Source organism: Amycolatopsis sp. PSD-21, assembly GCF_055561455.1.
Genome location: NZ_CM145712.1, coordinates 54,224 through 167,487, shown reverse-complemented (window position 1 = coordinate 167,487; position 113,264 = coordinate 54,224). Strand labels below are relative to the sequence as shown.

Here is a 113,264-nt window from a genome sequence, read left to right as displayed (position 1 = left end):
AGGCTTCGCGTGATCACCCGCAGCCGTTCCCCCGCGGTGACCTCGCCGGACGCCGTCCCGGGGACCGCGGTCGGCCGTCGCCAGACCAGGTTCGGGAAGCCCCACCGCGGCGGGACCGGATAGGACGGCGGACCGGAATAGCGTTCGGCCACGGGTTTGCGACGCGACGGCAAGGCGCCTGGCGGCGGCGAAGCGACCCAGCGGACGCGATGCCGCACCGGCTGCCGCATCGGCGCGGGACGCACCGGCGGTATCGGCGCTCTCGGCGGGTAGTGGCCTGGCTGCACGGTTACAGCACTTCGGGTTCGACGCCGGGATGGTCGCCGACCATCGGGCGCCCCTCCTGCTTCCAGGAGCCCATCCCGCCGGCGACGTTCACCGCGTCCCAGCCGCTCGCGTTGAGCCACGCGGCGGCGCGCGCGGACCGGCCGCCGCTGCGGCAGATCACGTGGATCGGCTGGTCGTCGGGCAGCTCGTCGAGTTCGCCGACGCGCGCGGGCAGTTCACCCATCGGGATGTGCTTGGCACCGGGGGCGTGCCCGGCGGCCCACTCGTCGTCCTCGCGGACGTCGAGCAGCACGACGCCGTCCTTCGGCAGATCACGGACGGCGACGGTCGGGATGTCAGCAGGGCTCACCACCGTTCCATCCTCGCATCCCGTCCCGTTGCGCGCGCGTGAAGAGCGACTCAATGCTTGACGGCCTTTTCCGCCCCGGCTCCGGTGAGCGAGCGGACCTCCATCTCGGCGTACTTCTTCTGGTCGTGCTCCTTGGACAGCACGGTCCCGAGCCAGCCGAGGAAGAAGGCGACCGGGATCGACACGATGCCCGGGTTGTCCAGCGGGAACCAGTGGAAGTCGACACCCTGGATCATCGAGGCGCTCTTCCCGGTCTTCGGGTCCACGGGCTTGCCCGAGACCGCGGGCGAGAACACGATCAGGATGACGCACACGCTCAGCCCGCCGTAGATGCTCCACAGCGCGCCTTGGGTGTTGAACCGCTTCCAGAACAGCGAATACAGGATCGTCGGCAGGTTCGCCGACGCCGCCACCGCGAACGCGAGCGCCACGAGGAACGCCACGTTCTGGTTCTTCGCGAGGATCCCGCCGACGATCGCGACCGCCCCGATCACCAGCGCGGTGATCCGCGCGACGCGGACCTCACTGTCCGGGGCGGTCTTGCCCTTCTTGATCACGCTGGCGTAGACGTCGTGCGCGAACGACGCCGACGCGGTGATCGTCAGGCCCGCGACCACCGCGAGGATCGTCGCGAACGCCACGGCCGCGATGAACCCGAGCAGGATCGGGCCGCCGAGTTCGAGTGCCAGCAGCGGTGCCGCCGAGTTGGTCGTCCCCGGCGCCTTCGCGATCACGTCCGGGCCGACGAGCGCGCCGGCGCCGTAGCCGAGCACCAGGGTGAACAGGTAGAAGATGCCGATCAGCGCGATCGCCCAGACCACCGAACGGCGCGCGTCCTTCGCGGTCGGCACCGTGTAGAAGCGCATGAGCACGTGCGGCAGGCCCGCGGTGCCCAGCACCAGCGCGATGCCCAGCGACAGGAAGTCGAGCTTCGTCGTTTCGGTCTTGCCGTACTGCTTGCCCGGCCCGAGCAGCGCTTCCCCGGTCTGCCCGCCCTTGTCGACGGCGGCCTGGAACAGGCTGGACAGGTTGAAGCCGTACTTCCCGAGCACCCACAGCGTCATGGCGAACGTGCCCGCGATGAGCAGGACGGCCTTGATGATCTGGACCCAGGTGGTGCCCTTCATCCCGCCGATCAGCACGTACAGGATCATGATCACGCCGACGACGGCGATCACCAGGTCCTGGCCTAGGTTCCCTTCGATACCGAGCAGCAGGTTCACCAGGCCGCCCGCCCCCGCCATCTGGGCGAGGAGGTAGAAGAACGAGACGGCGAGCGTGGAGACCGCGGCCGCCGCGCGGACCGGGCGCTGCTTCATCCGGAACGCCAGCACGTCGCCCATGGTGAACTTGCCGGTGTTGCGCAGCAGTTCCGCGACCAGCAGCAACGCCACCAGCCACGCGACGAGGAACCCGATCGAGTAGAGGAAACCGTCGTAGCCGTTGATCGCGATCGCACCGGCGATACCCAGGAACGACGCCGCGGAAAGGTAGTCGCCCGAGATCGCGATGCCGTTCTGCGGACCGGTGAACGCGCGCCCCGCGGCGTAGTAGTCGGACGCGGTCTTCGTATTCCGGCTCGCCCGGAAAACGATCACGAGCGTGATCGCGACGAAGATCGCGAAAATGGTGATGTTGAGCGCCGGATTGCTGCCCTGTACGCCCGCTGCCAGCGTATTCACCGCTCGGTCCCTTCGACCTCATGCCGGATCTTGTCGGCGAGCGGATCGAGTTTCCGGTTCGCGTACCGGACGTAGAGGCCGGTGATCACGAAGGTGGACACGAACTGCAGCAGACCGAAGACCAGGCCGACGGTGATGTTGCCGAAGAGCTTGGTGCTCATGAACTCGGTCGCGTAGTCGGCGAGGAGCACGTAGAGCAGATACCAAAGGAGGAACAGCGCCGAGACCGGGAAAACGAAGACCCGCAGCCGTCGGCGCAACTCGGCGAAGTCCGGACTCGCCTGCACCTTTTCCCAGTCGGATTCCGGATCGGTATCGCTCACGTCGGACCTCCCGTCTACCGCGACCATTCGATGACTTCGTTGTCACGAAAGATCATGCCCCTCTCAGGGCCGGAGAGGAGCAATCCATTTGAGTGAACGGTACGACTCTGAGTAGACGCTCGCGACTCGAAAGAGTGATTTACTTCCGGTGGCGGCCTTTACCGGTGGTCCGTGCCTTCTCGGTCTTCTGTGGCTTCGCCGTGTCCGCTGTGTCGTCTTCGGCCTGCCCGAACCGGGCGACCGCGCGATCACGCATGAACCCGAGCGGGTCGGGCGCGTGCAGCCGCAGCATCACGCCGTGGACGTCGTCCGGCCGCCCGTATCCGGTCGCGCGGCTCACCACGTAGGTGGTCAGGAACGCGGCCGGCACGGTGATCAGCGCGGGCTGGTTCGAGAACCACGGCGCCCAGCCGCCGCTGTACTTGCTGACGATGTTGACCACGAGCGCGGTCAGCACCAGCCCGCCGCCGACGAGCATCCCGGCCAGCGCGCCGGGCCAGCTGAGCTTGCGCCACCAGACCCCGAGCAGCAGCAGCGGGCTGAACGTCGACGCGGCCAGCGCGAACGACATCCCGACCGAAAGCGACAGATCCTCGGACGGCAGCAGGACCGCCAGCGCGAGCGGGATGATCGCCACGATCGCCGTCGCCACCCGGAAATCGCGGACGCGACCGGGCAGGACGTCGGTGGACACGACCCCGGCGACGCTCACCAGCAGCCCGGACGAACTCGACAGGAACGCCGCGAAGGCTCCGGCCGCCGTCACCGCGCCCAGGATCTGCCCGCCGAGCCCGGGGAGAACGGCGGACGGCAGCAGCAGCACGGCGGCGTCGGTCTTGCCGGTCACCAGCAGCTCGGGCACGTACATCCGCGAGAGCGCGCCCAGCAGCGTCGGGAACAGGTAGAACAGCCCGAGCAGCAGCAGGACGTGCACCGTCGTGCGGCGCGCGGCCTTGCCGTCGGGGTTGGTGTAGAAGCGGACCAGGACGTGCGGCAGCCCCATGGTGCCGAGGAAGGTCGCCAGGATCAGCGAATAGACCTGCAGCAGATCGGTGAGACTCCCCGACCCCGGCCGGAGCCAGTCGCCGTTGGACGTGGGGGCGTCGCTGACCACCGGCACCGGCGTACCCGCGGTGAACTTCAGCGTCGTGCCCTTCGCGACCTTGTGCCCGGCCTCCGGCGTCCACACCGCGAAACCGTTGGCGCGCGCGCCTTCCACCTCTCCGTACGCCTCGAGCACGGTCACCGAGGTGACCTTCAGCGTGACGTCGGCCTGCACCGACACCGTGGTGTTCTCTGGGAACGTCGGCGGGGCGGGCTGCCCCAGCGGACGCGCGCTGCCCGGCCCGCCGGAACCGAGGAACACGATGCACAGGACGAACGTCGGCACCGCGATGGCGAACAGCTTCAACCAGTACTGGAAGGCCTGGACGACGGTGATGGCGCGCATCCCGCCCGCGATCACGTTGAACCCGACCACGAAGGTGACCAGGAGCGCTCCGGCCCACACCGGCACCGGCAAGATCGTCGAGAGGGTCAGCCCGGCGCCCTGCAGCTGCGGGACCATGTAGAGGATCCCGATGAACACCACGAACGCCGTCGAGAACCGGCGCAGCATCGTCGAACCCAGCCGCATCTCGACGAAGTCCGGCAGCGTGTACGCGCCGGACCGCCGCAGCGGCGCGGCGACGAACAGCATCAGCGCGAGATAGCCCGCGGTGAAGCCGATCGGGAACCACAGCGCGTCCGCGCCGTCCTTGAGCACGATGCCGGCGACGCCCATGAACGACGCGGCGGACAGGTACTCACCGGAGATCGCGGCGGCGTTGCGGCGGGACCGCACAGTACGCCGGGCGACGAGGAAATCGTGCGTGCTGACGGCCGACCTCGAGGAGCGATGTCCGAGGTAGAAGGTCAGGACCGCCACCAGCACGATGCCGGCGATGGCCCACGAATTCAGCTGCACGGTGTCATTTAATCGCGCGCTGACGGAAACGCGCCGCCAGGGCGCGGCGAAAACAGGTAGGTCACGGAGGCATCAAGGCGCCCAGCCACCGCGTTTCCGTGGCCCTCGGCCACAAGAGAGCGCGTGATCATGGGTCCTCCTCCATGTGCAGCTCCGCGATCAGTTCTCGATCATGTCGACGAAGTCGCGTTCGTGTCGTTCGGCGAGCCGGTTGTACCAGAGGCCGATGCCGAACAGGAACGGGAAAGGCGCCACACCGAGGATCAGCCAGGGCACGGGGATGCCCACGACGGTCACCCGGCCGAACGACGGGATCAGATAGAAGAGCACCGGAAGCGAACACAGCGTGACCATCACCAGCAGCGCCAGCCAGGAAGCGGTCCGCAGCTGGATCTTCACCAGATCCCGGACGAGGAGCTTGCCCCAGCTGGTCTGTTCTTCGAGTTCGACCCTGGCCCGCAGGGTGCTGGTGGCCTGGCGCGGATCGGCGAGGATCACCCGCTGCCGCTTGGGTTTCGCGTGATGTTCGGGTTTGGCCTCGTGCTTCGGGCCGGACGGCGCGCCGGGAACGGGTTCGACGGCGGCGCCCTCGGGCACCGCCGGTTTCCTGCTCTTTCCGAGCGTCGGGTCCGGCTCGCGGACGCCGTTGACGCGGCGGTAGTAGTCGTCGGTCACGTCGACCGGTTGGCGCCGACCAGCCTGTCCTTGAGGGCGCGCGTGTGGCGGCGGCTCACCGGCAGCACCTTCTCCTCGTTACCGATCACGACCTGATAGCCGCCCTGCCCCATGCGCAGTTCGGTGATCAGCGGCAGGGAGACCAGGAACGACCGGTGGATGCGGACGAAACCCGCCTTCTCCCAGCGTTCTTCCAGCTGGGCGAGCGGGATGCGGACCAGGTGGCTGCCGTCGGTGGTGAACAGCCGGGCGTAGTCGCCCTGCGCCTCGACCCAGCGGACCGAAGACCGCGGGATGAGCTTCGTGGTGCCCGCGAGCTCGACGGGGATGACCTCGTCGTCGTTCTTGACCTGTCCCAGCCCGCCTTCCGCGCCGAACTTCGGCGCGGCGTTGGCGGCGAGCTTGTCCATCACGCGCGTGATGGCCCGGTCGAGCCGATCCTGCTGGTACGGCTTGAGCACGTAGTCGAGCGCACCGAGGTCGAAGGCGTTGACGGCCTCTTCCGCGTGCCCGGTCACGAACACCAGCGCAGGTGACGGGCGCAGCGCGGCGAACACCCGCGACATCTCCATCCCGGACAGGCCGGGCATGTCGATGTCGGCGAACACCGCGTCCACGATCGGCAGGCCGCGGGACTTGCGGTCGGCCAGCCTCGGGTCGTCCGCGGACAGCAGGCGCAGCGCCTCCGAAGCGTCGATCGCCGGGTAGACCAGGGCGACGTGCGGGCTGTTGCGGAGACAGTGGACGAGTTCGTCTAGCCCTTTGGGCTCATCGTCCACCGCCAGGACGATGAGCTTCCGGGTGTCATCGTGAGCACTCACAGTGAGACGCATCCTGCCCATTGCCGGGTTCCTTGTCCAGCCCGCTTCACGAAAGTCGAACGAAAAGGACGGCACCGCCCACCCCCGCGCCTGGGGTGACCGGTGCCGTCATCTTTTCCGGTGACACGAACCGCCTCGCCGTGCCACACCTATCCCTTCACGGCGTGAAGGTGAACCAGTTGACGCTCACGAAATCGGCGGGCTGTCCGCTCGTGAAGGTCAGGTAGACGTCGTGTTTCCCGGTGACGCCGCTGATGTTCGCCGGGATGGTCCGCCAGCTCTGCCAGCCGCCGGTGTTCGCGACGGCGAAGCTGCCGACGGGCGGATTGGACCGGCTGTCGAGCCGGACTTCGACGAGTCCGCTGACGCCGCCCGCCGCTCCGGACGCGACGCGCGCCTGGAACTGCCTGCCCGTCTGCGTCCCGAAGTCGATGCCCGGATACAACGCCCAGTCACCATTGCCCGCCGGACCGATGCTCTGCCCGCCACCGGTGTCGGACGTGGCCTGTTTGGCGATCCCGGCCGACTGGCCGTACGACTCGGCCTGGATCGTGCCGTACGCGCTGCCGCCGCCGGGACTTCCCGTGGTGGTCGTCGTCGGGAGTGTCGTGCCGCCGCCGCGGGTCAGCACGGTGACGTAGTCGACGAGCATCGGGTGCCCCGGCACGATCCCCGGCCCCGGCGTCGTGGTGCCGGAGTTGTTGTTCGGGAACGCGCCGCCGATGGCGACGTTCAGCAGGACGAAGTAGCCCGCGTGGTTCGTCATGTTGGCCCACGTGGTGGCGTCGACCTGGTTCTGGCTGACCGAATGGAATTGCTGCCCGTCCACGAACCACCGGAACACGTTGGGGCTGACGCTGGTGTCCCATTCGAAGGTGTAGGTGTGGAACGCGCTCTGGCAGCTGGCGCCGGGGCAGGTGCGGCTGCCGACCAGCCCGGTGGTCTCGTTGCACGGGCCGCCGGGGTTGACGCCGCAGTGCAGCACGCCCCAGACCGTGTTGATCCCGTTGACGTTCTCCATGATGTCGAACTCGCCGACGGCGGGCCAGTTCCAGTAGTTGCCGCGATACGGCGAGCCCAGCGCCCAGAACGCGGGCCAGTAGCCGAGTGCCGCCGCGCCGGTGACGTTCGGCATCTGGATGCGGCCTTCGATCCGCAGCGCGCCACCGGCCGGTGGTTTGAAGTTCGTGCGCTGGGTCTCGATCCGCGCCGAGGTCCAGTTGCCCGCGCCGTCACGCAGCGGCGTGATCCGGAGGTTCCCGGAGCCGTCCTGGGCGAGGTTTGCCGGGTTCGCCGTGTAGTTCTGGATCTCGCCGGTGCCCCAGTTGCCCGGGCCGCCGGGGTAGCCGTGGCCGGTGTCGATGATCCAGTTCGCGCTGGACGGGAGCGAGCCCGCGGCGCCGGTGAAGTCGTCGGTGAACACGGTGGTCCAGCCGGACGGCGGGGGCGGGACGGCGGCGGATGCGGGCAGGGTGAGGGGGACGGTGATCAGAGCCGCGCCGGCGGTGGCGGCGAGCGCGATCTTCCAACGGGAACGATTAACGGACATCGGACCTCCTCGTCAACGCTGTCGAGGTTTGTTGCCGTTCACAACAAAGCGGTATGTCCGATATGAGACCTGGTCTGAACCACTTCCGCCTACCACCGTTCGGGTGAATCCGACCTGCCCTGAACGCGAAGAACGGCCCGATCCACGAGGACCGGGCCGTTCTTCGCACGCGGGTCAGAGGCCGAAGCGGCTCCAGGCGGCCTTGGTCTGGACGGCGTCCAGCAGCGCGCTCGCCGCGGCGGGAGCGCCGATGCCGAGCCGCGCCAGGAGCGGCTTCTTCGGTTCGGCGATCGCGATCTCGGCGTCCGGGTACCGCTCGGTGATCACCTGGCGGAGGCTGCCGACGCCGTCGACGAGACCGAGCTCGACCGCGCGGGCGCCCAGCCAGACGTCCCCGGTGAACAGGTCTTCGGCGCCGGAGAGCCGGTCGCCCCGGCGTTCGGTGACCCAGTCGACGAACAGTTCGTGGAGCTGGCCGTGCATCTTCTTCAGCCACTCGACGTCTTCCGGCTTCTCCGGGCTGAACGGGTCGAGCCGGGACTTGTTCGCCCCCGCGGTGTGCAGCCGCCGCTCGATGCCGAACCGCTCCAGCAGGCCGGTGAACCCGAAGCCGCCGCTGATCACGCCGATGGAGCCGACCATCGACGTCCGGTGCGCGTAGATCTCGTCGGCGGCGCAGGCCAGCCAGTAACCGCCGGACGCGGCGACGTCTTCGGCGAAGGCCAGCACCGGCACGTTCTTCTCGTCGGCGAGCTGGCGGATCCGCTCGGCGACCAGGCCCGACTGCGTCGGCGCGCCACCCGGCGAGTTGATCTGCAGCGCGACGGCCTTCAGCCGCTCGTGCCCGAACGCGCGCGTCAGCGCCGATTCGACGGCGGCGAGGTTGATCGAGCCCCTGGCCAGCGGCGACGGGGTCGGCGTGATCACCCCGTGCAGCTTCACCACGGCGACGACGTCCTTGCGTTCACCCCGATCGCCGATCATCGGGAGACGGGAGGTCAGCTTGTCCGCAACGCTCATACCGCCAGGTTACCGACGTTCACGACGGCAGCACGCCGCTGCGCGAACCGCTCACCCCGCTGGACTCGTTCGGGCCGCCCTGTGGCGGGACGGTGGCGCTGTCGGCGGAGAAGTCCGGCAGATTCGGCCGCACGCCGGGCATGAACTTCGGCACCCGCAGGGTCACCTTCATGCCGGCACCGGGCGCCGTCTCGACCATGAGCGCGTAGTCGCGGCCGAACACCTGCTGCATCCGCTGGTTGATGTTGCCGAGTCCGACGTGCGCGCCCGTGCGGTGCTGGCTGCGGAGATCCGCGAGCTTGGCGGGCTCCATGCCGATGCCGTCGTCCTCGACGCTGATCAGCGCTTCGGCGCCGTAGTCCTCGGCGATCACCGTGACGCAGCCGCCGGACGGCTTCGACGCGAGGCCGTGTTTGACGGCGTTCTCCACCAGCGGCTGGATGATCAGGAACGGGACGACCACCGAGAGCACCTCGGGCGCGATCTTCATCCGCACTTCGAGCCGTCCGCCGAAACGGGCGTTCTCGATGGTCAGGTAGCGGTCGATGTTCCGCAGTTCCTCGGCGAGCGAGGTGAACATGCCCGACGTCCGGAACGAGTAGCGCGTGAAGTCCGCGAAGTCCTGAAGCAGCTCCCGTGCTTCCTCCGGGTCCGTCCGGATCAGCGACGAGATGGTGTTGAGCGCGTTGTAGACGAAGTGCGGCGAGATCTGCGCGCGCAGTGCCTTGATCTCCGCCTGCTGGAGCTGGTTCTTCGATTCGTCCAGACGCGCCAGCTCGAACTGGGTGCAGACGAACTGCGCGACCGCGTCGGCCATCTGCACCAGCCGCCCGCGCGTGCGCCCGACGACCAGCAGCGCGGCCTCGGTCTCGCCCTCGACGATCAGCGGCACGATCACCGCGGTCCGCATCCGGCAGGTGCCGCGGTGGTTGCACGGCATCTTGTCGTGCGCGACGACCTCGCGCCGGTGCTTGCGGATGGCGTTGCCGATGGCGTCGACGAGGTCGACGTAGTGGTCGTTGGCCTCGCCGTCCCACGACAGCAGCGTGCCTTCGCTGTCGGTGATACCGACGGCGACGCAGTCGAGCATCTCCAGAAGCTGGCTGGTGATCTTGTCGGCGACCTGCTCGTCGAGGCCCTCGCGGAGATCCGGTGTCGCCTTCGACATCCGGTGGACGGCCTGCAGCACCGCGTTCTCGACGATGCTCGCGGGACGCCTCAGCTTGATCAGGAGGACGACGACGAGGATCGCGAGCAACAGCGCCACACCCCAAGGGATGATCTGCGCGATTTCGAGCCCGGACACGGCGTCCATGCTCTGCGCTCGACCAACCGGGTGCAAGGCCTGCTCCCCACTTTCCGTTGAGTTGTGACAACTGAGGGTGGGGCCGACCCTACCCAAGACCCGGGCACTGTCCCCATGGTCACTCCCCGTCGCGCGGAGAAGACTGTGCGCAGGCAATCGCTTCCGGGGGAGGAACACAATGCGCGGATCGGGGAAACTCGCGGCGGGGGTGCTGGCGGGGGTCCTGCTGGCGAGCGGGACGGCGGTCGCGGCCGGGGACCCGGTGCGCGCGGCGGTCGGCGATCTGGTCGGCGAAGGGGGATTCCCGGGAGCGGTCGTCCAGGTCCGGACCGGTGAGGCGGTCTCGCGCTTCGGCGCCGGATACGCGAACCAGGCCACGCGCGAACCCGCGGGGCCGCACCACCGGTTCCGGATCGCCAGCAACACCAAGGCGTTCGTCGCCACGGTGGTGCTGCAACTGGCGGGCGAAGGCTCGCTTTCCCTCGACGATCCGGTGGAGCGACGGCTGCCCGGTGTCGTACGCGGACCGGGCTACGAGCCGGAGAAGATCACGCTGCGCATGCTGCTGAACCACACTTCCGGCGTGCACGATCCCCTCGATCCGCATTTCTTCGACCCGTACCTCGTCGAGGGGAACCGGGCGCACATCATCACGCCGCCGGAGGTGATCCGGCGGTCGCTCGCCGACCGGCCCACGTTCGCGCCGGGCACCGGCGTGGAGTACTCGAACACCGGATATCTGTTGCTGGGCAAGGTGATCGAGAAGGTCACCCGCAACGACGTCCGCGAGGAGATCCAGCGGCGGATCCTCGATCCGCTCGGCCTCGGACGGACGTACTTCCCGCTCTGGTCGCCGTTCCTGCGCGGCCCGCATCTGCACGGCTACGACATGCGCGGCGAGGACATGACGGTGTTCAGCCCGTCGTACGACTGGACCGCGGGCGCGATGGTGTCGACCGTCGACGACGTCGCGACGTTCCACCGCGCGTTGCTGGCAGGACGGCTCCTGGCACCCGCGCAACAGGCCGAACTCAAACGGCTCGTGCCGAACGACGAAGGCGGCGCCTACGGGGCGGGGATCGAGACGCTCGACGTGAAATGCGGCGACGGCGTGAAGACGTTCTGGGGCAACACCGGCGCCGGGCCGGGCTTCTTCAGCGTCTCGATGAGCAACGCGGACGGCTCGAAGCAGATCGTGCTCGCGCTGAACGTGTACGACCTCGCCGCGGACGTGCACGGCGGGCAGCGGGTGCCGAAGCCGCCGATGCCCGCGGTGATGGCCGCCCTGTGCTGACCGCATTGGCGGGTCACTTGAGCAGGCGCGACATCCTCCGGTCGGCCAACGGCTTCCCGCCGGTCTGGCAGGTCGGGCAGTACTGGAAGGACTTGTCCGCGAACGAGATCTCGCGGATCGTGTCGCCGCAGACCGGGCACGGCAGCCCGGTGCGCGCATGCACCCGCAGCCCGGACCTCTTCTCGCCCTTGAGCCGGGCCGCGGACTGGCCGACCGACCGCGTCACCGCGCTGGTCAGCACCGCGCTGATGGCTTCGTAGAGCCCGTCGAGCGCCCCTTCGGACAGCTTTCCGGTGGTGGCGTAAGGCGAAAGCTTCGCCATGTGCATGATCTCATCGGAGTAGGCGTTGCCGATCCCGGCGATCAGCGACTGATCGGTGAGCGCCGTCTTCAGCCGTTCGGTGCGTCCGGCGAACAACTTCTCGAGGCCCGTGCGGTCCAGCGAAAGCGCGTCCGGCCCGAGGCGCGCGATACTGGGGACCTCCTTCTCCGGATCACGCACGATCCAGACCGCCAGCCCCTTCTTCGTCCCGGCTTCGGTGAGATCGAAGCCGGGCCCGGCGGCCGCGTCGAGGTGGACGCGCAGCGAGATCGGCCCCTTGCCGGGTTTGAGCGGCGCCGGCGCCAACGCGTCGGACCAGCGCAGCCAGCCCGCCCGCGCCAGGTGGACGACCAGATGGAGCTCCCCGACGACGAGATCGAGGTGCTTGCCGAAGCGGCCGGCACCGGTGACCTCGCGGCCGTGCAGCTCCGTCCACGGCGGTGTCGCCGTCTTCAGCACACTGAGGGACGCCACGTCGACACGGAAGACCGTCTTGCCCACCGCGTGTTCACGCAGGTGGTGAGCGAGCGCTTCGACCTCGGGTAACTCGGGCATGGCCCCAGTCTCGCGCGTTCAGGCCGCCGCGACTACTCCACCGGGTGCAACGGGCCGTCGAAATCCGGCAGCGAGTGCTTCTGGATGGTCTTCGAGATCTTCGAGACCTCGCCGCGCACGGTGAACATGCCGCGGATGGTGCCCACCCAGCGCTCCGAGGGCCGGTCGCCCGCGAGGTCGCCCTCGGTCTCGGCGACGACGGTCCACGGGCGGCGCAGGATCCACCGCAACGGGAAGAACAACGCGACCAGCAGGAGTGCCAGCGGGACCCAGGACGGGATTCTCACGTCGGCGGGGGTCCACATGATGAGCACTATCGCGAGCAGCGCCGTCACGGCGACCATCGCGATACCCGGGCCGTAGCTGCCCGCCACATCGTGCTCGAAATCGTCCGCTGTCGCGGGAGCACGCCATTCCATCTGGGCTCGGACCACCCAGTCACGGCCGTCCTCGCCGTGCACCAGCCGGTTCATTCAGTCGCCTCCCGCGCGGCCGCTCGCTCGTCGTGAGCGAGCTCCACCGTACCGTGACGGGAGCCGGATTCGCGAGAGTTCGAAGGCGATATGCCCGCTCGGGCGTTATGGGCACGTCGGGTAGTCGACACCCGGTTCCGGATAGTGGGAAGTCGGTTCGACCGGGCTCGGCTCGTCCTTCGACGGCTCGCCGGACGGGGTCCCGGTCTCGCTCTCGGGCGTGCCGGTCTCCGGCGAAGTGGACCCTTCCGGGTCGGTCGTCGACTCCGGCGTGTTCGACGGATCCGTCTCGTCCCGGGTGGTCGTCGAGGTCGGGCTCAGCGACTCACCGGGCGGGATGTCGTCCCGTTTCGTGGTGGTCTGGTTCGTGCCGGTGCCCGGTTCCGGGACCTCGTTCCGCGGCGCGGTCTCCTCCTGCGTCGGGTTCTGCTCGTCAGGCGGCTGCACGACGTTCTCGGCGCCGCCGTCACCGGCGTCCCCGCCGCCGACGTCCTGCCGCGACGTGCCGGCACCCGGCAGGCTCGGCAGGTCGGAGACCCCGAGTTCCGCGCCCGTGCCCTGCCCGGTCACGGCGGGCCGGTCGCCCTTGCCGTGCATCCGGTCCTCGGCGATCCGCTGCGGCGGGAGCTCCACCGGCTTGCCTTCGGTGGGCGGCGCGACCTGCGCCGGCAGCAACGCCAGCTCCGGCTGGCCGCCCCCGGACAGGCCGACGGTATGGGTCACGTCGGTGCCGAACACGGCCGGACCGGCGACGATCCCGACCGCGCCCGCGGCGGCCGTCGACGCCACCGCCAGGCCCACCTTCACCTTCGAGCCGAGCAGAAGCCCCTTGACCGACGCGGCGAGCCCGGACAGCGCCCCGCTCGCGTGCGCGCCGGCGGCCGCCGGCACCAGCAAGGCGACGACCCCGGCGTGCGCCCGGAGCGATGAGCAGACGTCACGCAACTCGTCGTGCGTCGCCCGGCAGGACTGGCACCCGATCAGGTGGGTCTTGATCCGGCGGGCCTCGGCCCCGGTGACGCTGCCCGCGGTGAACCCGCCCAGCTTCTCCACCACGGCCCGGCACGAATCCGGCCCGCGGTTCACCGACAGATGCGCCTGGAGGTACGCCGCCCGCAGCCCCTGCCGCGCGCGACGGGCCAGCGCCGCCGTCGCGTTCGCGCTCAACCCGAAATGCGGCGCGACCATGGCCGGCTGCTCGCCTTCGACCTCGGTCTGCCACAACACCGAACGCCACCGCTCCGGCAGACTCGTGAAGGCCGTCGTGATCAGGGAATGTTCGGCCGTGCGGGCATGCGTGTCCGCCCCGGCCCCGGCCCGGAAGGTCAGCTCGTCGTCGCTCACCGGCACGTCACGGCGTGCGCCGTGCCACTCCCACGAGACCCGGCGAGCCACCGTCAGCAGATACGCCCGGACGTAATCCCGCGGCCCGGCGCCCCGGCGCAACGCCTGAAGCACCCGGAAGAAGGTCTCGGCCGTGATGTCCTCCGCCTCCGACCGATCGGCGGCCAGGCTGCGGGCCAGCCGGCGCACGGCGGCGGCGTGAAGTTCGAAAAGCTCCCCGAAGGCGGCGTCCTCCCCGTCACGGAGACGCTGGAGCAATGCCTGCTCGTCGGATTCCGAGGCCGCCTGAAGCGGCACCGTGCCCTGCTCGGTCATCCGGCCAGGCACCTCCTCCCCGAAGGACTCACCATTCGGTCGAATGGGGACACCATACGGAGGTATGCAGCCGTCGTCACCCCTTGTACGCCAGGTGTGACGCCGGAGCACCTGGAGGGGTGGGTCGAAACCGCTACAGAGGGTCGGTGTATGGTTGTTCCACTGCTTCAAACGAGTACCGGAGCAGAGCAACACATGCGGATGTAGCGCAGCTGGTAGCGCATCACCTTGCCAAGGTGAGGGTCGCGGGTTCGAATCCCGTCATCCGCTCGCACGCGGGCACGCGTGCGCAGGTAAAGCCTGCGCCGCAGCGTACTCGCCATAATTCCCAGGGGTCCGAGCCCCTGGAGTCCCAGGTTGCCCGCCCGTCGCCTTCGCGATGGGTTCGCCGGGCGCGTTGATCTTCTTGGTTACTAAGTGCTACAGGTTCGGTGAGTGGGGTCACACGGCTGTAGTAATTCGGATTTGTGCATAGGTCGACCCGCAGACGGAGGTCGTCACCTGGGCGTCGGTACCGATCGTGCTGGTCGGCCTCATCTTCTGGCTCGACGCGAAACTGTTCGCCGGAACCCGGACGCCGCTCGGCTTCCTCAGCGTCGTCCTCGCGGCCGGAATGTTCGCCGCGCTGTGGAGCGGGCTTCCGCGCACCCTGACCGGCCTACGCCGCGCCGGCGTCGTCGCTGGCCTTTCCCCTGGCGCTCTCCGCGAGCACGGTCGAATACTTCGGCGACGGCATGATGGGCATCCGGTGACTCCTCGGACTCGCCCACACCGTCATCGCGATCGCCTTCGCGCACCACGGCAAGCTCGTCCCGCCCTACCCTTCGCCTTCCTGGGGAACCTCGGTCACGGGGTGGCGTTCCAGATGTGGATCGTCCTCGCTCCGATTGACAGGCCGTCGCCGCCCCCGAGGTCAAGGACGCCGGGAACGGCTAAAGCGCGGGCGCTTTGAAGGGGTCGTGCTCGGCGAGGAGCTTGTCGACCCGGGCCTGGTCGACTCTGCTGACGACGGTGTTCTCGTCCTGCCGGTCACGGATGCACTTGGCGAGCGTAAACGCCGAAGTGGTCAGGAAGAGCATGCCGAGAGCGAGGAAGCCACGAACCCAGCCGTCGACCGGCAGATACCAGATGCCGACGACGACCGCGAGCAGCGCCAGGCCGAAAGAAAGGGCGGCCTGGACGAAGAACGCGACGGTGGTGGGTGGCGCTGCGGAGGTTTTCGTCATGCGTACCACGGTCGCGCCGATGGCCCCGCGATGTCTTGAGTACGACTACTCAAGAAGGGGCCGGTTCTCAGAGCCGTCGATCACGGCCGACGCGAGCGGAACCGAGTGAGCGCTTATGCGCTAGTCGCCACCGGAAACCGACCACAAAACGGGTTGCCGTTCCACGAGATAAGCAGAGACCCCTTCCTCCCACGGAAAAAGCCCATTCTCATCCGGCCAATACACCGCCAGTACTGAAAAATCTTCCGTCCTGTAGAAGTTCACAGCCTGCTGAACATATTCCGCATAGAGGGTCTTGTCCAAGAGACGGAAACAGACTTCCTTACCTTCCAGAACAGAATCCGAGCGAATCATATCCCCGAACTCGGCACCGGATCGCACCAGCTCGACCAGGCTGTCAATGATGCCGAACTCTACTTCGATTTCGAGCCCCATGACTAAGACCTCGGAATGCCCGAGCAGGTGTTCGAGCCCCACCGTATAGCTGAAGTCCGACTCATGGTCCTCCTCCGAGAAGACTCCGACCTTATGGTAGCCATACTTCCTGATATCGGAGATCAACCGAACCGCCTGTGGAATTTCGGCCACAGAGCTCTTTCGATCGATCCCACAAAGTTCACATGAATTGTCGTGTTGCATGCTGGTCACCACCACTTATTCGACTTCGCCCGCCTCGCCCGGCGTCTTCGAAGAGCCGCAGGCGTGCTGGACCAAGTAGTGGTTACGGCCACAGGTGGAGCAGTAGTTCGTCTGCCAGGTGGGGTCGACGTAAACCGGATAAGTGGCGTTCGCCATCAGGTCGGCGTCGGGTGTGAGGAGCAGCGACTTGCCCGAGATCTCGGTCTGGACCTTGGCCTGACGGCCACCGGCCGCCGGGCCGCGGACGAAATCCGTCGCGCCGGGTTCGACTCCCGACGAGTCCCACATCAAGGGCGCTTTGGCCAGGAAGACATCGGCACCCTTGGTGTCCTTGACCCGGAGACTGCCGTCGTCGTCCTTGGTGAGCTTGCCGTTCTTCACCGGCACGCCCAGCTTGATCTTCGCGATGGCCGGGTGCTTCGCCGCCTCCGGCGTCTTGATCACGACGACCTCGTGGACCTTGTCCACGTCCACCTCGACCTTGAGGTCGACGCCGGGGAGCACCTCGGGATAGGTGGCGATGGCGCCCGAAACGACCGGCTGCGGAAGCACCCCTGGCCAGTCGAGCCCTACCGACGTGCCCTTGGCGCTCAACTGCAGCAGGGGTGCGGTTCCCGCGGTCTGAACGTCCCCGCGACGACCTGCGGAAAGGGAGATATCGGCCATCGCGGCCTTCGGCGACAACCCGTTCGGCCCAGAGCTCAGAGTCGAGTCGGCCGGGATCCAGCCACCGTCACGAGGGACCCGGACCGGGCGGGTGTTCTGCGTCAAGGTCACGGAGCCATCCGGGTTCGCGAAGGATTCCGAACGCTCGGAGGTCAGGTCGTCGATCCGGACCTTCTTCCGGCCCTCCTTGGCGAATTGCGTCGCGGCCGCGGTATCGGGAGCGGAATCCGGCACCATCGACGGCGCGGAGGTCGCAGCGACCCCCGGATACGCGAAAGCCGTGGCTGGGAATACCCCCAGAGCCACGGCCGACACCAAGACGACGACACCGAGACGCGATCTCAGGCACGACGATCTCACGGCGAATCCCCCTCGTTCAGCGGGGATATGCCACCCGCACCCGGATGAACTCTGTCCTATTCGGACGGGCGGGGATAGCAGCCGAACAGCCTAATTCGATCACTCACGAAAAGCGCTGGCCAGACAGCTCAGATCTCGTAACCGTCCATCACGGTCGGCGCGACCGGCGACAGGTGCTCGTCGCCGCGTTCGGTGACCAGGCCGCGGGCCATCCGGTACACCTTGAACTCGTTGTCGTGGTCGGGATCCTGGTCGTCCCAGACGTGCAGGAGACCGTAGGAGCCGGGCGCGAGGTCGCCGACGCGGGTGAACAGGTCCACCAGCTCGGGCGCGATCGCCGTGCCGTGTTTGTCCATGCCGCCCAGGTGCAGCACCGGCACCCCGGCGGCCCAGCGGAGGTCGAGCAGGTCGGCGTCGCCGAAGTCGCGGACGGCGCGATGCACCCGCTCGACGATGCGCTCGAGCAGCGCCGCGTCGTCGTCACCGGAAGGGCTCGCTTGGATGGTCACCCACCCGTGGTATTCGAACACCTGCCTGAGTTTAGGCAGGTCCGCCCGCCATCACGGCCGGCGCCCCGTCGCGCCGCAGCGCGTTCTTGAAAATCTGCCCGCCGTGCTTCTCGAAGGCGGGCACGAGCTTCTCGCCGTACACGCACAACGTCCGTTCCCACGGGTGCCCGAGCGTGCCGAAGCGGAAGTCGTTCGCCAGGAACATGTGGTAGTCCGTGCGCGGGAACACCGGGACCGGCCACGGGTCGAGCGCGGCGTGCCGATGCGGGTAGAAGCGGTACGACTGGTGCTGCCAGTGCAGCACCCAGACCCACTCGTCCTCGGCGACGCAGTCCTTCAGCGCCGCGAGCGCGACGCGCGCGACGTCGTTCTGCTCGACGGCGTACGGGCCGAGCCGGAATTCCGGTGACGAACGGTCGAGGCCGCCGGGGGCGAGGTCCCAGGCGACGGACGGGGCGGGTTCACGGAAGCCGGGCCAGGCGTGCGCGTAGGTGCTCGGCCAGAACGCGAGCTTGTCGTAGACCCAGTACCAGGCGGGCTCATCTGCGACCCTGGAGATGGCTTCCCAAGCGTTGTTCACGAGCGACCCTCGGTGGTTCGGCCGGTTAAGACTGGGAAAGCTTCGTGTTCAGGGCCCAAGTTGTCCAGCTCGTGGGCACACTCCGCGAAACTGTCACCTGATCAGGTGTCTTGCGTCGCCGCCGGAACCGTGAGAATGACGGTGCGTGAACGGCGAGCCCACCGAACGCGGGCTCGCCGTCGTCCGATCACGCGGCCGCCTCCCAAAGACTCATGAAGGCCGAAGCCTCACTCCGCACCCATGGCCGCACCTTGTCGCGATCGCGCGGCGACAACGCGAACTCCTTCGAGCGCCGGACGTCGACCACCAGCGGCCGCCCGCCCGGCCGCAGCTCCTCCATCGTCTGTTCGAGCAGCCACAGCACCATCTGCGCGGCATCCCGGCTCAACGGCTCCTCCTTGAAGTAGAGCCAGGTGACGTACACGGGGCCGTCGCCCTTGCGCAGGCCGAGATGAGGATTGATGCCCACCTCGAGCGAGCCGAGCCGCCATCGCGACCGGCCGACCTCCGCCAGCCGCAGGTCACGCCTGCCGACGTAGCGCAGCCAGCCGTTGGCGATCTCGGCGTAGTGCGGCCGCGTGCGCTCGTCCGCGTTCTCGACCAGTGCCCGCAGCACCTCGCGATCCCGGCCGGAGATCCGCCCGGCACGGATCGCGTTCGCGGCGCGGAGGTAGAAGTTGAACCCGCCCCGGGCCGGGTCCTCGTACTGGCGGCGCCAGCGCCGGACGAACGAGGAACGCGAAGGACCCGAGCTCGTGCTGTACCCCACGAACGTGGGCAGGGTGATGTAGGCCATCCGTGTCTGCCTTTCGCCGCTGTTCCTGCTGTACAACGACCATTTTAGAACACATGTACGACAGAAAACGGGGCTTTACGGGTGACGCGGCGAAGGAGGCCAGGGCCCTTCGAGCAGCTCGGCCGATTCCTCGAGGATCGGCACCTCGCAGACGTCCCTCGGGGTGAGGTCGGTCGGGATCCAGCCGTCGAGCATCGCCGACCACCGCGCGATCCCGCGCAACGACGGCGGCGACCCGAGCAACTCGCCCACCTCGCTGACCAGCGCGCCGCCTGCCGCGGGCGAAAGACGGCCTTCGACCATCGCGGTGAGCCAGCCGTGGATCAGCAGCCAGCGGGCGGCCGTCGGATCGGCGGGCAGTTCGAGCCCGAGTTCGTCGACGACCTGGCCGAACGCCTTGTCGACGGCGGCTTCGGCGGAGGATTCGAGCCCGGCGAGCAAGGCGAGGGACGGGGTGTCGAGTCCGGCGACGATCGCGTCCAGGCCCGCCTCCACCAGATGGGAGGTGCGGACGTCACGTCCGGCGAGCCTGCCGATGGCCAGCTCGCGCAGCGCGCCGCGACACGCGTCGATTTCCGTCACCCGGCACTTCCCACGTCCGCCACCGTACCGCTCCGGACAGTGCTGGACCTGCGCCGAAACGGACGCAAGAATGAGAAAGACCAATATCAACCACCCGTCCGGGTCATGCGACACTGGCTGCCCACACCCGGCGGCAGGGGGCTAAATGAGCTGGCAGGACGAGCTTCGGCAGCTGGATGTCGAGCTGGCCTCAGGCCGTATCGGGCACACCGAACACCGCAAGAGGCGCGACGAGCTCCTCGCGGAGGCGTCGGGTGGCGCGATGCCGTCGCCGGTCGCCTCGCCGTTGCGTCATCCGGCCGGGCCGTGGCACAGCACCAATCCGGCCGCCAGACCGGCCGAGCTTCCCACCGTCACGCTCCCGCCGGTGCCGCCGCCCTCCGCCGAGCCGCGCGAAGCTCCGACGAGCGAGCCCCCGAAGGGCAGACGCGCCCTGCCCAGCCTCCCCGACCACAAGACCACGGCGCCGTCGCCCGCCGACATCAACCCGACGGTGTACCTGCGCGCCGAGCCGCCCCAGCCCCTGCGTGATCCGGGCACCCGGCAGCTGCCCCGCAACCTGCCGTCGCTGGCCCCCGACGACGCCGTTCCGCAGCACCGCGCTCCGGCCCTGGAGGACTACGCCGTCGTCGGCAAGAAGAAACCGACCTGGCTGTTCATCGCCGCCGGCGTGCTGGTCGTGCTGGGGCTGATCATCGGCGGCACCGTGTGGCTCGGGGCGCCGAAGGGCGGCGATCAGCAGTCGCCACCCGCCATCGCGCAGGCACCGGACGCACTCGGCGGACCGGGGGCCGCCCAGCCGGAGCCCGCTCTCGAGGACCGCGTTCCGGCGTTGCCGGGCTCGCCGCTCCCCGAGAACTCCACGGTCTCGCTCGACAAAGGGGTCGAGCTGAAGCTCTTCCAGAAGGAGTCCGCGCAGATCTTCGCCCAGCACGGCGTCACCAGCGTCGTCTTCCGTGGATCCAGCGACGGCGACACCGGCTATCTCGCGTACGCCGTCCCCACGCGATCGGACGAAGACGCGAAGGCCGTCGTCGCCTACCTGATGCAGGCTTCCCAGGCGGGCGGATTCGCCCTGCGGCCGGGCGACCCCGAGGTCGTCACCGGGCGCGACGGGGCCCGCCGCCTGGACGGCACGTGGTACACCTCGGGCAAGGTCGCCGTCGGGCTGTGGGCGTCGCAGCCGTTCAACCTGGACAAGAACAAGCTGCGCACCAGCCTCGACAAGACACGCGCCACCTTCAAGGCGGCGCTGCCGCCGAGCTGATCAGGCCTGGCCACCCGGTTCGAGGACGCCGGCGAGGGTCCGCCGGGCCAGTTCCGCACCGAACCGGCTCTCCACCACGGTCTTGCCCTCCTCGGACAGGCGAGCCCACAGCTTGTCGTCCTCGAGCAGGGTGACGATCCGGTCGGCGAGTTCCGCGGCCGTCTCCCCGATCAGGACGTCCCGACCGTGTGTGAGGTGCATGCCCTCGGCAGCGAGTGAGGTCGCGACGACGGGCACGCCGTAACCGAGGCTCTCGCCGAGCTTCCCCTTCACCCCCGCCCCGAACCGCAGCGGCGCGACGACCACTCGCGCGGTCTGGTACACCTCGTCGAGGTCCGGCACCCAGCCCCGCACGACGACGCCGTCGCGTTCGAGTTCGAGCACCGCGGGCGGTGGGTTGCTGCCGACGATCCGCGCGACCGCGTCGGGCCTGCGCTCGCGCACGAGCGGCATGATCTCGGTGGCGAGCCAGTGTGCGGCGTCCTGATTCGGCGTGTGATCGAAGCCGCCGACGAAGACGACCCCGTCGCGACCGTCGGGAACCGACGCGGCGCCGTCGGCATAGTGCACGTTCGACAGCACCTCGACCCTGGCCGACGGGACGAGTTCCCGCAGAAGCTCACGTTCGACGTCGGACACGACGAAGGTGACGTCGGCGATCCGGGTCAGGCCCAGTTCCGACTCCCGCAGCACTTCCGCGCGCCGGCGCAAGGTCACCTCTTCGCTCGTGTCACCGAGTTGCGCGGCCAGATCGGCCTGCCGGGTGAGCCGGACGAAGTGCAGATCGACGGTGTCGTAGGCGATGGTGCAGTTCGGCGCGTGCTGCCGGACCTGCTCGATCAGCTGCCAGGCGACATGCGGCCGCGACAGCACGGCCAGCCGCAGGTCGGGGCCCGCGTCGCGCAGGAACCCCAGCTGCTCGTCCAGGCCGGTGATCACGGTGACGCCCATGCGGTACAGCTGGTTCGCGTACGGCTCCGGCAACGCGTTGTTGAACGGCATGAAGACGACGCGCTGCCCCAGCCCGGTGAGCAGCTCGAGGATCCTGGCCATCCGCACCGACCCGGAATCCTTGTCCGGTGTGGGGACCTGGTGGTCGACCACGAGCACGGTGCCACCGCGATGGCCGTCCTCGGTGCGCTGCCGTGCCGCCCAGACCGCGCGCGCACTGGCCGACGGGAGGTGGTCGCGCAGCTGGACGCTCCACTTGTCCACGAACACGCTGCGGTTCAGTTCCTGATGCCGCTTGACCCCGGAGGCGAGGTCGGTTCCGTTCGAGATGCCCTCATGGTGGACGACCACGGACGTCGGCTGCACCATCGTCCGGAACCCGGCCGCCCGCACGGCGAACGCGAGGTCGGTGTCCTCGTAGTAGGCGGGCGAGAACCGCTCGTCGAACCCGCCGATCCGCTCGAACAGCTGGCGGCGGACCAGTACGGCGGCCCCGGAGCAGTAGTCGACGTCACGCAGTGCCTGGAACCAGGGCAGGTCCGGGTTCTGCAGCCTGCCGTAGTTCCAGCCGGAGCCGTCGGCCCAGATGATCCCGCCGCATTCCTGCAGCCTGCCGTCCGGGTAGACCAGCTTCGAGCCGACGAGCCCGACGTCCGGCCGGGTTTCGACGACGTCGACCAGTTCGTCCAGCCAGCCGGGCCGGACCTCGGTGTCGTTGTTGAGGAACATGACGAAGTCGCCGCGCGCGTGTTCGGCGCCGAGATTGCACGCGCCGACGAAGCCGAGGTTCCGCGGCGCCCGCACCAGCCGGATCCCGGCGCACCCGGCGACCCGGTCGGCGGAGTCGTCGCGCGACGCGTCGTCGACCACGATGACCTCGAACGGGGTGGCGGGCAGGTGACGCTGGATCGAGTCCAGGCAGGCACGCGTGTAGGACCAGTTGCCGTAGACCGGGATGACGACGCTGACGATCGGCTCGTCGCTGGTGGTGACCGCCACCGGGCCGGGTACGGCCGCCGCGATCGGGTCCGCTCCCGTGGGACGGCCGAGCGCCGTCTCGTAGAAGTCACGCAGGCGGGTGCCCCGGGGAGCGAACTTTTCGACCGCGCCGCGGTACGTGCCGAGCACACGCTGGACGAGCGCGGACTGCTCGGCCCGCAGCCGGGAGTTCTCCGCGGCCAGGCGACCGACCGTCTCGCTGAGCTGGACGTTGTTCCGGCCGAGCCACCGCAGCCGGTCTCGATCGTTGGCCGCCTTCCGCTGCAGCAGGCCGAGTTCGTTCGCGGCCCGGCGGTGTTCGGCGCGGGCGCTCTCGGCACGGGCGGTCGCCTCGTCGCGTTCCTCCACCGCACGCCGTTCGGCGGCCGTGATCTCCGCGATTTCGCCCGCCTGCCGGGCGGCCTGTTCGCCTGCCCGGCGCAGCCCGTCCTCGGCACGGCCCAGCGCGACACGTGCCCGCTCCGCCTCGGCCGCGTGCGCCTCCGCGGCGGCGTTGGCCTTGGCGACCAGCGTCAGATGCGGGTCCACCAGCATGGAAGCGTTCGGCAGGGTGATCGGCGCCGAGGACGCGACCGCGACGAAGTACGTGTGCGGCACACCGTCGGCGACGTGCCACTCGTCACCGTCGCCCGGCTCGAGCCGGAACAGCTCGGCCGCCGAGGTTCCGCCGTCGTGGATCAGCGAGCCGACCGCGACGTTCTGCCGCAACAGGGTGACGTGCTCGAAGCTCTTCCCCAGCAGCGTCCGGAAGGCCGACTCGGTCAGCTCGTGGACGTGGAACGGGTTCTGGTTGCCGTGGTCGTGGGTGTACACGGCGAGATCCGGGGTGCTGCACAGGAAGATCCCGCCCGGCGCGAGCCGCGCACGGACGAGGGCCATCATCTCTTCCTGCGCCTCGACGTGCTCGATCGCTTCGAAACAGGTGATCAGCTCGAACGGCTCCGTGCCCGCGAGCGCCTCCGGGTCGGTGATCGAACCGACCTCGAAGGTGACCTCCGGATAGCGGGCGCGAGCATGGTCCACGGTGGCCGGATCGATCTCCAGCCCGACCACCTCGGCCGCGGACCCGGCGAGCAGAGCGCTGCCGTAGCCCTCGCCGCTGGCGAGGTCGAGCACCCGTTTCCCGGCGGCGAACCGGGTGGCGAACGCGTAGCGGTGATAGTGCTCGTAGATCACCTGGATGTCGTCGACCCACGGCACGCACCGCTCGCCGGTCCACTCGATCAACCGCTCACCAGGAGTCCCCTTGCCCATGACGAGGAGACTATCCGCTGCCCATGACGAGGAGACTATCCGCCGGGGAAACCCGTCTTCACATTCGCCTCCGGCGGCGAGCACGCCCCAGCTACGATCGCGGGTGTGTTCGTCAATCCCCCACCGACTTCGTCCGGGCAGGCAGAGCTGCTCCAGACCCCGGAGTCGTGGTTGCCGAACGAGCACAGCCTTTACCGGCCACGGCACAGCAGGCGGCAGCGGACGGCGCTGACCTGCGGGCTCGTCTTCTTCTTCGTCCCCGTGCTCCTGCTGGTCGTCGGTGTCCGGACCGAGCCGTTCGAAAACCGCCCGCTACGCGAATTCCCCGGTTTCGGCGACGGCTGGAGCTTCTTCACCGGGCTGTCCGGCTGGGCGACCGACCACCTCCCGTTGCGCAAAGCCGCGGTGAACGCGGCCGACGACATCAGTACCGGCGTCTTCGGCGACCCACCCGGCGCCGCGGCCGGTGCGCAGGACAGCTCGGCGGGGATCCCGAGCAAGGGACGAGTGCCGAAGGGGCCGCAGGCCTACCCGCAGGTGATCGCCGGCAAGGACGGCTGGTTGTACCTCGGCGAGGACATGCACACCCGGTGCGAGCCGGTGCTGGATCTCGACCGGGTGATCTCGGCGTTGAACCGGTTACGTCAGGCGGTCGAGGCGTCGGGACGCCGGTTCGAGCTCGTCTTCGCGCCCGACAAGTCCAGCATGAAGCCGGCGCACCTCCCGGACCACTACGCCGGTCACGACTGCGCGCCACCGCGGACGGCCGAGTTCTGGGGCAAGGTGCCCGCCGCGACCAGGGCGATCGATCTGCGTAACCCGCTCGCCGATGCCGAGCGGCGCCTCGGCCGGTCGGTGTACGACCCGCACGACACCCACTGGACGTTCGAAGCCGGGCTCACCATGACCTACGCGCTCGCGCAGGCGATCACGCCCGGGGTCACCGCGACCTGGCAGGCGAAGGAGAGCGGTTTCCGGTCGTGGCCCGCCGACCTCGAACGGCTGCTGGGGCGGTCGGTGGACCGCAACCTGCGGGCCTACGCGCTGGCACCGGACGGCGGTGCCGATCGGACGCGGTACCTCGCCAGCGACTTCAAGACCCCGCTGCGGCTGACCCAGGCCGACACCACCCGCGGCACCGTCAAGCCCAATACGGCGGTGGTCGCCGATTCGTTCAGCCAGTTCGCCAGCCCGTTCCTGGCCGCCACCTGCAAGGATCTGACGATCGTCCACAGCGACACGGTGGCCGGGGGTGACGCCGGTACGCTGAAGGATCTGTTCGAAGACCGCGACGTCGTCGTGTTCGAATTCGTGGAGCGCAACGTCATCGGCGGGTCGTCGGCGCTCCTGCGTGATCAGACCATCGACCAGCTCGCCAAGGTCCTCGCGCAAACACCGAGGTGAGCCGGGCGGCGGGCGGGATCGGGCGTCCGAATATTACGACTCGGTGGTGGGCCGCGACGCCCCGACGACCCCCGTGCACAATGTGCCCGGTGCGGTCATGTAGACCGCGACGACAAAGATCCTTCGTCGCTCGGGGACGACTGATCCAAAAGGGGGTAACGGGGTGACCTGGCAGGAAGAGCTCCGCAGGCTCGACGAGGAACTCGCGGCCGGCAGGCTCACGGCCGACGATTACCGCACTCGGCGTGACCAGGTGCTCTCACAGGCCGTGTCCTTGGAGCACCCGCAACCGCAGGTGCCGGGAGCGAACCCCGCCGAGACGCAGATCATCCAGCCGGTCGCGCCGCCGGGAGAGCCCCCGCGGCCCTCCGCCGACGCGACCCAGATCGTGTCGCCGTCCGACACCGGCGGAGCCGAACGCACCCAGGTCGTCCAGCCATGGCAGCCCCAGCAACAGCCGCCGCAGCAGCACCCCGGTTCGCCCGCGGGCGGGTTCCAGCAGCCGTACGCGCAGCGCCCCGGTGAGCACTCGCCGAGTGGCGGGTTCGCCCAGCCCCCGCAGCCGCAGCAGGGCTGGAACACGCCGCAGGACCAGAGCCCGCCGTGGGGCGGTTCGGAGTTCCCGCCGCTGGCGCCGTCCGGCAACGACACGAACTGGGTCAGCCAGGGGCCGGAGTCGTTCCAGATCAAGTCCTCGTCCGGCGCCAAGCGCAAGGTCATCATCGCCGCGATCGCCGTCGTGGTGCTGGCCGGTGTCGGCGTCGGCGCGTGGGCGCTGTTCTCGAACACCATCGAGGACAACCCCACCGCCCAGCCGACCTCGGGCCAGCAGCAGCCGCCGCCCGCGCCGACCACGACGCCGCTCCCCGAACCCCCGGCGGCCAAGCCCGAGCCGTCGGCCAACGCCGCGGCGCTGACCGACCTCGCCGGCACGCCTCGCGCCGGTGGCGGCACGTTCGACATCGCGAAGCTGAAGTCGGCCAAGTTCCTGCCGGATTCGGTGATCGCGCAGATCGAGCGCAGCGGGATGACCGAAGGCCTGCTCAAGACCAACACCAGTGGTGAGGTCACGCTCGGCCTGATCGCCCTCGACTTCCCGGACGCGCAGGGCACCTCGAAGGTCGCCCAGGAGTACGGGAACGCGCAGTTGGAGGGCGGTCTCACCGCCGAGCGAGCCCTCGCGATGCGCGGGGTGCCGGTCTTCGTCACGAAGTCACCCGACTCGACCGTCTATCGCGCCGTGTACATCCTTTACAGCCGGGTGATCGTCGTCGAGGCCTACGGACCCGAGGCGCAGGCCGAGCAGGCGTTCCGGTCGCTGCTCAACGCGCAAATCCAGAAGGCTCCGCCGACCGAACGCAACAACTGATGAGACGTCCGATCAAGAACCCGTTGCGCGCCTTCGTCAAGCGCTGGGCGGTCGCGCGGAAGTCGTATGACGACATGATCATCCGGGCGGGTCGATACGCCGAGCTGTACGAAGAGCTCGGCGTGCGCTACGACCAGCTGACGGCACGCTACGAGGCGGTGACCGACCGGTACTCGGAGCTCGCCGAAAGCCGCCGTCAACTGGAGGTGGCGAACAGGGACCTCCGCTCGTGGCTCGAAGACGTCCTGCGGGCGAAGCAGTCCTTCGAGGACGAGTACCGAACGTGGGTCCCACCCGGCCACTTCTACTCGCCCTTCGCCTCGCAGGAGGAGATCGGCACCCGTGCCGCCACGATCTTCGACTCCTGGCCCGAGGCCGTCGACCTGCGGGAAAACGACCAGCTGGAGCTGTTCGGCACGCTCGCCGAACTGGCCGCGGACCTTCCGTTCACCGCGCGGAAGAACGATCGGCACCGCTACTTCTTCGAGAACTCCGCGTTTTCGTGGTCCGACGCGATCGTGCTGCACACGATGCTGCGCCATCTGCGGCCACGCCGGATGATCGAGGTCGGCTCTGGCTATTCGACCGCGATGACCTTGGACACCATGGACGGCTGGCTGGGCGGCGAGACCGAGCTGACCTGCATCGAGCCATACCCGCAGCTGATGGAAAGCCTCTTCCGGCCCGGCGACGCGGAGCGGGTGCGGGTAATCGGCAAGGCCGTCCAGGACGTCCCGATCGAGACGTTCCAGGAGCTCGAGGCCGGCGACCTGCTCTTCATCGACTCCACGCACGTCGTCAAGGCGGGTTCGGACGTCAACTACCTGTTCTTCGAGGTCCTTCCCCGCCTGCGGGACGGCGTATGGGTCCACGTCCACGACGTGTTCTTCCCCTTCGAGTACCCGATGAGCTGGCTGCGTGAGGGGCGAGCCTGGCAGGAGGACTACCTGCTCCGGGCCTTCCTCATGTACAACGACCGGTTCGAGGTCCGCTGGTTCCAGCACTTCATGTGGACACAGCACCGGGACCTGCTGGAGTCGAAGATCCCGGCGATGGCGCATGACTCCGGCGGCAACATCTGGCTGCAGAAGGTCTCGGGCGGCTAATCCATCCGAGTGAGTTAGGCCGTGTCGGTGAACGCCCTCCCCCGGTGATGCGCCTTATGGGCAGAGCATCGGAACGTTCGGATGCCGGACGAGGAGGAGCCTCATGGCCTGGGAAGTAGCCCTGGTCGCCGTGTTGGCCGTCGTGTTCGCCGTACGGCTGGCGCTTCAGCTGAAGCGCGGCTGACCCGATTTTGCGCACCCCGCGGCGCATGCAGGAGATGAACGGGGCCTTCCCATGAAGAAGGCCCCGTTCACCCCATCGCGATCCGCGGTATCCGCAGCTGGGGAATCCGCCGCCGCGCGGACGGGACCGGTGTGAGCGGCGGGCCGTCCTCACGCAACGGCTTCTTCACGTGGATCGTCTTGTAGCCGGTGCTCAGATATCCGTCGTTCTTCAGTTTCGCCATCTCGGCGTTGACCGACGCGGGTGAAGCGCCGATCGCGGAGGCGATGTCCGTGTGGTTCAGTCCCACGTCGATCACGACGCCGCCCTCGCCGGGCACCCCGTAGAGCGCCTGCAATCTGGTCAGGAACGCGGTCAACCGGCTCCGCACCTTGGCCGTCGCGAAACCCAGCGCGACGTTCCGCTGCCGCAGCCGGGAGGCAAGCGCCACCGCGATCAAGGCCATCGCCTGGTCGTCATCGTCGAGAAAGCCGCGAAAGGCGTGCTGCGGAACCTCCAGCACCCGAGCCGGCTTCGTGGCGATGTACGAGAGTCTGCTCGGCCGTCCGGCCAGGCAGTCCTCGACGCCGAGCACGTCACCGGCGCCGAGCAGGTCCACGATCATCGGCGTCGTGTCGCCCTGGGCGGCGCGCAACGCCTTCACGAAACCGGACCGCGGGATCAGCACCGGCGGGGCCGGGTCGCCCTGGCGGAGCAGCGTTGTACCCACGGCGTGGTCCACGTGCCTGCCGAGGACGATCAGCCGATGCCACTGCCGTTCGGTGAACTCCACGTCCATCAGCCCACCACCGCCGCGAACGCGTAGAGGATCGCCGGGAGCCCGGCCACGAGCGCCGCCACCGACCCGATGACCTTCGCGGGCTGGGCGACCCTTCCGGCGAGGAGAAGCCGGATGAGGATCGCGGCGAAAACGATGTAGGCCAGGACGACGACGCCCGCGGTGATCACCAGAAGCGGATCAGATGTCTGTGTCGTCAATGGTGACTCCCAGTGAGAGAAGAAAGGTGAATCCAGTTCCTGCCCGGCCGGGTGAGAATCACGTCGGGTAGGTGACATCCCCCATTGCCGTTGAGCCGAAGACTAATGCTCAGCGCGCTTGCGAGAAAGGAACTCAAGTGCGCGAGAACCCGACCAGGGAGCGGTTTCGCGACGGAAAGTGATCGCCGTTCCGTCCGCTGACCGAACAAAAAATCACGCACCGTATCCAGCGAAGAGAGAACATCTCGCGCTTTACTTCTGCGTTCGCCCGGAAATCAGCATTAGCCGTACATTCGTCTTGTTTTCGAACCGTCCACCGGAATCGTCCCTCCGGATCGCCGGAGCCCTGGTGGAGACGGAAATAAGGCCTCGCCAATCGAAGTGCACGTGCAGATGCACGTCCTGTAGGAGCCCTGCCGACATGACGATCGGGCTGCCGATTAACGGAACGTCAGCGTGGGGGCCACCTTGGCGACCCACGGTGATCGGCTGAGTTTTTTCGGCAATCTCAGCTTTTTGGGGGAACCTCAACCCCGGCGAGGGCTGACCAGACCCGATTCGTAGGCGAGTACCACCAGCTGCGCCCGATCGCGCGCGCCGATCTTGGTCATGATGCGGCTGACGTGCGTGCGCGCGGTGGCCGTCGAGATCACGAGATGCGCGGCGATCTCGTCGTTCGACATCCCGCCCGCGACCAGGCCGAGGACCTCGCGTTCGCGGTCGGTGATCTCGCGGACGGCGCTCACGTCGATGCGGCGGTTCTCCGGCCGGTCGACGAACTCGGCGATCAGCCGCCGGGTCACGGTCGGCGCCAGCAGGGCCTCACCCGCGGCGACCACCTTCAGCGCCCGCAGCAGTTCCACCGGATCGGTGTCCTTCAGCAGGAATCCGCTCGCTCCGGCGCGCAGCGCCTCGTAGACGTACTCGTCGACGTCGAAAGTCGTCAGGACCAGGACCTTCACCCCGGCCAGCTCGGGATTCGCGGTGATCCGCCGCGTCGCTTCGAGCCCGTCGACGCCGGGCATGCGGACGTCCATCACGACGATGTCCGGCCGGTGTTCGACGGCGGCCGCGACGGCCTGCTCGCCGTCACCCGCCTCGGCGCAGACCTCGAACCCGTCCTCGGTCTCCAGCAATACCCGGAAACCGGCGCGGACCAGCACCTGGTCGTCGGCGAGAACCACCCGGATCGTCATTCTTCCCCCTTGATGGGCAGGTCCGCGCGGACCTGGAAGCCGCCGTTCACCACGGACGTCGTGAGCGCGCCGCCCAGCGCGGCCGCCCGTTCGGACATCCCGCGCAGGCCGTGACCGGGCGCGGGATCGACGGCGCCACGGCCATCGTCGCGGACGAGCAGCGTCAGCGCACCGGTTTTCCGCTCGAACCTGACGTCGACACCGCGCGCCTGATCCGCGTGGCGGACCACGTTCGTCAGCGATTCCTGCAGGATCCGGTACGCGGCGCCGTCGACGGGCGCGGGCAGCTCCCCCGGCTCGCCGTCGACGCGGACCTCCAGCCCGGCGGCGCGGGCGTGTTCGAACAGCTCGTCGACCTGGGCGAGGCTCGGTGCGGGCGCCTTGTCCTCCCCAGAGCGCAGCACGGCCAACGTCGCGCGAAGGTCCTTCAGCGCCGAAGCGCTCGCCTCCTTGATGTTCAGCAGCGCCTCTTTCGCCTGCTCAGGACGCCGGTCGGCGACGTGCGCGGCGACCCCGGCCTGGACGTTGATCATCGCGAGGCTGTGCGCGACGACGTCGTGCACCTCGCGGGCGATGGTGAGCCGCTCCTGCTCGGCCATCCGGTGCCGGTGCTCGTCGGCCTGCTCGCGGCGGGCCCGCGCGGCCGCCATCCCGTTGCGCACCGCCGTCCCGATCCCGACGACCGCGATCACCCAGACCAGGCCCAGCCCGGCCCGCAGATCGAAGCCGGCCAGCCCGTGCCGGGCGAACAACGCGATCCCCGCCGCCACCAGGAGCGCTCCACCGGCGCCGCCGGCGACGATCGGCCCGCGGATCTTGGTGAGCAGGAACAGCGCGATGGTCGGCAGCACGATCGCCGGCCCGCCCGGGTTGCCGGACGTGTAGTAGCCGAGCGTCAGCGCGGAGGTGAGCAGGAAGATCGTCATCGGGAAGCGGTGGACGATCAGCAGCGGCACCGCGATGGCGACCAGCCACAGCACCGCGGACGTGGTCAGCGGCGGCGCGTCCGGCTGCCAGCGTGAGGCGCCGCTCGTGGCACCGAGGACGAACCCCAGCGGCAGCACCACGCGCAGCACGCGGCCCACCCATGGGCTCCACGGAAACCGTTCTTTCAGCAGCACGGTCCGAAAACTACCCGTGGCGGGGGTGGATCGCGTCCGTTGAAAAGCGACTTCCCGGCTACGCCGCGTGCGGTAGCCGCCGCAGGACCGAGATCATCATCAGCACCCCGCCGGCCACCTGAACCGCCAGCACCGCCGCGTGATCGGTGGATCCCATGGTGAGCGCGCTGAACAGGCCCCACATCCCCGTGCCCGCCATCGCCCCGGCGCCGGTCCACACCAGCACCAGCCGCGGCCAGAACCGCCCTCGCGACACGTTCGCCAGCGCGAGAGCGGCGAGGACGGCGAGCGCCGCGATCACGACGTCCTGGCCGCGGGCGGCGATACCGCCGGTGCCGAACGCCCAGATCGAGTGGCCGATCGCCGTCACGAGCGCGGCGACGATGCCGAGCATGCCTGCCGCACCGATCGTGCCGGGTTTCACCGTGCCGGTGACGACGAACCACCAGCGGTCGCGGGCGTAGAGCACGAACGCGGTCAGCAGCAGAATGCCCTGCCAGGCGAATCCGCCGTAGACGACGGCCCAGACCCAGTTCTCCAGCGGCATTTCGGTCAGTTGCGTGGTGGACAGATCGGCGACGATCACCGGGAGGTTCAGCACGATCGGGGCGAGCAGCCCGGTGCCGATCCAGATCGGGAACAGGACCAGCGGCGCGGGGATCCGGCGGCCCCAGGAGTAGGTGAACGCCAGGGCGAGGATCACCGCGACGACGTCCATCCCGCCGGTGACCAGATTCGCGAACATCATCAGGTCGGAGTCCACAAAGGACGGATCACGCAGGCCGAGGCTGCCGCCCGTGACCCAGGACGCCTTGAGGGTCAGGTACGGGAGCGTGCCGAGGATCGCCGCGTAGCAGACGATCAGGCGGACGCTGGAGATCTTGGGTGGAGCCATCGCTACGGTCATGCATCCCAGCGTCGGCGTTCGCGCCGCGGAACGGCTCCCTCGCGAGCCTGGTCCGCCTCCCCCTTCAGAAGGAGCTGGGCAGCTTGGCCGCGGTTTCCTCGTCCGCCGGGGTCAGCGTCGCCAGCGAGATCTCGGAACGCCGCCCGAGGTACAGGTACGAGAATTCGAACCGCAGCAGGCCGACGTCCGGGTGCAGGTACCGCTTGAGCACGATCCGCTCGCTGGAGACGTCGTGCTCCTTCCACATCCGCTCGAAGAGCTCGGACTCCTGCCGCAACCGTTTGACCAGGTTCTTCCACGCCGGTTCGGCGATGTGCTCGGCCATCGCCGCGCGGAATCCGGCGACCACGCGGGGCAGGTTGACCTCCCAGTCCGGGAGCCTGCGGCGCCATTCGGGATTGGTCAGGCACTGGATCATCGTGTTGCGCTCCTCGAACGGGATGTCGTCGAGGCCGCCCATCAGCCAGTCGTAGGCCCGGTTGTAGGCGAGGATGTCGCACCGCGCGTTGCGCACGCAGACCGGGAACGGCTCTAGTTTGTCCATCATCCGGTAGACGTTCCGGCTGAGGAGTTTGCAGTCCTTCTCCAGCGGCGGCTCCGGCGCCCCGGCGAGGGTGAACAGGTGCGTGTGCTCGTGCGGGTCGAGCCGCAGGGTGCGGGAGATCGCCTCCAGCACCTGCTCGGACGCGTTGATGTCGCGCCCTTGTTCGAGCCACGTGTACCAGGTGACCCCGACCCCGGCCAGCTGCGCGACCTCCTCGCGGCGCAGCCCCGGCGTCCGGCGCCTGCCGCCGATCGGCAGGCCGACCTGGTCCGGGGTGATGCGCTCGCGGCGGCTGCGCAGGAAGGCGGCCAGTTCGTGCCGCCGCACCTCGGCCACTCGCGAATCGACGGTCATGGTCACCTCATCAGGTTCGCAAAGCTCGAAGCCGGTTACCAGGTAGTGGCGGTACCAGGATAAACACACTCCTGGTACCAGGGTCGGAATCGGCTGATCGTGGTACTCATGACTTCCACGCAAGTTCCGGTGACGCCTGCCCGCGTCGCCGCCGTCCCGGCCCTGACCTCGGCGGGCCTGGTCACCGTGCTGCTGGGGGCGGCACTTCCGCTCGTCGATTTCTTCATCGTCAACATCGCCCTGCCCGCGATCGGGTCGGATCTCCGCACCTCGTCCGCCACCTTGGAACTGGTGGTCGCGGCCTACGGGATCGCGTACGCCGTCCTGCTCGTCGTCGGCGGAAGGCTCGGCGACGCCTTCGGCCGCCGCAAGCTGTTCCTGATCGGGCTGGCCTCGTTCACCTTCACCTCCCTGCTCTGCGGGATCGCGCCGACGGCGTTGACCCTGGTGCTGGCGCGGGCCGCGCAGGGGGCGGCCGCCGCGCTGATGCTGCCGCAGGTGCTGTCGATCATCCAGGCGACCACGACCGGCGAGCGCCGGTCCAAGGCGCTCGGTCTCTACGGCGCGACGGCGGGGCTTTCGATGGTGCTCGGCCAGTTCCTCGGCGGGGCACTGGTGGCCGCGGATCTCTGGGGCACCGGCTGGCGGCCGATCTTCCTGGTCAACGTGCCCGTCGGGGTCGCCGGTCTGCTGGTCGCGCGGCGGCTGATCCCGGAGAGCCGCTCGCGGAACCCACTCGGCGTCGACCGTCCCGGCACGGTCCTCCTGGCGATCGCGTTGGTTTCGCTGTTGCTCCCGCTGGCGGAAGGGCCGGTGCTCGGCTGGCCACTGTGGACGATCGCGCTGCTCGTCGTCTTCCCGTTCGCCGCGGCCGGATTCGTCCACGTCGAACGCCGGATGGAACGCCGTGGCGGGGTTCCGCTGCTGCCGCCTTCGGTGCTGCGGATGCCGAGTGTGCGGCAAGGACTGCTGGTCGGGGTGCCGTTCTTCGTCGGGTTCAGCGCGTTCATGTTCGTGTTCGCCGTGACCCTGCAGGACGGCCTCCATCTCGGCCCGCTGGGATCCGGTCTGGTGACGGCGCCGCTTTCGCTCGCGTTCTTCGCGATGTGCCTGGTCAGCAGCCGCCTGGTGACCCGATTCGGGCAGCGGGTGGTGGCCGCCGGTCTCTCGGTGCAGCTGCTCGGGCTGCTGACGCTGATCGGCACCGTGCTGCTGGAGTGGCCGGATCTCGGTGTGCTCGATTTCGTGCCGGGGATGCTGCTGTGCGGTCTCGGCCAGGGGCTGGCGATGACGACGGTGTTCCGGATCGTGCTGTCGAAGGTTCCGCCGGAGATCGCCGGGGTCGGCAGCGGGATGCTGACGACGTCGCAGCAGGCCGCGATGGCGCTGGGCGTGGCGACCCTTGGCACGTTGTTCGCCTCGGCCGCCGCCGGACCGCTCGGGATGAAGGGCGCGTTCGTGCTGGTCATCGGCATTCAGGCGGTCCTGACGGTCGGGGTGATCACGGTGGCCCGGCGGCTGCCGGATCCGCGAACCTGAGAAAGTTCGGTTTCACCCGTCGGAATTCAGGCTCCCCGAGCGACGATGGGGATGTGACGGAACCACGGGTGCATCGGGACCCGGCCTTCGCGCTGCTTTCGCTCTACGAGACGGCGTTGCCGGAGGTCTACGGGTACCTGCTGTCCCGGTGCGGTGATCGCACCCTCGCCGAGGAGCTGACGTCCGAGACGTTCCTCGGCGCGGTGCGGGCCTGTCGCAAGGAGTTCGCACCGCCAGTGAGCACAGGGTGGCTGATCGGCGTCGCCCGGCACAAGCTCGCCGATCACTGGCGGCGCAAAGCACGTGAGGAACGCGGGCTGCGGCTCGTCCACGAGGAGGAGTACACCGATCCGTGGGACGAACGGCTGGACGCGCTTCTGGCACGCGAGGTGCTCGCGTCGCTCGGGGCGCATCACCAGGCCGCGTTGACGCTTCGCTACGTCGACGGCCTCCCGGTACCGGAGGTCGCCGGCCATCTCGACCGCACGGTGCACGCCACGGAGGCGTTGCTCGTACGGGCCCGTGCCGCGTTCCGGCGTGCTTACCAGGAGAAGGAGGGTCGCGATGCCTGATCCGTTCGACGCGCTTCGCGCGCCCTCGCAGCCTGTGGAGCCTGACCCGCTCTTCGCCGCCGAACTGCGCGATAACCTTCGTCGCGCCGTCCTGAACGGAGCCGATATGACGGAAACAATCACCACTGAAGCCGAAGTACGTTCCCTGACGCCCTATCTCGTGGTCACCGACGCGCGCGCCGCGCTCGATTTCTATGTCGAGGTGTTCGGGGCGCGGCGTCGGTCCGATCCGATCGTGATGGAGGACGGCCGGGTCGGGCACGCGGAACTGGCCATCGGGGACAGCGTGCTGATGTTCGCGGAGGAATTCCCCGAACTGGGCATCGTCGTGGCGCCCGCCGGTGGCCCGCTGATCCGGGTCGAAGTCGCGGACGTGCACGCGTCGGCCGCGCGGGCCGTGGAGCTGGGCGGGGAGCTGCGGCGTCCCGTCGCGGACGAAGGCCACGGGTTGAGCGGAGAGATCAAGGACCCGTACGGCCAGCGGTGGCTTCTCGCGCAGGCGGCGCCTCGGCCCGCTTCGGGCGCTACGCCGATCCGGCACGGCGAAGCGGGTTACTTCACCTTCCAGGTGCCCGACGACGAACGCGCGAAGGCGTTCTACGGCGCGGTTCTTGGCTGGCAGTTCTCGCCAGGGCGCGTCGAAGGCGGTTGGGGCGTCGAAGGTTCCGGCCTGCAGGGCGGGCTCTGGGGCGGCCCGGGACGGCAGGTGGGCTGGAAGCTCATGTACGCCGTCGACGATCTCGCCGCCGCCCTCGACCGTGTCCGCGCCCAAGGCGGCCAGGTCGGCGAAACCGAACAGCAGCCCTACGGCCTGAGCGCCGACTGCGTGGACAACCAGGGCATCGAGTTCTGGCTCTGGGAACAGCCGCGCTCTTGAGTCACCACCCAAACCCCCGCCCATCCCAGGGGGCGACCCCGAAGCCAGTCTATCGCCGATGGGGGCGGGGAGGCGGGCGTGAGCCGAGTTGTCCACAGGTAGGAGGCATTGTGGACAACGTCGATGTAGTGAGGCTGGGGAGCGTCAGCGGCCGGCGGCGTAGCCCTGCATTCCGCGCGCGTTCGCGGCGGCGCGCAGGACACCGCCGGACCGCGACACGGCCGAAAGTCGCCCGAGCGCCCAAGGCCCGGCATCGACGACGGCGTGCCCGCGCACGGCGAGAGCGTCCATTGTGGACTGACCGAGCCGCGATTCGACCACCAGCTCCCGCGGCGTCCACGAACGCGGATAGAACGAACTCGGGAACGCGGTCGTATGCCACGCGGGCGAGTCGATCGACTCCTGCAGGTTCAGGCCGCCGAGCGTGTGCGCCAGCCAGAAACACAGCTGCCACTGGTCCTGCTGGTCGCCGCCGGGCGTCCCGAACGCGAGCACGGGCTCGCCGTCACGCAGGCCCATCGACGGCGAAAGCGTGATCCGCGGCCGCTTCCGAGGCGCCAGTGAGTTCGGCAAACCCTGTTCCAGCCAGAACATCTGCCCACGCGAGTCGAGACAGAAACCGAGCTCCGGGATCGTCGGGCTCGATTGCAGCCAGCCGCCCGACGGCGTCACCGAGATCATGTTCCCGGCCGCGTCGACGACGTCGATGTGCACGGTGTCGCCACGAGTCTCGCCCAGCGGCCCGACCGTCGGCTCCCCAGTCGCACCGGAGCCGGATTCCAGTCCGCGCAGCTTTTCGAGGATCGCGGGCAGGCGCGGCGAGGGGCCTCCGGGCCGGAGTTCGGCGGACGCTTCGTCGGTGATCAACGCGCGGCGGGCGTCCGCGTACTCTCGGGAGATCAGCAACTCGATCGGCACGTCGGGCGAATCCCCGTACCAAGCCTCACGATCCGCGAACGCCAGCTTCGCCGCCTCGACGGCCAAGTGCACCGTGCGTTCCGTCGGGATTCCGTCTACATAGGACAGTTCGTCCCGCAGGCCGTCCAGCAACCGCGCCTGTTGCAGCAACGCCGGCCCCTGCGTCCAGGCGCCCATCTTCACCAGGCCCCAGTCGCCGAAGTCGACCTGCAGCGCGTCCTCGTACGTCGCTTCCCAGCCCGCGATGTCCTCGCCGGTCAGGAGACCGGCGTGATCGCGCCCGGAATCGTCACGGAAAGCCTTACGGCTGAACGCATCGATCGCCTCGGCGACGAAACCCTGCGACCACGCGCGGCGTCCGGCGTCGATCTGCGCCTCACGCCCACTGACCGACTCGGCCTCGGCGAGCAGCCGCTCCCAGGTGTCCGCGAGGGCCGGGTTGCGGTGCAGCCCTTCGGCAGGCTTGCCATCCGGCAACCAGAGCGCCGCCGACGTCGGCCAATGCTCGGTGAAGAGATCCTGGACTGCGCGGATGGTGTCACCGACTCGGCTGACCAGCGGAATCCCGTTGCGCGCGTATGAGATGGCGTAACCGAGCACGTCGCGCAACGACTTCGTACCGTGATCCCGCAGGAGCAGCAGCCAGCCGTCCCAGGCCCCCGGGACGGTCGCGGGGAGCAGACCGCTGCCGGGGATCAGGTCGAGCCCGAGGTCCGCGAAGTACTCCGGCGTCGCGGCCGCGGGCGAGACCCCCTGACCGGCGAGAACTCGCGGAGTCCGGTCGGCGGCGGTGACGAAGATGCCGGGGACCTGCCCCGCCGGACCGCACAGATGCGGCTCGGCGACCTGCAGGACGAACCCGGCCGCCACCGCCGCGTCGAAGGCGTTGCCGCCGTTTTCGAGCACCGCCATACCGGTGGCCGAAGCCAGCCAGTGCGTCGATGCCACCATGCCGTGGGTGCCGGCCAGTTCCGGCCTGGTCGTGAACACGGAGCCGATACTACGCTTTGCTAACTACTTTTTCAGTCCCAGTAGTTGAAGAGGGCTTCGCCGAGGTTGTCGGGCCGCCAGTACCTGACGTCGTCTTCATCGACCCAGGGCCACGCGGCCTGGTCAAGCGGCCCCTCGAGCTCGGCGCGAGTGAAGATCCGGCAGACGGGGAGCAGCTCTTTCAGGACGGCCAGCAACCCCGGCTCGTCGATGAAGGTGAGCGAACCGAATTCCACCGGCGTCGCGGCGATGCCGAGCCCGTGCCAGGTCGCGTTCCTGCCCCAGTCCCGCGTCCACAGCACGGCGACGGTGCGGTGCGGATAAGTGATGTGACACTGGTCGAAGTTGGGCGCGTAGCAGGAGTACCGGAACTCCTTCACCTCACCGGCCGTCCGCCGGGCAGCCTCGTAGCAGCCGCGGCGAAAGCCCTTCTTGTCCATCACCCACCGAAACTATCCCCGCGCGGCCACCGGCGCGTCATAGTTTTCCAGCGTCGCCGCGTTCGCCGCCCGCGACGTGATCCACGTGAACACCTTCGTCATCGGCCGCGAGCCCAGCACCCGGTACAGGAAGTTCCGGTAGCCGACCATGAACCGGGTCTTCGGTGCGAGGAACGTGCCGATCCCGGCCGCCTGCTTCTGCGAAATCTTCACCGGACCGCGCAGCTTCTCTTCGTAACGCGCGAAAGCGACTTCGTGGTCACCCCGCGCGGCGGCGAGTTCGCCCGCCAGGACGTACGCGCCCATCATCGCGAGCCCGGTGCCCGAACCGCCCGGGCCCGCGCACCAGGCCGCGTCACCGAGCAGCACGACCCGGCCGCGCGACCACTTGTCGAGGTGGATCTGGCTGAGCGAATCGAAGTACAGCGCGTCGACGTCGCGGAGGCCTTCCAGCAGCTTCGGTGCTTCCCAGCCGAAGTCGGCGTAGCGCTCGACAAGGATCTTCTTCTGCGCGTCGCCATCGCGGCGACGCACCTCCAGCGACTCCGACGCGAAGACGAGACTGACGTTGAGAGCCGAACTGTCGCGACCGCTGGCGACCATGACCGTGCGGCCGGGGACGCTGCAGATCTGGCCGAGATGATCCAGCCCGAGGTGGTTCGGCACGGTGAAGCCCGCGGCGTGGAAGCCGAGGTCGGTGCGGAACCGCTCTTCGTCGCCGAACATCAGCCGCCGCACGCCCGAGTGCAGCCCGTCCGCGCCGACGACCAGGTCGAATCTGCGTGACTCGCCGTGGGCGAAGCCGACGTCGACGCCGTCCGCGACCTCGTCCAGCCCGGTGATCCAGTCGCCGAAGACGTACTCGACGTCGTCCTTCGTGTGGTCGTAGAGGATGCGGGTCAGATCGCCGCGCTCGATCTCGACTTCGCCACTGAAGAACACCGACGGCATCTGGGCGACCTTCTTGCCCCGGACGTCGACGATGACCTGCGCGCCCATCGCGGTCTCCTTCGCGCGGATGTCCTCGAGGATTCCCATGCTCTCCAGCAGGGCCATCTGCTCGCCGCGGAAGTCGACAGCACTGCCGCCTTCGCGCAAGGCCAGTGCCCGTTCGACGACGGTCGGCGCGAAACCGCGCTTCCGCAGCCAGAACGCGAGGGCCGGGCCCGCGATGCCGGCGCCGGAGATCAGAACGGTGGTCGTCATGGCTGCTCCCTGGGGTTCGTGGTGATGGAAGCGACCGTACGGCAGATTTGCACGCTTGGTCAATCCATTTGGTTAAACCAAGTGGATAAACCGCGTGGCCTAGGATCCCGGGACATGGGTAATCGCGAGGACCTGATGGCGGGCGCCATCCAGTGCTTGAAGGAAAAAGGCTGGTCACGCACGACGGTGCGGGATATCGCGACGGCGGCCGGGGTCAGCCACGCGGCGATCGGCTACCACTTCGGCTCGCGCGAAGCCCTCCTGCTGACGGCGTTCTCGCAGGCGATGGACGACTGGGGCCGGGAAATTCAGGCCGAGATGATGAGCGCCGTCGACCCAGACGCGTCGCCCTCGGAGCAGTACGCGGCGTCCTGGCGCGCGATGATCGACTCCTACGGGCGCAACCGGCAGTTGTGGATCGCCTCGATCGAGGCGTTCGTGCAGTCCGAACATCACCCTGAGCTGCGGAAACAGCTCGCCGCCGCACAGCGAGAGGGTCGCCGGGGAATGGCGGCGGGCATCCTGGGGATCGACGAGGAGACCCTCACCGAGGCGGACGAGCGGCGGATCGGCGCGGTGGCCACGGCCCTGAACTCGGGCGTGATGCTGCAGCACATGCTCGACCCGGAGAACGGCCCGACGGCCGAAGAGGTCGTGGAAGGGCTGATGAAACTCGTCTCCCTGGTGTCCTGAAAGAGGCGTTCAGGACACCAGGGAGGCGGGTGGGTCAGGAGACGGCGACCTTCCGCCGCAGCGCCGCCCGCGGCCGCCCGACGCCCTGCCACGACAGGCCGGCGTCCAGGATCCGTTGCGGCTCCAGGAGATTGCGTGTGTCGACGACCGAGTCGCCGTCCATCTGCTCGGCCATGTACGTCCAGTCGAGCCGTTTGAACTCGTCCCATTCCGTCAGCACGACGACGGCGTCGGCCGCCTTCGCGACCTGGTACGGGTCGTCGACCACGGTCATTCCGTCGATGTGGCCGCCGACGGCGGGGTCGTAGGCGGTCAGTTCCGCGCCGAGCGCGCCCAGCACGGAAGCGACCGCGAGGGCGGGCGAGTCGCGCAGGTCGTTCGTCCCGGCCTTGAACGCCAGACCGAGGATGCCGATCCGCGAACCGGCCAGCGTGCCGCCGACCGCGCCGGCGATCTTCGCGACGATCCGGTCCCGCTGCGCGATGTTCTCCTCGATCGCCGAGGTGAGCAGCGTGAAGTCGTACTGCACCGACTCGGCGACGCGGACCAGCGCGCTGGTGTCCTTCGGCAGGCACGAGCCGCCCCAGCCGGGGCCGGGTTTGAGGAACGAGCGGCCGATGCGCCGGTCGTAGCCCATCCCCTCGGTGACCAGGTCGATGTCCGCGCCGAGGCGTTCGCACAGTTCGGCGATCGAGTTCACATAGGACAGTTTCATCGCGAGGAAGCAGTTCGCCGCGTACTTCACCAGTTCCGCGCTGGCCGCGTCGGCGACGACGACCGGCGCGGCGAGGTCGGCGTAGAGATCGCCGACCCAGCGGGCGGCCGCGACGTCGTCCGAGCCGACGACGATCCGGTCGGGGCCGAGGAAGTCCTCCACCGCGGTGCCCTCACGCAGGAACTCGGGGTTCGACACCACCGGCACGTCCGTGCGGCCGAGCATCGCCTGGATACGCTTCGACGTCCCCACCGGGACGGTCGATTTGGTGACCAGCGCGCACCCCGGCGGGATGACGTCGCCGATCTCGGCGGTCACGGCCTCGACCGCCCGCAGGTCCGCCGAGCCGCCCGCGCCCATCGGCGTTGGCACACAAAGGAAAACGGCCTCCGCGTCCCGGACGGCGTCGCGCGCGCCGACCACGAATTCGAGTCTTCCGCTGGTCAGCCCCCTCGACACCAGCTCGGACAATCCCGGCTCCAGGATGTCCACCCGTCCGGCGGAGAGCCTTGCGACCTTCGCCTGGTCGACATCGACGCAAGTGACTCGATGCCCCAGGCCGGCCAAGCAGGCTCCCGTGGTCAATCCGACGTAACCGGTCCCCACCACCACGATCCGAGCAGCGCTCATGCTGCTGAAGGTGACAGCCGGAGTTGACCTCCAAACGAACGGAATGCTTCAGGTCCGAATACTCCTCACGACATGCTGCGCACCCGAGTGAGCCATCCCACCCGGGCCCGATGCGAACGAGCGTTAACCTATGAACGGTTGTCGACGAAAGGGAGAACATGCAGATCACCGATACCGCGGCGCTGGTCACGGGTGGCGCGTCCGGGCTCGGCGGCGCGACCGCGAAGGCGCTCGCCGCGAAGGGCGCGCGGGTCTTCGCGCTGGACCTCGCCGGTGCCATCGCGAACGCCGAGCAGATCGAGAACGTCACCTACGTCGAGGCCGATGTCACCGACCCGGAGCAGGTGCGGGCCGCGGTCGCGACCGCCGCCGAATCCGGCGTGCCGCTGCGGACCGTGGTGAACTGCGCCGGGATCGGGCCGTCCGCGCGGATCCTTTCGAAGAAGGGCCCGCACGACCTCGCCCTGTACGCGAAGGTCGTCCAGATCAACCTGATCGGTTCCTTCAACGTGCTGACGCTGGCCGCCGAGGCCATCGCCAAGACCGAGCCGCTGGCCGACAACGCGCGCGGCGTCATCATCAACACCGCGTCGGTCGCCGCCTTCGACGGCCAGATCGGGCAGGTCGCGTACTCGTCGTCCAAGGGCGGCATCGTCGGGATGACCCTGCCCGCCGCGCGCGACCTCGCGTCGCACGGCATCCGCGTGCTGACCATCGCGCCGGGCATCGTCGACACCCCGATGCTGGCGACGGTGAGCGAGGAATTCCGCGCTTCGCTGGCCGAAGGCGTGCCGTTCCCGAAGCGGCTCGCGCGGCCGGACGAGTACGCGCAGCTCGCGCTGTCGCTGATCGACCACGACTACCTGAACGGCGAGGTCATCCGGATGGACGGCTCGCTGCGTATGGCCCCTCGCTGAGCCGGATGTCATGAAAGGGTCGGTCCTGACGAAAAATGTCAGGAACGACCCTTTCCTGACATTTCAGGGACGGGTGAGGCGGACGTCCAGGCCGATCCCGGCCGTGCTGACCTCGCACGTCCGGAACGCGGTTTCGGCGACCAGCCCGCTGAAATCGATCGGCGTGTAGGCACGCCGCCGCAGCTGGCCGAGCGTCTGCCGGGTCGCCAAAGCGGCCAGCTTGCCGAGCTTCATGCCCTCGACCTCACGCACGATGTCGCCGTCGGTCGCGTCCCGGTTCATGTCCTGCACCACAGCCGTACCGCCAGGGCGCAGCACGCGGTACATCTCGTCGAGTGACCTCACGGGCCACACGAAGTTCTTGAACGCGGCCTGGCAGACGACGAAGTCGAACGTCTCGTCGTCGAACGGCATCGCCGCGACATCACCCTCGCGGAACGAGACCTCGACGCCTTGAGCCCGCGCGTACTCGCCCGCGATCTCCACGAACGTCGGCGCGACGTCCAGTCCGGTGACGGAGAAGCCGAGCCGCGCCAGCTCGACGGCGAAGTAGCCGGGGCCGAAGGCGACCTCGAGGATCTTCGCGCCTTCCGGCAGGCCTGCCGTGAGTTCGCGGGCCTGCGTCCGCCAGAGTTCGATCTGCGGTTCGGTGCCGCGTTGCCGGGCGTAGTTCCGCGCCAGCGCGCCGCCCATCTCCGGGATGAGCTTGAACCGCTTCCTGTCCTTGATGTTCGTCATGGTCACTCCAGGTCGGTTTCCCGGAGCCCGGTTATCCTCAAGATGCCGTCTCGTGGCCGGGTTCCGGTTGCGGGATCGTCCGCCCCGGCGGGGTGCTGCAACACCTCGCCGGGGCTCTTTCGGCTAGCCGGTGTTCCCCCTTTCGGCCAACAGGGCCCGCCATTCGGCGAGGCCGGGCATCGAGCCGGAAGTCAGTTCTCCGAGGATCGAGCGGACCCATTCGGCCTCCGCCACTCGGATCGCCAGGTGGTATTCGAGTTCGAGCAGCACCAGCCGCGGGATCTCCTCCAGGAGCCGCGCCAGTTCGGCCCGGGTCGAGGCGATGTCTTCGTCCAGCGCCGCCAGGCGCGTGCGGAACAGGGCGATCACCTCGTCCGGCCCGAGCCAGCCCAGCACTGACAGCCCGGCGACGAACTTCGGCTCCTCGGGCGCCAGTTCGGCCAGCAGCTCACGCAGCCAGTCGAGCATTTCGTCACGGCCGGCGTCGGTGATCCGGTACACCGTCCGCTCGGGGCGGGCACCGTCGCGACCGCTCTCGACAGCCTCGATGAAACCGTGTTTCCGCAGGTTGGCGACGACCGTGTAGAACGAGCCCCATTTGATCCCCATGTCGCGGTCCTTGCCGCGGCTCTTCAGGATCGAGGCCATTTCGTACGGATGCATCGGCCGCTCGTTCAGCGTGGACAGGATCGCCAGCGCCAGCAGATTCCCGACCTTGCGCCGCTTCACGCCGCCTCCTCGTATACGAGTACTCGTCTACGAGTATCCGCAAGGACGCGGGTGATCGCAAGGTGCCCGGCTAACGGGTGATCAGAGGTCGTTCATGTACGGCACGGACGTCTGCGCGTGATCGGTCATCCAGTTCCGCAGCGCGTACGTCGCGAGGACGTCGTCCTCGTTGTACCGCAGCAGGCGCTCCCGCTGGGCGGCGTCCGGGATTCCGCCGTCCATGCCGACGGCGTCGCGGTACCACCTCATCGACGCCTCGCCGCCCGCTTCCGGGTCACGCCAGGCGAATCCGGCGACCGGCGCGATCACCTTCAGCCCCTTGCCCTGCGAGCAGAGGAACTGGTCGGTGACGCTGCGGAAGAGGTCGATCCACTCCTCGGAGTCCACAAAGGACGCGATCTCGGCCTTCTTCGGGACCCCGGGATACTCGCCGAACCGGTCGGCTGAGCCGAAGAGCCAGCGATTCTCGGCGAGCGCGTTGTAGCAGTAGGCGCGGAAGGTCAGGCCCGCGGCGAGCGTGCGCTCGCGGACTTCGGTGAACCAGGCCCAGAACTCGGCGAACGACCGGGCCTCGTCCGCGGTCGGCAGCGGCTCCCACGTCGCGAACGCGCGATAACCCTGCTCCATCCCGATGTCCGCGCCCGTCAGCAGCGAACCCCACAGGTACGCGCCGGAATCGCCGAAGCTCTCCATGTCGACGTCGATCTCGACGTCACCGCGCGGGACCTCGACGCGGTCGACCTTGCGCACCATCGTGAGGTCGGCGAGCCAGGCGCGCGCGAGGATGATCGCGTCGGCGAACGTGCCGCCGGTCCAGTTCATCGGCGGCGGTTCGTCGGCCGGATCGAGCGCGGCCAGCTTGTCCACTGTGGACACCCCGGCGCGGCGCAGCTCCATCGCGTCCTCGCCGCGGACGACCAGGCTGACGTCGCGCGTTTCGGTGAGCACGACCTCGCACGTCGGCCACCACGGGCAACGACGGCATTCGAGGACGCGGGACGGCTCGGCGAGCGGCTCCTCGCCTTCGGCGGCGGCGGTCGCGATGGCGAGCCTGTCGGCGAAGCGGCTCTGATACTCCGTCAGCGCGCTTCGGCCGCCAGGCCAGGTGGCCGCGGACAGGTCGTGCCAGACGACGACGTCCGCGTCGAGCCCGATCACGCCACCGACGGCACGGTGACCTTCGTGCTTCCCGAGCGCTTCGAGCATCCGGTAGAGGTGCGCGAGCCGCATCTGGTCCCGCGGCTGCGAGCGGACCTTTCGCGCCGGATCGGGCATGCGGTTCGCCGGGTCGAGATCGGTCATCACCGTGGTCGGCGCGCCTGCGCCACGGTCGGTGATGCGGTGCCGCACGACCAGCACCGGCACGTATCCGTCGCCGGTGTGGACCAGGAGCTCGGAGCCGCCACGCCGGTGACCGGCGCGATCCACCGGGAGCAGCGCGCCCCAGATATAGCGCGCTTCGGCGGCGAAGGCCTCTTCGGTGAGCTGCACGCGCTCGGCGGCAGGGAGGTCTCGCGGGATCTTGACCCAGGTGGCGTCGGGCCCGGTCGCGTCCATGAGGCGTTGCACGATCGCCTCGCGATGCGCTGAAGCGTCGGCGATCCGCTGCTGCGCGGCGGGGTCGGGCGGGGCGAGCGGTACCTCGCTCATCGCCGGATCGTGTTCCAGGTGCACGCGACGCCGGCAGCGGCTCACCGCTCCCGCGTCCAGTAGCACCTCGTTACTCACAGACAACACTCTAGAAGGCGTCCGGCAAGCCGACATGCCCGCCACATCGGGGACCAGTAAGTTCGTCTGTGACACAGCGTGGGAGGTGCCATGGCGCGCAAGGCCAAAGCCGTCGAGGGCGAAGGCAGGTTTACCCCGAAGAAGGCGAAGAACGCCGTCGCGGTGGCCAAAGTGCTCGGACCGGCCGTACTGCCGGTGATCGCGCCGTACGCCGTTCGAGCGGCGGGTGCCGCGCGAGAGCTGTACGACCGTTATCAAGCGAAGAAGCTCGGCGTCGCCGTCGACCAGCTCGGCGAGTACAGCGGACGCGGTGCCGCGCTGCACGCGCGGATCGCGGGGCTGACGCAGGGGCTCGCGGAGCTGAAGAGGTCTGCGAAGGCGACCGACGCCGACGCGGCCTTCGCGAAGGACACGCAGGGGACGCTGGAGCAGCTTTCGGCGACCGTCCGCGCTTCGGAGCGGATGCCGGCCGCGCGCCGGAAGGCGGCGCACCGGGCCGTCGCCGGCGAGCTGGACCAGCTGGAGGGGAAGCTGCTGCACCGGCTGGGGATCTGACCTGCTCGTGAGTGGCTAGGACGGTTGGAACCGTCCTAGCCACTCACGAGGCCTACTTGATGAAACCCTTTTTCTTCATCCACTCGTAGGCGACTTCGCCCTGGTCACGACCGTCGACGTCGACCTGCTTGCACAGCTCGATCATCTGCTCGTTGTCGATGGCCGCGGCGACGGCTTCGAGCGGTCCCCGCAGTTCCGGGTGCTGCTTCAGGAATTCCGTCCGCAGCGTCGGCACGGCGTTGTACTGCGGGAACGCCTTCTTGTCGTCTTCGAGGACGCGAAGGTTGAGCCCGGCGATCCGGCCGTCGGTCGTGAAGATCTCGCCGATCGGGCAGGTCCCGCTCGCCACGGCCGAGTAGATCGTGCCGATGCCGAAGTTCTTGATCACCGGGTTCTGGAACCCGTACGCGCGCACGGCGGCGGGGAAACCGTCCTGGCGGCTGGTGAATTCGGTCTCCAGGCAGAACACGTTCTGGTCGGGCTTCTGCTTGAGGAACGCCGCCAGGTCCGACGTCGTCTTCAGGTTGTTCGCCGCGCCGTAGGCCTCGGTGACCGCGAAGGCGTACTGGTCGTTGAGCGGCGAGTAGTTCAGCCAGGTGACGCCGAACTTCGCCTCGTCCGCCGCCTTCGTGGCTTCGTACTGGGCCTGTTCCCCGCCGGGGACGGGGAGTTCGTTGCCCTGGTAGTTGATCCAGCCGGTGCCGGTGTATTCCCACGTGACGTCGGTCTGGCCGGCGAGCAGCGCCTGCCGCGACGAGTTCGAGCCCTTGATGTCGGTCAGGTCGACGACGTCCGCGCCCGCCGCGGAAAGCGCCATCTCGGCCATGTAGCCCAGGATGATGTTCTCGGTGAAGTCCTTCGACCCCACCGTCACCTTGACGCCCTTGAGCGACTCGATGGGCTGGATCGAACCGGGTTCGATCTTGTACGGCAGCGCGGTGTTGACCTCGAGCCCGCACGCGGAAAGCGTGCCGCACAACAGGACCGCGCCGAACAGTGCTTTCAGACGTCGCATGTCAGCGCAGTCCCTTCGGTCCGAAGAACTGTTCCGCCACGGCGCCGAGCCAGTCCACCAGCAGCGCCAGCGCGACGGCGAGCACCGAGCCGGTGATCAGCACCTTCGTCAGGTTGAGCTTGTAGCCGGTGTCGATGAGCAGGCCGAAACCGCCGGCGTTCACGAACATGCCGAAGGTCGCCGTACCGACGGCCAACACCAGCGACGTCCGCAGCCCGGCCAGGATCAGCGGGATGGCCAGCGGGAACTCCACCCGCCACAGCACGCCGGACGCCGACATGCCGATCCCGCGGCCGGCGTCGATCAGCGAGGGCTCGACCTGCTGCAGGCCGACCATCGTGTTCCGCAGCACCGGAAGCAGCGAGTAGAACGCCAGCGGCAGCGCCGCGACCCACAGCCCGCCGGTGGCGCCGGTGACGATGAACCACAGCACCAGCACCCCGAGCGCGGGCGCGGCCTGGCCGATGTTCGCGACCGCCAGGAAGACCGGCGCCGCCCATTTCGCCCACGGCCGCGTGACGAGCACGCCGAGCGGTACCGCCACGGCGACCACGATCGCGGTGACCACGACGGTCATCGCCAGATGGTCGCGCAGCGCGGCCAGCAGCCCGGCGGCGTTGAGGGTTTCCTTCTCCGTCGCGGTGAGATCACTGGCGAAGACCCAGATCAGCACCCCGGCGACGATCAGCAGCACCGCGGCGGGCTGGGCGAACAGCCGGACCCGTTCGGCGCCTCTCGACGAGGATTCGGTGGAGAAACCGGTATCGACGGCGGCCGTCATGCGGTCACACCTTCCGCCGGGCTGTCGTCGGAGTGCTCCTCGCGCAGCTGCTGGATCGTGGAGATGACCGTGTCGAGCTCGATCGTCCCGGCGTACTCGCCGCGCGCGCCGGTCACCGGGACGCTGCCGCCCTCGGCGAGCATGGCTTCGAGCGCGTCCTGCAGGGTCGACTGGAGACTGACGTAGTCGCGCAGCGGTTTGCCCGCGGTCGACAGCGACGTCGCCTTGGTCAGCTCGCGGACGTGCACCCACCGCATAGGACGGCGGCGCTGGTCGAGCACCAGCACGAAGTGCTTGCGCTGCTGGGTCAGCTTCTCGCGCACCGAGGACGGCGATTCGCTCACCGTCGCCGTCAGCGCGTCCTGCTTCAGCTCGACGTCGCGGACCCGCAGCAGCGTCAGCTGCTTCAGCGACGCACCGGCGCCGACGAAACCGGCGACGGTGTCGTCGGCCGGGTTCGCGAGAATGGCGTCCGGAGTGTCGTACTGGAGGATCTTCGACTGGTTGCCGAGCACCGCGATCTTGTCGCCGAGCTTCACCGCCTCGTCGAAGTCGTGGGTGACGAAGACGATCGTCTTCTTCAGCTCGGTCTGCAGCCGCAGCAGCTCGTCCTGCAGGTTGCCGCGGGTGATCGGGTCGACCGCGCCGAACGGCTCGTCCATCAGGAGCACCGGCGGGTCCGCCGCGAGCGCCCGCGCGACACCGACCCGCTGCTGCTGCCCACCGGACAGCTGACGCGGGAACCGGTCACGGAAATCGGCCGGGTCCAGCCCGACCAGGTCCATCATCTCCTCGACCCGGTCGTTGACCTTCTTCTTGTCCCAGCCGAGCAGCCCCGGCACCACCGCGATGTTCTGCGCGACGGTGAAATGCGGGAACAGCCCGGCCTGCTGGATCGCGTAGCCGATGCGGCGGCGCAGGGTGTCGACGTCGAGCTTCAGCGCGTCGTCGCCGCCGATGGTGATGCGGCCCGACGTCGGCTCGATCAGCCGGTTGATCATGCGCATGGTCGTGGTCTTGCCGCAGCCGGACGGGCCGACGAAGACCACGATCTTGCCGGCGGGCACCACCATCGAGAAGTCGTCGACCGCGGGCTCACGGGTGCCGGGGTAGCGCTTCGTGACGTTCTCCAGCTCGATTTCGACGCCGGATACGGTTTCAGGAGACTCAGCCACGGACACCCCTAGAGACGGTCAAACGGTTGATCAGGACGTAAACGGCGTCGAGGACCAGTGCGAGGACGACCACGCCGAGCGTCCCGGTCAATGCCTGGTTGAGGGAGTTCGTGCTCCCCGCGTTGGTGAGGCCGGAGAAGACCTCCGAGCCGAGGCCCGGGCCCTTCGCGTAGGCCGCGATGACCGCGATGCCCATGAGCATCTGCGTCGCGACCCGCATCCCGGCGAGGATCGCGGGCCAGGCCAGCCGCAGCTCCACCCTGGTCAGCACGCCGAACCGGCTCATGCCGATCCCGCGCGCCGCGTCGCTGACCGCCGGATCAACGCCGCTCAGCCCGACGATCGTGTTCCGCACGATCGGCAGCAGCGCGTAGAGCACGAGCGCGATGACGGTGGTGTTCGCGCCGAGGCCGAACACGGGGATGAGAAGCCCCAGGAGGGCGAAGGAGGGGACGGTGAGGATCGTGCTCGCCAGCGCCGTGGCCACGGCCGATCCGATCGGGCTGCGGTAGACGGCGACGCCGATCACCACGCCGAGGACGGCGGCAAGGATCGTGCACTGCACGACCGCGCTGACATGAAGGAGCCCTTGGAGGGCGAGTCTGTCCCACCGATCCGAGATGTACTCGAAGAGATTCATCGCGTGCTGGTTCTCCCGCCGCCTCTGGGTGAGACTCCTCACCCATTCGGAGTAGCTGTATCGGGAGCCTGACTACCCAAAAGCCGCGCGGTCAAACCCCTGTTTACCGCCTTTTATCCCGCCAACCTGCCCGATCCGGCCTGATCGGGCAAACGCACACGCCGTCTTTCCCCCTGCTCACCAGCCGGGAGGACATCGACCACCCGGACGTGCGTCGAATACCCTTCACCCGTGAGTAAAGGCAGCCATCACCGAAGCGCGTTACGCGCTGTACGTGGTGGCTTGCTGGGCGTGAGCTCCGCGGCGCTGGCCGTGACCGCTCACATGATCGGGGACGGCGATCTCCCCGATACGGCGATGACGTTGTTGCTCACCGTGCTGATCGGCTGGAACGCCGCCGCGCTCGCCGCGAAGGCCCGCGGTCCGATGGCCACCATCGTCGACCTCGGCGCCGGCCAGGTCGTGATGCACCTCGTGCTCAGCTCGCTGAGCACGCACGAACTCGTGCACGACGAACCGGCCCCGGTCTCGGGCGGTCTCGCGATGACCGTCGCGCACGTCGTCGCCACGCTGATCACCGCGTTGCTGCTGGCCAAGGCCGACGGGCTGCTGCTCGGCGTCCTCGCCTGCCTGCGCGCGCTGGTCCCCTTCATCCTCAACGCCCTTCCGGTGCCCGCCGCGGTGGCGGCCCCGGTGCTCGCCCGTCCGGCCGGGCCGGGTCACCTCGTCGGTGTGGACCTCCGCCGGGTCCACGGCAGGCGCGGCCCGCCCCTGTTCTCCTGAACCCCAGCTCATCCCCCCAACCGGCGAGGTCCCCGAACCCGCCGACCCATTCACGTTCAGGAGTTCTTCGTGTCCAAACACGTCTTCAAGCGCGCCGGTTTCCTGGCCGCCACCGTCGGGATCACCGGCCTGCTCTCGGCCGGGATCGCCTCGGCCCACGTCACCGCCAACGTCTACGGCCCCCAGCCGTCGAAGGGCGGCTACGGCTCGATCTTCTTCCGCGTCCCCAACGAGGAGAAGGACGCCGGCACCACCAAGGTCGAGATCACCCTCAAGCCCGAGTACGCGCTCAGCTCCGTGCGCGCCAAGCCGCTTCCCGGCTGGAAGGCCGAGGTCGTCAAGTCCAAGCTGCCCGCGCCGGTGACCACCGAATCCGGTACGCAGATCACCGAGGCCGTCACCAAGGTCTCCTGGACCGCCGAACCCGGCAACAAGATCGCCGCCGGGTCCACCGAGTTCCAGGAGTTCCAGATCAGCGCGGGCAAGTTCCCGACCAACGTCGACACGATCGAGTTCCCCGCCACCCAGACCTACGAGAACGGCAAGGTCGTCGAGTGGAACCAGCCGACCCCGGCCTCCGGTGAGGAACCCGAGCACCCCGCGCCGACTGTGAAGCTCGCCGAGAAGAGCGCCGACGGGCACGGCGGCGGCCACGGCACCGACACGAAGGCGGCTTCCGAGGAGGCCCACGCGTCCTCGTCGTCCGACAACACCGCCCGCTGGCTCGGCGGCGCGGGACTGGTCGTCGGCGCGCTCGGCCTCGGCGTCGGCGCCGGTGCCACCCTGCGCGCCCGCCGCGCCACCGCCGGCAACACCGAGGGAACCAAGTAGATGCGTAAAGCGATCGTCGCGCTGGCGATCACCGGGGTGGCGTGGCTCGCCACCGCCACCCCGGCGCTGGCGCACAACGTCCTGATCTCCTCGGACCCGGCGAAGGGCGCTTCGATCGCCGCCGGGCCCGCGAAGATCACGCTCACGTTCGACCAGTACGTCCAGAACGCGAACGTCAACCAGATCGCGGTCATCGGACCGGGCGGCGGCCAGTGGGCCGAAGGCCAGGTCGAGGTCCGCGACAGCGTCGTGACCGTGCCGCTCCGGCCGCTCGGCCCGGCGGGCGAGTACAAGATCGGCTATCGGATCCTGTCCGCGGACGGGCACGCCGTGACCGGTGAGGTGCCGTTCACCCTCACCGCCGCGGGCACCGGGACCCCGGCGAGCGCCGACGCCGCGCGCAGCAACGCGGGCCAGGCCGAGACCACCCCGGCGACCGGCGGCGAAGGCTCGTCCGGCGTGCCGATCTGGGTGTTGATCGCGGGCGCCGTCGTGCTGCTCGCCGTCGGGCTGACCGTCGCGCTGCGCACCGGCGCGGGTGACAAGGAGAAGAGCGGCTCATGACCCAGGCCGAGACCACCTCGCGAGCCCGCGTCGCCGTCCTGTTCTGCGTGGTGACGGCGGGAATCGTCGGCGCCCTGATCGGTGTCGCGCTGACGGCCACCGCCCCGGTCCCCGGGGTCGCGCAGGTCAGCGAGGTGGTCTCGGTCTCGATCCCGATCGTGCGGGTACTGCTGGACATCTCGGCGGTCGCCACGATCGGGCTGGCGCTGCTTTCGGTGCTGGTCGGCTACGACCGGCCGAAGCTCTCCGAGCCGATCATGCGGATCGCGCGGCCCGCGGGCGTCGCGGCGGCGCTGGTCTGGGCGACCACCGCGCTCGTCGCGCTGATCCTGCAGACCGCCGAATACCGCCCGGGTTCGAGCACGCTGTCGATGTCGGACGTCGGCAGCTACATCGCCGACGTCGGCGCCGGGAAGGCGCTGCTGATCGTCGCGGTGCTGGCCCTGCTGCACGCTGGGCTCGGCGTCCTCGCGCTGAAACACGGCGAGAAGGTACCCGCCGAGGTCCGCGTCGGGCTGGGCCTGTTCGCGCTGCTGCCGCTGCCGGTCACCGGGCACGCGTCGAACTGGAACTACCACGACTACACGATGATCTCGATGGAACTGCACGTGATGAGCGCCGTCGCCTGGACCGGCGGGCTCGGCGCGATGGCGGTGCTGCTCGTCGGGAACCGGACGCTGCTGGCGCACGCGCTGCCGCGGTTCTCCAAGCTGGCGACGCTCTGCCTGATCCTCGGCGCGGCGACCGGGCTGTTCAACGGGCTCATCGAGATCTCGCTCAACCCGTCGCTCGGCTTCTGGGAAGGCGTCTTCACCACGCCGTACGGGCAGCTGGTGCTGCTGAAGTTGTTGTGCACCGGCGTGATCGCGGGCCTCGGCGCGTACACGCGCTGGAAGCTGATGCCGCGGATCATCCGGCACAACCGCACGGCGCTGGCCGCGTGGGCGACGCTGGAACTGACCGTGATGGGGCTCGCGTTCGGCTTCGCCGTCGTGCTCACGCGAGCCCCGGTCGTGCCGACGACCTAGGCATAGTGACCTGAGAGGTGGCGTGTTGCGAAAGCCACTTTCGGGACGTCTGGTGTCCCGAAAGTGGCTTTCGCGACATGATCACCGGAGCGCGTGCCCCGTCCCCTAGTTCTCCACCGCGTACCGCAGGATCACGACACCGTTCTCGAACGCGGTGGCCTCGATCGGCTTGAGGTCCCGCCGGTCCTCGAAGACGCGTGTCCCCTTGCCGCGGGTCACCGGGCAGACCATCATCCGGATCTCGTCGACGAGGCCCGCGTCCAGCAGCGACCGCATGAGGGTCAAGCTCCCCCAGAGCCAGATGTCCTTGCCGTCCTGTTCCTTGAGCTCGCGGACGGTGGCGGCCGGATCGCGCGTCACGGTCGCGGCGGGGAAACCGCCCCAAGGGGCGTCCTCCAGTTTGGACGACGCGACGAACTTGGTGAGGTTGTTGAGCTTCTCGCCGTATTCGCCCTGTTCTTCGGCGTGGGGCCAGTAGTCCTTGGTCATGGCGTAGGTGTTCGCGCCCAGGATCATCGTGTCGACCGAATCGACGAGCCCCATCACGCTCGCCTTGAACGCCGGTTCGGTCTTGTCGGAGAAGGGCTCTCCCGACACGAAGCTCAGGCCGCCGTCCTCCTCCGCGGCGATGTTGTCGACGGTGACCCACTGCTGAACGATGAGCTTGCGCATGTCCGTCCCTCCGGTTCGAGCGGCACTTCGGCCGCGATCGCCCCAGGGACGAAGCCGCCCGGCCCGTCTCGACATCGTGGCGCGATCTTTTTCCGGAGCTGTTACACACCTTGCTCCATCCGGCCGCATTTGCCCGGTTTCGCTGTCCTGTCCGGACCCGCACCGGGATGCTCTACGCGTTCGCTGGGGTTAACCCGAAGAGGGGAAGGTAGATGGGCGGCCCGTTGCCGGGTGAAAGTGAAGTCAGCACGCCACAGGTACCGCGCCAGCGATCGGCGGTGAAGCTCACCAGGCAGGTGAGTTCGGGGCCGCGACAGCTCCCACCCGCCCCAGCGCATTTCACCAACCGCACGGCCGAGCTCGCGCTGCTCGAAAAGCTCCTGTCCCAGGACGGCACCGACGGACCGGCGGTGCACCTGATCAGCGGTCAGGGCGGGATCGGGAAGACAGCGCTGGCCACCGCGTGGGCCCGGCACCTCGGCGACCGGTTCCCGGCCGGGCACCTCTGGGCGGATCTCGGCGGCTTCAGCACAAACGGCCCGCTCTCCGCGAGCGAAGCGCTCGGCCGGTTCCTCCGGGCCTTGGGTGTTCCGCCGGAAGGCCTGCCCGCGGACGTCGAGGAGCTCACCGCCCTCTACCGCACGACGACCGCCGAGCGACCGTTGCTCGTGCTGCTCGACAACGCCGGTTCGACCGAACAGGTGCTTCCGCTGCTGCCCACCGGCGGCGAAAGCCTCGTGATCGTGACGTCGAGGCGCCGGCTGGGCAGGCTCCAGACCGAACATCGCGCGCGGCTGGTCGAGCTGGCCCCCTTCGGTTCCACGCACAGCGCCGAACTGCTGGGACGCGCCGTCGGCGAGGAGCGGGTCGGTGCCGAAGCCGCCCATGCGCGGGCCATCGCCGAGCTGTGCGGCGGCCTGCCGATCGCCCTCACCACGGTCAGCGCCAAGCTCGCGGGGCGGCCGAAGATGTCGCTGGAGAAGATCGCCACCGAGCTGGGGAAGGAATATCGTCGACTGGCCACGCTCTCGACGAAAGAAGCGCAATCGGTGGAAGCCAGCTTCAACCTCTCCTACGACGAACTCCCCTCGGACGCGGCCGCGCTGTACGCGGCGCTCGGCCTGCATCCCGGCCCCGACTTCGGTGTCGGCGTGGCCGCCGCGTCGATCGCCGTGCGCGAGGAGGTCGCCGAAGACCTGCTGGACCAGCTCGTCGACGTCGGCCTGCTGATCGACCGCGGCGACGACCGGTACACCTTCCACGACCTCGCGCGGCTGCACGCCAAGGAGAAGACCGCGGGCAACGAGTACGACCGCGACATCGCGATGCGCCGCATGCTCGAGTGGTACCTCTTCACGGCGTCGAAGACCACCGTCATGACGGTCCCCGACCAGGACCCGATCCCGTACCGGTACGAATACCGGCCGCCGACGCCGGTGTCGTTCGACTCCCCCGAAGAAGAACTCGCCTGGCTCGAACGGGAACGCGAGAACCTGATCGCCGCCGTCGAGACCGCCGAAACGTGGCAGCTGCCGGAACTCGGCTGGCAGCTCGCCGCCGCGATGTGGCCGCTCTTCCTGCTGCGCAAGCACTATCCGGACTTCCTGAAGGTGAGCCAGGCCGGCGTGCGGTGCGCGCGGGCGTGGGGCAATGCCTCCGCCGAGGCCCTGATGCACAACCGCAGTGGCGCCGCCTGCCGCGGCAGCGGCCGGTACGACGAGGCCGTCGCGCATTACGAGGCGGGCCGCGAAGCCGCGCGGAAGGCCGGGGACGAGGTCGTCGAGATCCGGTCGGTGGAAGGCCTCGGCCTGGTCGCGCTGGCGCAGGGCAGGCTCGAAGACGCGGTGAAGTGGTTCACCGAGGATCACCGGCTGAGCGAGCGCCAGTCCCGCGCGCACGACGTCGGGCTCGCGCTGATCAACCTCGGCTCGACCCAGCTCAAGGCCGGGCGGCCGGAGCCCGCGATCGAGCACCTCACCCGCGCCCGCGAGGTACTGGCCGCCGATCCGTACAACGTGGCCCGCGCCCGGACCGACCTCGGCCGCGCGCTCATCGCGGCCGGGGATCTCGCGGCGGCGCGGACCGAGCTCGAAGCGTCGCTCGCCACCATGGAGGCCAGCGGGTCAAGGTTCGAGGTCGCCAGGGCGCTGTCCGCCTTCGGCGAGATCGCCGAAGCGGAGGGGAACACCGACGAGGCCAGGCGGTTCTACGACCGGGCGTTGCCCATCCTCGTCGGCCTCGGCCGCCCGGAGGCTGACGCTCTGCGCACGCGGCTGGAGCAGCTCTGACCCGACGACACCGATCGGTACCCGGCGACCGGGTGAACTCGCCGAGTCGAATGACGCAGCGTAGTTGCAAGTTGCACATTCGGGGGAGCATTGGGCCGGGAGAAGTGATTAGCCCGGGCGAATTCGTCACCGATTGATCGGCGAATTCGGACAAGCGACGAACGGTCATTCGCCGTCGGCGAATGCACGTGCAGATACCTTTCCCGGGTGAGTCACCGATACCGGTTCCAGCGCGCCCCGGTCCGCCCGTTCCGAAGATCGTTCAGCCGTTTCCGCAGTTCATCCCGCACGCTGGGATGACTGCGGAGAATCGGGAGGACACTCGTCGTGAGCTTCAGTTCACGGATGGCACGCAGTACCGAGAACCCGGACCAGGTGGTCACGTCGAATCCGTATCGCCGTGCGAACGCGCGATAGCGGGCGGGTGGATCACCGAACCGTTCCCGGCCGACGGCGAGCGGCGTCAGATCCCATTCCGGCGGCCCGACACAGGAGGAATCGAAATCGCACAGCACCGGCCCGTCCGGTCCCGGGATCACATTCCCGGTGTGCGCGTCCCCGTGGACGAGGCCGCGGGGCAGGGGGAAGTCGAGGTTCGCGAGCTCGGCTTCGAGCTCGGCGCAGCGTTCGAGCAGGAACCGCCGGTCGCCGTCGGCCAGCTCCTCCGCGTCCGAAACGCGGGCGCGGACCGCGGCGAACGGCGCCCATTCGGCGAGCCCTTCCGGCGGTTCGAGCGCGTGGACCCGGCGCAGCAGCTCGGCGAGGTCGGCAGCCTTCGCCTTCCGGCCGGTCGCCGGCACCTTCCACCAGACCGTCACGAGATGTTCGCCGACCGGCAGCGGCTGGTCGAGGCCGGAAACGAGGCGGATGGCGGGCACGTCGTGCCGTTCGAAGTGCCGCGCGACCCGCACGACCGTGCCGACGCGATGCCGCAGACGGGTGGAACCGACGATCCGGACGACGAACGGTGCGCTCGCCAGCTCGTAGACGGCGTTGTTGGTGAACCTCAGCAGGCGGGCGCCTTCGGGGTCCACGCCCAGCAGATCGCACGTCCGCCCGAGGGCGTCGCGCAGGATGGCGGGCGTGAACCGGCCCGGGCCGATCGGCTCAGGCTGCGTAGAAGGAGTTGAGGCGGTCGGCGAGGTCACGGGCGTCGGCGTTGTTCCGGCGGCGTTCCGCCTCGACCTGCAACGGCCGCATCCGGTCCTTCACCCGCTCCGACTTGATGCCCTCGGCGCAGTCGATGGCCTTCGAGCCCACCTTCGCGCCGTGGTCGAGATCGCCTTCGAGCAGGTGGTTCGTGGCCAGGGCGCTGAGCATGAACGTCTTGCTGCGGGCCATGTCGTCGGTGTAGGACTCGACGGCCTTGGTGAGCGCCGGGATGGCGTACTTCGTGTGCTCGGCGTTCTTCTCGGCGAGCACGGTGTGGACCGTGCCGATCATGGCGTAGACGTCGGTCTCGGTGAAGAACTTGACCCAGGACTCGGCCTCGGCCAGATCGGCGCGGGCGAACTCGTCCTTGCTCCGGCCGAGCAGCTTCGTGGCCTGCTCCTCGTTGCCCATCATCGCGTAGGCCCAGGCCTCGTTGGCGCAGAGCACGGCGACCGCCAGCTCGGAGCCCGATTCCTGGGCGGCGATCTGGCCGAGCTGGAACAGCTTCAGCGCGTCGTTGGGGGCGTCGTTGTGCAGGTAGACCCGGCCCATCCGGTAGAGGACGTTGGCGACCAGCGGGTGGCTGTCGCCCTGTTTGGCCAGGTCCAGCGCGTTCGCGAAGTGACCGCGGGCGGAATCCATGAGGCCGGTGTCGAAGGAGGTCCAGCCCGCGAGGCTGTGCAGGTCGGCGAGGGCGACGTACAGCCTGCTCTTGACCATCTCGGTGCCGTTGGACTCGAGCATCTGCTGTCCCCAGGACAGCTGGGCGACCACGGCGTCGCGGCAGAAACCGCCGCCGTACTGGTAGTCGAGGGACCGGAGCGCTCTGGTCGCGGCTTCCACCTGGCGGACGTCGGTCATGCCGATCCGCCCGGGGGCGGGCGTCTTCGCGGGCCCCGCCGACCACGTACCCGATTCCGGACCGAACACCGCCGCGCCCATCGTGACCTGGGCGGCGTGCGCGAGGAACCTCCGTCGCTTCACGGACTCGTCCTCCTCCGCCTGCTGGCCGTCGGCAGCGCCGACGACCTTTATCGCTGTCGCCTCGTCATAGGCGAGACCCATGTATCCACGGGGGACACCAAGGCCGTCAGCGATGCGGGTGAGCACGTCGTACGCCATCACCTGGCGACCCTTGAGGATCTCGGACACCTCGGACTGCGACTGGCCGGTCATCGCGGCGATCTGGCGCTGCGAAACACCGTGCTTGCGCAACAGCCGGTACACCGACGAGATCTCCCGTGTGGCCAGTGCGGCTCGCATCTCCGGCTGCTCCCAGGCATCCGGTGGCACGGGGTGACTCTGGCGACCCGAACCGCTTGCAGCGTCCGAGCCGGCGACAGCGCCGCCACCGATACTGGCGTCCATTGCGCCCCCTCACAGTTCCGTTGGGGTCGAGAAACAGCGTAGGCACACCTATTCAACCGTGCGAAACACCGGATCGCCCGTCGTGATCGGCCCGGCAGAAGTCGTTTGACCGCTTACCGTGAAACCCCGTCCGGTCACCGCTATGACGGCGGTTCGACCTTCTATCGCACTCGGTTTCACATCACTGTAGTTGTCAGATCTCCGTGACCGACCAGCCACCGGCAGCGATCACAGAGAGCTACCAAGTCTCCGAACCCCCTAAAGGTGCGGACACGCGGATACGAAGACGACGTGGAACGAGAGAGCGGAGAAGAGCCAGTGGAGTTCGTGGACTCGATCGCAACAGGCTCCATCACCGCGGGACGGCCCGGTATGGCCACGCGCCACCTGCGTGCGGCCGGCCCCGCCGGTCAGCAGACGGTCGCCGTCGCCCCCGGCGCCGGCCGTCCGGTCTCCCCTTCCGCACCGGTCGACCCTCGTACCGCGAGTGTGCGCCGTTACGAAGGCGGACAGCTGGTCTGGCGCGTGCAGTGCGGCGATCTCATCAGCCGTGAACGCGCCGTCACCGTGTTCGTCGAAGACAACCAGGTGGTTCTCGTCTCGCCGCCGGGAGAGACCGCGCGCCTGACGTCCGGCCAGCTCGGCCAGCTCAGGGCAGCGCTCAACGAAGCCGCCAAGATGGCGGAAAGGTAACGGTGAGTTCTCCGTGGATCAGGTCCTAGGGCAAGTCCTCCGCAACGCGGTTTGGGAACGCCTCGACATGCTCTCCGATCTCGCGAACCGGGCGGACGCCCAGTCGCTCGTCTCGGTCGCCCGCTCGGAGCTCCCCCGCCTGACCGAAGGCTGGCGCGCGATGCTCCTGGCGCACGAGCCCGACGAGCGCGGGGACTGCCCCACCTGCTCGACCCGCTGGCACAGGTGCAAGGCCCCCTGCTCGGTATGGCAGGTCGCGCACGAGCACCTGGTCGCCGGCGGCCTCGCGCCCCAGCAGACCGCGGCCTCCCAGGACCACCGGCGCGAAGCCCGCCGCCGCGTTCCCGGGCAGAGCCGGGTGAGCGCGGCCGAAACCACCGGCAGGCACGCGCTGGTCAACCCGCGTCGTCCCATCACGGCTTGAAAGACCGGCGAGTGAACGGCGGTCCGAGCGCCCCCTCGGCAACCACGCCACGATCTCGCCTTCGCCGGCGGCGGTTCGCGCGTACCCCCGAACGTGACGAGCCGCTCTCGGTAATCACTCCGGTCCCCACCGCGATTAATCGAAAATTATCGGCAGAACACCTAGCGAAGGCAGTAATCGGTCGCTAGGTTGATGATCACAAACGCAGCGCGATACCTGCCCCGGAGCGCGCTGCCATCCCCCGAACCCCGCGGGCCGGTGCCGTTGCACTCCCCTCCCCCGACCGGCACCGGTCCGCGGTCTCCAACGTTCTAGCGGACACCCTTCACCCGCGTGACCAGCACCGCGGCGATGACGGTGGACAGCGCCGAAGCCGCGAAGAGGCTCGGATATCCGCCAAGGTAGGCCAAAATCGGCGCGGTCAGCATCGGCGCCACCACCTGCGGCAGCGAGTTCGCGATGTTGATGACCCCGAGGTCCTTCGCCCGGTCCTGCGCGGCGGGCAGCACCTGGGTGAGCATCGCCAGCGCGACGGCCATGTACGCGCCGAAACCGACACCCAGCAACGGCGACGCCGCGAGCGCGGCCGTCCAGTTCTGCCAGACGACGAGCAGCGACGCCGCGATCGCCATCACCGCGGCCGCCGCGAGGACGTACGGCTTGCGGCGTCCCGATTTGTCGGAGAAATGCCCGGCGACGAGCGCGCCGACGACGAGCGCGGCGCCGTACAGCCCCATCATGATCAGCAGGCCGGTGTCCGGATCTTCGTGGTGCACCGCGTCCTTCAGGAAGAACAGCAGATAGAGCGTCCCGAAGGCGTTGCCGAGCCCGATCATGAAGTGACAGCCCCACGCCCAGGCGAAGTCCGGATGCCTGCGCGGGGAGATCCACAGATTCGCGAGCACGTCCCGGGCCCGGGCGGACGGCCGGTACGCGACCGGCAGCCGCGCGTCCGGCGTACGCAGGACGAACGCCGCCGCGCCCGCCAGCACGATGACCGCGCACGCCGCGTATCCCAGCGGGAGACCGGCGAGGTCGAGCAACACCACGACCACCACCGCACCGAGCACCGTCCCGAGCATCTGGGCGATACCGACCAGCCCGCCGACTTGCGCGCGCTGGGGCACGGGCACGCGATCCGCGATGGCCGAGACCAGCATCGCGAGCATCCCGTTCAGCCCCGCCTGGACCAGGCACCAGCCGAGCACCATGATCGCGACGTTCGGCGCGAACGCGAGGACGAGCAGCCCCACCGCGGCGACCGCCGCCCCGGCCGCCGTCCACGGATGACGGCGGCCGCGGGCCGAGCAGGTGCGGTCCGACAGCAGGCCGACGGCCGGGTTGGCGATGAGGGCGACGACCGCGCCGATCCCGGTGACCAGGCTGAACACGGCCTCCTTGTTGGCGGCGTCCAGTAGTTCGGCCTGTTTCGGCAGGAGGACCTGGATGGGCGCGTAGACCCCGAGCCAGAGCGCGATGTTCGCGAAGAACAGCAGGCTCATCCAGCCCGGGCGGACCCTGGCGACCGGTTCGGCGAGCGCCTCGGGCAGCTCCCGGACCTCACTCATGGCGGATCCGGTCCCGGTACCAGCCGAAGGAATCCTTCGGCGTGCGCTTCAGCGTCTCGTAGTCGATGTGCACCAGGCCGAAGCGCGGCTGGTAGCCCTTCGACCATTCGAAGTTGTCCATCAGCGACCAGACGAAGTACCCGCGGACGTCGACGCCGGCGTCCATCGCCTCGCGCACCGCGACGAGGTGGCTGTCGAGGAAGTCGATGCGCTCCTGGTCGTGGACGTGCCCGTCTTCGTCTACGACGTCGTCGAAACTGCACCCGTTTTCGGTGATGTAGACCGGCGGGAGATGTTCGCGATAGCGCTCGTGGAAACCGACGAGCAGCTCGCGCAACCCGTGCGGAACGATCGGCGAATCGTTGGTGGTCATGGGATATCCCTCGATCGCGCGTAGCTCGAAGGGAAGCGGATTGCCTTCGCCGGGCGCGGCGACGCCCTGCGGCTCGTAGTAGTTCACCCCGTAGAAGTCGAGTGGCTGCGCGATGGTGGGCAGATCGTCGGCGAAGCCCGCGGGCAGATGCTCGACGACTTGTTCGGGATATCGGCCGAGTAGCACCGGATCCGCGTAGGTGCGATTGATGAGGGCGTCGATCCATTCGCCCGCGGCCTTGTCCTCCGGCGAATCGGAGGCGGGCCAGATCGGGGAATGGTTGTTGGCCGTGCCGACGCTGCGGGCACCGGCGGCGCGGAGGGCCTGAACGGCGAGACCGTGCGCGAGATTCTGGTAATGCGCGGTGGGCAAGGCGTCGAGCAGGAGCGTCTTGCCGGGCGCGTATTCGCCGATCGCGTAGCCGAAGATCGACATGACCATGGGCTCGTTGAGCGGGATCCACATTTTCACCCGATCGGAGAACCGTTCGCCCAGGATGGCGGCGTACTCCGCGAAGCGTTCGGCGGTATCACGGGAAAGCCAGCCGCCCTTGTCTTCGAGCGCCTGCGGGAGGTCCCAGTGGAACAGCGTCCCGGTCGGCGCGATGCCCGCGGCGCAGACCTCGTCGAGCAATTCGTCGTAGAAGGCAAGGCCTTCGGCGTTGGGCTTGCCTTCGCCGTCGGGCTGGATCCTGGGCCAGGCGAAGGACATCCGGTATGCGCCGACGCCGAGTTCGGCCATCAGCGCGACGTCCTCGGAGTAGCGGTGGAAGTGATCGGCCGCTACCTTGGCGTGCTCAGCCCGCGCGATCTTTCCCTCCGTTTCGGTGAAAGTGTCCCAAATGGACTGTCCTCGGCCGCCTTCCCCGGTCGCCCCCTCGATCTGGAAGGCGGAGGTCGAAACACCCCACAGGAATTCGGACGGGAAGGTCGGATTCTCCACCGGCTACGCACCTTTCCTCTTCAGACTCGGCCGAACATGAAAAGTTCTCAGATACTATGCCTTCACTCGACCGGGGGGAACCCTGTCGGCACGATAAAGTCGCAGATCAGCGAAGGAGGAGCCCGAGTGTCCGACATCCAGGCCGCGAAACCGCAAGCGGAGACGACTCCGCTCCGGCGGCAGCCCGTTCAGCAGCGCAGCGCCAAGCGGGTGGAGCAGATGCTCGACGCCAGCGCCCAGCTGATCGACGAACTCGGTTACGACGCGTTGACGACCACGCTGATCGCGAAGCGCGCCGGCGTGGCCGTCGGTTCGCTGTACCAGTTCTTCCCCGACAAGCGGGCCGTGGTGCAGGCGCTGACACAGCGGAACCTCGAACGGTTCGTCGCCTCGGTGTCGGAGACGCTGAACGAACTCGCGCCCGAACACTGGTGGGACGTCGTGGACTCGATCCTCGACATCTATCTCGCGATGCACCGCGAGGTCCCCGGCTTCTCGAAGGTCCACTTCGGTGACGTCGTGGACCGACAGCTCCTCGATGAGACGCGCGACAACAACGCCGTCATCGTCGACGCGCTCACCGACGTGCTCGCCGCGCGGATCCAGTCGCCGCCGGACGACATCCGGTTCGCGCTGACGATCGCGAACGAGACCGCGGACGCGCTGCTGAAGCTGGCCTTCCGGCGGGACCCGCGAGGGGACGAGCGGATCATGGCGGAGGCGAAGTCCGTGGTGAAGGGGTATCTGGCGAGCAAGTTCGGCGAGGCGTGAGGGTTTCTTTCTTTCGCTCGCTGGGGTCCGCTCAAGTACATGAAGGCCCCCTTCATTGCGACTAGCGCCGTGAAGGGGGCCTTCATGTACTTGCGGTGGCGCGCGCATCGCGCTCGCGCTCGGGTGGCGAATCGCGATCGCTCGGCCATGTCAGTCCACTGTGGACAGGGAGCGGTGCCGGCCGGATGTCACGAAGGCCCCTTTGACACGCTCAACGTCCCGGAGGGGGCCTTCGCGTCACCGGTGGATCCCCTTTGCTCCATTCGTGTCCACCGAGGCCTTGGTCCCCCCGTCCCACCAGTCACACATCCCCCAGGAACCACGCCCACAGGACCTCTGACCTGGCCTTACCCAGTTATCCACACAAGCTGTCCACACCCACCCACAGTTGTGGACAACCTCCCCCTCCCCCTCCAGCTCCCCGACAAGTCGTGAGTGGCAATGAGGGTTCTAACCCTCATTGCCACTCACGACCCACACCCGGACTCTCGCGATGCCTCAAATCGGGCACCGCCGCCTCGGAAGGAGTCCCTTATGGACAGTCGAGGAGGTGTCAGGCTTTGTGCTGGGTCCGGCTCGCGCGGGTCAGCCGAAGTTTTGGGATTCGCCTCGGTAGGTGGGGACGGTCCGGTCGACGCGGTCGCCGACGACGACGTGGTAGTGCGTGAAGCGTTCGGCGAGTTCGCCCGCCTTCGCGTGGCGCAGCCAGACGCGGTCGCCCAGACGCAGGTGCCGGGCGGCTTCGCCGGAGACGGGGGTTTGGACTTCGCCGGCGCCTTCGAATCCGAGCAGCGAGAGCCCTTCGGGCAGGTAGGGCGTCGGGAGTCGCGAAGACTCGGCGGGGCCCGAAGCGATGTAGCCGCCGGAGAAGAGCGTCGCGACCTTCGGCGCCGGGCGCCGGACGACGGGCAGCGCGAACATCGCGGCCGGACGCGGCGAGAAGTGCGCGTAGCCGTCGAAGAGGGTCGGCCCGATCAGGCCCGAGCCTGCCGCGATCTCGGTGACCGCCGCTTCGGCGCCGGTCGATTCGACACTGCCGCTGCCGCCCCCGTTGACGAACTCCAGATCCGCCAGGGCCCGCACCGCGCGGACCGCGGCCGCGCGGCGTTTCGCGATTTCCACAATGGACTTCCGCTGCATCCAGCCGATGAGCGAGTTCTTCACGCCGCCGCCCGCCGCGTCGCCGAGCCCGGCGATCTGGCCTTCGTACGCCATCATCCCGACGAGCCGGAAACCCTTGCGGGACAAGATGGTCCGCGCCAGGTCCGCGGCCTGGCGCGGGCTGAACACCGGAGAGCGCCGGGTGCCGACGTGCACCCCGGGCAGCGGCCGCCACGAGGCGTCCAGCTCCAGGCAGACGCGGATTTCCGGATGCCCCTGCCCCAGGGCGGCGTCGACCAGGTCGAGGTGCTCGGGCGAGTCGACCATGATCGAGATCGCCGCCCGCGCCCGGTCGTTCGCCGCCAGCCGGCGCAGCGCGCCGTGGTCGGCGGTCGGGTACGCCACCACGATGTCCTCGGAAGTCCCCTGCTCGACATGCCAGACGGCTTCGGCGAGCGAGTAGCACATGAGGCCTTCGAAACCGGGCCGCGCGAGCACCCGTTCGAGCAGATACCGGCAGCGGACGGACTTGCTGACCACGCGGATCGGCTTGCCGTTCGCCCGCCGCAGCAGGTCGGCGCCGTTCGCGTCGAACGCATCCAAGTCGACAACCGCGAACGGAGGATCCAGGTCCTTCGTCGCCAAGTCGTACACCGTCGCACTGGTCACCCGAACTAAGGTACGACAGAAGGGCTTGAAACGCGAATACTATTCACTTACTGTTTCGGCACTCACAGCCTCTCGGAATAGGTGGGCGCATGACACGGTGGAGCAACTGGGCCGGCACCGCGACGGCATCGCCCCTGCGCGTGCATCGGCCGCGGGACACGGCCGCGATCGCCGAGGCGATCAGCCGGTCCGCCGCGGACGGGAGGCGCCTGCGCCCGCTGGGCAGCGGCCACTCCTTCACGGCGATCGCCGCCGCGAACTCGGACGCCATGGACCTGACCGGCTGGACCGGCATCGCTTCGGCCGACGTCGCGAAAGGCCTGGTCACGGTCCGTTCGGGCACCACGCTCAAGCAGCTCAACGCCGAACTCGACGCGCTGGGCCTTGCCATGACCAACCTCGGCGACATCGACGCGCAGACCGTCGCGGGCGCGATCTCCACCGGCACCCACGGCACCGGCGCGCGGCTCGGCGGACTCGCCACCCAGATCGCCGCGCTCGAACTCGTGCTCGCCGACGGCACCGTGGTCACCTGTTCGGCGGACGAACGCCCTGACCTCTTCGCGGCGGCGAGGGTCGGGCTCGGCGCGCTCGGCGTCATCAGCACGGTCACCCTGCAGTGTGAACCTTCGTTCCTGCTCTCCGCCCAGGAGCGGCCGGAACCACTCGAACAGGTCCTCGAAGGCTTCGACCGGTTCGCCGACGAGAACGACCACTTCGAGTTCTACTGGTTCCCCTACGGCAAGAACGCCCTGGTCAAGCGCAACAACCGGCTACCGGCGGGCAGTGAACGCCGCCCGCTGACCAGGCTGAAGGAATTCGTCGACTACGAGATCACCGAGAACGTCGCGTTCGGCGGGCTGTGCCGTCTCGGCCGCGCGGTGCCGAAGCTCGTCCAGCCGCTCGGGCGGTTCGCCTCGAACATCCTCTCCGCCCGCGAGTACAGCGACACGTCGCATCGCGTCTTCGTGACCCATCGCGGCGTGCGGTTCGTCGAGTCGGAGTTCGCGATCCCCCGCGAAGCGCTGCACGACGTCTTCGCCGAACTCCGCGCGTTCGTCCCGAAGCTGGAGAACCCGGTCGCGTTCCCGGTCGAGGTGCGCGTCGCCGCCGCGGACGACATCTGGCTTTCGACCGCGAACGGCCGCGACTCCGCCTACATCGCGATCCACCAGTTCGTCGGCATGCCCTACCGCGAGTACTTCGCCGGCTTCGCGTCGATCGCCGGCGAGGTCGGCGGCCGCCCGCACTGGGGCAAGATGCACGACCTCGACGCCGCGACGTTGCGCTCGCGGTACCCGCGCTTCGACGATTTCCTGCGGGTCCGCAAGGAGGTGGACCCGGCCGGGGTCTTCACCAACACCTACCTCGACCGGGTCCTCGGCACCGCTTAAGCCGTTTCGAACAGCGCGCTGACCGACTCGCCGTTGTGGATCCGGCGCATCGCCTCCGCCAGCGCGGGCGCGATCGACAGGACCCGCAGCTTCGGGCTCTGCTCCTCCGGCGGGATCGGCACCGTGTTCGTGCAGACGACCTCCAGCACGTCGGGCTGGCTGCCGATCCGTTCGAGCGCGCCGCTGGAGAAGAGGCCGTGCGTGCAGGCGACGCGGATCGACCGCGGTTTCAGCTCGCGCAGCTTGGTGAGCAGCTCGATCACCGTGCTGCCCTTCGCGATCTCATCGTCGAGGACGATCACGTCGCGGCCGGTGACCTCACCGATCACCGAGCTGATCTCGACCCTGTCGTCGGCGAAGCGCTGCTTCGCGCCGGCGGCGACCTGAACGCCGAGCAGCCGGGCGAAATGCGCGGCCTCCTTGGCGTTGCCGAGGTCCGGCGAAACGACGGTGGTCGCGGAGAGGTCGTACTGACGGAAGTGCTTCGCCAGCTCCTGCAACGCGTGCAGGTGATCGACGGGCACGCTGAAGAAGCCGTGCACCTGCGGCGAATGCAGCGTCATCGCGAGCACCCGGTCGGCGCCGGCGGTCGCCATCAGGTCGGCGACGAGACGGCCGCCGATCGAGATCCGCGGCGCGTCCTTCTTGTCCGAGCGGGCGTACGAGTAGTGCGGCATGACGACGGTGATCCGCTTGGCCGACGCGCCCCGCGCGGCGTCCAGCATCAGCAGCAGCTCGACGAGGTGTTCCTGCACCGGCCGCACCAGCGGCTGGATCAGGAAGACGTCCCGCTCGCGGCAGTTGGCTTCGAGCTGGACTTCGAGGCAGTCGTTGGCGAACCGCTGCACCTTCACGGGATGCAGGGGAACACCGAGATTGGCGCAGATCTCTTCGGCCAGCTCGGGATGTGCGCTGCCGCTGAAGACCGCGATGTCCTCGCGCAAGGACCTACTCCGTTCATTCAAAAGACGGATTACGTCCACACACTACGGTTTCACAGAGCGGAAAAGGCCTGAGAGATAGCAGTATCACCCGAGATCGCTTCGAGGACGCGGCCCGCCGTCGACGGGGTGTCGAGCAGCGCGACGAGGATCGCGGCGACGTCCTGCCGGGGAATGGGCCCGCGGCCGGTGGATTCGGCGATCCGGATCTTCCCGGTGCCCTCGTCGTTGGTGAGCTGCCCCGGCCGGAGGATCGTCCAGTCGAGATCGCGGGCGCGCAGATCGTCTTCGGCCACCTTCTTGGCCTTGAGATAGATCCGGAAATCGTCCGGGACGTCCGCGGTCTCCCATTTGTCCGCGCCCATGGAGCCGACCTGGATATGCCGCCGGACGCCCGCCCGCTCGGAGGCGGCCGCGAAGAGTTCCGCGGCGGCTCTGTCCACAGTGTCCTTGCGAGCGGTGCCGCTGCCTGGCCCGGCGCCCGCCGCGAAGACGGCGGCGTCGGCACCGTCGAGCACCTTGGCGACGGCGTCCACATCGGACTGTTCCAGGTCGAGCACGACGGCTTCGGCACCGGCCGCTTCGAGATCGGCGACGTGATCGGGGTTGCGCACGATCCCGACCGCCTGATCACCACGTGCGGAGAGGAGCTTCTCCAGTTTCAGCGCGATCTGTCCGTGTCCACCGGCAATGACTACTCGCATGGACCCGACGGTAGCGCGTTCAGTCCACTTCGGCAGGGAGCTCGGTTTCGCGGAGCAGCTGGTCGTAGACGATCTCGTTGACCAGGCGCGAGACCGGGTCCTCGTCGAGGATCATGCGGTCGCCGTGGCCTTCGAGGTCGAGGTCGGCGAGCGCGTTGGGGTCGGCGGTGACGATGCCGAGCCCGTAGGCGCGGGCACGCGGCAGGCAGTTGCCGACGTAGTCTTCCGTCAGTACGGCAGGCGATGGGAGAACCATCGCGGCCTCGCCGTAACGTGCGAACGGAACCGCGGAGGCCATCGCGGTGCGCCAGTGCCGGGCGACCGCGAGGACGCCGATGATCTCGGCGGCCGGCGCGGGTGCGGTCGCGGCCAGCTCTGGCCATGTCCAGGTGTCGACGGTGGCGCGATCGACGACGGGACCCATGCCCATCGCGATGCGCTCGGCGTGCACGTCGGTACGGAGCCGGGCGACCACGCAGATCTTGCGGCCGAGCACGGTGGTCTCCGGCAACACGATGCCGTTCCAGCCGAGCAGGGCCGCCGCCTTGCGCGAAAGCTCCCCGACGCTCGCGGGCAGTTCGATCGGCGGCACCACCCGGCTCGGCAGTGACCGGCTGCGCTTCGCGCCACCGGCGACCGTCGAGCTCTCCATGTTCGGTGTAGCCGCCACGTTCCGCCTCCTTCGAACCTGGTTTCCCTAGGGCTCTTCATCCCGTGCCACCTCGGTGGAAGCGGCACATGAACTGTCTAACAGGGCGGGGAGGCGACGGCGCCGGACAACGGGAGTGGCTGCGATCGGCGGCGCCTTGTCATCGGTGACCGGTCGGTAGGCGGTCATCGGACTTCAGTCCTACGTGCCGCCAACCGAGTGAGGCGGAGGTAAGTGGTGTCACCCGGCGTCTCCGAACGGTCACGGACGACGAAGCGGAACGTTAGGCCATTCGGCCCAACGAATACTCATTCCACTGTGGACCTTCGCAGGTCAGGTCACGAAATCGTCGCGGTGCGGAGGAGTTCTTCGACGCCCGGCGTCCGCCACTCGTCCATCACCACGATTTGCCTGTCCGCAACGAACCAGATCCGCTGGGTCACCTGTGTCTCGCCGCTTCCGCCCGTCTGTCCACGAGGAACACACTGGATCGTCCACTCCTCGTAGGTCGCCGAAGCCCCGCCGACCGGTGCGGTGGTGGAAACCGTGCGGACGGCGTCACCCTCTTGGCGGAGGTCCTTTCGCCCGGCGGCGTTGCAGGCCCGGCCGCCCGCGCTGCGCCGGTAGAACTCGCCTGGCCGGTACGGCGGCTGTTCGGCGGATTCCTGGGTGTTGTCCGTGAGGAGGACGTACTTGCAGTTGAAGTACTTCTTGGGATCCGGGCAGCCGGGGGCGACGAGTACCTTCTCCAGCCCCTGCGACACCACCGACCAGTCCTGCGGCAGATGCAGGGTGAGCGCGCCCGCCGACACATCGCTACCGCTTGGCGCCGACGGGGCGGACGAAGTCCCCTTCAGTGGCTTTCCGCCGGTCACGCCCTCGACGAGCTCCGGGTTCAGCAGACCGGTCACCTTGTCGTACGGCAGCGTGTAGTCCTGGACTCCGCAGGCGGTGGCGAAGCCGAGAAGGTTGAGGTCGACGGTGACCTCGACGGCCGACGGGGCGAACGCGAGCCACACCTTCGGCTCCTCGGTGAGGTCGGCCGTCTTGAGGGGCTGGTACGGGAAGGTGCTGCTGAGCGCACCGCACTGCTGTTTGTCCGGCCAGAGCAGTTCGGCGAGGGTCCGCAGTCCGTCGTCGGTGAACTTTCCGGGGGCGAACAGCTCGGCGGGCGTGAGCGCCTTGCCCTCCTTCAGGTCGATGGTCACCGCGGCACGACCGTTTCCCCAGGTCGAATGCGGTTTGTTCTCGAGGTCGTGCGTGTAGCGCACCGAGAGGTACCGCTCGTTCTGCGAGCGCACTTCGGCCTTCGTGAGGAGCTTGTACGGGCCGCGTTCCGGCTCCAGCTTGGCGGCGCCCGGGCCGGTCTTGCGGTTCCACTCGTCGATCGGCGCCGCCAGGGCGTCGTTGACGCGCTTCAGCCAGGCTTGGTCGGGCGACCCGGTCACCTCGGGGTGGTCCCCGCTGTAGGGGAGGGTCGTCCCTGGCACCGTCCCGGACCGGGTCTTCATGGCGACCTTGAGCGCGACGGCCTGCTGCGTGGTCGGCGGTGACGGCGGCGGCGTGCTCGCGTCGGAGAAGACGACCACCGAGCCGACCACGGCGGCCGTCGCCGCGACGACACCGATGGCGACCTTCAGGCCGGCCGCGATCCCGCCGGTCGACGCGGCCGCCGCGCCCGTCCCGGCGGCGGCGACCCCGGGCGCGGCCGCCGTACCGGCGCTGAGCAGGACCAACGGCGTCGCCGCGACGAGCACGCCCGCCGCCTTCGCGAGCCGTGACCAGCCCTTGCGTTCCCATTCGTCGCCGTAACCCGCACGGGCGACGCGTTCCAGTTCGCTGACGAACACGAGCGCGTCGACCGGTCGTTTCGTCGGGTCCTTCGCCATCCCCAGCGCGACGATCTCGTGCACCGGCTGGGGAACTTCGCCGAACGGGATGGGCGCGTGTTCGTGCAGCGTGCGGAGCACTTCGGTGTCGTCGGCCTGATAGGGCCGGTGCCCGGCGACGCATTGGAAGAACACGCAGGTCGCGGCGTAGACGTCGGTCGCGGGCGTGGCCTGCCCGCCCGACCACTGCTCGGGCGCCATGTACGCGGGTGTGCCGACGGAAGGGCCGCGTTCCCCCGCCAGGACGGCGGTGCCGAAGTCGACCAGCTTGCTCTCGCCGGTGTCGGCGACGAGGACGTTGGCCGGCTTGTAGTCCCGGTGGACGACCGCCGCGGAATGCGCCGCGGCCAGCCCGAGCAGCGAACCCTTCAGCACCGCGAGAGCGGCTTCGGGTTCGAGAGCGCCTTCGGCCTGGAGCACCGAACGCAGGGAGACTCCGTTGATCGCCTCCATGACGATCGCCGCGCCCTGCGGCGTCTCGAAGAACTCGTGCAGCTTCACGACGTGCGGGCTCGACACCCGGTGCAGCGCCAGCGCTTCCTGCCGGAACGCGGCGAGATGCGCGGGGTCCGCGGCGAAGCGGGAGAAGAGGTACTTGATCGCGACGACGTGGCCGGTGTTGTCCTGGCGGGCGAGCACCACGCGGCCGAAGGTGCCGGTGCCCAGCTGCTCCAGCTCGGTGAAGCCGGGGAGTCTCCACTCGTCGCTCAGTTCCACTGCGCCTCTTCCAGAATCTTGTCGAGGCCTGGAGTGTTCCATTCGTCGACGATCACGAGCTGCGTTTTCGGCAGGAACCAGACCCGCTGGGTGACCGCGCCGCCGCTGGAACACGTGAGCCGCCACTCTTCGTAGGCGGCCCGCTTCGTTCCGACCGGGCGAAGTTCCTTCATCTGGAGGGTAGGCGCCCCCTGGGTCTCACCGGGTGCGCCGATGGAGTGGCAGGGACGCGGGCCGGTCGAGCGGTTGTAGGGCTTGCCGGGTTCATACGGCGGCGTGGCCGGGTCGGTCCGTGAGTTGTCGCTGAAGACGACGCCCGCGCAGCGGAACGGCTGGGTGCACTGGTCGGCGGTCACCAGGTAGCGCTCGATGGGAGCGCCGGAGAGCAGCGACCACTTTTCCGGCGTCGTGAGGGTGAAGGCGCCGACGTCGTGCACTTTGGTGCCTTGTCCCTGCGTGCCGCCGAGCAGGTTCATGACCGCCGGGCTCATGAGGTGGAGGAGGTGACGGTATTCGACGGTGACCTGCGTGGGGTCGCAGACGCGCGGGTAGCCGAGCACGGATCCGTAGACGTAGAACGTCATCCCGTTCGTGGTCGGCGCCGCCTGCAGCACGGTGTCGCCGGTGACGGACCACGGATCCGACATCGCGCCGACCGGCAGGTGCGCCGGTTCGCTCGGGGCGTCGGCGAGGCAGTCACCCGGCTTGGCGGCGTCGAAGAGCATGTCTTCGAGCATGCGCATCCGGTCGGCGGAACCGTCGACGTTGTCGAAGAGGCGCGCGTTGGGGATCTGTTCGCCCTTCGTCAGATCGATGACGATCGGCCGGATGCTGAAGCCGCCGTGGTTGCCGAACTGGACGGAGTCGATCGAGCGTTTGTAGACGACCGTGAGCAGCTTGTCGTCCTGGCGCAGGATCTCGGCTTCGGACTTCATATGCGGGATGTCGCCGTCGGGTTCCCGCTGGGGCGGGTAGCCGTCGGGCCAGAAGCCCGCGAGCCAGCCGTCGATCGGCGCCATCAGCACCTTGTTGACCCGCTCTTCGGCGGCCTTGTCCTTCAAACCGCTGATCCGGACGTACTTGCCGTTGTAGTCGAAGCCGTCGAATTTCTCGGTTCGGGTGAGGAGGTCGACCTTCATCGCGGCGACGGTCGTCGTCTGAGGCGGCGCTTCGTCGCTGTCGGCGTTGACCACGACGACCGTGCCGACGGCGGCCGCGGTGACGGCGGCGATCGCGGCGGTCACCTTGAGACCGATCGCGATCCCGCCGCCCGCTGTCGCCGCCACCCCGCCCGCGACGACCGGTGCCGCGGCCGTGCCGGCGCCGAGCAGGGCCAGCGGGGAAAGGGCGACCAGGACCCCGGCGCCCTTCGCGAGCCAGTGCCAGCCGTTGCGCTCCCAGTCCTCGCCGTACGCCTTCCTGGCGGACGCCTCCAGTTCTGTGACGAATTCGGCCGCGCCCGAGGGCCGCTGGGCGACGTCCTTCGCCATGCCGCGCGCGATGAGGTCGCGGACGGGTTCGGGCACCTCGCCGAACGGGATCGGGGCGTATTCGTGCAGCGTGCGGAGCACTTCGACCTGCTCTGCCTCGTACGGCCGGTGCCCGGCGACGCACTGGAAGAACACGCAGGTCGCGGCGTAGACGTCGGTCGCGGGCGTGGCGACGCCGCCGGCCCACTGCTCGGGCGCCATGTACGCGGGCGTGCCCGCGGCGACCCCGGTCTGTCCGGCGAGCACGGCGATGCCGAAGTCGACGAGTTTGCTCTGCCCCTCGCGGGTGACCAGGACGTTCGCCGGTTTGTAGTCGCGGTGGACGGTGCCCGCGGCGTGCGCGCCGGCGAGTCCGAGCAGCGAGCCCTTGAGGATGGCCAGCGCGGCTTCGGGTTCGAGCTTCTCCTGTCGGCCGAGGATCTCTTTCAGGGAGATTCCGTGAACGGCTTCCATGATGATCGCGGCCCCTTGCGGGGTCTCGACGAACTGGTGCAGCCGGGCGATGTGAGGCCCCGAAACGCGGCTCAGGATCTGCGCCTCATGGCGGAATTCGGCCAGGCGTCGCGGGTCTGCCGCGAACCGCGCGTACAGGTATTTGATGGCCACGACCTGCGCGGATTCGTCGTGCCGGGCCAGCACGACCCGGCCGAACCCACCTTCGCCCAGTGACCCCATCTCGGTGAAACCCGGCAAGGCCCAGTCGTCCACAGAATCCTCCGCGATTCCCGATCGTGTCCCCTTGGAGGTGAGCTGCGCCGCAGCGGTTCCCCGCCTTCCGGGTTTAGGGTTACTCGTCGGTCACTTAGCCCGTTGCGATGGAGGAACGATGCGTTCGCCGAAGGATTTCTTCGCCCCGCTCGCGGTGGGGGCGCCGGAACCGCTCCGCCAGATCCCCGTGCCTCCTTCGCGGATGATCCACTTCTTCGATCCCAGCAACGAGAAAATGGCCGCCAAGGTCCCGGACATCGCCAAGAAGGTCGACGTCCTGCTCGGGAACCTCGAAGACGCCGTGCGCGCCGACCGCAAGGAGGCCGCGCGGAACGGGCTCGTCTCCATCGCGAAGTCGACCGACTTCGGCAAGACGCAGCTGTGGACCCGCGTCAACAGCCTCGACTCGCCGTGGGTGCTCGACGATCTGATCACACTGGTCACCGAGATCGGCGACAAACTCGACGTGATCATGGTGCCGAAGGTCGAAGGCGCGCAGGACATCCACTACGTCGACAGGCTGCTCGCGCAGCTCGAAGCGCGGGCCGGGCTCACGAAACCGCTGCTGGTGCACGCGATCCTGGAGACCGCCAGCGGCGTCGCGAACGTCGAGGAGATCGCGGGCGCGAGCCCCCGGATGCAGGGCATCTCGCTCGGCCCGGCCGACCTCGCCGCCAGCCGCCGCATGAAGACCACCCGGGTGGGTGGCGGGCACCCCGGTTACCTGGTGCGCACCGACCCGACCGGCGAAGACCTGAACGAGGGACGCACGACGTACCAGCAGGATCTGTGGCACTACACCGTCGCGCGGATGGTGGACGCCTGCGCGGCGAACGGGATCCTGCCGTACTACGGGCCGTTCGGCGACATCCGCGACGTCGTGGCCTGCGAGGACCAGTTCCGCAACGCGTTCCTGCTCGGCTGCGTTGGCGCCTGGAGCCTGCATCCGGTGCAGATCGACATCGCCAAGAAGGTGTTCTCGCCCTCGCCGGAGGACGTCGCCTGGGCACGGCGCGTGATCGCCGAGATGGGTGACGGCACCGGCGCGGTGATGATCGACGGGAAGATGCAGGACGACGCCTCGGTGAAGCAGTGCCGGGTGGTCGCCGAACTCGCGGACGCCCTCGCCGCCGACGATCCTGAACTCGCCGCCGCGTACGACGCGGCCACGAAGGAGGCTTCCTGATGAACCCCCGTCGTTCCGTCCTCTACATGCCCGGTGCGAACGAAAGAGCGCTGGAAAAAGCCAAGACGCTGGACGCGGACGGGCTGATCCTCGACCTCGAAGACGCCGTCGCTCCCGACGCGAAGGAAGCCGCACGTGAACGCGTTTGCGCGGCCGCGTCGTCGAAGGAGTACAGCAAGCGCGAAGTGACCATTCGCGTCAACGGCCTCGACACCGAATGGCACGACGCCGACCTCCGTGCCGCCGCACAGGCGGGCCCGGACGCGATCGTGGTGCCGAAGGTGAACTCGGCCGCCGAGGTGCACAACATCGAGCGCGCGCTGGAGCTCGGCGGCGCACCGGACCACACGAAGATCTGGGCGATGGTGGAAACGCCGGTCGCGATGCTGCACGCCGAGGAGATCGCGTCGGCGTCCGAACGGCTGACCGTGCTGGTCATGGGCACGAACGACCTGGCGAAGGAACTGCACGCCGAGTTCGTCCCCGGCCGCGCGCCGCTGCTGGGCGGGCTTTCGCTCGCGCTGCTGGCCGCGCGGGCGACCGGCAAGGCGATCCTCGACGGCGTCTACAACGACGTGAAGGACCTCGAAGGCTTCGAGGCGGAATGCGTTCAGGGGCGTCAGTTCGGCTTCGACGGCAAGACCCTGATCCACCCGGCGCAACTGGAGCCGTGCAACCGGATCTTCGCGCCGTCCGAGGAGGAGATCACGCGCTCGCGCAAGATCATCGCGGCGTTCGAGGAGGCGCAGGCGGCCGGGCAGGGCGTCGTGACCGTGGACGGGCGGATGATCGAGAACCTGCACGTGGACAACGCGCGGCGGATCCTGGCGCTGGCCGAAGCGATCGGCTCCTGACGCATTTCGTCCTCTGAATGCGGTCGTTAGGCAACTCATATGGACGCCTGCCTAAGCTGTGCCCATGACCCATCAGCGGCTGACGTCGATCGAGATCGAGGGATTCACCTCGATCCGTTCGGCGCGCGTCGAACTGGGTGCGATGAACGTGCTCATCGGCGCGAACGGCGCGGGCAAGAGCAACTTCGTCCACGCGCTCGAACTACTCGGCCGGATCGTCGAGGGCGAGCTGGGATTGTTCGTCGGACTCAACGGCGGGGCCTCAGCGCTGCTCAACGTCGGTGAGTCATCGCCCCGGATCCACCTTCACCTGGAAGCCGGGGCCAACTCCTATGAAGCCACTCTGGTCGCGGCGACCAGGGACGAACTGGTCTTCGAGTCGGAGCTCCTGCACTCCCGATCGGAGGGAGACGACCGGCCCTACAGCCGGCCGATCGGGAGCGGGCATCGGGAAACACGGCTACCGGACGAGGTCGATCGGAACCCGAGCCGGGTCGCATCGCAGTTCATTGACCTGCTCCGTGGTTGCAAGGTCTACCACTTTCACGACACCAGTGCCGATGCACCGGTCAAGCGCATGGTCCCGACGGCGGACGACATAAGACTACGGAACGACGCGGGAAATCTCGCCGCCTACCTGTACCGCTTACAGAGAAGTGGGGATCCCGCCGAGAGCTCGGCATACCGAAGGATAGTCGGCGCGATCCGGCTTGTGGCACCCTTCTTTCGGGACTTCATCCTCAAGCCCGACAACAACGACCGAATCTTGTTGCGCTGGCAGCAAAAAGACTCGGATGCGGTCTTTTCGGCGAACCAGATGTCGGATGGAACCCTGCGGTTCGTCTGTCTGGCGACACTTCTGCTGCAACCGGAACTGCCAGGTCTTGTCGTATTGGACGAGCCCGAGCTCGGGCTCCACCCGTTCGCGATCGTTCAACTCGCGGATCTGCTGCGCCAGGCATCGCGGCGCAGCCAGGTGCTCATCGCCACCCAGTCCGTGACGCTGATGAATCAATTCGAAGTCGGCGACCTGATAGTTGTCGAACGCAAGGCGGGCGCCTCCGATTTCACCCGGCCGGACGTCTCCACACTGGAAGACTGGCTGGCCGACTACTCGCTCGGCGAACTGTGGGAAAAGAACCTGCTCGGCGGACGCCCCACGCGGGAAGAGAACAGGCGCGGATGACGGCCGAGTATCGACACCTGCACTTCCTGGTCGAAGGGCAGACCGAAGAGATCGTCGTCGACAGTGTCCTGGAACCGTATCTTCAGGATCGAGGCTGGACGATCACGAAGTCCATCGTGACAACGAAGAGACCGGCCACCGGGCCGGCCAGCCGTGGCGGCGTGAGCAGCTGGGCCAAGCTCGAGCAAGAGATCAGGCTGTTGCTGCGCAACAGAGATATCCACACTCTTGCCATCTTGTTCGACTACTACGGCTTTCCATCCGATAGTCCGGGCATGAGGAACAGGCCATCGTCCTCCGCATACGAGCGAGTCGAACATGTCGAGAAGTCGCTGGTGTCGGCGATTTCGGATACGCGGTTCGTTCCCCATCTGGTCCTGCACGAACTCGAGACCTGGGTCTTCGCCGCGGCCGAGCAGATCGGCTGGCTGTTCGCCGGCACCGACCTGGCGGACCGACTTCGAAAAGACGTACACGGCGCGGGCGGTCCCGAGCTGGTGAACGACGGTCTCGATACCGCTCCTTCGAAACGCCTCACTCGCTACTGCGCGGGCTACTCGAAAACGAACGACGGACCACTGGCCATAGCGGATTTGGGCATCGACGCACTCCGCACACAATGCCCGCATTTGGACTCGTGGCTCACTCATCTCGACACCCGCCTGAACTAGTCAGGGCCAGGGGCGCGGAGCGGGGCGAAGGGATTCGTAGGCGGCAGCGGCGCGAAGGACGTCGAGGTCGGCGAAGCGGCGACCGCTGATCTGGAGGCCGATGGGCTGGTCGTCGCTGGTGTAGCCGCAGTTGATGGAGACCGCGGGCTGGCCGGACATGTTGTACGGCACGGTGAACGCGATGTGCTCGAACGGGCGGCGCGGGTCGTTGGTCGGCGAGGGCCACTCCGCGGGCGGGGCCGAGACCGGGCAGGTCGGGGACAGGACGACGTCGAAGCGCTCGGTCGCGCGCAGGGTCGCGACGGCGATGGCGTCGATCTGCGCGAAACCGCGGTAGGCGTCGACACCGCTGACGTCGGCGCCGCCGGCGGCCCAGTCGGCGATGTACGGCAGCACCTTCGCGCGGCGGTCTTCGGGCAGGGCCGACATGTCCGACCAGGCGCGGACCCGCCAGAAGGTGTCGAGTCCGTCGAGCATTTCGCGGCGCAGGAACGGCGAAACCGGCTCGACGACGGCGCCCGCGGCCTCGAAGACACGCGCGGCTTCGGTGACGGCGGCGATCGTCTCGGGCAGCACCGGGAGCCCGACGCCCGGATCGAGATGGAGCCCGATCCGCAGGCCCTTGACCTCGGCCGAGAGCGAAGACCAGTCGAGAGACGACGGCGGCAGCGAGAGGTGGTCGCGACCGTCCACACCGGACAGCACGCTCATCAGCAACGCGGTGTCGGCCACGGTCCGCGTCATCGGCCCGGCGACGCGGCCGAGGAACGGCGGATCCACCGGCACCCGGCCGAAACTCGGCTTCAGCCCGACCAGGCCGCACCAGCCGGCGGGCAGCCGGATCGAGCCGCCGATGTCGGTGCCGACGTGCAGCGGACCGTAACCGGCGGCGGCCGCCGAACCGGCACCGGCGCTGGAGCCGCCGGGGGTGCGCGTGGTGTCCCAAGGATTCCGCGACGCGGTGTGGAAACTCGACAGCCCGGAAGTCAGCATCCCGTAATCCGGCATGGTCGTCTTGCCCAGCAGGACACCGCCGGACTCACGCACGCGAGCGCCCGCCGGGGCGTCTTCGGGCGCGGGCGTCAGCGCGGTGGCGGCAGTGCCGAGCGGGACCGGGGTGCCGCGGGTCGCGATGTTCTCCTTGAGCGTCAACGGAACGCCGTCGATCGGGCCGAGCGGTTCACCCGCGTGCCAACGGCTTTCGGACGCCTTCGCGTCTTCACGCGCGCCGCTCGGGTCGTACGCGTAGAGCGCGTGCAGCTCGGGTTCGCGCGCTTCGATACGCGTGAGGACGGCTTCGGTGACCTCGACCGGCGACAGCGTCCCGGCACGGTACTGCGCGACCAGTTCGACGGCGGTCAGATCAGGCAACTCCGGCACGGCAACACTCCTTACGTCGCGGGCGGTTCGAAGCGGCCGTCGACCGCGGTCCAGCCGCCGTCCACCGCCAGTACGGAGCCGGTGACGAACGACGACGCGTCCGACGCCAGGTAGACGACGGCGCCCGCGAGTTCGTCCGGACGCGCCCACCGGCCGAGCGCACCCTTGGTCGCATAGGCGTCGTACCAGGCCGGATTCGCCTTGATCTGCGCTGTCAGCGGAGTCTCGACGACGCCGGGCGCGATCGCGTTCACCCGCACCCCGGCCGGGCCGAACTCCGCCGCGGCCGTGCGGAACAGCTGCACCAGCCCGGCTTTCGTCGCCGCGTATGGCCCTTGACCGGGCTCGACGGTGGTGCCACGGATCGACGAGAACCCGATGATGCTCCCCCGCCCGCGTTCGACCATCCCGGCGCCGAACGCGCGCACGACCTCGAAGGTCGCGCCGAGGTTCAGCGCGATCACCCGGTCGAATTCCTCGCGCGTGTACTCCAGCAGCCGTTTGCGCACGTTGGTCGCGGCGGTCAGCACCACGATGTCGATCTCGCCGAGTTCCGTGGCCGCCCGCGCGGCCGCACCGTCGGAGAGCAGGTCGATCTCGTACGCCTCGCCCACGCCGGTTTCCTTGGCCGCGGCGACATCGCGGTCCGCGACGATCACTTCGGCACCGTGCGCGGCCAGCGCCTTCGCGGACTCGCGGCCGATCCCGCTGCCACCGCCGAGGACGACGGCTCGCTTTCCGTCGAGCCGGAACAGGTTTTCGTACGTCACGGGCGCAGCACCGCCATCCTGGTCACAGTCAGTTCCTCGACCGCGAACCGCGGCCCTTCCCGCCCGATCCCGGAATCCTTCACGCCGCCGTACGGCATGGTGTCGGACCGGAAACCGGGCACCTCGTTGACCACCACGCCACCGACTTCGAGCTCGTCGAGCGCGCGGAAAGCCGTCTTCAGCGACGTGCTGAACACCGAGGCGTGCAGGCCATAGCGCGACGCGTTGACCGCGTCGAACGCTTCGTCCACAGAGGACACGGTGCGGATGCAGACCACGGGACCGAAGATCTCCTCGTCCCAGCATTCGAGGCCGTCGGGCACGTCGAGCAGCACGGTCGGCCGGATCACCGTGCCGTCGACACCACCCCCGACCAGCCGCGCTCCGGCCGAAGTCGCTTTGTCGACCCACTCCTGGACGCGCTGGGTGGACCCCGGGTCGATCAGCGCCGAGACTCGCGTCTTCTCGTCGCGGGGATCACCGGTGACGACCTCGCCGAGCCGCGCGAGTACCCGTTCGGTGAATTCCTCGGCGACCGCGTCCACGACCAGCACGCGCTGCACCGAAATGCAGGCCTGCCCGGACGCGTAGAACCCACCGCGCAGCACGGCGTCCGCGGCCGCGTCGAGATCGGCGTCCTCCGCGACCACGAGAGCCGCGTTGGATCCGAGCTCCAGCAACGTCTTCGTGGGCGCGGCGTCGCGGGCGATCCGATGCCCGACCAGCGCGGATCCGGTGAACGACACCGCGCCGACCCGCCGGTCCGTGACCAGCGCCGAGCCGACGGCCGCGTCACCGGTGACCAGCTGGACCATCGCGGGCAGGTCGGTCAGCGAGCGCACCAGATGCACCAGCCACAACGTCGCCAGTGGCGTCTGCGGCGCCGGTTTCACCACCACCGGGCAACCCGCGGCGATGGCGGGCGCGATCTTGTGCGACGCCAGCAGCAGCGGATAGTTGAACCCGGCGATGCCGACCACCACACCGATCGGCTTGCGTTTCCAGAATCCGACCAGGCCGTCGCCGGAGGGCAGGAGATCGAGCGGCACGGTCTCGCCGTGCAGCCGCGAGACCTCCTCCGCGGCGGCCTGCCAGGTGACCATCGTGCGCGCGACCTCGACGCGACAGTCGACCAGCGGCTTGCCGGTCTCCAGCACCAGCAGCTGCTCGAACTCGGAACGCCGGGCTTCCAGAGCGGCGGCGACGGCGTTCAGGAGCGAACGCCGGGTACGCGACGGCAGCGCCGCGACCTGCTTGAACACCGCGACGGCCTCGTCGATCGCGCGCGCGGCCAGCTCCGGCGTCCCGACCGGCGCCCGGCCGATCTCGCTCCCGTCGTACGGGAAGCTCACCGTCGAGTAGTCCACAGTGGACACCCAGCCGTCACCGATCGGCAGTCCCTCGGGATACTCAGCCATCGTCCCCTCCCCGCAGCCTTGCCAGTTCGGCCCGCAGATTCGGCGCCGCCGCCAGCAGTTCCCTGGTGTACTCGTGTTCCGGCGCGTCGTAGACCTGGTCGACGTCGCCGATCTCGACGATCTCGCCGCGCCGCATCACCGCGACCCGGTCGCAGACGTGCCGCACCACGCCGAGGTCGTGCGAGACGAAGATCAGCGTCAGCGAATACAGCTCGACCAGCGACGCGAGCAGGTCGAGGATCTGCTTCCGCACCGAGACGTCGAGCGCGCTCACCGGTTCGTCCGCGATGAGGACGCTCGGATTCGGCGCGAGCGCCCGCGCGATCGAGATGCGCTGCCGCTGCCCGCCGGAGAACTGGTGCGGATAGCGGCCGGCGGCGTCTTCCGGCAGGCCGACGGCATTCAGCAGCTCCGAGACCCGCGAGGGATCCCGGCGGCCCAACGGTTCGGAGATGATGTCGCGCACCCGCATCCGCGGATCGAGCGAACCCATCGGATCCTGGAAGACGATCTGCAGTTCCGACCGCAGGAAGCCGAGTTTGCGTTCGGGCAGGGTGTCGATTCGCTTTCCTTGGAACGAGACACTGCCCGCCGTCGGCTTGTCGAGCGCGGCCAGCAATCTGACCAAAGTGGACTTTCCCGAACCTGACTCGCCCACGATCCCAAAGCGTTGACCTGCTTCGACGTCGAAAGAGACACCGCGCAAGGCGTGCACATCGCGACGCGTGTAGCGGCGCTCCAGGTCCCGTACGGAGATCATCATCGGCTCGCCTCCAGGTCCGAAGCGGCCAGGAGCTTCTTCGTGTACTCGTGCTTCGGCTCCGTGAGCACCTCGCGGGTGGTGCCCGCTTCGACGATCTCGCCGTCCAGCATCACCAGCACCCGCTCGCAGACCGACGCCACGACGGCGAGATCGTGCGTGATGAACAGCAGTGCGCTTTCCCGCTGCCGGACGCCGTCGAGGATCAGTTCCAGGATCTGCGCCTGCACGGTGACGTCCAGTGCCGTCGTCGGCTCGTCGCAGATCAGCAGCTTCGGGTCGTTGGCCAGCGCGATCGCGAGGACGACGCGTTGCCGCTGACCGCCGGACAATTGATGCGGATACGCGCGGGCGACGCCGGGCAGCCCGACGGAAGCCAGCAAAGCCTCGGGATCCTTCCGGCCGTTTCGGTGGATCCGCATCGGCTCGGCCACCTGCGCGCCGACCCGCATCGCCGGGTTCAGCGCGGTCATCGGCTCCTGGAACACCATCGACATCTCATTGCCGCGCAGCCGCGACAGCTCCTTCTCCGGCGCGCCCAGCAGCTCGCGGCCGTCGAGTTTCACCGATCCGGACGCGGCGAGCTCTTCGGGCAGCAGCCCCATGATCGACAACGCCGTCAACGACTTCCCGGAACCCGACTCGCCGATCAGCCCGACGCGCTCACCCCGCGCGATGCCGAACGAGACTTCGCGGACCAGCCCGGAGATGCCGAGCCCTTGGACTTCGAGTGTCATAGCCGCGCCGCCAATCGGGGGTCGAGTCGATCGCGGAGGCCGTCACCGAGCAGGTTGAAGCCGAGCACGGCGATGGCGATCGCGACGCCGGGCACGAGCGCGAGCCGCGGGTGCAGGGTCAGGAACATCTGCGATTCCTGGAGCATCCGGCCCCACGACGGCGTCGGCGGCCGGGTGCCGAACCCGAGGAACGACAGCGCCGCTTCCGCGAGCACGGCGATCGCGAACGACACCGACGCCTGCACGATCAGCAGCCCGGAGATGTTCGGCAGGACGTGCCGCGCCGCGATGTTCAGCCGCGACCGGCCGGCCGACCGCGCGGCCAGCACGAACTCGCTGCTCATCACCTGCAGCGTCCCCGACCGCGCGATCCGCGCGAACGACGGGATGGTGGCGATGCCGATCGCCACCATGGCGGTCAGCGTGTCCGCCCCGAACACCGCGCCGAACATGATCGCCAGCAGCAACGCCGGGAACGCGAGCACGAGATCGTTGACCCGCATGACGAACTCGCCGAGCCACCGCGACGACATCCCGGCGAGGATGCCCAGCGGGGTCCCGATCACCGCGGCGATGCCGACCGCGACCACACCGACGTACAGCGTCGTCCGCGCGCCGACCATGAGCTGGCTGAGCACGTCACGGCCGAAGCTGTCCGTGCCCAACAGGTTCGCGCCGCTGAAGTCGTGCAGCCGGTTGGCCGCGTCGACCTTCACCGGGTCGAACGGCGTCCACACGAACGAAAGCAGCGCGGCGACGACGATCAACGCGACCAGCACGCCACCGATGACGAGAGTGCGGCTACGCATCAGGAACCCCGCAATCTCGGGTCGAGCACCGTGTAGAGGACGTCGACCACGAAGTTCACCAGCAGCACGCCGACCACCAGGACCAGCACGATCCCCTGCACGGACAACAGATCCCGCGACGCCACCGAGTCGAGCAGCATGCTGCCCAGCCCCGGCAGGACGAACACGCGCTCGACGACGACCGCGCCGATCAGCAGGGTCGACAGTTGCAGGCCGAGCACCGTCACCACCGGCACGGCGGCGTTGCGCAGACCGTGGCGGAACAGCGCTTGGAACGGCCGCAGCCCCTTGGACCGCGCCGTGCGCAGATAGTCCTGGCCCAGCGTGTCGAGCACCGCGGACCGGACGTAACGCGTGAGCACCGCGCCCTGCACGAGCCCCAGCGACAAGGCAGGCAGAACGAGACCGCGGAGGAATTCGCCCGGATCCTGCACGGGCGGTGTCCAGCCGCCGGAGGGCAGCCAGCGCAACTGCACCGCGAAGATCTGCACCAGGATGATGCCGGCGAGGAACGCGGGGATCGCGACGCCGATCTGTGACAGCCCGGAAACCGCGGTGCCGTCGGCGTTCCGATGCCGCACCGCGGCGAACGTCCCGGCCGGGATCGCGATCAGCAACGCCACCAGCATCCCGGCGCCGACCAGCCACAACGTGACGCCGAGGCGGTCGGTCAGGGCGGGCCCGATCTCCTCGCGCGTGACGTACGAGCGGCCGAAGTCGCCTTGCAGGACACCGCCGATCCAGTCGAAGTACTGCGTCACCAACGGCCTGTCGATACCGAACTCGGCGCGCGTCTTCGCGACCAGCTCCGGCGTCGCGTTGACGCCCAGCGCGACCTGCGCCGGATCACCCGGCAGCACGGCCATGAACAGGAACACCACGATGGACGCGACCAGCACACTGGCCACCAGGATCGCCACGCGGCGCACGATCTTGACCGTCATCGCGGCGCCAATCCCGTGAGATCGAAGGACTCGCTGACCTGGTTGCGGACGAACCCGGTCACCTTGTTCTTCGCCACGATCACGTTGGGGAACAGGAAGAGCCAGTCCGCGGCGGCGTCTTCGGACAGCCGCCGGGCGACCTGGCGCATCGCGTCGACCTGCTCCTGGGGTGTGCCCGCGTCCGCCTTCGCCAGGTTCTGCTGGACGGGCTTGCTGTCGTAACCCCAGTAGTACTTCGGCCTGCCGAAGGTGACGATGTCGCGCGCCTCGACGTGCTGGATGATCGACAGGTCGTAGTCGCGGTCGGTGAAGACCTGCTTGAGCCACACCGCCGGGAAGTCCAGCGGCTCGATCGTCACCGTGACCCCGACGTCGGCCAGCTGCGAGGCCACCACCTGGGCGGCCGAGACGGCGTACGGCAGGTTCGGGATCCGCAGGCGCAACGAAGGATTGGGCTGACCCGCTTCGGCGAGCAGCGCTTTGGCCTTCGCGGGATCGAACGGGTACGCGTTCGAAAGGTCCTCGTACCAGGGATCCGTCGGCGGGACCATGCTGCCGATGAGCGTGCCGCGGCCGCCCCAAGCCGTGTCCAGCAAGGCCTTCCGGTCGATGGCGTACGACAGCGCCCGCCGCACGCGGACGTCGTTCAGCGGTGGGCGCGCGTTGTTGAACGCGAGCGTGACCTCGCTGTTGGTGGTGCCTTCGACGACGGTGAACCGGTCGTCGCTCTGGAACTGCGGGATCGAATCCGGCACGGTGATCGCGGAGATGACGTCGATCCCGTTGCTGAGCAAGGCGTTGTTGAGCGCCGTCGGATCCTTGATGTACTTGAGGACCACCGTCGAGTAGGCCGGTTTCCTGCCCCAGTACGCGGGATTCTGCTTGAGCACGATGGAATCGCCGCGCCGGCGCGAGGACACCGTGTACGGCCCGGTGCCGATCGGTTTGTTCGCCAGGTCCGCGACGCCGGTGCGGCTGAACATCGCGCCGAGGCGGCTGGTGAGGCTGAACAGCCAGCCGTTGCTGGGCTTCGTGAGCACGACCCGCGCGTGGTCCGGCGCCACGACGTCCACCCGGTCGACGACGTCCATTGTGGACTTGATCGACACCGTCCAGTCGGTTTTCACGCGCATCAGCGAGAACTTGACGTCTTCGGCGGTGAACGGCGCCCCGTCGCTGAACTTCACGTCCTTCCGGAGCTTGAAGTCGTAGGTCCTGCGATCTTCCGAGATCGTCCACGATTCGGCGAGCAGCGGCACGATCTTCGCGTCCGCGTCGAGTTTCACCAGGCCCTCGTAGACGTTGTAGAGCAAGGCCTGCGGGATGGCGGCGCCGTCCGTGCGGGTGAAGTCGAAGTTCGCGGGTTCGGCGGTGTAGCCGATGGCGAGCGTGCCGGGATCCTTGGCCACCGTGGCACTCGACCCGGCGGAGCAGCCGGACACCACCAGCAGCAACGCTGCCACTGTCGCGTGAATCCGGGCTTTCATCCTGCCCCCTGACCGGTAGACTGGTCTGACCAGTAAACCAGACGAGACGGCAGGGTCAAGATGGAATTCGAGCCGGTCGCCCCTGTCCGCGCATACCAGCGTGTCGTCGAACAGATCGAGGAAGCCGTGTTCAGCGGCCGGATCAAACCGGGCGACCGCCTGCCGAGCGAACGCGAGCTGATGGTCCAGTTCGACGTCGGCCGCTCGACCGTGCGCGAGGCGCTGCGCGTACTGCAGGCGGCGGAAATGATCCGCTCGCGCCCCGGGGATCCGCGCGGGCCCGAGGTCCTGGCCGCCTCCCCCGCCGCGTTGCACCGGTCGATGCACCGGCTCGCGCGCGCCGACCACATCGGCCTCTCCGAGCTGTTGCAGTTCCGCATGGTCCTCGACGGTTCCGCACATCTGCTCGCCGCGCAGCTCAGGACTGAAGACCATCTCGCCGAGCTGGAGGCGGCCCTGGAGGCGATGCGCGCGGGCGTCTCGAAGGGTTTCGCTGAGTTCTCCCACGCGGACGTCGCGTTCCACGAGGCCATCGCCCGCGCGACTGGGAATCCGCTGCTGGTGATCAGCGGCGAGGTCGTCCGCGGTGTCGTACTGGAGCTCATCGAGGACAAGCTGGAGCACGCGGACGACCGGACGGCGCTGATGCGCAACTGGCTGGCACACCACGAAGAGGTACTCGGCGCGATCCGGGATTCCGATGGCGAGTGCGCTTCTCGTCTCGCGAAGCAGGCGCTCTACGACAACTACGCCGAGTACGTCCCCGAGGAGCAACGTCGCCTATTGCGGCCCCTGCTTGCTTGATCCGCCCCTACACTCGCTCAGGTGGGGGATATCAAGAAGCCTTCGACGACGCGCCGAGGTGTCGGTCTCGCCCTGTCCGGCGGCGGCTACCGCGCGATGTTGTTCCACACCGGGGCGCTGTGGCGGCTCAACGAACTCGGCTGGCTGTCGAAGATCTCGACGTTCTCGAGTGTCTCGGGCGGCTCGATCGCCTCGGGTGTGCTCGCGCACGCGTGGTCGGAGCTGAAGTTCGAGAACGGTGTGGCGGACAACTTCTACGACGAGGTCGTCGCGCCGATCCGGAACCTGGCGCGCACCCGGCTCGACATCCCGGTCACCTTGCTGGCCATGGCGATCCCGTGGCGGAGCGCCGGTGAAGAACTCGCGCGCGTGTACGCGAAACACCTGTTCGGCGACTGCTGCCTCAAGGACATCGACCCCGGCGGCCCGCAGTTCGTCTTCACCGCGACGAACCTCCAGGACGGCGCGCTGTGGTGGTTCTTCCGGCAGGACGGGCCGCACGGGAACATCCCGCTCGCGACCGCGGTGGCCGCGTCCTCGGCGTTCCCGCCGATGCTTTCGCCCGTCGTGATCCAGGATCCGCATTCGGATGACCGGAAACGCAAGATCGTGCTCAGCGACGCCGGCGTCTACGACAACCTCGGCCTGGACCCGGTCGAAGGGCACGCGACGGTGCTGGTCAGCGACGCGGGCAAGCGGATGAAGGTCAGGCGGAAGGTCCCCCGCGACTGGGGACGGCAGCTGCTGCGCGTGCTCGACGTGATCGACAACCAGGTGCGCGAGTTGCGACGGGGCGCGCTGCTGAAGTCCTATGTGGAGAAGGATTTCAGCGGCGCCTACTGGGGTTCCTACGTCGATCTCGAGAACTTCGAGCTCAAGGATTCGCTGACGGCGCCGGTGGATCTCACGCACAAGCTGGCGGAGACGCCGACGCGCCTGACGAAACTGCCGGAAGTGCTGCAGGAGCGGTTGATCAACTGGGGTTACGCGGCCTGTGACGCGGGGATGCGCAAGTGGGTCGACACCGAAGCGGCCGCTCCCGCCGGGTTCCCGTTCCCGGCCGCAGGCCTGGGTTGAGCGCGTCCCCGGATGCGAAAAAAGGTCCTTTCCTCGCATAGTCCGCGAGGAAAGGACCCTTCAAAGCGCTCGTCAGGCGACCAGGTTCGCGTAGACGATGACGTTGTCCTTGTAGCTGTGCTCTTCCTGGTCGAAGACACCGCCACAGGTGATCAGCCGCAGCTGCGGCTTGTCGGTGTTGCCGTAGACCGCTTCCTCGGGGAACTGGTCCTTGGGCACCTGGTCCTTCTTCTCGACCACGAACTTCAGGCTCTTGCCGTCGCTGCGGTCGACGACCACCTCGTCACCGGGGTTCAGCTCGTTGAGCTTGTAGAAGATACCCGGCTGCTTGTTGCCGTCGACGTGACCGAGCAGGATCGCCGGGCCGACGTCACCGGGCACCGGGGAGAACCGGTACCAGGCGGCCTGCATCGGTTTCTTCGCCGACGGGACGGACATCTTGCCGTCCTTGCCGATCGCGACCGTGACCAGGCTCGATTCCGCGCCGATCTTGGGGATCTTCACGTTCGTCGGGCGAGCCCCGTTGAACGGTTTGACCACCGGCGGTGCCGATTCCGCCGCCGGCTGCGCGGCGGGCGGGGCGGGTTCGTCGGTGCCGCATCCCGTCAGCGCGAGGGAAAGCACAAGGGCGGCCGCGACCAGGCGGCCGCCCTGCGTCAGAAGCTTCATCGATCAGGCCGCGGTGGCGCCGAAACCGGTCTCGATGCCGCCCTTGGGCTTCAGCTTGACCTGCTTCTTCTTTTTGTCGGCGCCCGGTGCGGTCGCGCCGCCGCCGATCTCCTCGATCTCGATGTCACCCTTGCCCGGCTTGCCGTCGCAGGTCCAGGTGAAGGTGCTCGTGGTGCCGTTGAAGCCGGGCTTGGCCTCGATGGCGTAGACCCAGATGAAGGCGTCGGCGCCGTCCTGGAACGAGTCGGTGATGATGTAGTCCGGCGCGGTGACGTCGGTGGGCTCCGAACCGCAGAAGATGGCCAGCGCGCCTTCCTTGCCCTCGACGTATCCGGCGCCGACGTTCAGCTCCGGCAGCGGCGCGGTGGTGGTGGTCGGCTTCTCCGAGGTGGAGGTCGGCGACGGCTTGCCGGAAGTCGGCTTGCCGCTGCTGGTCGGCGTCGGCTCCTGCGAGGACGACGAGGCCGGGGCGCTCGAGTCCGGCGGGGCCGTCGTCGCCTTGCCGCCCGAGTAGGACGGCGGGGCCGGAGTCGAGGTCGCGGTCTCGCTCGACGGAGCCGGCGGCGTGGTGGTCGTCTCGGTCTGCGCCATCGCGACCGGCGTCACGGCCAGCGAGATGACGGCGCCGGCCAGCACCGCGCCCGCGAGGCGGCCCAACGTCTTCTTCAAAATGATCTCCCAGTGGAAACATCGCAACACAGGGTGACCCCCACCCTGCCATCACCCGAAAGGAATCCCACGTTCGAGTGACAGCGTGATCCTGCCCGAAAAGTACGGAAGGGCGTAGCGGATAAGGCGTGACAAGAACCACCGGAAAAACCGGTAACGCTGGAATGTCCCTGCCCGATACATGGGCCCGAAAGTCGCTCAACAGAGGGAAACCCTCGCGGCGACGAACGAATGTTAACACCCGGAGGGCCGGAACGGTTGCGTTGCGGAAGTATTTTTTCGCCGCCCCTCGAACCACCCGGATTCGCCGCTCATCCTGGCCGGATCCCCTTTTTCCGAAGACTCTCCGCACTCGCACTACCGACCGGTTCACACTTTCGGACCACGTTTCGGTGAACCCCTGACCATTTACCGCCGGACACCGGTGCCCGGCAACCCGAAGATCACGATCAGAACACCAGGAACAAGGCCACGGCGAGGGAGACCGCGCCGAGGAGGCCGGCGACGAACAGCCAGGGCTTCGGCGACGTCCGGTTCCGCACGGCCCGGCCGCCGCCCACCAGCGCCAGCAAGAGCCCGAGACCGAACCCGATCGCGGGCAGGAAGGTGGCGAAGGTCCGGTTCTCGGCGGTACAGGCCCAGATCGCGTCGTCCGGGCAGGACGACGCCGCGAGCTCGGCCAGCAGGCCCGCCGCGACGATCGCGAGGAAGCCGAGCACCAGGAGCCAGAACAGGCCCCACAGCAACTGACCGAGCCGCCGGGGCGGTTTCGTCTCGTCCACGTGCTAACCGAGCGCCGAGGCCAGATCGGTCCAGAGATCTTCCGGATCTTCGAGCCCGACACTGAACCGGACGAGCCCGGCGGGCACGTGGGCGTCGCCTGCCAGCCACGCCCGCCGCTCGACCAGGCTCTCCACCCCGCCGAGGCTGGTGGCGGCCCGGATCAGCCGCAGCGAACCGATGACCTTGTCCGCGGTCTCGGCGTCCGGGAGTTCGAACGCGATCATCGTGCCGGAGCCGGGATAACGCACCCGCGTGATGGCGGGGTGGTCGACCAGCCGCGCGGCCAGCAGCGCGGCCGTGCGCGTCTGCTCGGCGAGACGGACCGGGAGCGTCCGCAGCCCGCGCAGGGCCAGCCACGCTTCGAGCGCCCCAGGGGTCGCCCCCAACCTGGTGCGCGCGTCGCGCAGGCTTTTCGCGACGCCTTCGTCGGCCGCGATGGTCAGGCCGAGCAGCAGGTCGCTGTGCCCGCCGATGAGTTTCGTCGCGCTGTGCACGACGATGTCGGCACCGAGGTCCAGCGGCCGCTGCCCGAGCGGCGTGGCGAACGTGTTGTCGACGGCGACCAGGCCGTTCGCGGCGGCGGCGATCGTCTCGATGTCGATGACGTCGAGCGTCGGGTTGGTCGGCGATTCGAGCCAGAGCAGGTCGGCGTCCGCGGCGGCGACCCACGCGGCCGTGTCGTCCGGCGCGATCTCGGTCACCACCAGGCGTCCGGTGCGCTGCGCGTGGGCGAGCAGGCCACGCGAACCCGCGTAGGAGAACGTCGGGACGCAGACCTTCGCGCCGACGGGCAGGGTGTCGACGACCGCGCTGAGCGTCGCGATTCCCGAGGCGAACGCGGTGGCGTGCCCGCCTTCGAGCGCGCCGATCGCCGCTTCGAGTGCCTCCCACGTCGGGGTGCCGTCCTCCCGCGAATACGCGCGGTCGGCGCCGGCGTCGAAGGTGCTCGCCGCGACGATCGGCACGTTCAGCGGTTCGCCGGGGCCCTCCGGACGTCCGGCGGCGACGGCGAGGGTGCGGGGTGACCAGTCGTTCGTGTCCACCCCGCCACCGTAAACCGTCGCCTGCTAGTGCGCGTAGACCTCGAACTCGTAGAGGGAGTAGCCGTACTTGGTGCCGCGCTGGACTCCGGCCATCCGGACATGACGGGCGTCCACGGCTTCGAAGGCGACGTTGTCCTTCCCGCCGTCTCCGTCCACTATGGACGCCACTTCCCGCCAGTTCGTCCCGTCCGACGAGATCTGCACCTTGTACGCCTTCCCGTACGCGGACTCCCAATGCAGGACGACCCGGGAAACGCGCTGCACCGAGCCAAGGTCGACGGTGATCGACTGGTCGTCGCTCCAGTCGCTCGCCCAGCGCGTCGACAGGTCGACGTCGATGGCCTTGGACGGGGGCGAGTTGTACCAGCCCGTCTCGTGGCTGGTCGCGCTCACCGAGCGGCCGGTGGCGAGGTTCGCGATGTTGTCACCGCGTTTCGCCGGGAACTCCACGACCTGCTGGAAGGTCGGCCGGTTCTGGGTGCTCATCTTGTCCTGCGTGATGCCGCCGAGCGCGCGGTGGATGATCGTGTCGGCGCACCACTGGTCGCCCGCGGCGCAGTCGCCGTCACCGGGGTACACGGTGTTGGCGGGCTGCGCGGCCGCCTGCGTCAGCGAGTCGAGCAGCACCTGACGGCAGGCGTTGACGTCACCGCCACCGCAGTACTTCACGGCGAGCGGACCGGCGACGGGCTGGCCGAGCACCGAACGAATGTCCTTGTGCACGTAGCCCCACCAGCCGGACTGGTACGACGAACCGGCGTGCGACTGGCCGACGTGCTTGCCGGGGACCTCGTTCTGCCAGCCGGACGGCGACTCGTTGATCTTCAGCACCCCGACCATGGGACCGTAGGCGTCGCCCATGCCGGGTTTGAACTGGGCGTTCACCAGCAGCGGCCACCAGGCGTCCATGATGCGGATCGCGTCGGCGTTGGCGTAGGCCTTGCTCCCCGGCGAGGTCTCGGAGCGCAGGCCGCCCGCGGCGAGCCACGTCTTCAGCTTCGCCACCGCGTCCGCGGCCGGGCCGGTCACCGGCGCCTTGTCGATCACCTTGAACAGCTCCGGCAGCACCTTCTCCGCGCGGAGGTCGGCGAGCGCGGCCTCCTCCATGGCCTGCGTGAGGTTCACCCGCGTCACCTTGGTGCCGCTGGAGATCAGCTTCTTGACCCGCGCGTCGATCAGATCGCCGCGGTGCACGGAACTCTTGTCCGCGCCGCTGGCCGCGTAACCGTTGGCCTGCGCGTTGTTCCAGCTGATGTAGTAGTCCTGGTTGATCGACTGCGGATGCTGCGACGACGGCGTGTAGTTCGCGAGGTTGCCGTCGGGGTTCCAGCCCTGCCAATCGAATCCGGCGTCACCCTTCACCGGCATGGCCGGGTCGACGTTCGGGTTGCGGACCGGGTTCGAGCCCGAGTTGAAGTACGCGACGTCACGGGAGTCGGCGTAGAACCAGTTGTAGGTCTGGTTGACGTCGGCCGCCGCGGCCTGGAAGTCCTGCGCGGACTTGATCGCGTCCGGATCGTTGAACTTCTGGAAGCCGATGATCGTGTCGATCTCGTGCTGGAACGTGGACCGCAGCGACGCGTACGCGACCGGTTTGCCGCCGACCAGCGCCCGGCTCGTCACCGGACCGTATTTGGTCCGGAAACTGCGCAGCGTGTACGAACCTGCCGCCGTACCGTCGGCGACGGTGGGCTTCCAGGCGTTCTTGCGTTCGACGATCTCGAACGGCAGGCACTGGCCGCGGAACCGGTAGAAGTTGGAGTTCTTGGTCGGCGTGGAACCGTTCGGCTCGCACAATTCGACGGCGTAGGTGTCGACGATGTCCTGCGACGCCGAGGTCGCGCTCCACGAGTAGTCCTTGCCGCGGCCGAGCAGCACGTACATGCTGATCCCCGCGAACGAGGCGCCGCGGGCGCTGATGCCGGGACCCTGGATTTCCTGCAGCATCAGCAATTGCGGCGCGAAGTAGCCCGCCTGCGGGCCGAACACGGCGACCGGGTGACCGCTCGCGGTCTTGGCGCCGGAGACCACCAGCGCGTTGGACATGCCGTGTTTCTCCGACAACAGGTTGCCCGGAAGGACACCGTCGTCGAAGATGCCGCGGACGGCCTTCTGGTCCTCGGGTGCGGGAACGTCCACCTTGGCCGGTGTCGCCGTCCCGGCGGAGCCGGTCGGATCGAAGACCAGCTGCTGCCCGGTGACCGAACCCTTGTCCGGCATCGCGGCGCCCTGCGGGTTCGACGGCGCCTTGCCGTAGTCGAAGGTCTGTCCATTGTGGAGCGTCTTGACGGTCTCGGGGTCGTCCTCGGACCGCAGGCTCCGCCAGACCTTGTCGCCTTGTTCGAGGCCGTACTTCTCCTGCATCGCCATCTTCGCGATGGCGTTCTGCACCTCACCGCCACCGCCTGCGCCGAACTGCGCCCCGACGACGGCGGCGAGGACGACGAGGTCGGTGAGCTTGAACGGCTCGATGGTCCCGGCGTTCGTGATCGCGTCGACGTGTCCGGTGAGCACGTACTCGCCCGGGAAGTACCGGCCGCTGTGGGCGTCGGAGATGTACTTGTTGACACCCTGGACGTAGGCCTCGGCGTCGGCCTTGCCCTGGGCGCCGCGCGGACCGCCGGCCGCGGCGTTGTCGACCTGCTTCTGCAGTTCCTGTTCGGTGTACGGCGCCGAGGCGAAGAAGCTCTGCTCGAGTTCGCGGTTGCCCTGGGCGCCACCGGCGAACGAGGTCAGCTGGCCGCGGCCGACGCGGCGCATGATGTCCATCAGCCACAGGCGGTCCTGCGCGGCGGCGTACCCGGCGCCGTACATCGTTCCCGGCCGCGTCGTGCCGACGATCCGGGGAACGCCGGTCGCCTTGTCGCGGGTGATCGTCACGTCGGCACGCGGTTTGATCGTGCTCTCGACCTGCCCGGACGGCACCCCGAACGAGGCGTCGTTGAAGAACTGGTTGATCTTGTCCGTGGTCAGCGTCTTGTAGCCGTCGGCGAGCGAGGCGTACTTGCCGAGCTGATCGGCCGAATGCGCGGGCCGGGTGCCGAACGCCTTGTGCGCCAGGATCTCGGCGAGGGTGGCGTTCCCCTTGGTGCCGGGCGGGAGGATGTCACCGCACTGGCCACCGCAGTAGTCGTCGAGCGCGGCCGCGACCACCGAGCCGGGTGGTGCTTCCTCGGCGTTCGCCTGGAGCGCCGGGACGGTGCCCGCCACCAGCGTCAGCCCCGCCAGCGTCGTCAAGACCCGTATGCCTCGTCGCATGAAAGACCTCCGTCGTCGGAGAGTGACGAGGCGCACACTACCCACGGGTATCCAAATTTGTGAAGACTATTCGCGTTCTTGCCACCGTTCGGCGGAACACTCGCCCTGCGGACCCGGGACCAGCGGATGTAGCTTGTGGGCATGCCTTTGGAGAAGCCCCAGATCGACCGCCCGGAGGGCCCCGCGCCGTCCGACCTGGAGAAGTCCGACATCACCGTCGGAGAGGGCCAGGAGGCGAAGGCCGGCGACACCGTTTCGGTGCACTACGTCGGCGTCTCGCACTCGACCGGCGAACAGTTCGACGCGTCGTGGGACCGCGGTGAGCCGCTTCGCTTCGGCCTCGGCGCCGGGCAGGTCATCCCCGGCTGGGACCAGGGCGTGGCCGGTATGAAGGTCGGCGGTCGTCGCAAGCTGACCATTCCGCCGCACCTGGCCTACGGCGAACGCGGCGCCGGCGGCGTCATCAAGCCGAACGAGACCCTGATCTTCGTCGTCGACCTCGTCGGCGTGAACTGACCCATACCCAAACCACGAAGACCCCGGTTCCCCGGCGGGCCGCTCCGCCGGGGAACCGGGGTGACCTACACGGCACCGCGAGCTTCTGAACTCGACCTTCGCCGATGGGTAGCATCGCCCTTCGTGCCCACTGTCCCCCTCTCTCCACAGTGGAGGACGGTCGCCACCGAGCGGACAGTCCTCGCTGTCGTGCACAACGTCACCGCCGCCACCCGGCTGTTCGACGTCCTCGAACTCTTCGCGGGTGACCCACGCGTCCAGGTCGTCTTCACCTGCCCTGGTTCCAGCGCCTTCACCGACGGCACCTCCGAGTACCTCGCGGCGCGCGGCGTGACCACCTTGCCGTGGGACCGCGCGATCCGGACCCGTTTCGACTCGGCGATTTCGGCGAGCTACGGGGGCGACCTGCACGAAATCAACGCGCCGCTCATCGTCATCCCACACGGAATGGGTTATAATAAATTCTTGGAAACCGGAAACCGGAAACCGGAAACCGGAAACCGGAAACCGGAAACCGGAAACGTATTCGGGCTTTCCGCCCCCTGGCTGATGCACGACGGCGAGGTGGTCGCCACCCATATCGTTCTTTCCCACGAGGAACAACTGGAACGACTGCGCGCCGCCTGCCCCGAGGCCGCTGAACGCGCTGTCGTCGCCGGCGACCCTTGCCTCGACAGAATGCGAGCGAGCACACCACTTCGCGAGACCTACCGGCAGGCGTTCGGGCTCGAAAAGCACCAGCGGTTAGTGGTCGTTTCGTCGACATGGGGCGCTTCATCTCTGCTCGGCGCGAACACGTCCTTGGTTCTGAAACTCGCTCACGAGCTCGCGCACGATTCGTACCGGCTTGCCGTCGCCCTCCATCCCAATATCGTCCGGGGCCATTCGCCATGGCAGACGAAAATGTGGCTCGACGACTGCGCACGGGCAGGTGTCCTGATCCTCGAGGACGAGGATCTCTGGCGTCCGGCTCTCGTCGCCGCCGATCTGACGATCGGCGACCATGGTTCCGTCACCTTCTATTCCGCCTGCCTCGATACGCCGATCATTCTGGGTTCCGCTCCGGAAGAGACCGTCCACCCCGAGTCCCCGATCGCGCTCCTTCTGCGGACGGCGCCGAGGCTGGATTCGCGAACACAGCTCGACGACGTCATCGACGCGCATCGACCGGGGAAGTACGCGGAGATCACCGAACTCGCGACCTCCGTGCCCGGTAAGGCCGCGGATCTGCTTCGGGACCTTTGGTACTCGGCGATCCGCCTGACGCCGCCGTCCAGCGCACCGACGCTGAAGGCCCTTCCGGTCCCGGACCTCGCTCCCCCGAATCCGAGGGCGTGGGCGGCCGAAGTGTCGTTCGCCGCCGACGAGACGGCCACCTTGTCGCGTTTCCCGGTCGACGGGCGGTCGAAACGAACGCTCGGCAGCGCGGGCAGCCATCTCGTCGTCGGCACGGACGAGCCGGACATCGCGCTGCTGCGGCTGGCGGAAGTCGTGATGCGGCCCGACATCGCCCACGACCCGGACACCTGGACCGCCGCGACACTGCGAGCGCTACCCGGCTGCCGGGCCGCGGCCATCCGGGCGAGCGAAACCGAATGGCGGGTCGAAACCCGCGACGGTCTTCTGCTCGGAATCGACACCGCCGACCCGGCGTTCGTCTCCGTCCTCTATGTCCTGCTCGACGCCGGGGCCGTGCCGACAGAACTCCGTTTGCGTCGCGGCTCGACGACTTACTCGGCGAAGGTCACTGCGCGAGCTTCGCGCTGACCCGATCGCGGTCCGGGGTGAAGCCGTAGAAGTAGTAGATCTCCTTCGCGGATTCCCAGTAAGCACGCGCGTCGGCTGGGCGGTCCGTCGCGAACGACAAGTCGCCCAGCGCTTCACCGGCTTCGGCCCGCTCGCGATTGAAAGAGCGTTCGGTCGCCAGAGCCAGCGTCTCGGTCAGAATCGCTGCCGCGTCCGCATGGACGCCGCCTTCCAGCAGTTTCTTGCCTCGCCACAAGGCGATCTTGACCTGATTGAGGTGCTCCACGCCCAAGACCGCCTCGGCGGCGTCGAGCAGTTCGAGCGCCTCCGACGGCGGACGGACCTTCGCCAGATGAAAACAGGCGACCGCTTCCCGGCGCCCGTTCCCGATCTGCTTCGCCAATTCGAGAGCTCGCCGAAAGAGTGCCTCCGCCTCGACAGGCTCACCGAGGTCGAGTTTCGCCAGCCCCAGTGACTCGATGGCCGTCGCCAGCGCAGCGGAGGAACCGGCTTTGCTCGCGAAGTCGATCGACTCCTGGAACCGGATGGCCGCGAAGCCCGCTTGATAAGCCTGCCGATAGGCGAAGCCCAGCTGGAACGTCATCACGGCGGCGGCGAGGTCGTTGCCCCAGGCGCGGGCGGCTTCGATCCCGCGATCGTTCACGCGGACCATCTCACCGGGGTGCTCCCCCTTGAGATGCACAGACCACAGCACCAGGCAGAACTGACAGACCCACTGGTGCTTTCCCAGCCGGTAAGCCAACTCGACCACGGCTTCCAGGTTCTCGCGCTCGACGTCCAGCCATTCCCTTGCGGCCTTGTCGTCCCATGGCTCGACCGCGAGCTGTGGCCATATCTCCGCCATCCAGCCACGGTTGGGCAACGCGGCCTCGGCAGCGAGCCCCGCACCGCGATAAGCGGAGACGATCCGCAAGGGCAGTTCGTCGCCGGCCTTCGTCGCGGCGTGATCCCGGACGATGTTGCCCGCGATCAGGTATCGGTCTTCCGCCACCTCCTGGACGAGATGCCGCTTCTTCAGCTCCTGAAGTGCGTCCGAAACGTCGAACTCGTCCATGAGGAGGACGGCCGCGACGGTGCGCGCGGCGACGGCGCCGTCTCCAGGATGGACCCCGAGCACCTGGTAACAGGCCTGGCAGAGCGGAGATAGCAGGTCGTACGCGGCATCGAAGATCGGAGTGATCCCGAGCGCGTCGAGCACACCGCCCTTACGCTTGATCCGACTGAGCGTCCGTGTCGCGGATTCCTCTTCGAGGATGCCCCCGAGCACGGTGAGCGGGCCGGCCAATCGGCCGCAGAGGCCGATCAGCTCGTCGATCTGGCCGGATTCGGCCTCGAGCCGCTCCGTTCCGATCATCCGGCCGAGCAACAGCCGGGCGGCTTCCTTGGTCAACGGATCGATCCGCACACGTTCGCCCGGGTACCCGGTCCGGAGCTTGCGGGTCTCCCCACTGGCGACGACGAGGACCGCGGCGGGCCCCACACCGGGGATCAGCGGCGCGATCTCGGCCGGCAGCAGGGCGTTGTCGATGATGAGCGCGATCTTCTTGCCGTAACTCCAGCTGCGCCACATCGCCGACCGGGCTTCCAGACCGGACGGGATTTCGTCCGGCCGGTACCCGACCGCGCGCAACAGGTCTTCGAGCGCGTCCGGCGCCCGCTCGGCGGACAGCGCGAGCGCGACGTAGAAGGTGCCATCAGAGAATGTGCCATCACCCTGGTCGTTCACCCACTTACGGCAAAGGGTGCTGCGGCCGCTTCCGGGCGATCCGGTCACATAGGCGATGACCGGTCCCTCGGCTCGATTCTCCGGACAGAAGACCTCGTCGAGCCGACGGAGCTGATCCTTGTAGTTGGTGTAGTGCGGGGTCACCACCATGACCTGGCGTGGAACATCCCCCGAGCTGTGGCCTTGCCCACCGAAATGTGGCTCGTTCACGCTCACCCCTCCCCACGGTGAGCCGCCGACCTTACCGGAAGTGACCGCCCCGCCACGCGAATTCATCCCACGCGAGCGGAAGTCAGACCGCTTGCAACCGTCGTGTCGGTCGCGCGAACGGGTTGTCCGGGGAGTCCTCCGAGAAACCCGCCAGCTCGGCGATCTCCCCGTCGGACAGGCCCTTGGCCCGCAACGTATCCCCGATGGCCGTGATCAGTTGCGGAAACTCCGGCGCCAAGAGATCGCCGTCCGGCTCCGTTGTCTTCCATCCGCGAGCGTTCATCGACTTGTAGAAGCTCGTGCGATCCGCCGCCGAAACCTGCTTGAGGGAGTGCGCGCGCTCGAAGAGCGCTTGCATGGAGACTCCCCAGACTCGCTTCAGGTCCCGCAAGTGCCCGAGCGTCACGGGACGAAGATCCGGCTTGATCACATGCGCCGGCATCAGGAACTCGGCCGCGAACTCGTTGGCTTCTCGTTCGGGATCTTCGGTCGCGACTCCGTTGTGGAGAACGAGATGACCGAGTTCGTGAGCCAAGGTCAGTCGTTTGCGATCGACCGGAGCGGCCGAGTTGACCAGCAGCACGGGGTGATCGCCGATCCACTGGGAAAGCCCATCGATACGGGAGGTGCCGAAGTCTTCTTCCAGGATCACGCAGCCGGCGGCCTCAAGCCACCGGACCAGGTGCCGGACCGGCCCGACAGGCAGCCTCCATTGGGCGCGCACCATCAGAGCCGCCTGCTCCGGAGTCGTATCGATGGGATCGAACGTGGGTACGGACTGCTCCGCCCTCATCGACACGTCCTCGAACATCACCGAGACATGCAGCCGATAGGCGTTCAATCGTGCTTCGAGCTTCCGCCACGCGGACGCCTTGGTCGTTCGCTGGCGCCTCATGTGCGCGTCCACGGCGAGTGCCCCCCGGACAGCGTGGTCCCGGGTCAGAAAGCGTTTCGATACACCCAAGGACCGCGCGAGCCTGCCCAGCACGTCGTCATCAGGCATGCGCTGATCGTTCTCGTACCGGGACAACGCCGCCTGCGTGACCTCGGCCTCGGCGCACAGATCCGCTTGCGTCAATCCTCGGGCGCGGCGAAGTGTTTCGAGCACATCGCCGATTCCACTCACGTCGCCTCGTCCTCCTCGTCTCGGGCCAGGGCCTCGTACAGATCGATCTGTGGCAGCGGCGGATCGACGGGAGTCCAGGTGATCGGCGTACCGGCGGCCCCGGACGCCCCAGCATCCACCTCGACGGCCCAGATCGCATCTTTGTCCAGCCCGTCGCGCAGGGAGACGATCGTGCTGCCGATCACGTGCTCCTCGGGATCCCAGCGGTACCCGAAGCCCAGGCGAACCTCATCCAATCCTTCCAGAGCCTCGGATTGCGCCCAGAAGGCCAGGGCCGACTTCGTCGCGTACGACCTGACACGGTCTCGGCCCGTGTGCCGCTTCACACGAGCGCGGTACCGCAGACCGACCGTGATCTCACGGGTGACTCCTTGGTCCAGCAGCTCGACCGAATCGACGTCGGTGAGTTCACGGCGCAGGTGCGCCCACAGCCGATCGTGGATCCAGTTCGAAAGCCCGCGATCACTGCTGTCCGCGACCCAGCCGGGAAAGGCGTCACGGTAGTCGGCCAAGTCAGCCCTCGCGGCTCTCGTGGCGTCGATCAGCGCACCGACGACCTTGTCGCCGAGGTCACGCAGCACGTCCTCGGCCATCGGGTATGAAAACATACCAGAAAATATACCGGCTGCGCAGACGCAACTACCAGCACAAACGCGTTCAAAAGGGCGCATCAGAAGCCCTGGACGCCGACCCATCCACCAACCGCCGCCGACCGCACCGTGGGGGTCCGGGGGGCTCGGCCCCCCGGGTACTGACGAGCGACGACCTCACGAAAGAGGCCCCCGTCGCGGAGCGAAGGGGGCCTCGAACAAAAGTGGGCGAGGAGGGAGTTGAACCCTCACGTCCTTTCGGACACACGGACCTGAACCGTGCGCGTCTGCCATTCCGCCACTCGCCCGAGTGCTTCGTTCTCTGACAGCTCGCAAAGCGTAGCAGGCGGATTTCGCGGGTTTCACCGGGGGCCGTGTCCGACTGGCCGTACCCGGATAGGATCGACGGGGAAGCACACGTGTGAGGAGGGTTGCCCGGTGGGCCGCGTCGAACGCTTTGACAGACGGCTCGAGAACCTCGTGGGCAATACCTTCGCGCGCATGTTCGGTGGCAACGTCGTCACGCAGGAAGTGGCGGTGGCGCTTGAGCGCGAGAGCGAGGAGAACGTTCGTGAGCTGGCCGGTGGTCGACAGCTCGCTCCCAACCACTACATCGTGTCGTTGGGGCAGGCTGATCACGAACGTATGGCCGGCGACGAGCGTCGGGTCACCACGGTGCTGGCGGAGGCGGTCAAGGAACACCTCGCCGAGCACGGATGGGACACCTATGGTGACGTCGTAGTTTCGCTCGAGCGCAACGAGGCGCTGCATACTGGACAGTTCAAGACCCGTTCGTCCGTCGATCCCGACGTCAAGCCCCACGGCGCCGAAGGTTCGCCACGGTCGGCACGACCCAGCAACGCAGGAGACCCAGCAATGAGCCAGCCCCCCGGCTACGGCCAATACGACCAGGGTGACCCGTACGGCCAGCAGGGCCAGTACGGCTACGGACAGCAGGCTGGCCAGCAGCAGCCCGGGTACGACCAGGGTTATGGCGGCCAGCAGCAGGGCGGCTACGACCAGGGTTACGGCGGCGCCCAGCAGCCCGGCTACGACCAGTACGGCGGCCAGCAGCAAGGTGGCTACGACCAGGGTTACGGCGGAGCCGCGCCTCAGCCCGGCTACGACCAGTACGGCGGCCAGCAGCAGGGCGGCTACGACCAGGGCTATGGCGGCGCGCAGCAGCCGGGCTACGACCAGTACGGCGGCGCGCAGCAACAGCCCGGGTACGACCAGGGTTACGGCGGAGCCGCGCCTCAGCCCGGTTACGACCAGTACGGCGGCCAGCCGCAGCAGGGCGGGTACGACCAGTACGGCGGTGGCCAGCAGCAGTACGGCCAGCCCGCCGCGGACCCGTACGCGCAGGGCGGCGGCTACGGCGGCCAGCCGGCGGCCGGTCGTCAGCTCACCGCGAGCCTCCAGCTGGACGACGGTTCGAACCGTTCGTACTCGCTGAAGCAGGGCGGGAACGTCGTCGGCCGCGGCCAGGACGCCGACTTCCGGCTCCCGGACACCGGCGTCTCGCGCCGTCACCTGGAGATCACCTGGGACGGCCAGAGCGCGACGCTCGCGGACATCGGTTCGACCAACGGCACGACCGTCAACGGCACCCCGGTGCAGACCTGGCAGCTGGCCGACGGCGACGTGATCCGCGTCGGCCACTCGTCTCTCGTGTTCCGTACGCAGGGCTGACCGGCGGCGTCCGGAGGGGGTATCGCAGAATTGCGGTGCGGGGCCTGTGGTGGATCGGCACCTCGGGTCGTACGCGGAGAGCAGCGCTGTCCGGAGCCGACCATCCCGGACGGCACGGGCTCTCCGCGGCGTACAGGAGAAACGGGAGCGGACACAACAAGTGCCAGAGCTGGTCGTTCAACTCACCAGGGTGGGCTTTCTCGTGCTGCTCTGGCTCTTCGTGTTCGCCGCGTTGCGTGTCGTCCGGTCGGATCTGTACGCGGCCTCCGGGCTGCGAGTCGCCGTGCCGACGTTCGGTCGCAAGAAGAAGAAGGAACCCAAGAGGCCGCGCGGCGGGAAATCGCCGCAGCAGCTGCTCGTGACCCATGGTGCGCTGGCGGGAACCAGGATCGCCTTGGACGGCAGGCCGATCCTGATCGGCCGCGCCGACGACTCGACCCTGGTGCTGGACGACGACTACGCGTCGACCCGCCACGCCCGGATCGCCCTGCGCGGGGAGGATTGGTACGTGGAAGATCTGGGCTCGACGAACGGGACGTACCTCGACCGGGCTAAGGTCACGGCACCCCTCCGGGTCCCGCTCGGAGTCCCCATCCGGATCGGCAAAACGGTGATCGAGCTTCGCCCATGACTCTCGTCCTCCGCTACGCGGCTCGCAGCGACCGGGGCCTGGTGCGTTCCAGCAACCAGGACTCCGTGTACGCCGGTCCCCGCCTGCTCGCCCTCGCCGACGGTATGGGCGGCCACGCCGCGGGTGAGGTGGCCAGCAAGGTCGTCATCGCCTCCCTCGCCCCACTCGACGACGACGATCCGAGCGACGACCTTCTCGCTCAGCTGCGTGAGGCCGTCCAGAACGGCAACGCGGCCATCGCCGAACTGGTCCAGCAGGACCCGGACCTCGACGGGATGGGCACGACCCTGACCGCCGTGCTGTTCGCCGGTTCGCGGATGGGTGTCGTGCACGTCGGCGACTCGCGGGCGTATCTGATGCGCGGCGGTCAGTTCTCGCAGATCACGCGGGACGACAGCTTCGTCAACGAACTTCTCGAACAGGGCCGGATCACGCCGGAAGAGGCCGCGGTGCACCCGCAGCGGTCGCTGCTGCTGAAGGCGCTCACCGGCCACGAGGTCGAGCCGAGCCTGACCGTGCGCGAGGCCCGCGCCGGTGACCGGTACCTGATCTGCTCGGACGGCCTGTCCGGCATGGTCAGCGACGAGACGCTGTCCGAGGCGATCCAGATCCCGGATCCGCAGGCCTGCGCCGACCGGATGATCGAGCTGGCGCTCAAGGGCGGCGGCACGGACAACGTCACGGTGATCATCGCCGACGTCGTCGACGTCGACTTCGGTGAGGACGCGCCCATCGTGGGCGGCGCCGCCGGGGACGGCAGCGACGAATTCCACCAGGGCGACTCCCCCGCCGCCCGCGCCCGCGCGCTGACCCAGCCCGCGCCGCAGCCGCGGCCCGAGGTCCAGCCCCAACAGGAGGACCCGAAGGTCAAGCGCCGGAGGCGATTTCGCTGGCTGGCGGGAGCGGTGGTCGTCCTGATCGTGCTGGCCGCGGCGGCGATCGCCACGCGGTATTTCGTGCTGAGCCAGTACTACGTCGGCGAGGGCCCCGGCGAGGAGGTCGTGATCTATCGCGGCGTCCCCGGCAGTGTCCTCGGCATCGACCTGCACGCCTACGAGCAGGGCTCGTGCCCGCCGGGCGGGCTGTGCACCGACAAGCTCCTGGTGCCCGCCCTTCAGGAGGACGCGCGGATCGCGGTGAAGAACGGCGTCAAGAAGGACAACCTCGACGACGCCCGCAAGTACATCGACGACTTCCTGCGGCCGCACAAGCAGCTGGCCGACTGCAAACCGGCCGCCAGCTCGACTTCCACGCCTCCCGCGTCGTCGCCGCCCCCGGCGTCGTCGGCATCCCCTTCGACCCCCGCCTCGCCGAGTTCGGCGAACCAGCCTGCGGGGAGGGACTGCTCGACGCCGGCACCGGCAGCACCAGGGGGCGGTAATTGATGAGCACGCCGCTCGCCGATCCGGCTTCGGCCCAGTTCGCCACGAACCCTCCGCGCGAGCTGCCCAAGCGGCGCGGTACCGAACTCGTCCTCCTGGCGTTCGCGACCTTCATCGTCACCGTCGCGCTCGTGCTGGTGGAGGCGAACCAGGAGCAGGAGCTCACCAGCTCGATCATCTGGCTGGGGCTTTCGTACCTCGCGGTGCTGACCGCGGCGCATCTGGCGGTCCGCCGCTGGGCGCCGTACGCGGATCCGGTGATCCTGCCGTGCGTCGCGCTGCTGAACGGGCTCGGCCTGGTGATGATCCACCGGATCGACCTGGCGCTCGCGGAACGCGCCCTGCAGCAGGGCAGGGAGTACACGCCGGACGTCACCAAGCAGGTGCTGTTCACGGCGATCTCGCTGGTGCTGTTCGTGGTGGTGCTGGTCGTGATCAGCGATCACCGCACACTGACCCGCTACGGCTACACCTGCGGCCTGGTCGGGATCGTGGCGCTCGCGCTGCCCGCGGTGCTGCCGTCGAGCCTGTCCGAGGTCAACGGCGCGAAGGTCTGGATCAAGCTGCCGTTCTTCTCGATCCAGCCGGGTGAGTTCGCGAAGATCCTGCTGATGATCTTCTTCGCCTCGTTCCTGGTGACGAAACGCGACCTGTTCATGGTCGCGGGCAAGCGGATCGTCGGCGTCGAGCTGCCGCGTGCCCGTGACCTCGGCCCGATCCTCATCGCGGCGGCCGCCTGCCTCGGCGTGCTGGTGTTCGAGAAGGATCTCGGCACGTCGCTGCTGTTCTTCGGGGTCACGCTGGTGATGTTGTACGTCGCCACCGAGCGGATCATCTGGGTCGTGCTGGGGGTCGGTTTCTTCGCCGCCGGCGCGATCATCGCCTACAACCTGTTCACGCACGTCCAGCAGCGCGTCCGGAACTGGATCGACCCGCTGGCCACCTACGACGACCCCGGCGGCGGCTACCAGGTCGCGCAGGGGCTGTTCGGGCTCGGCACCGGCGGCGTCGGCGGGACCGGCCTCGGCGCCGGACGGCCGGACATGGTCCCCGAGGCCAAGACGGACTTCATCACCACCGCGATCGGCGAGGAACTCGGCCTGATCGGGCTCACGGCGATGCTGATGCTGTATCTGATCCTGGCGATGCGCGGGATGCGCAGCGCCCTCGCCGTCCGCGACACCTTCGGCAAACTCCTCGGCGGCGGTCTGTCGTTCGCCCTGGTCATGCAGATCTTCGTGGTCGTCGGCGGCGTCACGAACCTGATCCCGAACACCGGGATCACCGCCCCGTTCCTCTCCCGCGGTGGTTCCTCACTGCTCGCGAACTACATCCTGGTGGCCCTCCTGCTCCGAATCTCCGACGCCGCCCGCAAACCCGCCGTGCGGCCGAAGCCGCAGCAGCCGCAGGCGCCGCTCGCCGAAGCGCACACGGTGATGGTCCAGCGGCCGCCCGCGACCGGTGAGGGGAGCCCCTCGTGAACACCCCGCTCCGCAAGGTCGGTGTCGCCATGCTCGTCATGGTGGTGCTGCTGATGGCCAACGCCACCTACATCCAGGTGGTCAAGGCCGACGACTACCGCACCGACTCGCGCAACGTGCGCGTGCTCTACGACGAGTACTCCCGCCAGCGAGGCCTGATCGTGACGCCCGACGGCGCCGCGCTCGCGAAGGTCGACCCGTCGAACGACAAGTACAAGTTCATCCGCACCTACGCCGATGGTCCGATGTACGCGCCGGTCACCGGCTACTACTCGATCAACTACGGCTCGGGCGGCCTGGAGCGGTCCGAGGACGACGTCCTCAACGGCTCCGACCCGCGGCTGTTCGTGCGGCGCCTTTCGGACATGGTCACCGGCCGCGACCCGCGCGGCGGGAACGTGCGGCTGACGATCAACCCGGCCGTGCAGAAGGCCGCGTACGACCTGATGACGCAGAAGGGTTACACCGGCGCGGTGGTCGCGCTGGAGCCCAAGACCGGGCGCATCCTCGCGATGGTGTCGACGCCGTCGTTCGACCCGAACAAGCTGGCCTCGCACACCACGAAGGAGCAGGTCGCGGCCTGGTCGCAGTGGCGCGACGATCCGAAGAAGCCGATGCTGAACCGCGCGATCTCGGAGACGTACCCGCCGGGTTCGACGGCCAAGCTGCTGGTGACCGCGGCCGCACTCGAAGACGGCAAGACCGCGGACATGCCGGTCAACACCGCGCCCAACGTGAAGCTCCCCGGCACGCAGACGACGCTGGAGAACTACGGCGGCGCGGCCTGCAAGGGCAGCACGCTGAAGGAAGCGCTGCGGTACTCGTGCAACGTGCCCTTCGCCGAGATCGCGGGCGAGCTCGGCAAGGACAAGCTGAACGCGACGGCCAAGAACTTCGGCGTCGGCGAGGATCTGACCGTGCCGATGCGGGTCGCCGGCTCCTCCCTCGGCCCGCTCGAATCGAAGGCCGCGCTGTACCAGAGCGCCATCGGCCAGCGCGACGTGCGGCTGACGCCCCTGCAGGACGCCCTGCTTTCGGCGACCATCGCGAACAACGGGATGGCGATGAAGCCGCAGCTCGTGCAGTCGCTGCTGGCGCCGAACCTGTCGACCATTGAGGACTACACCCCGACCGAACTGACCGGTGACGCCGCGATGTCGAGCGCGAACGCCGCGGTCCTGCGCGACATGATGCTGGCGTCGGAAGAGAACACGAAGGGCGCCGGCAAACGCGGCGACATCCAGATCGCCTCCAAGACCGGCACCGCCGAGCACGGCAACGACCCGAAGAACACCCCGCCGCACGCCTGGTACACCGGGTTCGCGCCGGCGATGGACCCGAAGATCGCCGTCGCGGTGATCGTCGAATCCGGGGGTAACCGCGGGCTCGAAGCGACCGGTGGCACCGTGGCCGCGGAGATCGGCCGCGCCGCCGTCAACGCCATGCTCGGGGGTGGATAGCGGATGCTGTCCTCGGGTCAGCTGCTGGCCGACCGGTACAAGCTGACGAACCGGATCGCCGTCGGCGGGATGGGCGAGGTCTGGCAGGCCAGTGACACGCGACTGGACCGGACGGTCGCGGTCAAGATCCTCAAGGCGGAGCTGTCCGGCGACGCGGAATTCCTGCACCGGTTCCGGACCGAGGCACGGATGACGGCTTCGCTGAACCACCCCGGCATCGCCGCGGTGCACGACTACGGCGAGACGGTCGCGGACGAGCTGTCGATCGCGTATCTGGTGATGGAGCTGGTCGAAGGCGATCCGCTGGCCGCCATCATCACCCGCGAAGGGCGGCTGAACGCCGAGCGCACCCTGGACATCCTCGAGCAGGCCGGTAACGCGCTGCAGGCCGCGCACGAAACAGGTCTCGTGCACCGGGACGTCAAACCGGGCAACATCATGGTGACCCCGGCCGGACAGGTGAAGATCACCGACTTCGGTGTCGCGAAGGCCGCCGACGCCGCCCCCGTGACCAGGTCCGGCATGGTGATGGGCACCGCCCACTACATCGCCCCCGAGCAGGCGCTCGGGCACAACGCCGAACCGGCGAGCGACGTCTACTCGCTGGCCGTCTGCGGCTACGAATGCCTCACCGGGCACCGGCCGTTCCTTTCGGAGAACGCGGTGACCGTCGCGATGATGCACATCCGCGACCTCCCGCCGCCGCTGCCGCCGGACGTGCCGCCGGGCGCCCGCGCGGTCATCGAAGCGACCCTGATCAAGGATCCGCGACAGCGGTACAACAGCGGTGGCGAGTTCGCCGCCGCGGTGGCCGCTGTCCGCGCCGGGCTTCCGCTGCCGACACCGTCGGGGCTGGTCAACGTGGCCTATTCGGCGGGGCAGCCCGTGATCCCGCCCGGCCCGCATTCGCCGCCGAACCCGATGGTGGCCGTCGGGCCGGCGTCGCATCCGGCGATGCACCCGGTCGGCGGCCCGCCGCCGATGGCGGTCAGCCGCCTGCCGGGCAGACGGCCACAATGGGGCTGGTGGGTGCTGCTCGCGGTGATCCTGATCGCAGTACTGGTGGCAGGAGCCTTCCTCATCGTGAGACTGGTCGGTTCGGGCAACGGACCGCAGTCGGGCGGCGTGGAAACGAGTGAACAGGTGCCGGCTCCGGGTAAGAAGTCTGAAGGTCCTCCGCCGACATCCGCCTACCCAGCGGTGCCGACGGAGGGCGGCACCGAGGAGCCGGCCGGACAGGCGAATCCGGGAATGATGAGCAGCAAACCTTGGACGGAATGGAACGGCACGCAGAGATGAGCACACCAAGACTGCTCAGCAACCGCTACGAGCTGGGCGAAACGCTCGGCTACGGAGGCATGTCGGAGGTCCACCACGGCCACGACGTGCGCCTGGGCCGGGAGGTGGCGATCAAGATCCTGCGTGCCGACCTGGCGCGGGATCCCCAGTTCCAAGAACGTTTCCGTCGCGAGGCACAGAACGCGGCGGCACTGAACCACCCGGCGATCGTCGCCGTCTACGACACCGGCGAGACGAACACCGAGTTCGGCCCGCTGCCCTACATCGTCATGGAGTACGTCGAAGGACGGACTCTGCGGGACATCGTGAAGACCGAAGGGCCGATGTCGCAGAAGCGGGCGATGGAGGTCATGGCCGACGTCTGCGCGGCACTGGACTTCTCGCACCGGCACGGCATCGTGCACCGCGACGTCAAACCGGCGAACGTGATGATCACGAAGAACGGCGCCGTCAAGGTGATGGACTTCGGCATCGCGCGCGCCATGCACGATGGGCAGTCCGCGATGACGCAGACCGCCGCGGTGATCGGCACGGCGCAGTACCTCTCGCCGGAGCAGGCGCGCGGTGAGTCCGTCGACGCGCGTTCCGACGTCTACGCCGCCGGTTGTGTGCTGTACGAACTCATCACCGGCGAGCCGCCCTTCACCGGCGACTCGCCCGTGGCGGTGGCGTACCAGCACGTCCGGGAAGACCCGAACCCGCCGTCGTCGGTGAACCCGGCCGTGGCGCCGGAGCTCGACGCCGTCGTGCTCAAGGCGCTCGCGAAGGGCCCGGCGAACCGCTACCAGTCGTCGGCGGAGATGCGTTCGGACCTGGTCCGGACGCTGTCCGGCCAGCGTCCGGCCGCGCCGATGGTGATGTCCGAGGACGAGCGCACCCAGGTCATGGACTCCGACCGCCGGGTGCCGCAGCGCTACGACCAGTACGAGGAAGAAGACGAAGACCCGGCCGCGAAGAAGAAGCGGCGTGCCTGGCTCATCGCCGGTCTCGTGGTGTCGCTGGCCGCCGTGGTGCTGCTGATCATGTGGCTGATGGGCGCGTTCCAGGGCACCGGCGCGGAGAGCAAGGCGATCCCGAAGGTGGTCGGGCAGTCCGAGGTCTCGGCGAAGGACACGCTGCGCGGCGCGGGGTTCAACTCGCTCGACACCAAGAAGGTCACTTGCACCGGCGAGGCCGTGAACGGCCAGCCCGCCTGCGACGACAACCAGATCGACAAGGTCATCGCGATCAACCCCGCCGAGGGCCAGATGACGCCGACCACGGACAAGATCACGCTGACCGTCGGCGCGAAGCCGGGCAAGGTCAAGACCCCGGACCTCAAGGGCAAGACTGCGGCCGAGGCCCTCGCAGCACTGACCGAAGCCGGTCTGAAGCTCGGGGCGACCACCGAGGAAGAGAGCAACGACCCGAACGAAGCGGGCAAGGTCACCTCCCAAAATCCGGCCGCGCAGGCTGAGGTCGACCAAGGTTCGAAGGTCGACATCACGATCGCCAAGTCCCAGGAACTGAAGACGGTCCCGAACTACAAGGGCAAGACTCAGGCCGAGGCCGAAGCCGGGTTGAGGGCGGCCGGGTTCACCCCGCAGGTCACCAGCGTGGACTCCGACCAGCCCAAGGGCACGGTGATCGAGCAGACCCCGAACGGCGGCAAGGTGGCCGTCGGCACTGTCGTCAAGCTGTCCGTGTCGAACGGCAACCAGGAGACCTTCGACATGCCGAACCTGAAGGGCATGACGGAGGAGCAGGCGACGCGGCAGCTCCAGCAGCTGGGCTGGAACGGTCAGCTGGACACGCAGGCCGACAAGAACGGCGACCGGGATCAGGCGGGCAAGGTCAGCAAGACCAACCCGCAGGCCGGTGCGAAGATCGCGAAGAACGCTCCGGTCACGCTGTTCATCGTCGAAGGCGATGAGACGCCGACGACGACGTCGAGCTCGCGGCTTTTCCCGCCTGGATGATCGATAGCTGAGCAAGAGGGCCCCGCACGGTTTTCGTGCGGGGCCCTTCTCATGCCGGCTGATCTCATCAAAGAGGCCTGTTGAGAGATAAGACAAGCGTGGCGCGGTCGGTGCAGGTGGTCGTGAGTGGCGTTTCGGGTTCTAACCCGAAACGCCACTCACGACCCGCGCGCGACCAGGGCCGAAGGCTCCCATCGCCGCATCAGGGCACCAAGCCGTCCAGAAGTCCTTGGTAGGCCTCCTGAATCCGCCCGGCGCTGGTGTGCACCACGACCGCCTTCGGTCGCGTCGCGACGAGTGCCACGAGCCTGTCGTACATCGCCGCGAGCTGTCCGGGCCCGCCCAGCAACTCGTGCGCCTCGACGTGTTCGGGCTCGGCCGCGGCGCGGGTGCGCTCGGCGAACCGCCGGAGCACGTTCTCCTTGGTGTCGAGGAGGACGATCTCGCGGAACTCCGCGGCCGTCTCGCCAGCGAGAGTTTCCAGCCGTTCGAGGAAATCGGTGCGGCCGAGGAACTGCGGGACGATCACGTCGTGGCCCACGAGCAGATGGGTCCGCGCGGCGCTCACGGCGAGATCGCGGGCGAGCGTTCCGGCTTTCGCGGGGTCGTCGCGCCAGGCACCGAGCAGGCCGCGGACGCGGTCGATGTCGAGGTTCAACGTCAGCGGATGGTCTTCGGCGTACCGGCGGGCGAGCGTCGACTTGCCGCAGGCGGGTGGGCCGTTGAGCACGATGAGACGCGGCATCAGGCGTTGCGCCGCAGCAGGTGTCCGACGGCCGTCGCGCTCAGCAGCAGGACGGCGACCGACGCCACCGCAGCCACCGTGAACGGGACGGCCAGCGGTTCTTGCGAAGTCAAAGCGCGCAGCAACGGGTTGGCCAGCGGCAGCCATTTCACCAAGAGGACCGCCGCGAGCGCGAAGATCGCCGCCAAGACCGACCAGCCGATGCGCGGGACCAGCAGCCGCGAGGAGGGCAGGCCGATCGCGATACCGAACAGCGCGCACAGCGCGTGCGCCGCGGCGCCGAGAGCGAGGGTGCCGATCGGGAAGCCGCCCGAGCGGAGGCCCGACCAGGCCAGCGTCACGACGATCAGCACCGCGGCGCAGCCGAGGACGGCCAGCGTGGCGCCGCCGAGCACCGATCGCCAGCGTCGCGCGTGGCTGAAGGTCACCAGCCGCTGGACCGGGTCTTCGACGTCGAGCATCGCGATCGTCAGCCAGCACGAGACCACCAGGAGCGAACCCGCGCTGATCCCGTACTGCGGCAGCAGCGGCGACTTCGGATCCGTGTAGAGCACGGTGTTCACCGCGAGGTAGGCGAGGATCGCGGGCAGGTAGCGCTGGGAATGCCCGAGCAGCGCGAGGTAATACCGGGTCATGGCGAGCACGGCGCCACCTCCCGGACCGAGAAGCCGCGGTTGAGCGCCCGCAGCAGGACCGCGTCCGTCTGCCCCGCTTCGACGGTCAAAGTGACTTTCCCGCCTTCGGTCACGGCTTGGCTGACGCCCGGTTCCGAGGACCAGTCGCCGTCGGGCCCGTGCAGGACGATCCTTGTCGCGCCTTCTTCGACGTGGGTCAACAGGCCGTCGTCCATCCGGTAGACGACGTCGGCGTGGGCGTGCACGACGGCCGCGCGGTGGTCGGTGAAGACCACGCTCGCGCCCCGCTCCTTGGTCTCGGCGACGAGTTCGCCGAGCACCGTGTGCGCTTCGACGTCGAGCCCGGACCAGGGCTCGTCGAGGATCAGCAGCTCCGGCTCGGCGAGGACCGCCTGCGCGAGGCCGACTTTCTGGGCGTTGCCCTTCGACAGGGTCCGCAAGGGCGCGTCCGGCCCGCCGACTAGCGCCAGCCGGTCCAGCAGCGGATCGATCGCCGACAAGTCGACATGACCGTCGATGCGGGCCATATGCCGCAGGTACGCCCGGGCACTCATCCGCTGCCCCGCCGGGAAACGGTCCGGCAGGTAGCCGACCCGCGGGCTGCCCACGACGTTCCCCGAAGTCACCCGGGAAAGCGCCGCGAGGATCCTGAGCAGCGTCGACTTCCCCGAACCGTTCGAGCCGAGGACGCCGACCACGCGACCCGCCGGGATGTCGAGATCGACGTCGGCGAGCACGGGTTCGCCGCGGCCGTAGCGCTTACCGACTCCTTCGAGCCGGATCAGCGAGGTCACGCAGCAGCGGCCTTCTGCAGCGCGCGGGTCTCCTGTTCGAGTTCGTTGACCCTGGCGTCGGGGACCGGGTGCCCGGCCGAAGCCATCCAGTTCGCCAGCATCCGGTGCCCGCCCTGGGTGAGCACGGATTCGGGGTGGAACTGGACGCCTTCGAGCGGCAGCTCGCGGTGACGCATGCCCATCACGACACCGGACTCGGTGCGGCCTGTGATCTCGAACACGGCGCCGTCGATGGTTTCGGGCAAAACGGTCAGCGAGTGGTACCGCGTGGCGGTGAATTCCGAGGGGAGCCCGGCGAGCACTCCGTCGCCCGAATGGTGGACTTGACTGGTCTTGCCGTGCAGCAGTTCCGGGGCGCGGTCGACGGTGGCGCCGAAGACGACGCCGAGGGCCTGGTGGCCGAGGCAGACGCCGAGCATCGGGATGCGCTTCTCGGCGCATTCACGGATGACGTCCATGCTCTGACCAGCGCGTTCCGGGGTTCCGGGGCCGGGAGAGACGAGCACCGCGTCGAACTCGCCGAGCTTGTCGAGCTCCACCACGTCGTTCCGCCAGACGGTGCAGTCGGCGCCGAGCTGGGCCAGGTACTGGACCAGGTTGTAGACAAAACTGTCGTAGTTGTCGACGACGAGCACGCGCATGAGGCCAGCTTAGCGGCTCCCAGCAGGTGGACCGTACGCCAGATCACAATGATTGTTAGGGCTACCTAACTTACCGTGGTAGGAGTGAGCCGTTCTCTTCGTGTAGCCATCGTGGGTGCCGGTCCGGCCGGCATCTACGCCGCCGACATCCTCGACAAGTCCGACGCCGACGTGACGATCGACCTGTTCGAGCGCATGCCGGCGCCGTTCGGGCTGATCCGGTACGGCGTCGCGCCCGACCACCCCCGGATCAAG

The 113,264-nt window shown here is 68.5% G+C and carries 105 protein-coding genes and 2 tRNA genes (2 of these 107 running past the window's edge); 37 read left to right on the top strand and 70 right to left on the bottom strand.

The genetic code is table 11. From position 1 onward, the window contains the following. From ACZ1DY_RS00835 to ACZ1DY_RS00790, 10 genes are all read right to left on the bottom strand, one after another. A protein-coding gene (locus ACZ1DY_RS00835) for a DUF4328 domain-containing protein (RefSeq protein WP_465485803.1) crosses the window boundary here: on the bottom strand, nt 1–254 show its beginning. 673 nt of this gene lie to the left of the window's left edge; only the first 254 of its 927 coding nucleotides appear in the window; the start codon lies at nt 252–254; the stop codon falls past the left edge of the window. Between the two features lie 35 nt (nt 255–289). After that, nucleotides 290–640, bottom strand: a complete 351-nt coding sequence (locus tag ACZ1DY_RS00830; RefSeq protein WP_126732518.1) for a rhodanese-like domain-containing protein — start codon at nt 638–640, stop codon at nt 290–292. A 47-nt stretch (nt 641–687) separates the two neighbouring features. Continuing rightward, nucleotides 688–2,319 carry a solute symporter family protein gene (locus ACZ1DY_RS00825; protein WP_126732519.1) on the bottom strand — a complete coding sequence of 544 codons (1,632 nt, stop codon included), beginning with the start codon at nt 2,317–2,319 and terminating at the stop codon, nt 688–690. Continuing rightward, nucleotides 2,316–2,669, bottom strand: coding sequence for a DUF485 domain-containing protein (locus ACZ1DY_RS00820; RefSeq protein WP_126732520.1), 354 nt, complete (start codon nt 2,667–2,669; stop codon nt 2,316–2,318). Before ACZ1DY_RS00820 ends, ACZ1DY_RS00825 begins: the two co-directional genes overlap by 4 nt. A 112-nt stretch (nt 2,670–2,781) precedes the next feature. Next, entirely contained in the window at nt 2,782–4,608 is a 1,827-nt protein-coding gene (locus ACZ1DY_RS00815) for a sodium/solute symporter (RefSeq protein ID WP_257483637.1), read from the bottom strand. Nucleotides 4,609–4,767: 159 nt separating this feature from the next. Next, nucleotides 4,768–5,283, bottom strand: coding sequence for a DUF485 domain-containing protein (locus ACZ1DY_RS00810; RefSeq protein WP_126732521.1), 516 nt, complete (start codon nt 5,281–5,283; stop codon nt 4,768–4,770). After that, nucleotides 5,280–6,116, bottom strand: a complete 837-nt coding sequence (locus ACZ1DY_RS00805; protein ID WP_185927068.1) for a LytR/AlgR family response regulator transcription factor — start codon at nt 6,114–6,116, stop codon at nt 5,280–5,282. The genes ACZ1DY_RS00810 and ACZ1DY_RS00805 overlap by 4 nt, the downstream gene beginning before the upstream one ends. A 145-nt stretch (nt 6,117–6,261) precedes the next feature. Beyond that, complete coding sequence (locus ACZ1DY_RS00800; protein ID WP_465483316.1) at nt 6,262–7,653, bottom strand: carbohydrate-binding protein; 1,392 nt, start codon at nt 7,651–7,653, stop codon at nt 6,262–6,264. Nucleotides 7,654–7,827: 174 nt separating this feature from the next. Next, complete coding sequence (locus tag ACZ1DY_RS00795) at nt 7,828–8,673, bottom strand: S49 family peptidase (RefSeq protein WP_465483315.1); 846 nt, start codon at nt 8,671–8,673, stop codon at nt 7,828–7,830. 19 nt (nt 8,674–8,692) lie between these two features. Continuing rightward, nucleotides 8,693–9,988: a histidine kinase gene (locus ACZ1DY_RS00790; RefSeq protein ID WP_125679199.1), complete on the bottom strand. Its 1,296-nt coding sequence runs from the start codon at nt 9,986–9,988 to the stop codon at nt 8,693–8,695. Nucleotides 9,989–10,157: 169 nt separating this feature from the next. Here ACZ1DY_RS00790 and ACZ1DY_RS00785 point away from each other — a divergent pair, with 169 nt between their 5' ends. Then, entirely contained in the window at nt 10,158–11,273 is a 1,116-nt protein-coding gene (locus tag ACZ1DY_RS00785) for a serine hydrolase domain-containing protein (RefSeq protein ID WP_465483314.1), read from the top strand. A 13-nt stretch (nt 11,274–11,286) separates the two neighbouring features. Here the strand turns inward: ACZ1DY_RS00785 and ACZ1DY_RS00780 are convergent, their stop codons facing one another. From ACZ1DY_RS00780 to ACZ1DY_RS00770, 3 genes are all read right to left on the bottom strand, one after another. Continuing rightward, a complete protein-coding gene (locus tag ACZ1DY_RS00780) occupies nt 11,287–12,150 on the bottom strand; it encodes an Fpg/Nei family DNA glycosylase (RefSeq protein WP_465483313.1) in 864 nt (287 codons plus the stop codon). Nucleotides 12,151–12,182: 32 nt separating this feature from the next. Beyond that, nucleotides 12,183–12,623, bottom strand: a complete 441-nt coding sequence (locus tag ACZ1DY_RS00775; RefSeq protein WP_034309559.1) for a hypothetical protein — start codon at nt 12,621–12,623, stop codon at nt 12,183–12,185. A 105-nt stretch (nt 12,624–12,728) separates the two neighbouring features. Continuing rightward, nucleotides 12,729–14,282: a sigma-70 family RNA polymerase sigma factor gene (locus ACZ1DY_RS00770; RefSeq protein WP_257483632.1), complete on the bottom strand. Its 1,554-nt coding sequence runs from the start codon at nt 14,280–14,282 to the stop codon at nt 12,729–12,731. Between the two features lie 197 nt (nt 14,283–14,479). Between ACZ1DY_RS00770 and ACZ1DY_RS00765 the strand changes: the two genes are divergently transcribed. After that, nucleotides 14,480–14,552, top strand: a tRNA-Gly gene (locus ACZ1DY_RS00765). 662 nt (nt 14,553–15,214) lie between these two features. Here ACZ1DY_RS00765 and ACZ1DY_RS00760 read toward each other — a convergent pair. From ACZ1DY_RS00760 to ACZ1DY_RS00730, 7 genes are all read right to left on the bottom strand, one after another. Next, nucleotides 15,215–15,508, bottom strand: coding sequence for a YiaA/YiaB family inner membrane protein (locus ACZ1DY_RS00760; RefSeq protein ID WP_465483312.1), 294 nt, complete (start codon nt 15,506–15,508; stop codon nt 15,215–15,217). A gap of 120 nt (nt 15,509–15,628) precedes the next feature. Beyond that, a complete protein-coding gene (locus ACZ1DY_RS00755; RefSeq protein WP_465483311.1) occupies nt 15,629–16,147 on the bottom strand; it encodes a DUF4262 domain-containing protein in 519 nt (172 codons plus the stop codon). 15 nt (nt 16,148–16,162) lie between these two features. After that, complete coding sequence (locus ACZ1DY_RS00750; protein WP_465483310.1) at nt 16,163–17,119, bottom strand: hypothetical protein; 957 nt, start codon at nt 17,117–17,119, stop codon at nt 16,163–16,165. A 182-nt stretch (nt 17,120–17,301) separates the two neighbouring features. Then, nucleotides 17,302–17,703: an immunity 7 family protein gene (locus ACZ1DY_RS00745; RefSeq protein ID WP_126732528.1), complete on the bottom strand. Its 402-nt coding sequence runs from the start codon at nt 17,701–17,703 to the stop codon at nt 17,302–17,304. A 10-nt stretch (nt 17,704–17,713) separates the two neighbouring features. Next, the gene (locus ACZ1DY_RS00740; protein ID WP_126732529.1) at nt 17,714–18,262 is read right to left on the bottom strand and encodes a DUF2716 domain-containing protein; all 549 of its coding nucleotides are present in this window, start codon (nt 18,260–18,262) and stop codon (nt 17,714–17,716) included. 187 nt (nt 18,263–18,449) lie between these two features. Continuing rightward, entirely contained in the window at nt 18,450–19,058 is a 609-nt protein-coding gene (locus ACZ1DY_RS00735) for a hypothetical protein (protein ID WP_465483309.1), read from the bottom strand. 75 nt (nt 19,059–19,133) lie between these two features. After that, nucleotides 19,134–19,640, bottom strand: coding sequence for a hypothetical protein (locus tag ACZ1DY_RS00730; RefSeq protein WP_126732531.1), 507 nt, complete (start codon nt 19,638–19,640; stop codon nt 19,134–19,136). 145 nt (nt 19,641–19,785) lie between these two features. Between ACZ1DY_RS00730 and ACZ1DY_RS00725 the strand changes: the two genes are divergently transcribed. Continuing rightward, nucleotides 19,786–20,907 carry a hypothetical protein gene (locus ACZ1DY_RS00725; RefSeq protein ID WP_465483308.1) on the top strand — a complete coding sequence of 374 codons (1,122 nt, stop codon included), beginning with the start codon at nt 19,786–19,788 and terminating at the stop codon, nt 20,905–20,907. On the opposite strand, the gene ACZ1DY_RS00720 is transcribed toward ACZ1DY_RS00725, so the two are convergent. Then, nucleotides 20,908–24,111 carry a glycosyltransferase gene (locus ACZ1DY_RS00720; RefSeq protein ID WP_465483307.1) on the bottom strand — a complete coding sequence of 1,068 codons (3,204 nt, stop codon included), beginning with the start codon at nt 24,109–24,111 and terminating at the stop codon, nt 20,908–20,910. Nucleotides 24,112–24,216: 105 nt separating this feature from the next. Here ACZ1DY_RS00720 and ACZ1DY_RS00715 point away from each other — a divergent pair, with 105 nt between their 5' ends. The 3 genes from ACZ1DY_RS00715 to ACZ1DY_RS00705 all read left to right on the top strand — a co-directional run bounded on the left by ACZ1DY_RS00715 (nt 24,217) and on the right by ACZ1DY_RS00705 (nt 27,990). Beyond that, nucleotides 24,217–25,515, top strand: a complete 1,299-nt coding sequence (locus ACZ1DY_RS00715; protein WP_257483623.1) for an alginate O-acetyltransferase AlgX-related protein — start codon at nt 24,217–24,219, stop codon at nt 25,513–25,515. A gap of 163 nt (nt 25,516–25,678) precedes the next feature. Further along, nucleotides 25,679–26,884 (top strand): DUF1707 domain-containing protein, encoded by a 1,206-nt coding sequence (locus tag ACZ1DY_RS00710; RefSeq protein ID WP_257483622.1) that lies wholly within the window; start codon nt 25,679–25,681, stop codon nt 26,882–26,884. Beyond that, nucleotides 26,884–27,990 (top strand): class I SAM-dependent methyltransferase, encoded by a 1,107-nt coding sequence (locus ACZ1DY_RS00705; RefSeq protein ID WP_257483621.1) that lies wholly within the window; start codon nt 26,884–26,886, stop codon nt 27,988–27,990. Before ACZ1DY_RS00710 ends, ACZ1DY_RS00705 begins: the two co-directional genes overlap by 1 nt. A gap of 251 nt (nt 27,991–28,241) precedes the next feature. Here the strand turns inward: ACZ1DY_RS00705 and ACZ1DY_RS00700 are convergent, their stop codons facing one another. The 6 genes from ACZ1DY_RS00700 to ACZ1DY_RS00675 all read right to left on the bottom strand — a co-directional run bounded on the left by ACZ1DY_RS00700 (nt 28,242) and on the right by ACZ1DY_RS00675 (nt 33,274). Further along, on the bottom strand, nt 28,242–28,952 hold the full coding sequence (locus tag ACZ1DY_RS00700) for a Crp/Fnr family transcriptional regulator (protein WP_465483306.1): 711 nt from the start codon (nt 28,950–28,952) through the stop codon (nt 28,242–28,244). Continuing rightward, entirely contained in the window at nt 28,952–29,152 is a 201-nt protein-coding gene (locus ACZ1DY_RS00695; protein WP_192747397.1) for a hypothetical protein, read from the bottom strand. The genes ACZ1DY_RS00700 and ACZ1DY_RS00695 overlap by 1 nt, the downstream gene beginning before the upstream one ends. A 527-nt stretch (nt 29,153–29,679) precedes the next feature. After that, on the bottom strand, nt 29,680–30,348 hold the full coding sequence (locus tag ACZ1DY_RS00690; protein WP_257483619.1) for a response regulator: 669 nt from the start codon (nt 30,346–30,348) through the stop codon (nt 29,680–29,682). After that, the gene (locus ACZ1DY_RS00685; RefSeq protein WP_126732539.1) at nt 30,345–31,469 is read right to left on the bottom strand and encodes a sensor histidine kinase; all 1,125 of its coding nucleotides are present in this window, start codon (nt 31,467–31,469) and stop codon (nt 30,345–30,347) included. Before ACZ1DY_RS00685 ends, ACZ1DY_RS00690 begins: the two co-directional genes overlap by 4 nt. Before the next feature lie 58 nt (nt 31,470–31,527). Next, entirely contained in the window at nt 31,528–32,376 is an 849-nt protein-coding gene (locus ACZ1DY_RS00680; protein WP_257483617.1) for a hypothetical protein, read from the bottom strand. Between the two features lie 64 nt (nt 32,377–32,440). Next, a complete protein-coding gene (locus ACZ1DY_RS00675) occupies nt 32,441–33,274 on the bottom strand; it encodes a helix-turn-helix transcriptional regulator (protein ID WP_257483616.1) in 834 nt (277 codons plus the stop codon). A gap of 108 nt (nt 33,275–33,382) precedes the next feature. Between ACZ1DY_RS00675 and ACZ1DY_RS00670 the strand changes: the two genes are divergently transcribed. From ACZ1DY_RS00670 to ACZ1DY_RS00660, 3 genes are read left to right on the top strand one after another with little or no spacing between them, the layout of a single operon-like run. Further along, nucleotides 33,383–34,813, top strand: a complete 1,431-nt coding sequence (locus ACZ1DY_RS00670; protein ID WP_465483305.1) for an MFS transporter — start codon at nt 33,383–33,385, stop codon at nt 34,811–34,813. A gap of 53 nt (nt 34,814–34,866) precedes the next feature. Further along, on the top strand, nt 34,867–35,385 hold the full coding sequence (locus ACZ1DY_RS00665) for an RNA polymerase sigma factor (RefSeq protein WP_192747392.1): 519 nt from the start codon (nt 34,867–34,869) through the stop codon (nt 35,383–35,385). Continuing rightward, nucleotides 35,378–36,262 (top strand): VOC family protein, encoded by an 885-nt coding sequence (locus tag ACZ1DY_RS00660; protein WP_465483304.1) that lies wholly within the window; start codon nt 35,378–35,380, stop codon nt 36,260–36,262. Before ACZ1DY_RS00665 ends, ACZ1DY_RS00660 begins: the two co-directional genes overlap by 8 nt. Before the next feature lie 144 nt (nt 36,263–36,406). Here ACZ1DY_RS00660 and ACZ1DY_RS00655 read toward each other — a convergent pair whose 3' ends face one another. From ACZ1DY_RS00655 to ACZ1DY_RS00645, 3 genes are read right to left on the bottom strand one after another with little or no spacing between them, the layout of a single operon-like run. After that, nucleotides 36,407–38,170: a gamma-glutamyltransferase family protein gene (locus ACZ1DY_RS00655; protein ID WP_465483303.1), complete on the bottom strand. Its 1,764-nt coding sequence runs from the start codon at nt 38,168–38,170 to the stop codon at nt 36,407–36,409. A gap of 32 nt (nt 38,171–38,202) precedes the next feature. Next, a complete protein-coding gene (locus ACZ1DY_RS00650) occupies nt 38,203–38,610 on the bottom strand; it encodes a hypothetical protein (RefSeq protein WP_465485802.1) in 408 nt (135 codons plus the stop codon). Nucleotides 38,611–38,622: 12 nt separating this feature from the next. Then, entirely contained in the window at nt 38,623–39,816 is a 1,194-nt protein-coding gene (locus tag ACZ1DY_RS00645; RefSeq protein ID WP_465483302.1) for an FAD-dependent monooxygenase, read from the bottom strand. A 114-nt stretch (nt 39,817–39,930) separates the two neighbouring features. Between ACZ1DY_RS00645 and ACZ1DY_RS00640 the strand changes: the two genes are divergently transcribed. Continuing rightward, nucleotides 39,931–40,509, top strand: coding sequence for a TetR/AcrR family transcriptional regulator (locus tag ACZ1DY_RS00640; protein ID WP_126732548.1), 579 nt, complete (start codon nt 39,931–39,933; stop codon nt 40,507–40,509). A 34-nt stretch (nt 40,510–40,543) separates the two neighbouring features. Here ACZ1DY_RS00640 and ACZ1DY_RS00635 read toward each other — a convergent pair whose 3' ends face one another. Next, nucleotides 40,544–41,854 carry a UDP-glucose dehydrogenase family protein gene (locus tag ACZ1DY_RS00635; protein ID WP_126732549.1) on the bottom strand — a complete coding sequence of 437 codons (1,311 nt, stop codon included), beginning with the start codon at nt 41,852–41,854 and terminating at the stop codon, nt 40,544–40,546. A gap of 158 nt (nt 41,855–42,012) precedes the next feature. Between ACZ1DY_RS00635 and ACZ1DY_RS00630 the strand changes: the two genes are divergently transcribed. Continuing rightward, the gene (locus ACZ1DY_RS00630; protein WP_126732550.1) at nt 42,013–42,771 is read left to right on the top strand and encodes an SDR family NAD(P)-dependent oxidoreductase; all 759 of its coding nucleotides are present in this window, start codon (nt 42,013–42,015) and stop codon (nt 42,769–42,771) included. A gap of 63 nt (nt 42,772–42,834) precedes the next feature. Here ACZ1DY_RS00630 and ACZ1DY_RS00625 read toward each other — a convergent pair whose 3' ends face one another. From ACZ1DY_RS00625 to ACZ1DY_RS00615, 3 genes are all read right to left on the bottom strand, one after another. Further along, nucleotides 42,835–43,509, bottom strand: a complete 675-nt coding sequence (locus tag ACZ1DY_RS00625) for a class I SAM-dependent methyltransferase (RefSeq protein WP_465483301.1) — start codon at nt 43,507–43,509, stop codon at nt 42,835–42,837. A gap of 123 nt (nt 43,510–43,632) precedes the next feature. After that, nucleotides 43,633–44,238 carry a PadR family transcriptional regulator gene (locus tag ACZ1DY_RS00620; RefSeq protein ID WP_257483607.1) on the bottom strand — a complete coding sequence of 202 codons (606 nt, stop codon included), beginning with the start codon at nt 44,236–44,238 and terminating at the stop codon, nt 43,633–43,635. Nucleotides 44,239–44,319: 81 nt separating this feature from the next. After that, a complete protein-coding gene (locus tag ACZ1DY_RS00615; protein WP_257483606.1) occupies nt 44,320–45,966 on the bottom strand; it encodes a TM0106 family RecB-like putative nuclease in 1,647 nt (548 codons plus the stop codon). A gap of 90 nt (nt 45,967–46,056) precedes the next feature. On the opposite strand from ACZ1DY_RS00615, the gene ACZ1DY_RS00610 reads away from it, so the two are divergent. Further along, nucleotides 46,057–46,521 carry a DUF6474 family protein gene (locus ACZ1DY_RS00610; protein ID WP_125679227.1) on the top strand — a complete coding sequence of 155 codons (465 nt, stop codon included), beginning with the start codon at nt 46,057–46,059 and terminating at the stop codon, nt 46,519–46,521. A gap of 52 nt (nt 46,522–46,573) precedes the next feature. Here the strand turns inward: ACZ1DY_RS00610 and ACZ1DY_RS00605 are convergent, their stop codons facing one another. From ACZ1DY_RS00605 to ACZ1DY_RS00590, 4 genes are read right to left on the bottom strand one after another with little or no spacing between them, the layout of a single operon-like run. Continuing rightward, on the bottom strand, nt 46,574–47,536 hold the full coding sequence (locus tag ACZ1DY_RS00605) for a glycine betaine ABC transporter substrate-binding protein (protein WP_257483605.1): 963 nt from the start codon (nt 47,534–47,536) through the stop codon (nt 46,574–46,576). 1 nt (nt 47,537) lies between these two features. Then, nucleotides 47,538–48,317 (bottom strand): ABC transporter permease, encoded by a 780-nt coding sequence (locus ACZ1DY_RS00600; RefSeq protein WP_257483604.1) that lies wholly within the window; start codon nt 48,315–48,317, stop codon nt 47,538–47,540. Then, the gene (locus ACZ1DY_RS00595) at nt 48,314–49,498 is read right to left on the bottom strand and encodes an ABC transporter ATP-binding protein (RefSeq protein ID WP_371878812.1); all 1,185 of its coding nucleotides are present in this window, start codon (nt 49,496–49,498) and stop codon (nt 48,314–48,316) included. Before ACZ1DY_RS00595 ends, ACZ1DY_RS00600 begins: the two co-directional genes overlap by 4 nt. Continuing rightward, nucleotides 49,485–50,132, bottom strand: a complete 648-nt coding sequence (locus tag ACZ1DY_RS00590; protein ID WP_007030477.1) for an ABC transporter permease — start codon at nt 50,130–50,132, stop codon at nt 49,485–49,487. The genes ACZ1DY_RS00595 and ACZ1DY_RS00590 overlap by 14 nt, the downstream gene beginning before the upstream one ends. Before the next feature lie 291 nt (nt 50,133–50,423). Between ACZ1DY_RS00590 and ACZ1DY_RS00585 the strand changes: the two genes are divergently transcribed. From ACZ1DY_RS00585 to ACZ1DY_RS00570, 4 genes are all read left to right on the top strand, one after another. Next, nucleotides 50,424–50,915 (top strand): hypothetical protein, encoded by a 492-nt coding sequence (locus tag ACZ1DY_RS00585; RefSeq protein WP_257483603.1) that lies wholly within the window; start codon nt 50,424–50,426, stop codon nt 50,913–50,915. Nucleotides 50,916–50,984: 69 nt separating this feature from the next. After that, a complete protein-coding gene (locus ACZ1DY_RS00580) occupies nt 50,985–51,746 on the top strand; it encodes a YcnI family copper-binding membrane protein (protein WP_126732558.1) in 762 nt (253 codons plus the stop codon). Next, entirely contained in the window at nt 51,747–52,310 is a 564-nt protein-coding gene (locus ACZ1DY_RS00575) for a copper resistance CopC family protein (RefSeq protein WP_465483300.1), read from the top strand. After that, nucleotides 52,307–53,338: a copper resistance D family protein gene (locus ACZ1DY_RS00570; RefSeq protein ID WP_192747377.1), complete on the top strand. Its 1,032-nt coding sequence runs from the start codon at nt 52,307–52,309 to the stop codon at nt 53,336–53,338. The genes ACZ1DY_RS00575 and ACZ1DY_RS00570 overlap by 4 nt, the downstream gene beginning before the upstream one ends. A gap of 105 nt (nt 53,339–53,443) precedes the next feature. On the opposite strand, the gene ACZ1DY_RS00565 is transcribed toward ACZ1DY_RS00570, so the two are convergent. Next, complete coding sequence (locus ACZ1DY_RS00565) at nt 53,444–54,010, bottom strand: dihydrofolate reductase family protein (protein WP_465483299.1); 567 nt, start codon at nt 54,008–54,010, stop codon at nt 53,444–53,446. A gap of 278 nt (nt 54,011–54,288) precedes the next feature. On the opposite strand from ACZ1DY_RS00565, the gene ACZ1DY_RS00560 reads away from it, so the two are divergent. Continuing rightward, complete coding sequence (locus ACZ1DY_RS00560) at nt 54,289–56,298, top strand: tetratricopeptide repeat protein (RefSeq protein ID WP_465483298.1); 2,010 nt, start codon at nt 54,289–54,291, stop codon at nt 56,296–56,298. A 212-nt stretch (nt 56,299–56,510) separates the two neighbouring features. On the opposite strand, the gene ACZ1DY_RS00555 is transcribed toward ACZ1DY_RS00560, so the two are convergent. Next, the gene (locus ACZ1DY_RS00555) at nt 56,511–57,446 is read right to left on the bottom strand and encodes a phosphotransferase family protein (protein ID WP_465483297.1); all 936 of its coding nucleotides are present in this window, start codon (nt 57,444–57,446) and stop codon (nt 56,511–56,513) included. Next, nucleotides 57,406–58,713: a helix-turn-helix domain-containing protein gene (locus ACZ1DY_RS00550; protein ID WP_167373625.1), complete on the bottom strand. Its 1,308-nt coding sequence runs from the start codon at nt 58,711–58,713 to the stop codon at nt 57,406–57,408. Before ACZ1DY_RS00550 ends, ACZ1DY_RS00555 begins: the two co-directional genes overlap by 41 nt. Before the next feature lie 423 nt (nt 58,714–59,136). Here ACZ1DY_RS00550 and ACZ1DY_RS00545 point away from each other — a divergent pair, with 423 nt between their 5' ends. Then, the gene (locus ACZ1DY_RS00545; RefSeq protein ID WP_126732592.1) at nt 59,137–59,511 is read left to right on the top strand and encodes a hypothetical protein; all 375 of its coding nucleotides are present in this window, start codon (nt 59,137–59,139) and stop codon (nt 59,509–59,511) included. 13 nt (nt 59,512–59,524) lie between these two features. Then, nucleotides 59,525–59,935, top strand: a complete 411-nt coding sequence (locus ACZ1DY_RS00540; protein WP_257483598.1) for a hypothetical protein — start codon at nt 59,525–59,527, stop codon at nt 59,933–59,935. 311 nt (nt 59,936–60,246) lie between these two features. On the opposite strand, the gene ACZ1DY_RS00535 is transcribed toward ACZ1DY_RS00540, so the two are convergent. Both ACZ1DY_RS00535 and ACZ1DY_RS00530 read right to left on the bottom strand, forming a co-directional pair. Further along, a complete protein-coding gene (locus ACZ1DY_RS00535) occupies nt 60,247–61,503 on the bottom strand; it encodes an MFS transporter (protein ID WP_465483296.1) in 1,257 nt (418 codons plus the stop codon). Further along, nucleotides 61,496–62,818: a GH1 family beta-glucosidase gene (locus ACZ1DY_RS00530; RefSeq protein ID WP_465483295.1), complete on the bottom strand. Its 1,323-nt coding sequence runs from the start codon at nt 62,816–62,818 to the stop codon at nt 61,496–61,498. Before ACZ1DY_RS00530 ends, ACZ1DY_RS00535 begins: the two co-directional genes overlap by 8 nt. Nucleotides 62,819–62,944: 126 nt before the next feature. Here ACZ1DY_RS00530 and ACZ1DY_RS00525 point away from each other — a divergent pair, with 126 nt between their 5' ends. After that, complete coding sequence (locus tag ACZ1DY_RS00525) at nt 62,945–63,589, top strand: TetR family transcriptional regulator (protein ID WP_465483294.1); 645 nt, start codon at nt 62,945–62,947, stop codon at nt 63,587–63,589. A gap of 585 nt (nt 63,590–64,174) precedes the next feature. On the opposite strand, the gene ACZ1DY_RS00520 is transcribed toward ACZ1DY_RS00525, so the two are convergent. Further along, a complete protein-coding gene (locus tag ACZ1DY_RS00520) occupies nt 64,175–65,359 on the bottom strand; it encodes an amino acid deaminase/aldolase (protein ID WP_257483595.1) in 1,185 nt (394 codons plus the stop codon). Nucleotides 65,360–65,448: 89 nt separating this feature from the next. Between ACZ1DY_RS00520 and ACZ1DY_RS00515 the strand changes: the two genes are divergently transcribed. Continuing rightward, the gene (locus tag ACZ1DY_RS00515; RefSeq protein WP_126734820.1) at nt 65,449–66,753 is read left to right on the top strand and encodes a D-arabinono-1,4-lactone oxidase; all 1,305 of its coding nucleotides are present in this window, start codon (nt 65,449–65,451) and stop codon (nt 66,751–66,753) included. Here ACZ1DY_RS00515 and ACZ1DY_RS00510 read toward each other — a convergent pair. The 5 genes from ACZ1DY_RS00510 to ACZ1DY_RS00490 all read right to left on the bottom strand — a co-directional run bounded on the left by ACZ1DY_RS00510 (nt 66,750) and on the right by ACZ1DY_RS00490 (nt 73,851). Next, the gene (locus ACZ1DY_RS00510) at nt 66,750–67,697 is read right to left on the bottom strand and encodes a ribose-phosphate diphosphokinase (RefSeq protein ID WP_126734819.1); all 948 of its coding nucleotides are present in this window, start codon (nt 67,695–67,697) and stop codon (nt 66,750–66,752) included. The genes ACZ1DY_RS00515 and ACZ1DY_RS00510 overlap by 4 nt on opposite strands. A 50-nt stretch (nt 67,698–67,747) precedes the next feature. Beyond that, nucleotides 67,748–68,398 carry an NAD(P)H-binding protein gene (locus tag ACZ1DY_RS00505; RefSeq protein WP_465483293.1) on the bottom strand — a complete coding sequence of 217 codons (651 nt, stop codon included), beginning with the start codon at nt 68,396–68,398 and terminating at the stop codon, nt 67,748–67,750. 19 nt (nt 68,399–68,417) lie between these two features. Further along, nucleotides 68,418–69,068 carry a hypothetical protein gene (locus ACZ1DY_RS00500; protein WP_465483292.1) on the bottom strand — a complete coding sequence of 217 codons (651 nt, stop codon included), beginning with the start codon at nt 69,066–69,068 and terminating at the stop codon, nt 68,418–68,420. Nucleotides 69,069–69,385: 317 nt separating this feature from the next. After that, a complete protein-coding gene (locus ACZ1DY_RS00495; RefSeq protein WP_257483592.1) occupies nt 69,386–71,653 on the bottom strand; it encodes a serine/threonine-protein kinase in 2,268 nt (755 codons plus the stop codon). Then, nucleotides 71,644–73,851 (bottom strand): serine/threonine-protein kinase, encoded by a 2,208-nt coding sequence (locus tag ACZ1DY_RS00490; RefSeq protein WP_465483291.1) that lies wholly within the window; start codon nt 73,849–73,851, stop codon nt 71,644–71,646. The genes ACZ1DY_RS00495 and ACZ1DY_RS00490 overlap by 10 nt, the downstream gene beginning before the upstream one ends. A gap of 118 nt (nt 73,852–73,969) precedes the next feature. Here ACZ1DY_RS00490 and ACZ1DY_RS00485 point away from each other — a divergent pair, with 118 nt between their 5' ends. From ACZ1DY_RS00485 to ACZ1DY_RS00470, 4 genes are all read left to right on the top strand, one after another. Then, nucleotides 73,970–75,037, top strand: a complete 1,068-nt coding sequence (locus ACZ1DY_RS00485; RefSeq protein ID WP_016330523.1) for an HpcH/HpaI aldolase/citrate lyase family protein — start codon at nt 73,970–73,972, stop codon at nt 75,035–75,037. Continuing rightward, nucleotides 75,037–75,891, top strand: coding sequence for an HpcH/HpaI aldolase/citrate lyase family protein (locus tag ACZ1DY_RS00480; protein WP_465483290.1), 855 nt, complete (start codon nt 75,037–75,039; stop codon nt 75,889–75,891). Before ACZ1DY_RS00485 ends, ACZ1DY_RS00480 begins: the two co-directional genes overlap by 1 nt. Before the next feature lie 64 nt (nt 75,892–75,955). Beyond that, nucleotides 75,956–77,077, top strand: coding sequence for an AAA family ATPase (locus tag ACZ1DY_RS00475; RefSeq protein ID WP_465483289.1), 1,122 nt, complete (start codon nt 75,956–75,958; stop codon nt 77,075–77,077). Further along, on the top strand, nt 77,074–77,748 hold the full coding sequence (locus ACZ1DY_RS00470) for a DUF4276 family protein (RefSeq protein WP_465483288.1): 675 nt from the start codon (nt 77,074–77,076) through the stop codon (nt 77,746–77,748). The genes ACZ1DY_RS00475 and ACZ1DY_RS00470 overlap by 4 nt, the downstream gene beginning before the upstream one ends. On the opposite strand, the gene ACZ1DY_RS00465 is transcribed toward ACZ1DY_RS00470, so the two are convergent. From ACZ1DY_RS00465 to ACZ1DY_RS00430, 8 genes are read right to left on the bottom strand one after another with little or no spacing between them, the layout of a single operon-like run. After that, nucleotides 77,749–79,128: an amidase gene (locus ACZ1DY_RS00465; RefSeq protein WP_465483287.1), complete on the bottom strand. Its 1,380-nt coding sequence runs from the start codon at nt 79,126–79,128 to the stop codon at nt 77,749–77,751. Nucleotides 79,129–79,139: 11 nt separating this feature from the next. Continuing rightward, entirely contained in the window at nt 79,140–79,898 is a 759-nt protein-coding gene (locus tag ACZ1DY_RS00460; protein ID WP_126734812.1) for an SDR family NAD(P)-dependent oxidoreductase, read from the bottom strand. Next, complete coding sequence (locus ACZ1DY_RS00455) at nt 79,895–81,316, bottom strand: aldehyde dehydrogenase family protein (protein WP_465483286.1); 1,422 nt, start codon at nt 81,314–81,316, stop codon at nt 79,895–79,897. Before ACZ1DY_RS00455 ends, ACZ1DY_RS00460 begins: the two co-directional genes overlap by 4 nt. Next, nucleotides 81,309–82,079, bottom strand: a complete 771-nt coding sequence (locus tag ACZ1DY_RS00450) for an ABC transporter ATP-binding protein (RefSeq protein ID WP_465483285.1) — start codon at nt 82,077–82,079, stop codon at nt 81,309–81,311. The genes ACZ1DY_RS00455 and ACZ1DY_RS00450 overlap by 8 nt, the downstream gene beginning before the upstream one ends. Continuing rightward, a complete protein-coding gene (locus tag ACZ1DY_RS00445; protein WP_465483284.1) occupies nt 82,076–82,813 on the bottom strand; it encodes an ABC transporter ATP-binding protein in 738 nt (245 codons plus the stop codon). Before ACZ1DY_RS00445 ends, ACZ1DY_RS00450 begins: the two co-directional genes overlap by 4 nt. Then, on the bottom strand, nt 82,810–83,622 hold the full coding sequence (locus ACZ1DY_RS00440; protein ID WP_465483283.1) for an ABC transporter permease: 813 nt from the start codon (nt 83,620–83,622) through the stop codon (nt 82,810–82,812). Before ACZ1DY_RS00440 ends, ACZ1DY_RS00445 begins: the two co-directional genes overlap by 4 nt. Continuing rightward, nucleotides 83,622–84,566, bottom strand: coding sequence for an ABC transporter permease (locus ACZ1DY_RS00435; RefSeq protein ID WP_192747353.1), 945 nt, complete (start codon nt 84,564–84,566; stop codon nt 83,622–83,624). The genes ACZ1DY_RS00440 and ACZ1DY_RS00435 overlap by 1 nt, the downstream gene beginning before the upstream one ends. After that, nucleotides 84,563–86,053: an ABC transporter substrate-binding protein gene (locus ACZ1DY_RS00430; protein ID WP_465483282.1), complete on the bottom strand. Its 1,491-nt coding sequence runs from the start codon at nt 86,051–86,053 to the stop codon at nt 84,563–84,565. The genes ACZ1DY_RS00435 and ACZ1DY_RS00430 overlap by 4 nt, the downstream gene beginning before the upstream one ends. A gap of 60 nt (nt 86,054–86,113) precedes the next feature. On the opposite strand from ACZ1DY_RS00430, the gene ACZ1DY_RS00425 reads away from it, so the two are divergent. Continuing rightward, nucleotides 86,114–86,857 carry a FadR/GntR family transcriptional regulator gene (locus ACZ1DY_RS00425; protein WP_465483281.1) on the top strand — a complete coding sequence of 248 codons (744 nt, stop codon included), beginning with the start codon at nt 86,114–86,116 and terminating at the stop codon, nt 86,855–86,857. A 21-nt stretch (nt 86,858–86,878) separates the two neighbouring features. Next, nucleotides 86,879–87,934 (top strand): patatin-like phospholipase family protein, encoded by a 1,056-nt coding sequence (locus ACZ1DY_RS00420; protein ID WP_465483280.1) that lies wholly within the window; start codon nt 86,879–86,881, stop codon nt 87,932–87,934. A gap of 72 nt (nt 87,935–88,006) precedes the next feature. On the opposite strand, the gene ACZ1DY_RS00415 is transcribed toward ACZ1DY_RS00420, so the two are convergent. The 5 genes from ACZ1DY_RS00415 to ACZ1DY_RS00395 form a co-directional block, all read right to left on the bottom strand. Continuing rightward, on the bottom strand, nt 88,007–88,603 hold the full coding sequence (locus ACZ1DY_RS00415; protein ID WP_257483580.1) for a class F sortase: 597 nt from the start codon (nt 88,601–88,603) through the stop codon (nt 88,007–88,009). A gap of 3 nt (nt 88,604–88,606) precedes the next feature. After that, entirely contained in the window at nt 88,607–89,272 is a 666-nt protein-coding gene (locus ACZ1DY_RS00410; protein WP_257483579.1) for a hypothetical protein, read from the bottom strand. A gap of 449 nt (nt 89,273–89,721) precedes the next feature. Then, the gene (locus ACZ1DY_RS00405) at nt 89,722–90,054 is read right to left on the bottom strand and encodes a hypothetical protein (protein ID WP_126734803.1); all 333 of its coding nucleotides are present in this window, start codon (nt 90,052–90,054) and stop codon (nt 89,722–89,724) included. Nucleotides 90,055–90,057: 3 nt separating this feature from the next. Beyond that, nucleotides 90,058–91,098: a trans-sulfuration enzyme family protein gene (locus tag ACZ1DY_RS00400; RefSeq protein ID WP_465483279.1), complete on the bottom strand. Its 1,041-nt coding sequence runs from the start codon at nt 91,096–91,098 to the stop codon at nt 90,058–90,060. 24 nt (nt 91,099–91,122) lie between these two features. Continuing rightward, nucleotides 91,123–94,356 (bottom strand): penicillin acylase family protein, encoded by a 3,234-nt coding sequence (locus ACZ1DY_RS00395; protein ID WP_465483278.1) that lies wholly within the window; start codon nt 94,354–94,356, stop codon nt 91,123–91,125. A 141-nt stretch (nt 94,357–94,497) separates the two neighbouring features. On the opposite strand from ACZ1DY_RS00395, the gene ACZ1DY_RS00390 reads away from it, so the two are divergent. Together ACZ1DY_RS00390 and ACZ1DY_RS00385 are read left to right on the top strand one after the other, a co-directional pair. Continuing rightward, nucleotides 94,498–94,872 carry an FKBP-type peptidyl-prolyl cis-trans isomerase gene (locus ACZ1DY_RS00390; RefSeq protein ID WP_257483576.1) on the top strand — a complete coding sequence of 125 codons (375 nt, stop codon included), beginning with the start codon at nt 94,498–94,500 and terminating at the stop codon, nt 94,870–94,872. 189 nt (nt 94,873–95,061) lie between these two features. After that, nucleotides 95,062–96,639 (top strand): hypothetical protein, encoded by a 1,578-nt coding sequence (locus tag ACZ1DY_RS00385; RefSeq protein WP_465483277.1) that lies wholly within the window; start codon nt 95,062–95,064, stop codon nt 96,637–96,639. On the opposite strand, the gene ACZ1DY_RS00380 is transcribed toward ACZ1DY_RS00385, so the two are convergent. The 4 genes from ACZ1DY_RS00380 to ACZ1DY_RS00365 form a co-directional block, all read right to left on the bottom strand. Then, the gene (locus ACZ1DY_RS00380; RefSeq protein ID WP_465483276.1) at nt 96,617–98,575 is read right to left on the bottom strand and encodes an ATP-binding protein; all 1,959 of its coding nucleotides are present in this window, start codon (nt 98,573–98,575) and stop codon (nt 96,617–96,619) included. The genes ACZ1DY_RS00385 and ACZ1DY_RS00380 overlap by 23 nt on opposite strands. Before the next feature lie 82 nt (nt 98,576–98,657). Then, complete coding sequence (locus ACZ1DY_RS00375) at nt 98,658–99,701, bottom strand: helix-turn-helix domain-containing protein (RefSeq protein ID WP_465483275.1); 1,044 nt, start codon at nt 99,699–99,701, stop codon at nt 98,658–98,660. Then, on the bottom strand, nt 99,698–100,309 hold the full coding sequence (locus ACZ1DY_RS00370; protein WP_465483274.1) for a hypothetical protein: 612 nt from the start codon (nt 100,307–100,309) through the stop codon (nt 99,698–99,700). Before ACZ1DY_RS00370 ends, ACZ1DY_RS00375 begins: the two co-directional genes overlap by 4 nt. A 207-nt stretch (nt 100,310–100,516) precedes the next feature. Further along, nucleotides 100,517–100,599, bottom strand: a tRNA-Leu gene (locus tag ACZ1DY_RS00365). Between the two features lie 130 nt (nt 100,600–100,729). On the opposite strand from ACZ1DY_RS00365, the gene ACZ1DY_RS00360 reads away from it, so the two are divergent. The 7 genes from ACZ1DY_RS00360 to pknB all read left to right on the top strand — a co-directional run bounded on the left by ACZ1DY_RS00360 (nt 100,730) and on the right by pknB (nt 110,194). After that, the gene (locus tag ACZ1DY_RS00360) at nt 100,730–101,983 is read left to right on the top strand and encodes a DUF3662 and FHA domain-containing protein (RefSeq protein WP_126734799.1); all 1,254 of its coding nucleotides are present in this window, start codon (nt 100,730–100,732) and stop codon (nt 101,981–101,983) included. A 160-nt stretch (nt 101,984–102,143) separates the two neighbouring features. After that, nucleotides 102,144–102,614, top strand: coding sequence for an FHA domain-containing protein FhaB/FipA (locus ACZ1DY_RS00355; RefSeq protein WP_126734798.1), 471 nt, complete (start codon nt 102,144–102,146; stop codon nt 102,612–102,614). Continuing rightward, on the top strand, nt 102,611–103,999 hold the full coding sequence (locus ACZ1DY_RS00350; protein WP_126734797.1) for a PP2C family protein-serine/threonine phosphatase: 1,389 nt from the start codon (nt 102,611–102,613) through the stop codon (nt 103,997–103,999). The genes ACZ1DY_RS00355 and ACZ1DY_RS00350 overlap by 4 nt, the downstream gene beginning before the upstream one ends. Continuing rightward, nucleotides 103,999–105,477: an FtsW/RodA/SpoVE family cell cycle protein gene (locus ACZ1DY_RS00345; RefSeq protein ID WP_126734796.1), complete on the top strand. Its 1,479-nt coding sequence runs from the start codon at nt 103,999–104,001 to the stop codon at nt 105,475–105,477. Before ACZ1DY_RS00350 ends, ACZ1DY_RS00345 begins: the two co-directional genes overlap by 1 nt. After that, complete coding sequence (locus tag ACZ1DY_RS00340; protein WP_126734795.1) at nt 105,474–106,937, top strand: peptidoglycan D,D-transpeptidase FtsI family protein; 1,464 nt, start codon at nt 105,474–105,476, stop codon at nt 106,935–106,937. The genes ACZ1DY_RS00345 and ACZ1DY_RS00340 overlap by 4 nt, the downstream gene beginning before the upstream one ends. 3 nt (nt 106,938–106,940) lie before the next feature. Next, complete coding sequence (locus ACZ1DY_RS00335; RefSeq protein ID WP_257483572.1) at nt 106,941–108,236, top strand: protein kinase domain-containing protein; 1,296 nt, start codon at nt 106,941–106,943, stop codon at nt 108,234–108,236. Further along, nucleotides 108,233–110,194 (top strand): Stk1 family PASTA domain-containing Ser/Thr kinase, encoded by a 1,962-nt coding sequence (gene pknB, locus ACZ1DY_RS00330; protein ID WP_465485801.1) that lies wholly within the window; start codon nt 108,233–108,235, stop codon nt 110,192–110,194. Before ACZ1DY_RS00335 ends, pknB begins: the two co-directional genes overlap by 4 nt. 202 nt (nt 110,195–110,396) lie before the next feature. Here pknB and ACZ1DY_RS00325 read toward each other — a convergent pair whose 3' ends face one another. The 4 genes from ACZ1DY_RS00325 to ACZ1DY_RS00310 are packed head-to-tail and all read right to left on the bottom strand — an operon-like array spanning nt 110,397 to nt 113,009. Next, nucleotides 110,397–110,939, bottom strand: coding sequence for an AAA family ATPase (locus tag ACZ1DY_RS00325; protein ID WP_465483273.1), 543 nt, complete (start codon nt 110,937–110,939; stop codon nt 110,397–110,399). After that, nucleotides 110,939–111,583 carry a hypothetical protein gene (locus ACZ1DY_RS00320; protein ID WP_465483272.1) on the bottom strand — a complete coding sequence of 215 codons (645 nt, stop codon included), beginning with the start codon at nt 111,581–111,583 and terminating at the stop codon, nt 110,939–110,941. The genes ACZ1DY_RS00325 and ACZ1DY_RS00320 overlap by 1 nt, the downstream gene beginning before the upstream one ends. After that, entirely contained in the window at nt 111,571–112,368 is a 798-nt protein-coding gene (locus ACZ1DY_RS00315) for an ATP-binding cassette domain-containing protein (RefSeq protein ID WP_465483271.1), read from the bottom strand. The genes ACZ1DY_RS00320 and ACZ1DY_RS00315 overlap by 13 nt, the downstream gene beginning before the upstream one ends. Then, nucleotides 112,365–113,009: an aminodeoxychorismate/anthranilate synthase component II gene (locus ACZ1DY_RS00310; protein WP_465483270.1), complete on the bottom strand. Its 645-nt coding sequence runs from the start codon at nt 113,007–113,009 to the stop codon at nt 112,365–112,367. Before ACZ1DY_RS00310 ends, ACZ1DY_RS00315 begins: the two co-directional genes overlap by 4 nt. A gap of 111 nt (nt 113,010–113,120) precedes the next feature. Here ACZ1DY_RS00310 and ACZ1DY_RS00305 point away from each other — a divergent pair, with 111 nt between their 5' ends. Continuing rightward, nucleotides 113,121–113,264: the beginning of an FAD-dependent oxidoreductase gene (locus ACZ1DY_RS00305; protein ID WP_465485800.1), read on the top strand. Its footprint extends 1,176 nt past the window's final position; only the first 144 of its 1,320 coding nucleotides appear in the window; its start codon is at nt 113,121–113,123; the stop codon falls past the right edge of the window.

Excerpts from the sequence above, each read along its gene's own strand:
- ACZ1DY_RS00820 (WP_126732520.1), bottom strand. The coding sequence starts at position 2,669 with ATGGTCGCGGTAGACGGGAGGTCCGACGTGAGCGATACCGATCCGGAA.
- ACZ1DY_RS00805 (WP_185927068.1), bottom strand. The coding sequence starts at position 6,116 with ATGCGTCTCACTGTGAGTGCTCACGATGACACCCGGAAGCTCATCGTC.
- ACZ1DY_RS00800 (WP_465483316.1), bottom strand. The coding sequence starts at position 7,653 with ATGTCCGTTAATCGTTCCCGTTGGAAGATCGCGCTCGCCGCCACCGCC.
- ACZ1DY_RS00795 (WP_465483315.1), bottom strand. The coding sequence starts at position 8,673 with ATGAGCGTTGCGGACAAGCTGACCTCCCGTCTCCCGATGATCGGCGAT.
- ACZ1DY_RS00790 (WP_125679199.1), bottom strand. The coding sequence starts at position 9,988 with ATGGACGCCGTGTCCGGGCTCGAAATCGCGCAGATCATCCCTTGGGGT.
- ACZ1DY_RS00785 (WP_465483314.1), top strand. The coding sequence starts at position 10,158 with ATGCGCGGATCGGGGAAACTCGCGGCGGGGGTGCTGGCGGGGGTCCTG.
- ACZ1DY_RS00780 (WP_465483313.1), bottom strand. The coding sequence starts at position 12,150 with ATGCCCGAGTTACCCGAGGTCGAAGCGCTCGCTCACCACCTGCGTGAA.
- ACZ1DY_RS00775 (WP_034309559.1), bottom strand. The coding sequence starts at position 12,623 with ATGAACCGGCTGGTGCACGGCGAGGACGGCCGTGACTGGGTGGTCCGA.
- ACZ1DY_RS00770 (WP_257483632.1), bottom strand. The coding sequence starts at position 14,282 with ATGACCGAGCAGGGCACGGTGCCGCTTCAGGCGGCCTCGGAATCCGAC.
- ACZ1DY_RS00760 (WP_465483312.1), bottom strand. The coding sequence starts at position 15,508 with ATGACGAAAACCTCCGCAGCGCCACCCACCACCGTCGCGTTCTTCGTC.
- ACZ1DY_RS00755 (WP_465483311.1), bottom strand. The coding sequence starts at position 16,147 with ATGCAACACGACAATTCATGTGAACTTTGTGGGATCGATCGAAAGAGC.
- ACZ1DY_RS00735 (WP_465483309.1), bottom strand. The coding sequence starts at position 19,058 with ATGGCCTACATCACCCTGCCCACGTTCGTGGGGTACAGCACGAGCTCG.
- ACZ1DY_RS00725 (WP_465483308.1), top strand. The coding sequence starts at position 19,786 with ATGAGCTGGCAGGACGAGCTTCGGCAGCTGGATGTCGAGCTGGCCTCA.
- ACZ1DY_RS00720 (WP_465483307.1), bottom strand. The coding sequence starts at position 24,111 with ATGGGCAAGGGGACTCCTGGTGAGCGGTTGATCGAGTGGACCGGCGAG.
- ACZ1DY_RS00705 (WP_257483621.1), top strand. The coding sequence starts at position 26,884 with ATGAGACGTCCGATCAAGAACCCGTTGCGCGCCTTCGTCAAGCGCTGG.
- ACZ1DY_RS00700 (WP_465483306.1), bottom strand. The coding sequence starts at position 28,952 with ATGGACGTGGAGTTCACCGAACGGCAGTGGCATCGGCTGATCGTCCTC.
- ACZ1DY_RS00690 (WP_257483619.1), bottom strand. The coding sequence starts at position 30,348 with ATGACGATCCGGGTGGTTCTCGCCGACGACCAGGTGCTGGTCCGCGCC.
- ACZ1DY_RS00680 (WP_257483617.1), bottom strand. The coding sequence starts at position 32,376 with ATGACCGTAGCGATGGCTCCACCCAAGATCTCCAGCGTCCGCCTGATC.
- ACZ1DY_RS00675 (WP_257483616.1), bottom strand. The coding sequence starts at position 33,274 with ATGACCGTCGATTCGCGAGTGGCCGAGGTGCGGCGGCACGAACTGGCC.
- ACZ1DY_RS00670 (WP_465483305.1), top strand. The coding sequence starts at position 33,383 with ATGACTTCCACGCAAGTTCCGGTGACGCCTGCCCGCGTCGCCGCCGTC.
- ACZ1DY_RS00660 (WP_465483304.1), top strand. The coding sequence starts at position 35,378 with ATGCCTGATCCGTTCGACGCGCTTCGCGCGCCCTCGCAGCCTGTGGAG.
- ACZ1DY_RS00650 (WP_465485802.1), bottom strand. The coding sequence starts at position 38,610 with ATGGACAAGAAGGGCTTTCGCCGCGGCTGCTACGAGGCTGCCCGGCGG.
- ACZ1DY_RS00645 (WP_465483302.1), bottom strand. The coding sequence starts at position 39,816 with ATGACGACCACCGTTCTGATCTCCGGCGCCGGCATCGCGGGCCCGGCC.
- ACZ1DY_RS00640 (WP_126732548.1), top strand. The coding sequence starts at position 39,931 with ATGGGTAATCGCGAGGACCTGATGGCGGGCGCCATCCAGTGCTTGAAG.
- ACZ1DY_RS00635 (WP_126732549.1), bottom strand. The coding sequence starts at position 41,854 with ATGAGCGCTGCTCGGATCGTGGTGGTGGGGACCGGTTACGTCGGATTG.
- ACZ1DY_RS00630 (WP_126732550.1), top strand. The coding sequence starts at position 42,013 with ATGCAGATCACCGATACCGCGGCGCTGGTCACGGGTGGCGCGTCCGGG.
- ACZ1DY_RS00625 (WP_465483301.1), bottom strand. The coding sequence starts at position 43,509 with ATGACGAACATCAAGGACAGGAAGCGGTTCAAGCTCATCCCGGAGATG.
- ACZ1DY_RS00610 (WP_125679227.1), top strand. The coding sequence starts at position 46,057 with ATGGCGCGCAAGGCCAAAGCCGTCGAGGGCGAAGGCAGGTTTACCCCG.
- ACZ1DY_RS00605 (WP_257483605.1), bottom strand. The coding sequence starts at position 47,536 with ATGCGACGTCTGAAAGCACTGTTCGGCGCGGTCCTGTTGTGCGGCACG.
- ACZ1DY_RS00600 (WP_257483604.1), bottom strand. The coding sequence starts at position 48,317 with ATGACGGCCGCCGTCGATACCGGTTTCTCCACCGAATCCTCGTCGAGA.
- ACZ1DY_RS00590 (WP_007030477.1), bottom strand. The coding sequence starts at position 50,132 with ATGAATCTCTTCGAGTACATCTCGGATCGGTGGGACAGACTCGCCCTC.
- ACZ1DY_RS00575 (WP_465483300.1), top strand. The coding sequence starts at position 51,747 with ATGCGTAAAGCGATCGTCGCGCTGGCGATCACCGGGGTGGCGTGGCTC.
- ACZ1DY_RS00570 (WP_192747377.1), top strand. The coding sequence starts at position 52,307 with ATGACCCAGGCCGAGACCACCTCGCGAGCCCGCGTCGCCGTCCTGTTC.
- ACZ1DY_RS00565 (WP_465483299.1), bottom strand. The coding sequence starts at position 54,010 with ATGCGCAAGCTCATCGTTCAGCAGTGGGTCACCGTCGACAACATCGCC.
- ACZ1DY_RS00550 (WP_167373625.1), bottom strand. The coding sequence starts at position 58,713 with ATGCGAGCCGCACTGGCCACACGGGAGATCTCGTCGGTGTACCGGCTG.
- ACZ1DY_RS00535 (WP_465483296.1), bottom strand. The coding sequence starts at position 61,503 with ATGAGTGAGGTCCGGGAGCTGCCCGAGGCGCTCGCCGAACCGGTCGCC.
- ACZ1DY_RS00515 (WP_126734820.1), top strand. The coding sequence starts at position 65,449 with ATGACACGGTGGAGCAACTGGGCCGGCACCGCGACGGCATCGCCCCTG.
- ACZ1DY_RS00505 (WP_465483293.1), bottom strand. The coding sequence starts at position 68,398 with ATGCGAGTAGTCATTGCCGGTGGACACGGACAGATCGCGCTGAAACTG.
- ACZ1DY_RS00485 (WP_016330523.1), top strand. The coding sequence starts at position 73,970 with ATGCGTTCGCCGAAGGATTTCTTCGCCCCGCTCGCGGTGGGGGCGCCG.
- ACZ1DY_RS00480 (WP_465483290.1), top strand. The coding sequence starts at position 75,037 with ATGAACCCCCGTCGTTCCGTCCTCTACATGCCCGGTGCGAACGAAAGA.
- ACZ1DY_RS00475 (WP_465483289.1), top strand. The coding sequence starts at position 75,956 with ATGACCCATCAGCGGCTGACGTCGATCGAGATCGAGGGATTCACCTCG.
- ACZ1DY_RS00470 (WP_465483288.1), top strand. The coding sequence starts at position 77,074 with ATGACGGCCGAGTATCGACACCTGCACTTCCTGGTCGAAGGGCAGACC.
- ACZ1DY_RS00455 (WP_465483286.1), bottom strand. The coding sequence starts at position 81,316 with ATGGCTGAGTATCCCGAGGGACTGCCGATCGGTGACGGCTGGGTGTCC.
- ACZ1DY_RS00450 (WP_465483285.1), bottom strand. The coding sequence starts at position 82,079 with ATGATGATCTCCGTACGGGACCTGGAGCGCCGCTACACGCGTCGCGAT.
- ACZ1DY_RS00445 (WP_465483284.1), bottom strand. The coding sequence starts at position 82,813 with ATGACACTCGAAGTCCAAGGGCTCGGCATCTCCGGGCTGGTCCGCGAA.
- ACZ1DY_RS00440 (WP_465483283.1), bottom strand. The coding sequence starts at position 83,622 with ATGCGTAGCCGCACTCTCGTCATCGGTGGCGTGCTGGTCGCGTTGATC.
- ACZ1DY_RS00435 (WP_192747353.1), bottom strand. The coding sequence starts at position 84,566 with ATGACGGTCAAGATCGTGCGCCGCGTGGCGATCCTGGTGGCCAGTGTG.
- ACZ1DY_RS00430 (WP_465483282.1), bottom strand. The coding sequence starts at position 86,053 with ATGAAAGCCCGGATTCACGCGACAGTGGCAGCGTTGCTGCTGGTGGTG.
- ACZ1DY_RS00425 (WP_465483281.1), top strand. The coding sequence starts at position 86,114 with ATGGAATTCGAGCCGGTCGCCCCTGTCCGCGCATACCAGCGTGTCGTC.
- ACZ1DY_RS00415 (WP_257483580.1), bottom strand. The coding sequence starts at position 88,603 with ATGAAGCTTCTGACGCAGGGCGGCCGCCTGGTCGCGGCCGCCCTTGTG.
- ACZ1DY_RS00395 (WP_465483278.1), bottom strand. The coding sequence starts at position 94,356 with ATGCGACGAGGCATACGGGTCTTGACGACGCTGGCGGGGCTGACGCTG.
- ACZ1DY_RS00390 (WP_257483576.1), top strand. The coding sequence starts at position 94,498 with ATGCCTTTGGAGAAGCCCCAGATCGACCGCCCGGAGGGCCCCGCGCCG.
- ACZ1DY_RS00370 (WP_465483274.1), bottom strand. The coding sequence starts at position 100,309 with ATGTTTTCATACCCGATGGCCGAGGACGTGCTGCGTGACCTCGGCGAC.
- ACZ1DY_RS00350 (WP_126734797.1), top strand. The coding sequence starts at position 102,611 with ATGACTCTCGTCCTCCGCTACGCGGCTCGCAGCGACCGGGGCCTGGTG.
- ACZ1DY_RS00345 (WP_126734796.1), top strand. The coding sequence starts at position 103,999 with ATGAGCACGCCGCTCGCCGATCCGGCTTCGGCCCAGTTCGCCACGAAC.
- ACZ1DY_RS00335 (WP_257483572.1), top strand. The coding sequence starts at position 106,941 with ATGCTGTCCTCGGGTCAGCTGCTGGCCGACCGGTACAAGCTGACGAAC.
- pknB (WP_465485801.1), top strand. The coding sequence starts at position 108,233 with ATGAGCACACCAAGACTGCTCAGCAACCGCTACGAGCTGGGCGAAACG.
- ACZ1DY_RS00325 (WP_465483273.1), bottom strand. The coding sequence starts at position 110,939 with ATGCCGCGTCTCATCGTGCTCAACGGCCCACCCGCCTGCGGCAAGTCG.
- ACZ1DY_RS00310 (WP_465483270.1), bottom strand. The coding sequence starts at position 113,009 with ATGCGCGTGCTCGTCGTCGACAACTACGACAGTTTTGTCTACAACCTG.